This is a genomic window from Tunicatimonas pelagia (assembly GCF_030506325.1).
Classification (GTDB): domain Bacteria; phylum Bacteroidota; class Bacteroidia; order Cytophagales; family Cyclobacteriaceae; genus Tunicatimonas; species Tunicatimonas pelagia.
Window position 1 is genome coordinate 2,592,231 of sequence record NZ_CP120683.1, and the last position, 115,343, is coordinate 2,707,573.

97 protein-coding genes and 1 tRNA gene (2 of these 98 cut by a window edge) are annotated in these 115,343 nt (G+C 44.4%); 42 read left to right on the forward strand and 56 right to left on the reverse strand.

Annotated elements, in window-relative coordinates; all coding sequences use genetic code 11:
• Both P0M28_RS10960 and P0M28_RS10965 read left to right on the forward strand, forming a co-directional pair.
• Nucleotides 1-155, forward strand: partial view of an AraC family transcriptional regulator gene (locus P0M28_RS10960; RefSeq protein ID WP_302209945.1) — the final stretch only. Its footprint begins 718 nt before the window's first position; 155 of the gene's 873 nt are visible here — the last part of the coding sequence; its start codon lies off the left edge, out of view; it ends in the stop codon at nt 153-155.
• 338 nt (nt 156-493) lie between these two features.
• Nucleotides 494-2,716: an efflux RND transporter permease subunit gene (locus P0M28_RS10965; protein WP_302209946.1), complete on the forward strand. Its 2,223-nt coding sequence runs from the start codon at nt 494-496 to the stop codon at nt 2,714-2,716.
• Nucleotides 2,717-2,870: 154 nt separating this feature from the next.
• Here P0M28_RS10965 and P0M28_RS10970 read toward each other — a convergent pair whose 3' ends face one another.
• Nucleotides 2,871-4,469: a bifunctional GNAT family N-acetyltransferase/carbon-nitrogen hydrolase family protein gene (locus P0M28_RS10970; RefSeq protein ID WP_302210881.1), complete on the reverse strand. Its 1,599-nt coding sequence runs from the start codon at nt 4,467-4,469 to the stop codon at nt 2,871-2,873.
• Between the two features lie 147 nt (nt 4,470-4,616).
• Here P0M28_RS10970 and P0M28_RS10975 point away from each other — a divergent pair, with 147 nt between their 5' ends.
• Entirely contained in the window at nt 4,617-5,042 is a 426-nt protein-coding gene (locus tag P0M28_RS10975) for an OsmC family protein (protein ID WP_302209947.1), read from the forward strand.
• Nucleotides 5,043-5,175: 133 nt separating this feature from the next.
• On the opposite strand, the gene P0M28_RS10980 is transcribed toward P0M28_RS10975, so the two are convergent.
• The 6 genes from P0M28_RS10980 to purB form a co-directional block, all read right to left on the reverse strand.
• A complete protein-coding gene (locus P0M28_RS10980) occupies nt 5,176-10,356 on the reverse strand; it encodes an alkaline phosphatase D family protein (protein WP_302209948.1) in 5,181 nt (1,726 codons plus the stop codon).
• Nucleotides 10,357-10,797: 441 nt separating this feature from the next.
• Nucleotides 10,798-23,559 carry a DUF8696 domain-containing protein gene (locus tag P0M28_RS10985; protein ID WP_302209949.1) on the reverse strand — a complete coding sequence of 4,254 codons (12,762 nt, stop codon included), beginning with the start codon at nt 23,557-23,559 and terminating at the stop codon, nt 10,798-10,800.
• Between the two features lie 5 nt (nt 23,560-23,564).
• Nucleotides 23,565-23,948 carry a hypothetical protein gene (locus tag P0M28_RS10990; RefSeq protein WP_302209950.1) on the reverse strand — a complete coding sequence of 128 codons (384 nt, stop codon included), beginning with the start codon at nt 23,946-23,948 and terminating at the stop codon, nt 23,565-23,567.
• Between the two features lie 443 nt (nt 23,949-24,391).
• Nucleotides 24,392-24,787 carry an HIT family protein gene (locus tag P0M28_RS10995; RefSeq protein ID WP_302209951.1) on the reverse strand — a complete coding sequence of 132 codons (396 nt, stop codon included), beginning with the start codon at nt 24,785-24,787 and terminating at the stop codon, nt 24,392-24,394.
• A gap of 139 nt (nt 24,788-24,926) precedes the next feature.
• Nucleotides 24,927-25,406, reverse strand: coding sequence for a transcription elongation factor GreA (greA, locus tag P0M28_RS11000; RefSeq protein WP_436841381.1), 480 nt, complete (start codon nt 25,404-25,406; stop codon nt 24,927-24,929).
• A 252-nt stretch (nt 25,407-25,658) separates the two neighbouring features.
• On the reverse strand, nt 25,659-27,008 hold the full coding sequence (gene purB / locus P0M28_RS11005) for an adenylosuccinate lyase (protein WP_302209952.1): 1,350 nt from the start codon (nt 27,006-27,008) through the stop codon (nt 25,659-25,661).
• Between the two features lie 275 nt (nt 27,009-27,283).
• Here purB and P0M28_RS11010 point away from each other — a divergent pair, with 275 nt between their 5' ends.
• Together P0M28_RS11010 and P0M28_RS11015 are read left to right on the forward strand one after the other, a co-directional pair.
• Nucleotides 27,284-28,462 (forward strand): ferredoxin--NADP reductase, encoded by a 1,179-nt coding sequence (locus P0M28_RS11010; RefSeq protein ID WP_302209953.1) that lies wholly within the window; start codon nt 27,284-27,286, stop codon nt 28,460-28,462.
• Between the two features lie 125 nt (nt 28,463-28,587).
• Nucleotides 28,588-30,315: a M3 family oligoendopeptidase gene (locus tag P0M28_RS11015; protein WP_302209954.1), complete on the forward strand. Its 1,728-nt coding sequence runs from the start codon at nt 28,588-28,590 to the stop codon at nt 30,313-30,315.
• 89 nt (nt 30,316-30,404) lie between these two features.
• On the opposite strand, the gene P0M28_RS11020 is transcribed toward P0M28_RS11015, so the two are convergent.
• The 3 genes from P0M28_RS11020 to P0M28_RS11030 all read right to left on the reverse strand — a co-directional run bounded on the left by P0M28_RS11020 (nt 30,405) and on the right by P0M28_RS11030 (nt 33,217).
• Complete coding sequence (locus tag P0M28_RS11020) at nt 30,405-30,767, reverse strand: response regulator (RefSeq protein WP_302209955.1); 363 nt, start codon at nt 30,765-30,767, stop codon at nt 30,405-30,407.
• On the reverse strand, nt 30,764-31,939 hold the full coding sequence (locus P0M28_RS11025) for a sensor histidine kinase (protein WP_302209956.1): 1,176 nt from the start codon (nt 31,937-31,939) through the stop codon (nt 30,764-30,766). The genes P0M28_RS11020 and P0M28_RS11025 overlap by 4 nt, the downstream gene beginning before the upstream one ends.
• A 318-nt stretch (nt 31,940-32,257) precedes the next feature.
• A complete protein-coding gene (locus P0M28_RS11030) occupies nt 32,258-33,217 on the reverse strand; it encodes an NAD-dependent epimerase/dehydratase family protein (RefSeq protein WP_302209957.1) in 960 nt (319 codons plus the stop codon).
• A 131-nt stretch (nt 33,218-33,348) separates the two neighbouring features.
• Here P0M28_RS11030 and P0M28_RS11035 point away from each other — a divergent pair, with 131 nt between their 5' ends.
• The 3 genes from P0M28_RS11035 (at nt 33,349) to P0M28_RS11045 (ending at nt 36,415) form a co-directional block, all read left to right on the forward strand.
• Nucleotides 33,349-34,134 carry an alpha/beta fold hydrolase gene (locus P0M28_RS11035; RefSeq protein ID WP_302209958.1) on the forward strand — a complete coding sequence of 262 codons (786 nt, stop codon included), beginning with the start codon at nt 33,349-33,351 and terminating at the stop codon, nt 34,132-34,134.
• Between the two features lie 37 nt (nt 34,135-34,171).
• Nucleotides 34,172-35,371 (forward strand): glycine C-acetyltransferase, encoded by a 1,200-nt coding sequence (kbl, locus tag P0M28_RS11040; RefSeq protein ID WP_302209959.1) that lies wholly within the window; start codon nt 34,172-34,174, stop codon nt 35,369-35,371.
• Between the two features lie 150 nt (nt 35,372-35,521).
• Nucleotides 35,522-36,415 (forward strand): toxin-antitoxin system YwqK family antitoxin, encoded by an 894-nt coding sequence (locus tag P0M28_RS11045; RefSeq protein ID WP_302209960.1) that lies wholly within the window; start codon nt 35,522-35,524, stop codon nt 36,413-36,415.
• A gap of 44 nt (nt 36,416-36,459) precedes the next feature.
• Here P0M28_RS11045 and P0M28_RS11050 read toward each other — a convergent pair whose 3' ends face one another.
• Both P0M28_RS11050 and P0M28_RS11055 read right to left on the reverse strand, forming a co-directional pair.
• A complete protein-coding gene (locus tag P0M28_RS11050; protein ID WP_302209961.1) occupies nt 36,460-36,936 on the reverse strand; it encodes a hypothetical protein in 477 nt (158 codons plus the stop codon).
• 117 nt (nt 36,937-37,053) lie between these two features.
• Nucleotides 37,054-38,559, reverse strand: a complete 1,506-nt coding sequence (locus P0M28_RS11055; RefSeq protein WP_302209962.1) for a DUF5060 domain-containing protein — start codon at nt 38,557-38,559, stop codon at nt 37,054-37,056.
• A 227-nt stretch (nt 38,560-38,786) separates the two neighbouring features.
• Between P0M28_RS11055 and P0M28_RS11060 the strand changes: the two genes are divergently transcribed.
• Nucleotides 38,787-39,233, forward strand: a complete 447-nt coding sequence (locus P0M28_RS11060; RefSeq protein WP_302209963.1) for a nuclear transport factor 2 family protein — start codon at nt 38,787-38,789, stop codon at nt 39,231-39,233.
• 344 nt (nt 39,234-39,577) lie between these two features.
• On the opposite strand, the gene P0M28_RS11065 is transcribed toward P0M28_RS11060, so the two are convergent.
• Nucleotides 39,578-41,038: an ISKra4 family transposase gene (locus tag P0M28_RS11065; RefSeq protein ID WP_302204760.1), complete on the reverse strand. Its 1,461-nt coding sequence runs from the start codon at nt 41,036-41,038 to the stop codon at nt 39,578-39,580.
• Nucleotides 41,039-41,357: 319 nt separating this feature from the next.
• Here P0M28_RS11065 and P0M28_RS11070 point away from each other — a divergent pair, with 319 nt between their 5' ends.
• On the forward strand, nt 41,358-41,837 hold the full coding sequence (locus tag P0M28_RS11070; protein WP_302209964.1) for a cupin domain-containing protein: 480 nt from the start codon (nt 41,358-41,360) through the stop codon (nt 41,835-41,837).
• Between the two features lie 272 nt (nt 41,838-42,109).
• On the forward strand, nt 42,110-42,811 hold the full coding sequence (locus tag P0M28_RS11075; protein ID WP_302209965.1) for a hypothetical protein: 702 nt from the start codon (nt 42,110-42,112) through the stop codon (nt 42,809-42,811).
• Between the two features lie 3 nt (nt 42,812-42,814).
• Here the strand turns inward: P0M28_RS11075 and P0M28_RS11080 are convergent, their stop codons facing one another.
• From P0M28_RS11080 to P0M28_RS11100, 5 genes are all read right to left on the reverse strand, one after another.
• Nucleotides 42,815-43,744 carry a DUF6807 family protein gene (locus P0M28_RS11080; RefSeq protein WP_302209966.1) on the reverse strand — a complete coding sequence of 310 codons (930 nt, stop codon included), beginning with the start codon at nt 43,742-43,744 and terminating at the stop codon, nt 42,815-42,817.
• A 55-nt stretch (nt 43,745-43,799) separates the two neighbouring features.
• Nucleotides 43,800-44,105 carry a HigA family addiction module antitoxin gene (locus P0M28_RS11085; protein ID WP_302209967.1) on the reverse strand — a complete coding sequence of 102 codons (306 nt, stop codon included), beginning with the start codon at nt 44,103-44,105 and terminating at the stop codon, nt 43,800-43,802.
• A 365-nt stretch (nt 44,106-44,470) separates the two neighbouring features.
• Nucleotides 44,471-46,330: a right-handed parallel beta-helix repeat-containing protein gene (locus P0M28_RS11090; RefSeq protein WP_302209968.1), complete on the reverse strand. Its 1,860-nt coding sequence runs from the start codon at nt 46,328-46,330 to the stop codon at nt 44,471-44,473.
• Between the two features lie 328 nt (nt 46,331-46,658).
• Nucleotides 46,659-47,924, reverse strand: coding sequence for a tetratricopeptide repeat protein (locus P0M28_RS11095; RefSeq protein WP_302209969.1), 1,266 nt, complete (start codon nt 47,922-47,924; stop codon nt 46,659-46,661).
• A gap of 16 nt (nt 47,925-47,940) precedes the next feature.
• A complete protein-coding gene (locus tag P0M28_RS11100; RefSeq protein ID WP_302209970.1) occupies nt 47,941-49,713 on the reverse strand; it encodes a vWA domain-containing protein in 1,773 nt (590 codons plus the stop codon).
• A gap of 145 nt (nt 49,714-49,858) precedes the next feature.
• On the opposite strand from P0M28_RS11100, the gene P0M28_RS11105 reads away from it, so the two are divergent.
• The 4 genes from P0M28_RS11105 to P0M28_RS11120 all read left to right on the forward strand — a co-directional run bounded on the left by P0M28_RS11105 (nt 49,859) and on the right by P0M28_RS11120 (nt 53,138).
• A complete protein-coding gene (locus tag P0M28_RS11105; protein WP_302209971.1) occupies nt 49,859-50,794 on the forward strand; it encodes a hypothetical protein in 936 nt (311 codons plus the stop codon).
• Between the two features lie 112 nt (nt 50,795-50,906).
• Nucleotides 50,907-51,500 (forward strand): hypothetical protein, encoded by a 594-nt coding sequence (locus P0M28_RS11110; protein WP_302209972.1) that lies wholly within the window; start codon nt 50,907-50,909, stop codon nt 51,498-51,500.
• 50 nt (nt 51,501-51,550) lie between these two features.
• Nucleotides 51,551-51,772, forward strand: coding sequence for a DNA alkylation repair protein (locus P0M28_RS11115; RefSeq protein WP_302209973.1), 222 nt, complete (start codon nt 51,551-51,553; stop codon nt 51,770-51,772).
• Nucleotides 51,773-51,941: 169 nt separating this feature from the next.
• Nucleotides 51,942-53,138 (forward strand): transposase, encoded by a 1,197-nt coding sequence (locus tag P0M28_RS11120; RefSeq protein ID WP_302203654.1) that lies wholly within the window; start codon nt 51,942-51,944, stop codon nt 53,136-53,138.
• Between the two features lie 263 nt (nt 53,139-53,401).
• Here P0M28_RS11120 and P0M28_RS11125 read toward each other — a convergent pair whose 3' ends face one another.
• On the reverse strand, nt 53,402-55,312 hold the full coding sequence (locus P0M28_RS11125; RefSeq protein WP_302209974.1) for a vWA domain-containing protein: 1,911 nt from the start codon (nt 55,310-55,312) through the stop codon (nt 53,402-53,404).
• A gap of 132 nt (nt 55,313-55,444) precedes the next feature.
• On the opposite strand from P0M28_RS11125, the gene P0M28_RS11130 reads away from it, so the two are divergent.
• From P0M28_RS11130 to P0M28_RS11155, 6 genes are all read left to right on the forward strand, one after another.
• Nucleotides 55,445-56,002: an RNA polymerase sigma factor gene (locus P0M28_RS11130; protein ID WP_302209975.1), complete on the forward strand. Its 558-nt coding sequence runs from the start codon at nt 55,445-55,447 to the stop codon at nt 56,000-56,002.
• Nucleotides 55,995-57,284, forward strand: a complete 1,290-nt coding sequence (locus P0M28_RS11135) for an energy transducer TonB (RefSeq protein ID WP_302209976.1) — start codon at nt 55,995-55,997, stop codon at nt 57,282-57,284. Before P0M28_RS11130 ends, P0M28_RS11135 begins: the two co-directional genes overlap by 8 nt.
• Before the next feature lie 378 nt (nt 57,285-57,662).
• Entirely contained in the window at nt 57,663-58,823 is a 1,161-nt protein-coding gene (locus P0M28_RS11140; protein WP_302209977.1) for a helix-turn-helix domain-containing protein, read from the forward strand.
• 304 nt (nt 58,824-59,127) lie between these two features.
• Nucleotides 59,128-59,619, forward strand: a complete 492-nt coding sequence (locus tag P0M28_RS11145) for a hypothetical protein (protein WP_302209978.1) — start codon at nt 59,128-59,130, stop codon at nt 59,617-59,619.
• Between the two features lie 159 nt (nt 59,620-59,778).
• Nucleotides 59,779-60,339, forward strand: coding sequence for a M23 family metallopeptidase (locus P0M28_RS11150; protein WP_302209979.1), 561 nt, complete (start codon nt 59,779-59,781; stop codon nt 60,337-60,339).
• Nucleotides 60,340-60,614: 275 nt separating this feature from the next.
• Nucleotides 60,615-61,712, forward strand: coding sequence for a Fic family protein (locus tag P0M28_RS11155; protein WP_302209980.1), 1,098 nt, complete (start codon nt 60,615-60,617; stop codon nt 61,710-61,712).
• Nucleotides 61,713-61,792: 80 nt separating this feature from the next.
• Here the strand turns inward: P0M28_RS11155 and P0M28_RS11160 are convergent, their stop codons facing one another.
• A complete protein-coding gene (locus P0M28_RS11160) occupies nt 61,793-62,692 on the reverse strand; it encodes a hypothetical protein (protein WP_302209981.1) in 900 nt (299 codons plus the stop codon).
• 44 nt (nt 62,693-62,736) lie between these two features.
• Nucleotides 62,737-63,417: a Crp/Fnr family transcriptional regulator gene (locus tag P0M28_RS11165; RefSeq protein ID WP_302209982.1), complete on the reverse strand. Its 681-nt coding sequence runs from the start codon at nt 63,415-63,417 to the stop codon at nt 62,737-62,739.
• Nucleotides 63,418-63,691: 274 nt separating this feature from the next.
• On the opposite strand from P0M28_RS11165, the gene P0M28_RS11170 reads away from it, so the two are divergent.
• Nucleotides 63,692-64,426, forward strand: a complete 735-nt coding sequence (locus tag P0M28_RS11170) for a DUF6503 family protein (protein ID WP_302209983.1) — start codon at nt 63,692-63,694, stop codon at nt 64,424-64,426.
• 17 nt (nt 64,427-64,443) lie between these two features.
• Here the strand turns inward: P0M28_RS11170 and P0M28_RS11175 are convergent, their stop codons facing one another.
• On the reverse strand, nt 64,444-65,127 hold the full coding sequence (locus P0M28_RS11175) for a hypothetical protein (RefSeq protein ID WP_302209984.1): 684 nt from the start codon (nt 65,125-65,127) through the stop codon (nt 64,444-64,446).
• On the reverse strand, nt 65,100-65,435 hold the full coding sequence (locus tag P0M28_RS11180; protein ID WP_302209985.1) for a PadR family transcriptional regulator: 336 nt from the start codon (nt 65,433-65,435) through the stop codon (nt 65,100-65,102). The genes P0M28_RS11175 and P0M28_RS11180 overlap by 28 nt, the downstream gene beginning before the upstream one ends.
• Nucleotides 65,436-65,532: 97 nt before the next feature.
• On the opposite strand from P0M28_RS11180, the gene P0M28_RS11185 reads away from it, so the two are divergent.
• Nucleotides 65,533-66,732, forward strand: a complete 1,200-nt coding sequence (locus tag P0M28_RS11185; protein WP_302209986.1) for a hypothetical protein — start codon at nt 65,533-65,535, stop codon at nt 66,730-66,732.
• Between the two features lie 22 nt (nt 66,733-66,754).
• On the opposite strand, the gene P0M28_RS11190 is transcribed toward P0M28_RS11185, so the two are convergent.
• Both P0M28_RS11190 and P0M28_RS11195 read right to left on the reverse strand, forming a co-directional pair.
• Nucleotides 66,755-67,783 carry an ABC transporter ATP-binding protein gene (locus tag P0M28_RS11190; protein ID WP_302209987.1) on the reverse strand — a complete coding sequence of 343 codons (1,029 nt, stop codon included), beginning with the start codon at nt 67,781-67,783 and terminating at the stop codon, nt 66,755-66,757.
• Between the two features lie 273 nt (nt 67,784-68,056).
• The gene (locus tag P0M28_RS11195; protein WP_302209988.1) at nt 68,057-68,704 is read right to left on the reverse strand and encodes a hypothetical protein; all 648 of its coding nucleotides are present in this window, start codon (nt 68,702-68,704) and stop codon (nt 68,057-68,059) included.
• Between the two features lie 435 nt (nt 68,705-69,139).
• Here P0M28_RS11195 and P0M28_RS11200 point away from each other — a divergent pair, with 435 nt between their 5' ends.
• The gene (locus P0M28_RS11200) at nt 69,140-69,484 is read left to right on the forward strand and encodes a PadR family transcriptional regulator (RefSeq protein WP_302209989.1); all 345 of its coding nucleotides are present in this window, start codon (nt 69,140-69,142) and stop codon (nt 69,482-69,484) included.
• Nucleotides 69,481-72,075 carry an ABC transporter permease gene (locus tag P0M28_RS11205; RefSeq protein WP_302209990.1) on the forward strand — a complete coding sequence of 865 codons (2,595 nt, stop codon included), beginning with the start codon at nt 69,481-69,483 and terminating at the stop codon, nt 72,073-72,075. The genes P0M28_RS11200 and P0M28_RS11205 overlap by 4 nt, the downstream gene beginning before the upstream one ends.
• 94 nt (nt 72,076-72,169) lie before the next feature.
• Here P0M28_RS11205 and P0M28_RS11210 read toward each other — a convergent pair whose 3' ends face one another.
• The 11 genes from P0M28_RS11210 to P0M28_RS11260 form a co-directional block, all read right to left on the reverse strand.
• Nucleotides 72,170-72,568 (reverse strand): Hsp20/alpha crystallin family protein, encoded by a 399-nt coding sequence (locus P0M28_RS11210; protein WP_302209991.1) that lies wholly within the window; start codon nt 72,566-72,568, stop codon nt 72,170-72,172.
• 187 nt (nt 72,569-72,755) lie between these two features.
• A complete protein-coding gene (locus P0M28_RS11215; RefSeq protein WP_302209992.1) occupies nt 72,756-74,144 on the reverse strand; it encodes a sodium:solute symporter family protein in 1,389 nt (462 codons plus the stop codon).
• A 13-nt stretch (nt 74,145-74,157) separates the two neighbouring features.
• Nucleotides 74,158-74,388 (reverse strand): hypothetical protein, encoded by a 231-nt coding sequence (locus P0M28_RS11220; RefSeq protein WP_302209993.1) that lies wholly within the window; start codon nt 74,386-74,388, stop codon nt 74,158-74,160.
• Nucleotides 74,389-74,530: 142 nt separating this feature from the next.
• Nucleotides 74,531-75,622: a signal peptidase I gene (gene lepB, locus P0M28_RS11225; RefSeq protein WP_302209994.1), complete on the reverse strand. Its 1,092-nt coding sequence runs from the start codon at nt 75,620-75,622 to the stop codon at nt 74,531-74,533.
• A gap of 2 nt (nt 75,623-75,624) precedes the next feature.
• A complete protein-coding gene (locus P0M28_RS11230) occupies nt 75,625-75,753 on the reverse strand; it encodes a hypothetical protein (RefSeq protein ID WP_302209995.1) in 129 nt (42 codons plus the stop codon).
• A complete protein-coding gene (locus P0M28_RS11235) occupies nt 75,750-76,547 on the reverse strand; it encodes an RpnC/YadD family protein (RefSeq protein WP_302209996.1) in 798 nt (265 codons plus the stop codon). The genes P0M28_RS11230 and P0M28_RS11235 overlap by 4 nt, the downstream gene beginning before the upstream one ends.
• Nucleotides 76,548-76,550: 3 nt before the next feature.
• The gene (locus P0M28_RS11240; protein WP_302209997.1) at nt 76,551-77,321 is read right to left on the reverse strand and encodes a 3-ketoacyl-ACP reductase; all 771 of its coding nucleotides are present in this window, start codon (nt 77,319-77,321) and stop codon (nt 76,551-76,553) included.
• A 69-nt stretch (nt 77,322-77,390) separates the two neighbouring features.
• Nucleotides 77,391-77,924 (reverse strand): RidA family protein, encoded by a 534-nt coding sequence (locus tag P0M28_RS11245; RefSeq protein ID WP_302209998.1) that lies wholly within the window; start codon nt 77,922-77,924, stop codon nt 77,391-77,393.
• A gap of 46 nt (nt 77,925-77,970) precedes the next feature.
• Nucleotides 77,971-78,354, reverse strand: a complete 384-nt coding sequence (locus P0M28_RS11250; protein WP_302209999.1) for a type II toxin-antitoxin system VapC family toxin — start codon at nt 78,352-78,354, stop codon at nt 77,971-77,973.
• Nucleotides 78,297-78,572: a hypothetical protein gene (locus P0M28_RS11255; RefSeq protein ID WP_302210000.1), complete on the reverse strand. Its 276-nt coding sequence runs from the start codon at nt 78,570-78,572 to the stop codon at nt 78,297-78,299. The genes P0M28_RS11250 and P0M28_RS11255 overlap by 58 nt, the downstream gene beginning before the upstream one ends.
• An 84-nt stretch (nt 78,573-78,656) precedes the next feature.
• Nucleotides 78,657-79,820, reverse strand: a complete 1,164-nt coding sequence (locus tag P0M28_RS11260; protein WP_302210001.1) for a Gfo/Idh/MocA family protein — start codon at nt 79,818-79,820, stop codon at nt 78,657-78,659.
• 446 nt (nt 79,821-80,266) lie between these two features.
• Here P0M28_RS11260 and P0M28_RS11265 point away from each other — a divergent pair, with 446 nt between their 5' ends.
• Both P0M28_RS11265 and P0M28_RS11270 read left to right on the forward strand, forming a co-directional pair.
• On the forward strand, nt 80,267-80,518 hold the full coding sequence (locus P0M28_RS11265) for a DUF6364 family protein (protein WP_302210002.1): 252 nt from the start codon (nt 80,267-80,269) through the stop codon (nt 80,516-80,518).
• The gene (locus P0M28_RS11270) at nt 80,519-80,950 is read left to right on the forward strand and encodes a type II toxin-antitoxin system VapC family toxin (protein WP_302210003.1); all 432 of its coding nucleotides are present in this window, start codon (nt 80,519-80,521) and stop codon (nt 80,948-80,950) included. It abuts the gene before it with no gap.
• 351 nt (nt 80,951-81,301) lie between these two features.
• On the opposite strand, the gene P0M28_RS11275 is transcribed toward P0M28_RS11270, so the two are convergent.
• A complete protein-coding gene (locus P0M28_RS11275; protein WP_302210004.1) occupies nt 81,302-81,991 on the reverse strand; it encodes an energy transducer TonB in 690 nt (229 codons plus the stop codon).
• Nucleotides 81,992-82,117: 126 nt separating this feature from the next.
• On the reverse strand, nt 82,118-83,497 hold the full coding sequence (locus P0M28_RS11280) for a serine hydrolase domain-containing protein (RefSeq protein ID WP_302210884.1): 1,380 nt from the start codon (nt 83,495-83,497) through the stop codon (nt 82,118-82,120).
• A 79-nt stretch (nt 83,498-83,576) separates the two neighbouring features.
• Between P0M28_RS11280 and P0M28_RS11285 the strand changes: the two genes are divergently transcribed.
• The 4 genes from P0M28_RS11285 (at nt 83,577) to P0M28_RS11300 (ending at nt 88,977) form a co-directional block, all read left to right on the forward strand.
• Entirely contained in the window at nt 83,577-84,092 is a 516-nt protein-coding gene (locus tag P0M28_RS11285) for a hypothetical protein (RefSeq protein WP_302210005.1), read from the forward strand.
• A gap of 137 nt (nt 84,093-84,229) precedes the next feature.
• The gene (locus P0M28_RS11290; protein WP_302210006.1) at nt 84,230-86,209 is read left to right on the forward strand and encodes a CHU_0125 family OmpA-like outer membrane integrity protein; all 1,980 of its coding nucleotides are present in this window, start codon (nt 84,230-84,232) and stop codon (nt 86,207-86,209) included.
• A gap of 166 nt (nt 86,210-86,375) precedes the next feature.
• Nucleotides 86,376-87,545 (forward strand): AIR synthase related protein, encoded by a 1,170-nt coding sequence (locus P0M28_RS11295; protein ID WP_302210007.1) that lies wholly within the window; start codon nt 86,376-86,378, stop codon nt 87,543-87,545.
• Between the two features lie 28 nt (nt 87,546-87,573).
• Complete coding sequence (locus tag P0M28_RS11300) at nt 87,574-88,977, forward strand: pentapeptide repeat-containing protein (protein WP_302210008.1); 1,404 nt, start codon at nt 87,574-87,576, stop codon at nt 88,975-88,977.
• On the opposite strand, the gene P0M28_RS11305 is transcribed toward P0M28_RS11300, so the two are convergent.
• On the reverse strand, nt 88,970-89,518 hold the full coding sequence (locus P0M28_RS11305) for a hypothetical protein (protein WP_302210009.1): 549 nt from the start codon (nt 89,516-89,518) through the stop codon (nt 88,970-88,972). The two genes, P0M28_RS11300 and P0M28_RS11305, sit on opposite strands and share 8 nt — an antisense overlap.
• 242 nt (nt 89,519-89,760) lie before the next feature.
• On the opposite strand from P0M28_RS11305, the gene P0M28_RS11310 reads away from it, so the two are divergent.
• The 4 genes from P0M28_RS11310 to P0M28_RS11325 all read left to right on the forward strand — a co-directional run bounded on the left by P0M28_RS11310 (nt 89,761) and on the right by P0M28_RS11325 (nt 92,764).
• The gene (locus P0M28_RS11310) at nt 89,761-91,107 is read left to right on the forward strand and encodes a dihydroorotase (protein ID WP_302210010.1); all 1,347 of its coding nucleotides are present in this window, start codon (nt 89,761-89,763) and stop codon (nt 91,105-91,107) included.
• 50 nt (nt 91,108-91,157) lie between these two features.
• Nucleotides 91,158-92,207 carry an endonuclease/exonuclease/phosphatase family protein gene (locus tag P0M28_RS11315; protein ID WP_302210011.1) on the forward strand — a complete coding sequence of 350 codons (1,050 nt, stop codon included), beginning with the start codon at nt 91,158-91,160 and terminating at the stop codon, nt 92,205-92,207.
• 54 nt (nt 92,208-92,261) lie between these two features.
• A tRNA-His gene (locus P0M28_RS11320) sits at nt 92,262-92,337 on the forward strand.
• 172 nt (nt 92,338-92,509) lie between these two features.
• Nucleotides 92,510-92,764, forward strand: coding sequence for a hypothetical protein (locus P0M28_RS11325; protein ID WP_302210012.1), 255 nt, complete (start codon nt 92,510-92,512; stop codon nt 92,762-92,764).
• A gap of 104 nt (nt 92,765-92,868) precedes the next feature.
• Here P0M28_RS11325 and P0M28_RS11330 read toward each other — a convergent pair whose 3' ends face one another.
• From P0M28_RS11330 to P0M28_RS11365, 8 genes are all read right to left on the reverse strand, one after another.
• The gene (locus tag P0M28_RS11330) at nt 92,869-93,411 is read right to left on the reverse strand and encodes an NUMOD4 domain-containing protein (protein WP_302210013.1); all 543 of its coding nucleotides are present in this window, start codon (nt 93,409-93,411) and stop codon (nt 92,869-92,871) included.
• Nucleotides 93,412-93,457: 46 nt separating this feature from the next.
• Entirely contained in the window at nt 93,458-94,078 is a 621-nt protein-coding gene (coaE, locus tag P0M28_RS11335; protein WP_302210014.1) for a dephospho-CoA kinase, read from the reverse strand.
• Nucleotides 94,068-95,054, reverse strand: coding sequence for a YbbR-like domain-containing protein (locus P0M28_RS11340; RefSeq protein ID WP_302210015.1), 987 nt, complete (start codon nt 95,052-95,054; stop codon nt 94,068-94,070). Before P0M28_RS11340 ends, coaE begins: the two co-directional genes overlap by 11 nt.
• Before the next feature lie 5 nt (nt 95,055-95,059).
• Nucleotides 95,060-95,371 (reverse strand): preprotein translocase subunit YajC, encoded by a 312-nt coding sequence (gene yajC, locus P0M28_RS11345; RefSeq protein WP_302210016.1) that lies wholly within the window; start codon nt 95,369-95,371, stop codon nt 95,060-95,062.
• A gap of 22 nt (nt 95,372-95,393) precedes the next feature.
• Complete coding sequence (locus P0M28_RS11350; RefSeq protein WP_302210017.1) at nt 95,394-95,918, reverse strand: DUF1573 domain-containing protein; 525 nt, start codon at nt 95,916-95,918, stop codon at nt 95,394-95,396.
• Nucleotides 95,919-95,960: 42 nt separating this feature from the next.
• Nucleotides 95,961-96,260 (reverse strand): YtxH domain-containing protein, encoded by a 300-nt coding sequence (locus tag P0M28_RS11355; RefSeq protein WP_302210018.1) that lies wholly within the window; start codon nt 96,258-96,260, stop codon nt 95,961-95,963.
• A 78-nt stretch (nt 96,261-96,338) separates the two neighbouring features.
• Entirely contained in the window at nt 96,339-97,514 is a 1,176-nt protein-coding gene (gene nusB / locus P0M28_RS11360; RefSeq protein ID WP_302210019.1) for a transcription antitermination factor NusB, read from the reverse strand.
• Between the two features lie 239 nt (nt 97,515-97,753).
• Nucleotides 97,754-98,878 carry a Glu/Leu/Phe/Val family dehydrogenase gene (locus tag P0M28_RS11365; RefSeq protein ID WP_302210020.1) on the reverse strand — a complete coding sequence of 375 codons (1,125 nt, stop codon included), beginning with the start codon at nt 98,876-98,878 and terminating at the stop codon, nt 97,754-97,756.
• 104 nt (nt 98,879-98,982) lie between these two features.
• Here P0M28_RS11365 and P0M28_RS11370 point away from each other — a divergent pair, with 104 nt between their 5' ends.
• The gene (locus P0M28_RS11370; RefSeq protein WP_302210021.1) at nt 98,983-100,782 is read left to right on the forward strand and encodes an ABC transporter ATP-binding protein; all 1,800 of its coding nucleotides are present in this window, start codon (nt 98,983-98,985) and stop codon (nt 100,780-100,782) included.
• Nucleotides 100,783-100,933: 151 nt separating this feature from the next.
• Here the strand turns inward: P0M28_RS11370 and P0M28_RS11375 are convergent, their stop codons facing one another.
• Nucleotides 100,934-102,580 carry an ATP-binding protein gene (locus P0M28_RS11375; RefSeq protein WP_302210022.1) on the reverse strand — a complete coding sequence of 549 codons (1,647 nt, stop codon included), beginning with the start codon at nt 102,578-102,580 and terminating at the stop codon, nt 100,934-100,936.
• 125 nt (nt 102,581-102,705) lie between these two features.
• Between P0M28_RS11375 and P0M28_RS11380 the strand changes: the two genes are divergently transcribed.
• A complete protein-coding gene (locus P0M28_RS11380) occupies nt 102,706-103,401 on the forward strand; it encodes a 4Fe-4S dicluster domain-containing protein (protein ID WP_302210023.1) in 696 nt (231 codons plus the stop codon).
• Complete coding sequence (locus P0M28_RS11385; RefSeq protein WP_302210024.1) at nt 103,398-103,913, forward strand: NADH-quinone oxidoreductase subunit J family protein; 516 nt, start codon at nt 103,398-103,400, stop codon at nt 103,911-103,913. Before P0M28_RS11380 ends, P0M28_RS11385 begins: the two co-directional genes overlap by 4 nt.
• A 98-nt stretch (nt 103,914-104,011) precedes the next feature.
• Here P0M28_RS11385 and P0M28_RS11390 read toward each other — a convergent pair whose 3' ends face one another.
• Nucleotides 104,012-106,912, reverse strand: a complete 2,901-nt coding sequence (locus P0M28_RS11390) for a putative LPS assembly protein LptD (protein ID WP_302210025.1) — start codon at nt 106,910-106,912, stop codon at nt 104,012-104,014.
• 73 nt (nt 106,913-106,985) lie between these two features.
• Here P0M28_RS11390 and P0M28_RS11395 point away from each other — a divergent pair, with 73 nt between their 5' ends.
• From P0M28_RS11395 to P0M28_RS11405, 3 genes are all read left to right on the forward strand, one after another.
• Complete coding sequence (locus P0M28_RS11395) at nt 106,986-107,774, forward strand: N-acetylmuramoyl-L-alanine amidase family protein (protein WP_302210026.1); 789 nt, start codon at nt 106,986-106,988, stop codon at nt 107,772-107,774.
• 110 nt (nt 107,775-107,884) lie between these two features.
• Nucleotides 107,885-108,865: an MlaD family protein gene (locus tag P0M28_RS11400; RefSeq protein WP_302210027.1), complete on the forward strand. Its 981-nt coding sequence runs from the start codon at nt 107,885-107,887 to the stop codon at nt 108,863-108,865.
• A 102-nt stretch (nt 108,866-108,967) separates the two neighbouring features.
• Entirely contained in the window at nt 108,968-109,819 is an 852-nt protein-coding gene (locus P0M28_RS11405; RefSeq protein WP_302210028.1) for a transglutaminase-like domain-containing protein, read from the forward strand.
• Here P0M28_RS11405 and P0M28_RS11410 read toward each other — a convergent pair.
• The 7 genes from P0M28_RS11410 to P0M28_RS11440 all read right to left on the reverse strand — a co-directional run bounded on the left by P0M28_RS11410 (nt 109,814) and on the right by P0M28_RS11440 (nt 115,175).
• Nucleotides 109,814-111,295 (reverse strand): gluconokinase, encoded by a 1,482-nt coding sequence (locus P0M28_RS11410; RefSeq protein WP_302210029.1) that lies wholly within the window; start codon nt 111,293-111,295, stop codon nt 109,814-109,816. The genes P0M28_RS11405 and P0M28_RS11410 overlap by 6 nt on opposite strands.
• 24 nt (nt 111,296-111,319) lie before the next feature.
• On the reverse strand, nt 111,320-111,721 hold the full coding sequence (locus P0M28_RS11415) for a hypothetical protein (protein ID WP_302210030.1): 402 nt from the start codon (nt 111,719-111,721) through the stop codon (nt 111,320-111,322).
• Between the two features lie 98 nt (nt 111,722-111,819).
• On the reverse strand, nt 111,820-112,296 hold the full coding sequence (locus P0M28_RS11420) for an NUDIX hydrolase (RefSeq protein WP_302210031.1): 477 nt from the start codon (nt 112,294-112,296) through the stop codon (nt 111,820-111,822).
• Nucleotides 112,297-112,318: 22 nt separating this feature from the next.
• Entirely contained in the window at nt 112,319-113,041 is a 723-nt protein-coding gene (lipB, locus tag P0M28_RS11425) for a lipoyl(octanoyl) transferase LipB (protein ID WP_302210032.1), read from the reverse strand.
• Nucleotides 113,042-113,143: 102 nt separating this feature from the next.
• Entirely contained in the window at nt 113,144-114,127 is a 984-nt protein-coding gene (locus P0M28_RS11430) for a type I phosphomannose isomerase catalytic subunit (protein WP_302210033.1), read from the reverse strand.
• A gap of 76 nt (nt 114,128-114,203) precedes the next feature.
• Nucleotides 114,204-114,878, reverse strand: coding sequence for a nitroreductase family protein (locus tag P0M28_RS11435; protein WP_302210034.1), 675 nt, complete (start codon nt 114,876-114,878; stop codon nt 114,204-114,206).
• Nucleotides 114,879-115,007: 129 nt separating this feature from the next.
• On the reverse strand, nt 115,008-115,175 hold the full coding sequence (locus P0M28_RS11440) for a hypothetical protein (protein ID WP_302210035.1): 168 nt from the start codon (nt 115,173-115,175) through the stop codon (nt 115,008-115,010).
• A gap of 141 nt (nt 115,176-115,316) precedes the next feature.
• Here P0M28_RS11440 and P0M28_RS11445 point away from each other — a divergent pair, with 141 nt between their 5' ends.
• On the forward strand, nt 115,317-115,343 hold the beginning of the coding sequence (locus tag P0M28_RS11445; RefSeq protein WP_302210036.1) for an FG-GAP repeat domain-containing protein. Its footprint extends 1,527 nt past the window's final position; only the first 27 of its 1,554 coding nucleotides appear in the window; its start codon is at nt 115,317-115,319; the stop codon falls past the right edge of the window.

Genomic DNA, 115,343 nt, shown 5'->3' on the forward strand with positions numbered 1-115,343 from the left:
CTTGCAAGATGCTTCAGCAAACCAATAAAACTGTAGCTGAGATTGCTTTCGCTTCAGGGTACAACCAACTGACACACTTTAATCGGCAGTTTAAACGTGCGGTAGGATACAGCCCTACTGCCTATCGGAATAACCTTTCTCAACAAATTACCTGATAATTACTACAAATGGAAAAGCTTCACCAGTAACAGCTTCCTTCTCACTCTACTCCTTTACAAAACCCCCTCGCCTTTGCGGAAGCTAGTGATACGGAAATATGGACTTGGTTCAAGCGAGGTCATGAATAAAAAAAAGCATCCAAGATTTGTTTTCTAAGGTTCCAGACCCACGGGTGGTGAACCGTTGTACCTGCAAGCTGTCAGATATTCTCTTTATTGCTCTGAGTACGCTGATCTGCAATGGGCTAATAAAAATAGCTCTTCTGAAGGGTGGCGTTATTTTGATAAACGTGAATCGGCCAGTAACTTCGGCCCGCGCCCTATAAAACTCAAGTATGCGATTTTTTCAGAGATACCGTTGGCTTTGGCTCGGTTTGCTTATTCTTAGCGGTAGTTTTTTTTCACCTTTCCTTCCCCATGCCCTACAGATTACCAATGCCATAGAGTCTTGGTTTGTAGAAGACGACCCGCTGCTACGCACGTATCAGGACTTCCAACAGTCGTTTGGCAGTGATGAGGTAATTACGGTCATTATCTATGACACTGCTGGGGTGATAAATCAGAAAATGCTACTGGCTATGCAAGAAAGCATCGGTGAGATGAGAGAAATAGAAGGAGTAGAAGAGGTGTATTCCCTGACTAATGCCCGCACCTTTAAGCTTTCTGCTGGTCGTTATTTCATCTCTGCCTTACCCGACTCCCTACCGGAAGCCTCCCAGTTTTATGATTCGCTAGCGAATATTTATCAGTCAGCTCCCTTAGTTACCGGAAATTTTATCAATAAAGAAGGAAGCAGTCTACGGCTTATTGTCCAGTTGGGACTGCTGGCGGACATACAGCACCGCATGGATGAAATTGTAGATGGTGTAGAGAAGGCATTGTTAGCGTATTTTCCAGAAGAAAACGTATCAATGGGGGGCAGTTCGGTCATTTACTCGGGCCTCAATAGCCTCACCCAGCGGGATTTTGCGCTCTTTTTGGGAGGTGGTGTTGGTCTGATTATGCTGTTTTTGTTTGTTCTCTACCGAGACTTCTATGTGATTATCTACAGCCTGGCTACGTTTTTTCTGGTGCTTTGGCTGGCGTTGGGTATTTATGGTGCTCTGGGTTATTCACTCAACTTGGTTTCTTCTATCGCTCCTGTTCTGTTGACCATTGTTAGTTTGCTGGATATTATCCACATACTCAACCACTACAAGGCACAGGGGCAGCAAGACATTGTGCCAGCTTTAAGAAGGGTGTGGTGGCCTTGTTTGTTTACTACTCTTACGACGGTAGCTGGTTTTGCTTCCTTCTTGTTCACTCCTCTTTCTATCTTACAGCAGTTTGGCCTTTTGGTAGGAATCGGCCTCTCACTGGCACTGGTAGTGAGTTTTGTGCTGGCGTTTCTTTTCCTGCCCCTCATTAGCTCCGAAAAGTCAAGCCTGGGAATACGGGTAGAAAGTCAGCTTTTGCGGTTGTTTAGGTTTTCGGTAGAAAAGAAATACGCCATTTTAGGTTTTTACCTGATGGTTGTGATAGGTCTGGGGTACGGGATCAGTAAGATTGAAGCCAATACCTATACCCTGGGTTATTTTCCCACAGGGCATCCGGTAGTAGAAGACCATCAGGATATTTTACAACGCTGGGGTCAGTATTTTCCCATAGACTTAATGCTCTACCCGAAGGATTCTATGATGATAAATAGCCCTAAATTGCTCATTAAAACGGCGGAATTTGCCCAGCGGGTCACAGATATTAAAGGCATTGAGAGCGTCGCCGGCTTTCACGAACTCTACCTAAGCACGCTGCCAATAATTTATGGTCCCATGTGGCGTAATCGTCTGAAGCCCCAGTTAATCGATCGTTATACCGCACAGGCTCTGGAGCAAGACAGTAGTCTGGTGAGGCGGTGGCTGCCTCCCGATGAAAAAAAAGGGCGGCTTATCCTGAGTGGAGATGTTGTCAGTACGAACGAACTCAATGTGATGTTGTCCCAGATTCACGCATTGAGCCAGGAAGTGTACGGCAGCACGGCAGACTTGCGACCTACTGGCTATATTCCGCTGTATGCCGGCATTGTGGGTTATGTCGTCACTTCCCAACAGCGTAGCCTCGCTATTGCTTCAGGCTTGGTGTTCGTTTTTTTGCTGCTGATGCTCAGGGGTAAGGTATTGCTTGGCTTGGCTGCATTTTTGACCAATCTGCTACCGGTTTTACTGATTCTGGGCGTTATGGGTCTGGCGGGTATTTCGCTGGACATTGCCACCTCCTTGATTGCCGCCGTAGTATTGGGTATTACCATAGACGATACCATTCATTTTGTGTACCATTACTACCTGGATCGTGAGCGGCTCCCGCATCGCAAGAATATGGAAATGACCATCCGGCAGGTGGGTAAAGCAATCTTAGTGACTAGTCTGCTACTAGCGGGTGGCTTCGGACTCATGGTATTTGCCTCGGCGGTGCCAGTACGCTACTTTGGGATATTGATTGCCACGGCAGTGAGTGGGGCTTTGCTTTCATTCACCACTTTTTTACCGGCACTCATGGATATTTTATTCGGGAGCAAACGCTAGATTGGTAGTTCCACCGCAGTACAACTCAGGTCACCTTGCATTATTTCCCGCCTTCTACTGCATGACTATTTCAATTATGCTAATAATTGGGTAATCGTTTGGTGAAAGCTAATCAATTTCTTTACTGGAGAACTATAATTTGCCTAGAAGCACTTCAAAATTGCACCTTCTCCTCCATTGCTTGCCCACTTGCTTTCTCATTTACCTTCTTCTTCCGCATAATTACTTCGTAGAGGTCTTTACGGCGTTGCTGGAGGTTACGGACACTGCCTTGGGTGCGAAGCTTTTTGAGTAACTCTAAATCCAGGTCAGTAATGAGGGTAGTTTCGGTGTTGGGAGTGGCTTCGGCTACTACCGCATCGTGAGGAAAGGAAAAGTCAGACGGAGAGAATACGGCAGATTGGGAGTATTGGATGTCCATATTTTCTACGCGGGGCAGGTTGCCTACACTACCCGTAATTACTACGTAGCATTCGTTTTCAATCGCCCGGGCTTGGGCACAGCGACGAACCCGTAAGTAGGCATTCTTAGTATCCGTCCAGTAGGGTACAAACAGAATATCCATCTTCTGGTCAGCCAGAATGCGGGACAGTTCGGGGAACTCTACGTCGTAGCAAACCAGCACTCCTACCCGTCCGGCATCGGTCTCAAATACTTGTAAATTATTTCCGCCTTGCAATCCCCAGTAGCTCTGTTCATCAGGAGTGATGTGAAGTTTATACTGACTATCTACATTTCCGTCGCGGTGCAACAGAAAGCTAACGTTGTACAGCTTATGATCTTCATAAACCGGCATTGAGCCAGCAATAATATTGATATTGTAGGTAATAGCCAGCTCCTGCATTTTATCGCGTACCGGGTCGGTATACTCTGCTAAGTGGCGCACCGCATCTGAAGAGGACTGAACATCTTCGGCCAGAGCCATCAGCGGGGCGTTGAAGAACTCAGGAAATACTACAAAATCGGCGGCGTAGCTCGATACCGTATCTACGAAGAACTCCATTTGTTGAAACAAATCTTCTAACGAAACCACCCGACGCATCTGCCACTGCACTGCGCCCAACCGAACCACCGATTTAGTACCGCCAATCAACGGCTCAGACTCATCTTCGTAGGCAATATTGATCCACTCCAGCAACGTGGCGTACTGCATGGAGCTTTTATCTTCGTGGGCGTAGCGAGGTATTAGCTTACGCACGTGAAAATCGTTCGCCAACTGAAAAGTCAGTACTGGATCGTAGATTTCCTTGTTCTTCACCTCTTCCAGATACTTGCGGGGAGTAAGCTTATCGCGATGCTCTCGGTAACCGGGAATTCGTCCGCCGACAATGACTGCCCGGAGGTTCAGGTTTTCGCACATTTCTTTACGGGCATCGTAGAGGCGACGACCGAGGCGCATATCACGGTACTCGGGATCAACGAACAGATCGGTTCCGTAGAGTGTGTCGCCTTCGTCATCGTGAGTATCAAACTTACCACCGCCAGTAATCTGCTCGTAGGTATGGTTATCACCGAACTTGCTGTACTTAACAATTAAGCTAAGTGCCGCCGCCACAATTTTTCCATCCACTTCAATACCAATCTGCCCTTCGGGAAAAACTGAAAGCTGATTTTGAAATTCCCGTTTTGTCCACGCCCCTCCAGCATCCACGTACACCACTTGCATAATGCACTGAATAGCTTCATAGTCGCTAATTTCTAGCGTTCGCAGTTTAAGTAGATGCTGTTCTATTGTTTTTTTATCCTTGTTAATCTCCATAAAAGTAGTAGTCAATTGGCAGTTACTATTTTTAACCTTAACTATCGGTTTATACCAACAATAATGTTTCCAGTCTATTAACCTTCCGCCGACTTTTGGGTTGTCAGGAAAACGATTCTTTTACGCTAAACTATTACAACTATGGCCGTAAGAAAAGCAAATGCCCAATGGCAGGGCGGACTGAAAGAAGGAAAAGGGAATTTATCACTTGGAAGCGGAGCCTTTACAGGAAACTACAGCTTTCTATCTCGATTTGAGGAAGGTAGCGGGACTAACCCTGAAGAACTAATTGCAGCAGCCCACGCTGCCTGTTTCAGCATGGCCCTTTCGGCGGGATTGGAACAAGCTGGCTATCAGCCCGAATCCGTAAAAACAGAGGCAAAGGTGAAACTAGTCCAGAACGATGGTGGATTTGCCATTACCCAGATTGATCTGGTGAGCGAAGCCAAAATTCCCAATATCAGCGAAGACGACTTTCAGCAGCAGGCGAAAGGGGCTAAAGAGAACTGTCCAGTTTCTAAAGTACTTGCTGGAGCGGAGATTACTTTGGATGCAAAATTAGTGTGATGGTGTTCGTGTGCTAAGGTGTTCATGTAAACCTGAAGAGAAAAACACTTTAATCTAGTTGTAGGATTTGTTAAAAGCTAAAAAAGACCATCCTCTCGCGAAGATGGTCTTTCTCTATTTCTATCGAGTGATGCTACCGAATTACCCGTAGAACCTGGCGTTCTTCACCCAATTGCGCCTGAATCATATACACTCCGGTCGGTAAACTGGAAATATCCAACGAGAAGTTTACTTCGTTATCCGGTGGAGTATTGAATGATTGCGTAGATAGTGGAGTGCCGTATTGATCCATGATAGCAACCTCTACCCGAGCCTCTGGATGATCTATTACCTGAAGGTTGACTTCCGAAGCACCTGGATTCGGCGAAGCTTCTAGGTATATCCCAGAAGTATTCATCGCTTCAGCCGGTGGTATGAGCACCTGATCAATTACGTGGGCTACGCCGTTGCTGCCCAATACGTCAGGGGTAATGACGGTAGCATCATTTACTTTTACCATTCCATCCGCAATGCTAATCTTTACCGAACCATACTGCCGAGTTTCAACTTCCTGACCATCAGAAAGATTAGCCGCTCGTAGTTCTTCTCCAATCACTATATGGTAGCGAATAACCTCTCTTAGTACTGGCGTAGGAATTTGTCGTACGTCGGTCAATCCCATCTCCGCTAAGAGTGCCTCAAAAGCAGCGTTGTTGGGCGCAAATACGGTAAATGGCCCTTCGCCCCGCACGGTAGAGAGATAGCCTACCTGTCGTAGAGCGGTAGATAGAATAGAAAAATCATCATTAGCCCGAACAATTTCTCCAATAGTCTCTCGCTCTACTACCTCAAACGATACTTTTAGGGAGGTCCCAGGAAGCCCCGTAGCAGTTCTTCCCGAATAAGGAATAGCCGACAATACGTAACTATCCAACTCAAACCGTCCGGAGCGGTAGTCGCCTTCATCATCTCCAAATAAAGCGTAAGGAGCCGCATTTTGAGGTTGAATTGTATCTCCGTCCAAGGTGAATTGTACACTCTCCGGATGTCCAGCTACTTCCGCCCGGACATTGATCTTATGCGGTAACTGGGCTAAGTCTAGTACATCGCCATCGTTTATTTCCATAATATCTTTATCCGTACGGGCACTTACCAACACGAACTTCGTAACATTCGCTACGGGAACTAGCACTTCATCAATGGCGTGGATCACTCCGTTACTGGCATCTACGTCCGGCAAAATAATATTCACTCCGTTTACGGTAAGGCTTTCGGTATCATCCTGACTAATCACTACGGCAAGCCCCTGCGCGGTTTCGTACTGCTCACCCGGCATCAGGTCAACTGCGAACAATTCAGTAGGAAGCACATGGTAGAGTAAAATTTGAGTGAGAACATCTACCGGAACTTCATCCAAACTCTGGAAACCTAAAGCAGCAATAGCATTCTCAAACGCAGCATTAGTTGGCGCAAATACGGTGAAAGGACCTTCGGAAGAAAGGGTTTCGGCTAATTCTGCTTTTACTACCGCTTCTACCAATAGACTAAAGCGTTCATCTCCTTGAGCGATTTCTACAATTGTTTGTCCCTCACTACCACCGTCAGCATTCAGGTTGATAATACGAGTATCTTCCGCCACTGGAGTTTCTTCTTGGGCGAACGGTTCATCGGAGAAATTCGCTAGTAGGTATTCGGCTAAAGCATCTTGCTCAGTGCCCGGATCGGCAAAGGTAGCTTGCCCCGCATTAGCCAAGCTATCTAACACATCAGGTAAGTCAACGCGGTTTTCGCCCAGTTCAGGGTACGGGTAGCCATCGCCCCCTCCGGCTAAGAAGTTCAGTGTGACGATACGAATTTCACGATCAGCATCGCCTACTACCTCGCCATTCTCAGCGATGGTATCTTCTACGTTTCCTTCTTGGTCAATGACCTCTACCATTTGCACCCAGTTACCTACTTCTTGGGTAGCATCAAAGCTAAACCGTACTCCCGCTACCTGCGGAAACTGACCGGGCGTAGCGCCGGGTTCGGAGGCTGACACCGCGTACTCTAGCACCGCCAGCAAGTCAGTTGCCGACAGCGTTAATAACGATAAGCTGTTGTTGAACCGAAGTGTATTCACAATATCCAGTTGAGAGATGTCTCCCTCCTGCTTACCCGATTCGGGATTCGCTTGGGGCGGAGCAAATTGTACATTTCCTCCTCCCAGATCAACCAATTCACCAATCGCAGCCCGAATACCGCCCCCGTTTCTAAGAGAGACTTTTACACTGGCATCAAACTGCTGGGCAGCCACTAGGGCAGCATCGGCGGTAAGGTTGCCTAAGTTGGTTTCTTCGGTGCGTACTTGCGCCCGTCGACCGTCGAGATATACACTGGTTTTTCCTACGATAACTCCGTCTTGCTCGTTTACGATGGTCTCTACCGAATTGGTCAGCCGCTGAACCAGCTCACCCTTGGTGCCATCAGCAAACGGATCTTCGGTTTCCCATAGTTCACTCACTACTTCTTCTACGGTAGCGTAGGCTCCGCTCATTTCGTTTTCTAACGAACTTTCTACCAGTACTCCTTCGCTGGTAAATTCAATCAGTAAGCGACCTACGTAGCTGTATTCACCGTCAGTTCCTACAACTACGGCGGGGTCACCGTCAGCATTTTGGGTGACGAACGGATAAGCTTCTTCAATTTCATCACCACTGCGGAGTACGTCGTCTTCCTGAGCGAATAGCACATCGGAACCGCCCGCAATCACTACATCCACTCCCGAAAGTAATCCGACCAGTTCTTTCTCTAAAGCAACCTGCTGGAGATGAGTCACTAGTACAATCTTATTAATTCCCTGATTCGCGAGCGCATCAATCGTTGGCTGTAGCACCTCGGCTAGAGCGGGCATATCGTTTTCGGTGGGGCCTAGTACCTCTACTCCTCCGGTAGAAGAAATGGATTGTACAATCTGGGTCGTTGCCCCAACGATGCCCACGGTCTCACCATTAAATTCAACGGTGGTAGCTGGAGCAAACTTCGGGGCTGCTGCGGCAGCATCTAAGTCATCGGGAGCTGAGATGAATGCACCACTTGGTTGAATCTCACTAGTGAATAATCCACCCAAATCGCTATCACCGCTGAAATCAAGATTAGCTGATAAGTACGGGAACTGTGCTCCTAGCCAACGAACATCGGCTAAAGTGGTACCGCGAATATCCGTTCCTACAATATCTGAAAAAGCGTTGGTTCCGGCATCAAACTCGTGGTTGCCCACCGCCGAAGCGTCAAAACCGATAATATTCATGATCGTAATATCCAACCGTCCGGGGGTTTCCCGAATGTTAGTCAACCCGGGTTCGTTGTACAGTTCTTGGTAAATTTCCTGAAACACGGGACGTAAGCTACCGTCGCCGGCTGCTCCAAAGAATGGGCCCGGAATGTAGTTATCACCGCCAGATATGGTCAGTGTATTTTCTTCTTCCTCTAATCGGTCAACAATAGCCGCAAAGTTAGGCGCGTTGTCAATCGCTTCTACTCCCCCTTCCAAATCAGAAGCGTGTAAAATTTGTAGCGTAAAGTTTTCATCGCGCATCGCATCGGGAGCCAGTGAGGGCGCATCGGCTTTAGACGCGCTCTCTTCGCCTTCGGTCAAATAATTATTATCGGCATCGGTACCCCAGGCGGAAGCAAACTGCTCCAGTGAGTTAGGTTCCAAGATGGTTTCTACAAAGTACCAGTTGGCTTGGGCACGCTCTTCCTTCACGTCTAAAATGAAGTAACCATGTTGATCCAGATCGGTGTACTGCATGTGCGGGTTTGGATTGATACCATTGAGTGGAGTACCGGGGACAGTTAGCGGCTTGTTAATCTGAAATTCAAACCCGGCAGCACCTTCTACTCCCACATTCTCATCAAAGTTAGCCGAGTTCACACTGGGGGTAGCAAACTCTACGGCAACCGAGCCTTGGCGGGTAGCTGGGTCGTAGGTAGGAGTTACCGGAACCGGGGCTTGCCCGGCAGCAGCAATGGTAGGATCGTTACCACTCAGTGGGGCGGGTTGACTCGTAACATCATAGGCAAAAGTAGAGTGAAAGTCACCCGTGAGCACTACTACATTGTCTAAAGAATTATCACCGATAAAATTGATAATTTCGTCCCGTTCGGCAGGGTAACCGTCCCAGATATCTAAGAATATACTTTCAATGCCGTCAGGAGTAAAGCCACCGTCGGGGTCGACCCCTGCCCACCAAACATTGAAAGGTGAGAATATGACCTGGTTACCGATTACTTTCCACTTAGCGGTAGAGTTTTGTAGCTGATCAAACATCCATTGCTTCTGGGTATCGCCTAGCATAGTTCGATCGTCGCTGTACAATTTGGCATCGGTAATGCTCATACCTTGAATATCACGCTCTTCCAGGCGGGTATCTAGCATAATCAAATCCATCAACTCACCGTACTGAATGGTGCGGTACAAAGGAATCTCGTTCAAATCACCCCGAATCGGCATCCACTCGGTGTATACTTGTCTGGAAACTGATTTCCGTTCATCCCACGAGCCTTCTTCATCGGGCTGGTGATTTTCCGCTCCGTCTTCGTAAGCATCATTCGCCGACTCATGGTCGTCCCAAATGGTGATGAATGGGTGCTGTTGATGCGCCCGACGTAAATCAGGATCGAGGCGATACTGAGAGTAGCGGGTACGATAATCCGCCAAATTCACAATTTCTTTATCGGGCAAATGTCTCCGCTCACCAGAATCACGCAACCCCGCATCACCGTAAAAATCTTCTCCGGTGGCCGAATATTCATAAATATAGTCTCCTAAGTGGATTACTGCATCCAAATCAGCCCGATCAGCAATACGTCCGTAGGCACTAAAGTAACCCGCTTGGTAATTACTACACGAAACCACGGCAAAGCGAAGATGATCGGCAGAACCGCTGGGGGTGGTTCGAGTACGACCAATGATGGAGGTTTTGTCCATCGCTTCAAATTGGTAGTAGTAGGTAGTGTAAGAAGCCAGCCCGGTCACGTCCACCTTCACAGTATAGTCGCGGGAAGCGTTAGTCATCAACTGACCTTCTTGTACCACATTGGTAAGCTCTGGATCAGTTGCCATTTTCCAAGATACTTCAATATCCTGATTGGTATCTTCCCCTTCCGGGGTAATACGGGTCCAGATAATTACGCGGTCAGCCAGCGGGTCGCCTGAGGCTACGCCGTGATAAAAAGGGGCTAATGCGAGATCATACGTCAGGTTCTGAGCATTTATTTGAAAAGATACGAGGGCGGTTCCTAGTAAAAGTAGGTATGCCCAGCATTTTCGGAAAAATACAGGTGTAAACATAAACGGATAGATTGTATAGAATGAAGTAAAACTACTCCCTTCAACCTACTGCCATTGCTTTCGTTGTTATCGAATTGTTAACTTTATGTCAATAAATGGTAATAGTCATTAAAACTAAAGGTCTGACGAAGGGAAAATTGTAATTTTGGCAAATATATTCTTGGTAGCATATCTCAAAAAAGCTATTCCAATACGATTGAAATAGCTTTTTTGCATTATTTTCTCGCAAAATTAACGTGAACTACGAATTAAGATAGGCTATAAGTGCTGTTTCTGGGGAAAGCTTGCTGTTTGAGCGCAGCGAGTTTCAAGATTTCCTAGATTTTTGTTTACTTTTCATCGATGGAAAAGTAAAAGCCCGCCCGGCTTAAGGGCAGAGCATTGAAGATCAAGCACTTACAATACTCCATTGATAAGTTGTAATCCATAGTTCACGTAAAATTAAGGCGTTCTTCCCCGCCAAATTTCTACCCACCCGGTGTAACCTTCGCCATTAGGTAAGTTCAGACGGTAGAAATACAGCCCATCAGGGTATTCTCCTCCATCCCAGAAATTTTCCTCAGTGTAAGCGTCTGATTCAAACACCTTATTACCCCAACGGCTAGTAATGATGATTGTCGCCTTATCGTCGTCGGAGGTAAACCTGTCCAGATTAATTACCCGAAAAGTATCATTGTCACCGTCGCCATTGGGTGTAAAAATATTAGGAATGTACAAATCTGCCGTGTAGTTGACCGACACGATGTAGGGCCTCACACAGCCCAACTGATCCCGAATTTCTATCTGGTAGGTACCTAACGTTTGGTCCATAAATACGTGCTGGAAAGGGTTGATTGCCGGATTGTCGTTCACTACCTCTACCCAGTCTTGAGAATTACCCGCCGGGTCTACGGCAATGCGTACTTCGTAAGGAGCTACTCCCCCGCGGATGTCATTAACCTCAATGTTACCGTAAGGATACTCAACCGTAGCAATCACATCTTCGGGCACATCAGCTTCCAGGGGCGAGGTCGGTCCTTCTATTCGGAATGTTTCTGAGCGAATGCGGCTCACCCGATCGCAATTACCTTGCTGTTGCTCCAGTTCAATCTGATAATCTCCTGGCTGCAACTGCTCGAAGGTATAACTCAGCGGCAATCGATTAAAGGTTGCCTGATCAATCGCATCTAGTTGGTCTACCCGGTAGAGTAAGAATCTGAGCGAAAGACCATCTACCGCCTGGATACTATCTACCGTTACCGAACCAAACTCACCAAAACAGGTGATGCTCTGCGGACGAGCCGCAAAAGCGAGCGCATCTTCTCCGGTTCCGGGAACAGGTACTGTCTCTGTCTTCGGACAAGCATTCTCATCGCGGGAGGCTACTGTTATCTGATAACTTTGCCCGGTAGACAATCCCGCGAGCGTAGCGGAAGTTTCGCTAATATCGATAAGTGTAGTACTGATTGTGTCGTTACCGAATACGGCGTATACATCATAGGGAGCCGAAGCGGCTGAGAATAGCGTATCTATGGTTACAGTAAGGTCAGCCGTTTGGTCAGGATCATCGCAGTCGGGCAGAATACTCTCGGTAGTGAAGACAATTCCATTATCGCCCACCCGAGCCGAAGCACTACAATTATCCCTGCCATCTTCGGTAACTACCGTGTAAATGTAGCGACCGATAGGAACATCCGTAAAGGTCACTGACCCTAGCCCGGTTTCAGTACGCACAATACCATCCGATGATTGAATCGTAAACGTATACTCTTCGCTTTCACCCCCTTGTACTGTCAGTTCCAGCACTCCAGTGCTAGCTCCGCATTCGGTTAAAGTGGTACTAGGAATAACAAGTCGGCCATCGAGTGAACAAGTCGTTATCGTAGTATCCCCGCCTACTATCGAGCAGTTGTTGGGGACGAATGTTCGGATACTAGCTAATGTATCAGCATTTGCACTTTCATCAAATACATATAAAGCAATGCGATAGTCTCCTGACTCCAGATTCGTAAAGGTATTACTCCCCGGTGGTTCTCGTAAGAAGTCGTTATATACCTCCTCAATACCATCATCATTCGTACGGAACATTACATACTCCGGGGTAATGTCATCTAAGCAGCCATCTGGTATTTCTAGTGAGATAGCTCCCGCTGTGGTACAGGTTTCTGCTTGAACACTTACTTCAATTTCGTTTTGTACTCCAACTTGCACCTCAATAGTATCTCTCGGCGTACAGGTTAGCCCAGCAAACCTGTCTTCAATAATTACTCGGTAGTTTCCAGCCAATACCGTATCCGGGTCAAACACGACAAAACCAATTCCGGTAAGGTCGGAGGAAGTTGAATCCCAAGGAGATAGTATGGTAAGATCGTCTAACGACTGATAGCGGAAGCGGAACCGACTAGGTGGCGCAATGGAAGATGTTTCGGTAAATACCTGAATCTGACCATCCTCAGCTCCAATACAACTAGCATCGGTAGGCACTACATTGAAGGCCGCCAAATCAAATCCGCAGCCACACAAATTGGTTGGGGTGACTGTGTACGTTACTTCGGCAGTATCGGTGCAAGCAGCAGCGTTAGTAGTTAACACAAATACGGTTTGATTATTTGCCACCACATAGCTGCTAGCCGAAGCGGTAATATCGTTGGTAAGCCCGGGGTCGCTAAACCATTGGTAGGTTACTCCAGCATCTCCGTTAACATCGCCTTGCAGTTCGGTTAAATCAACCGTGGCTAAATTACTACCGTCGCTATCCTCGCAAATAGCCGGAGGCGTTTGATCCATTGCTACCGGAACTGCAGCAATCTCAATTGCCAAAGTCATAACGTCTGAGCAAGGCCCATCCGTATCGTAGGTTACAGTATGAGAGGACGCTGTGGAAGCCAATAGATTGATCTCTCCACTGGCAGCATCTATCACCAGACCCGTTGTGCCCGAGAAAGTACCTCCGGTATTTCCAACGATGGTAGCAGTTGGATTAGTAGGCTCGTTCTGGCAGAATACGGTTACCCCGCCATAGTTGAAGTCAGCTATTTCTTCGGCATTAATGGTTACTTCAATCGTGCTATCCGTTTGGCAAGTACCTCCGGTAGTATACGTGATATTGTGCGTACCTATACTCGAGCCAGCCACATTAACTACGCCGGTATTACTATCAATTAGTAACGTGGCACTGCTAAACGTACCGGGAGGAATCGTAGGGTTATCAACAGTTGGGGAAGGATCGGCTTGTCCTTTGCAGAAGCTAGTGCTAGCGTAGCTGAAACTGGGGTCATCATCGTCTAAAATCTCTATTGAGGAGGTTTGCGTATCATTACAACTACCTGAGATAATCTCATTTTCTACGGTGTAGGTTCCAGAATTGGAGGCGGATAGATCAACTTCTCCAGTTGTAGCATTGATAATCAGCCCAGCAGGTGATGCAGTAAATGTTCCAGCACTGGCTCCAGGAGGAAACGCTGGAGTTGGATCAATATCTCCTTGACAGTACGGACCAACCGCATAGCTAAAGGTTGCATTAGCTGTACTAGCAATTGTTACACTGAAGGTTTCGCTGGTTGGGCATGGCCCAGTATTGAAGCTATACGTAATTAGGTATGGCCCACCAACCGTACTAGCTACTAAATCAATCTCACCCGTAGTCACGTCATCAAATACTATTCCCGGATCAGCGGTAAATGTACCTCCGGGAGTTATCACCGATGGTGTAGGGTTGGTAGGATCACTTACGCAGTAAGTACCGCTGCTATAGCTAAAGCTAGCATCTGGGGCGGCGTTGATGGTGATAGGAATCGTTTGACTCACTTGGCAGGGGCCATTCGTTTCGTAAGTAACGGAATGAGCACCCGCTGATGCCGTCGCAAGATCAATCTCACCCGTGGCAGTATTAATGGGTAGCCCCGATGTACTAGAGAATGTGCCTCCAGTGGTCCCGCTAATGGTCGCTACTGGGTTTGCATCGTCGGTGCAGAATATGTTTGCCGGGTAGCTAAAGTCTGCGCTTTCTTCCGGTTGAATGGTTACGTCAAACGTTCCGCTGGGTGAGCAGGTTCCTCCGATGGCGTAAGTAACCTCATACGTGCCAGCGTTACTGTTCGCTACCTCAATAACTCCTGTGGTAGCATTGATGACCAACCCGGGCGTACTACTAAACGTACCTCCGGCGGGGGCTACACTCGGAGTAGGATCGCCATCCGTAGGGCAGTAACTATCGGTAGGATAGCTCAAGCTTACCGCTGCGGAGCTAGTCACTGTAACGAAATTTACTTTAGTTTCAGTGCTATCGGTCGCTAATCCTTGATCAATGGTTAGGCTTACTGTAACTGGTCCAGCCACGCTGTAGGTAACGTCATGAAACCCGACTCCAGTAGCAGTTGCCGGACTAGCACCAGCCCCAAAATCCCAGTTGTAGGTAGTAGCTCCCGAAGAAGCATCCTCAAACCGAACCGTTTCACCTACACAAACGGTAGTTGGACTAGCATTGAAGTTAGGCACCGGTCCGGTTGAGCAGTCGTTAACGACTACTTGCTCGGTAGCAGTGCTAATGCAGCCGTTGGCGTTGGTAAATTCGTAGGTAATGGTGTGGGTTCCTACGGTGGCGATGGCTGGGTCAAAATCTGCCGTTCCGTTGCCATTATCAGTAATGCCCGGCCCAGTGAAGGTTCCGCCACCCAAACCAGGATTGATGTTTACTGCGCCATCGGTTTCGCAGTAGGCGTTGTTTAGCCCGGAAATGCTTACCGGGGTAATTGCGTTGACCGTGTAACTTACCGTGGCGACACTGATACAACTTCCGTCGCTAACCTCCGCGTAGAGCGTGGTACTACTGTTCACCGAAGCTACAGTAGGGTCAGCTACCTGAGTAGTTAAGGTAGCTTCAGTATACCAAGTAAAGGCAGAACCAGCTCCGCCATCAATAGCAGATTGTAAAGCAAGGTCAGTTAAGTCTACCGTAGCAGTACCACTACCTTCGGTATCTTCGCAGACTGCTAAGTTTTGATCAGTTACAGCGGGTAAGCTACGGACGGTATAGGTAACTTCAGCCACATTGGTGCAGCCGTTTTCTGTCACTTGAGCGTATACAATATCCCCATCGTTTACAGAAAAGCTAGTAGGAGCAGGAATTTGAGAAGCTAATGTATTGTCTTCAAACCAATCAATGGTAGCTCCCGCTCCACCGTTGATGGATAGTTCCAGAGCGGTCAAGTCTACGATGGCTTCTCCGGGGGTGCCAGCGTCTTCACAAACTACGGGAGTTTGGTCGGTAGCTGTCGGTGCCGTACGGGTAGCAAATGATGCTACTGCCGTAGTATTCCCATCACCGCATAAGCCAATAGAAGTAATACGGTAGTCATACGTCTGGCCAATATCTAGCCCGGTGAAGGTATAGGTAGTACCGGAAACTGTTTGAGGAGTAGTAGTCACAAAACCATCGTCTGATGCTTCTACCCGATAATTCAACGCACCGGTTGCTGCATCCCAAGTCAGGCGGAATCCATCGCAGGTAGGATTATCAGCAATTACATTGGTGGGTGCTACTACAGTACCGCCTAAGGTAGTGACGCTAATGGTATCAGAATTGACCGAAATACCGCAACTGGTCTCGGTACGAACCCGGTAAAAGTATTCAGTTCCGGACGAGATACCCAGATTGACAACTAAAAACGTATCGGTAGGTACGACTTCATTATTATAATCCGCCAGAATGCTAGTAAAGTCAACATCGTTAGCCACGTCAATGAAGTAGTTGGTAGCTCCGGTTACGGATACCCAGCGAGCGGTAAACGCATCGCAGGCAATGCCGGCAGCCGAGGTGGCCGTGGTGGCCGGAGCACCTTCGGTGGTTACAGTGATGGTATCGGAGTTATCAGAAACACAACCACTAAGTACGGATCGTACTCGGTAGAAGTAATCAGTTTCAGGAGAGAGTCCGGTTACGTTTAGCTGGAAAGTTCCAGCGGGAACGTCTTCGTTCTCGTAACCAGTAACAAAGGTTCCCAGACCAAAATTAGCATCAGTCGCTACATCTACCCGGTATTCGGCACCAGATACCTCATCCCACTGAATAGTAAAGGTATTGCAGGTAATGGAGGGTAATGGTGTTTGGGCATTAGGACCAGTTGCCAGAGGAGGGTCAAAGAGTTCATACGTCTCATCCACCGTACATCCGGTAATATCATCAGTCACTACTATTTGGTACTCACCAACTCCCCGGGTAATAATGGTAGAAGTTTCCCCAGATAGTGCTACACTTCCTTGAAACCACTGAAAAGAATACGTTCCACTTCCTCCTGCTACCGAAACCTCAATAGTACCGTCGGTATTACCAACACAGCTTGGGTCAGTCTGATTTACTAACGTAATTACCGGAGTAGCTATAGCTGCAATAACCACGGTATCACCGGTGCGACAAGCTTCGTTACTTGTAACATTGGATACCTCAATGTAGTAAGTCCCAGCCGCCAAGTTAGTTCCAGCCGTAGATACAGAATACTGATAAGTGGCTGCGTTCCCTATGAATGGGCTTGATTCGTCAATTTGCACCCCAAGGCTGTCGTATACCCGTACTAAATATTGATCGCCTGAAGCTGGAATAGATACTTCAATGTCGCCTGTAGCTGATCCATCGCAACTGGCGGTAGTGGTTACTTCAACGTTAGGGGTAGCTCCTTCAGTATTTAAATCCAGATTACCAATTACAGCTACAACGGTAGTATCACAGTTTGTATCGTCATCCGTTACAGTCAATGTATAGATGCCACCAGCTATCCCAAAACCAAGACCTCCATTGAGGTATGGATCAGTTTCGTTGATAGGATTACCATTCCAATCGTTGCCTGCCCATAAATAGCTGTAATTGCCACTTCCTCCACTGACACTCACTTCATAACTGCCAAAGTAACTACCACCGCTTCCGGTGCAATCTGCATTATCATACCTATCAGGAGCATTACGCGTGTGGGTTACTACTAATGGATCGGTGAAATCTATCTCTACTTCATCAGTGGCCGGCGGGCAAGCCCCGTTGTCTATTTCCCATTGGAAAGTATAGCGACCAGGAATATCTACCGTAACGGTAGCAGTTGGTGAAGTAGGATCATCAAAAGATACAGTAGTTGACCCGGGTGCCGGAGCAGTAACGGTCCAAGTACCAGTACCCGCCCCAGGGGTATTTCCGGTAAGTTGGTATTCAAGAGTACACGATGCACCATCGGCTCCAGCATTGACAACAGGTGCGTCAGAGATGGTTAAATCAAAAGTAGCAGGACTGGCACAGGTAGTACTCGAGGTGTAGGTAACTGTATAATTACCCGCAGTACTATTTTCTATATCAATAGCCCCGGTCGTAGCATTAATAGATAGTCCTGCGCCAGCTGAAAATGAGCCGCTTACCGGACTTGGACTGGTAGGCGATGTAGTTGCCCCGGGCAGTTTACAAAAATCTGATGCCGGATAAGTAAGGGTAGAAGCAGCCGGATCAGTGATAGTAACGCTGATCGTACTATCGGTATTGCAAGTACCTGGTGCGAAATAGGTAACATTGTAAATACCCGCTGTACTGGCCGAAAGATCAATAGCACCCGCTCCAGTTCCGTTGGGTACGATGGACAAACCGGCGGGAATAGCTGAAAAGGAACCACCGGCATCTCCGGTAATGGTCACTGTAGGATTAGCATCCGTTCGGCAAAAAGTGGTTGCCCCGCCGTAGTTAAAACCTGGGTCGCTTGGATTGGTAATGGTTAGAGAGACTGTATGGCTATCGTTGCAAGTAAGGTTACCGACTTCGTAGGTAATAAAATACGTAGTACCCAGTGTTCCACTGGTTAAATCTATCTCTCCGGTGGTGGCATCAATAGTTAAGCCACCGCTAGCACTATACATTCCGCCCGCAGTAGGTGGCAATGTGTTAGGCGAGACAGTACCCGTTGGACAGTAATCCGTATTGTCGTAGGTGAAAGTAGCATCCGGGGCGTTAGTTACCGTCAGTTCAGCTGCGCTAGAGGTAGTCGAGCACCCATTGGCATCAGTAACTACAACCTGATACTGGTTACCCGATTGGGTCAGGGTAGCCCCGTTCACGATCAGTGAAGGATTGGTCTCCCCTACTAAATCGGCAAAGCCACCGCCGTTATCTTCCTGCCATTGAAACGTAAGGCCGCTGCCCGAAGCTACTACATTAAATGTAGCATCTTGACCCGTACAAACAGTTTGGTCAGTAGGCTGAGTGGTAACCTGCGGATTAGGCACCGTTAGCGTGGCACTAGCAGAAGTGATGTCACAACCTTCGTCGCTGGTAACGACCACCTGATACTGATTACCCGACTGCGCTAAGGTTACCCCGAATACGTTAAGTGAAGAACCCGTTTCCCCGGCTAAATCGGCAAAGCCACCTCCGGTATCTTCCTGCCACTGGTAGGTTAAACCCGTACCCGTAGCGGCTACGGTAAACGTGGCATTCTGGCCTTCGCAGACTGCCTGATCGGCAGGGTCGGTATTTACAGTAGGTAACGGATTTACAGTTACTAGCACCGAACGAGTAATAGTTTGTCCAGCTCCATCTTCAACAGTCACTTGAAAGGTGGTAGTAGCTGTTGGCGTAGCAATAGGAGTAGTGCTTTCATCATCATCTAGCAATGCGGCGTTATCCCAAGTAATGGTGTAAGTACCGTCGCCACCCGAGGGTACCACCTCTAGCTGGGTACTTTCGCCCTCGCATATTTCATTAGGCGTAGCAGAAACAGTCGCCAATAGCGGGCCACCGGTTACGCCTATCTGCACAATGTCGATATCAGTACATAATGTTGACAGGTCAGTAACCGTGAGTATAAAATTGGTAGTTGCCCGCAGATTTTTTGTTTGTGGATTCTGGGCAGTCTCCATTAGTGGATTTTGTAGAGAATCTACTGGCTCCCAGCGATAGCTATACGAACCCGGGCCACCACTAGCCGAACCCACCAGTTGAATGTTGGTGTCAAAAGCAATATTCTGATCGGCTCCAGCATCAGCGGTGACGGAATTCACCACCACTTCGGTAGAGCCACTGGCCGCTACCGTGCAGCCATTAGCATCTACTACGTTGCCCACCAAATTGTATGTGGTAGTAGTAATCGGACTTACTGGAATAGCTTGACCACTGTTGTAACCCGTAAGGGTACCAATGCCATTGTCAAGAGTAATAGTGTACGGCTGAGCACCACCGTTAATGGTAACTTGTAAATTGGCATTTTCTCCGGCGCAAATATCCCCATCATCGCTCAGCGAAGTACTGGTTGGCCCTTCGTTGACAGTAACGGCAGGAGTTTGAGTGAGCTGAGCATCAGTACAAATGCCCCCATTGCTGACCAATACATTGAATGTCTGGTTGGCCGTCAACGTACCCGTCGGTAAGTTAATGTCAGCCCCGGTTCCCGCAACTACTGAACCGATCAACGAGTCATCCGCATCGTTTCGTAACTGGTAGGTGTAGCCAGTCTGTGAACCACGCACAATCACATTAGTACCACCACCCGAACATACCTCAGTGTCCTGCATCTCTACCGTTAGGCTCACATCCGGATTCTCCGCCACCGTTACACTCACCGTCTGGGTTAGCTCTACCGGAGGACAGCTTCCGTTATCAGCTAGCACATTGAAAGTAATATCCCCGGTTAGGTTGCCTGTCGGCAAGTTCAGGTCACTTCCCGTACCGGGTACAGCGACACCAATCAAAGAATCATCCGCATCGTTACGAAGTTGGTAGTCTACGCCTAGCTCACTGTTGACTACTACAATGTTGGTGCTACCGTTCTCACAAATTGTTGGATCATCAGCACTCACCCCTAGGCTAATATTCGGCGAGGACTCAACGGTGACCTGAGCGGTATTTGTCAGCTCAGTTTCGGGGCAGGTAGTGTTGCTTACCGTTACCTCAAAGTTAGTAGTAGCGGTAAGATTTCCAGTGGGTAAGCTGATCTGACCGCCGTTGCCTATTACTGCAGAGCCAATAGCACTGTTATCAGCTGCGTTACGAAGCTGATAGCTAAATCCGTTTTCCGTGCCATCTACTAAAATACTGGTTCCGGTACCAGAGCAAATCGTAGCATCTTGGGCAGTTACGGTGAGAGTCAACACTGGCGGGGGCACCACAGTAATAGTAGCCGAACCACTTCCGGCGACGGTACAGCCATTCGCATCAGTTATGTTACCTACTAAATTATATGTAGTGGTAGCCGTAAGTGCGGGAGTTGGAATTGGGTTACCGCTATTATAGTTATTTACTACCCCAATGCCGTTATCTATCTCAATAGTGTACGGTCCGGTACCCCCACTAATTGTTACTAACAAGTTGGCAGTTTCCCCTTCGCAGATAGTATTGTCACCTGATAGTTCGGCTAAAGTCGGTGGATCGTTAACCGTTACGGTAGCAGAACCCGTTCCAGTAACGGTACAGCCATTCGCATCAGTAACACCTCCCACAATGGTGTACGTAGTGGTAGTAGTCGGGCTAACTGAAATAGCATCGGTGCCATTGTGACCAGTAAATGAGGTTCCGTCGCTTAAGGTAAAATCATAAGGACCCGTACCGCCACTAATATTCACAGCAAGACTAGCGGTGCTACCATTGCAAATACTACCTCCACCCGACAGCACTGCTGACGTAGGCCCTTGGTTGACGGTAACGGCAGGGGTTTGGGTAAGCTGAGCATCAGCACAGATACCCCCATTGCTGACCAGCACCTTGAATGTTTGGTTAGCCGTCAATGCCCCGGTGGGCAGGGAAAGATCTCCCCCCGTGCTAGTAATAGCCGTTCCAAGCAATGCACTGGTCACATTGTCCCGCAACTCATACGTATACCCACTCTGCGAACTACGCACAATCACATTGGTACCACTACCCGAACATACTTCATTATCTTGCATCTCTACCGTCAAACTCACATCAGGGTTTTCGGCGACTGTCACACTCACTGTTTGGGTCAGTTCTACCGGAGGACAGCTTCCGTTATCGGCCACCACATTGAAAGTCATATCTCCGGTCAGGTTGCCCGTAGGCAAGCCTAAGTCGCCCCCGGTACTAGTCACAGCCGTTCCAATTAGGGAGTCATCGGCATCATTACGGAGCTGGTAGTCTACCCCCGCTTCACTGCCGCTCACTACAATAGTAGTACCTGTGTTCTCACAAATCGCCGGACTAATGGCACTTACCCCCAAACTAATATCCGGTGATGGATCTACCGTGACGGTTGCCGAACCACTTCCAGCTACCGTACAACCATTCGCATCGGTTACGTCGCCCACAATAGTATAGGTAGTAGTAGAAGTAGGAGTCACGCTAACAAAGTCGCCGTTACTGTATCCGCTTACCGGAGTGCCATCGCTTAAGGTGAAGCTGTAGGGAGCAGTACCGTCTACAATTGCTACGGCAAGATTGGTGCTACTGCCCTCACAAATCGTGGCATCGCCCGACAGTGTAGCGGATGACGGGGGCGTATGTAAATTTACCGTAACCAGAGTAGCTAATTCCTGATCGACACAAATGCCGTTGGTTACGAGTACGTTAAAGGTAGTAGCTGCCGCTAAATTACCCGTAGCTAAGCTGATTTGTCCTCCGGTTCCCGCCACCGCCGGAGTGGTGATAATAATATCTCCTGCATCGTTACGAAGTTGGTAAGAATAGCCTACTTCAGTGCCGTCAATTAAAATATTGGTTCCGGTTCCCGGACACACCTCGGGTGAGGCAGCAGTAACCGTTAACGCTAAATCAGGATTGTTGACTACATTAACGGTAGCCGTAGTATTTAACTGCTGAGGCGGGCAAGTAAGATTATCTACCGTTACATTGAATGTGGTAGTCGTAGCTAGATTTCCCGTGGGAAAGGTAAGCCGAGCACCGTCTCCGGTTTGGGTAGGCCCAATAGGGGTAGTACCTTCCCGGAGTTGGTAAATAAATCCATTCTCAGAATTATCTACAAATATATTAGTGCCCGTATTTTCGCAGAGGGTAGCTACTTCGGGCGAAACGGGTAGGGTTACATCAGGAGCCGGAACCACCGTAACCGTGGCGGTATTGGTAAGCTGCTGATCTACGCATAAACCATTAGTGACTAATATGTTGAAAGTAGTTGTCGTGGTTAGGTTTCCGGTAGGAAGATCGATAGTTCCGTTGTTACCAGCTACCGGCCCGCTAATTACGTTGTTTCCAGCATCCCGTAGCGTATAGTTATATCCCGACTCAGAGTTCCCTACCTGAATGTTCGTTCCGGTTCCCGAACAAATTGGGGTGGTTTGAACTGACACCGGCAGACTCAAATCGGGATCATCCACTACCGTAACCGTAATATTATCCGTAGCGGTACAACCGTTATCATCGGTAACGGTATACGCAAGGTTGAAAGTACCTGCGGTAGCTGAATTGAAAGTAGGACCTTGAATGTTAGGATCTGACAGTGAAGCAATATCCCCCGTCCAGCTGTGGGTATACGTTCCCGAACCACCGGCTGGGTTTCCATTAAGCACTAAATCAGTGCTAATACAGACGTTAGCCGGGTCGGGCGAAATGGTGGTGGTAGGAGCCACTCGATTGTCAGGTACGGTGATAGACTCTGTTTCTACACAGCCATTGGCATCACGCACCGAAAGAGTATAGGTATTATGTTCAAGATTAGAAAATATTGGACTAGCCTGGAAGTTCGTACCGTCGATGGAGTACTCGTATGAACCATTCCCTCCGCTAACTGCTCCGGTAGCATCAATACTACCATCAAACGGGGCTATACATCTATTATTACTGTTTATAGCTACAACACCCGTGTTTATCACAATTGCATCAGGTTGAGTAAGGTCAATGTCATCAATTCTTCTCTCACTGCATGATGCTACTAGTATAGGAATACCACTAGAATGGCTGTTAGAAGTTTTAACAATAATTCGATAATTGCCACCAGCTACGGTTTCCGCTGGTAGACCAGAAAAAGTATACTCTGTATCAGTAGTAGAAGGCGAGCTAAGCAAAGGAGTAACTCCCGCCCCTCCTTGATCTAAAACAAGCTCGTATACGAAGGGGGCTTCCCCTCCATCTACTTCTACTGTAATTGATCCATCTGCACCACCATTACAGGTAACATTTTGTATATCTGTTATCGCAATATCATTGAATGGAGTCCCTGTACATTGACCTAATACTTGACTAGTATTTAATAGCCAAGCAAAAAGCACAATAACAAACAGTATACTTCTTTTCATCAGTCTTATTTCAATTCGATATTTAGCACCGCTCGCTTTTGACATATTGCCTGTAGTAGCTGCCCTTTACTTTCGTTACTCGATATGACCTCTACCCGATAAAAAAAGCTAGTATTACCCGGTACATCACGGAAGGTGTATTCTCGCTGATTAGTGGCTGGTGATATGCTTACTTCTTTAGTACCTTTTCCCCGATGATCCGCAACAAGCTTATAAATGTATGGTGGGCTACCCCCTTGTATTCTCACCGATATTTCTCCGCTCTGATCTTCTTGGTTGACTATCTCAGCTTTTTCTAGCACAAATGAAGTAATAGGGTCTCCTAGACACTGCCCTAGCACCCACTGGCTACCCAAACACAATAGGCCAATCAGATATAACTTTTTCATATTTCTAGAAATGACGCTTTCTGCCATTATCGTGGGTTTTAGAGTTTTCTGATTATTATCTTGCACTTTTTGCTTAAAATGGTACACTGCAATTTTTTCTCGTTTTTCGCTGTAAGGCCAGGATATTCTTTAGTGTCCTGGTAAGGAAGGTAGGGTAGTATTATTTATTCCCTCTTTGGGATTAATTGTATTCTGCCAATAAAATTCCACTATTCCGGGTGTTTTCTCTGTACTCTTTTACTAAAAATAGAGTATTCACCTCAGAATAAAAGTGTGATATATTGTGACCCCTTCACTATGATGTACCAAATCAGTGCAACTATAAAAGATTGAGTTACCGGAGTTGACGAATGACAAAAAATGGGAGAAGAACAGGTTTTTGGTAACAAAAAAGGCATCCCCACTCGAGGATGCCTTCGGTACTAAATAATACGTATAAAGTGCTAATTCACCGCCGAGCGAATGTCAGTTGCCACCTGAGCCATTTCCTCGTCGCTTAGATTGAGCTTGGGATTGCTAAAGTTAGCATCGCTCATGCTGTTAATAGGAATAAGGTGAATATGGGCGTGGGGTACTTCCAGACCAATAACCGCGGTAGCAATGCGTTGGCAGTTAATCACTTTCTTAATTCCAATAGCCACTTGCTTGGCAAACAGATTAAGCCGCGTGTACGCCTCATCGTCCAGATCAAAGAGATAGTCAACTTCCTGCTTAGGCACTATCAAGGTGTGGCCTTTAGTGAGCGGACGAATATCCAGAAAAGCAATAGCATGGTCGTTCTCAGCCACAATATGGCCCGGAATTTCCCGATTAATAATTTTGGTGAAGATGCTGGGCATGAACGCTGGTGTTTTGGTGCTAGAGTGTTATTGTGTTAACGTGCTCATGTGCGAATTTACTAAACTTGGGGTTCTGATTACTGAATTTAAAATATGAACCTTCTAACACTACGCACTAAAACACCATAACATTAACTATTTACATTCCACTCACTGAAATATCCAGTACTTCAAACTCCATCGTGCCGGCGGGAGCTTTTACTTCGGCCACCTCACCTACTTTTTTGCCAAGTAGCCCCTTACCAAATGGCGATTTCACCGATATTTTGTTCGCTTTCAAATTCGCTTCTTCTTCCGAAACCAGGGTGTAGGCCACGGTTGCCCCGTTTTTCTTGTTCTTAATTTTTACGGTAGAAAGCACAGAAACTTTAGATGTGTCAATAGAAGATTCATCAATAACTCGAGCATTACCTACCACTTCCTCTAACTTCGATATTTTCAACTCTAATAAGCCTTGAGCATCTTTAGCGGCGTCGTATTCAGCATTTTCGCTCAAGTCACCTTTGTCGCGAGCTTCGGCAATCTGCTTGGCCATGTCGGTTCGCCCCTTGGTTTTCAATTCGTTTAGCTCATCTTTCAGCTTTTGCAGTCCTTCTTTAGTGTAATATGATACTGCCATAATTGATAAAATTTAACATCCACCTACCGAAATAAAAGAACGGCTTACGTAAGTAGCCGTTGTTCGAAGGTCAGACTAACGTTGATAAAAAAAACGCGCCACCCAATGCGGGCAGAGCGTCACGCAAAAATAAGGAAATAGACTGATTCTTCAAACCGCGATTCTTGGAAAGAAAGTTCCCAACTTACGGGTTTTAGGTGGCAGATTATACGTTCTGGGTTTTGGAAACTTTCAACTTGAAAGTTTCCAACATTAGTTTCTTATTCCAATGTAGTTAAATGGAGAAATAGCCTGTAGCTCTTGCCTCACAGAATCGTCCACTTCTAGCGAGTCGATAAATTGTTTAATATCTGCTTCCGAAATTTGGGTTTTACCCCGAGTGAGTGACTTCAGAGCTTCGTAGGGTTGGGGATAACCCTCGCGCCGTAAGATGGTTTGAATGGCTTCGGCTACTACCGCCCAGTTTTCTTCCAGATCGTCGTGCAAAGCAGCTTCGTTTACTTCAATTTTATTCAGCCCTTTTAGCAACGACTGAAACGCAATCAGTATATGCCCCAACGGAACGCCCAAGTTACGCAACACGGTAGAATCCGTTAGATCGCGCTGTAAGCGGGAAATTGGAAGCTTCTCAGCCAAATGAATTAATAGCGCATTGGCAATTCCCAAGTTACCTTCGGCATTCTCAAAATCAATGGGATTCACTTTGTGGGGCATGGCTGATGAACCCACTTCGTTTTCCACCACTTTTTGCTTCAAATATCCCATCGATATGTACTGCCAAATATCCCGGCTAAAGTCAATCAGAACAATGTTGATTCGCTTGAGTGCATCGAGCAGAGCCGCCAAATGATCGTAGTGCTCAATTTGAGTAGTGGGAAAGCTTCGTTGTAAACCCAAGGTTTCATTCACAAATTTTTCAGCAAATGCATTCCAATCTTGGTCAGGGTAGGCTACTACGTGGGCGTTCATATTGCCGGTTGCCCCACCAAATTTAGCCGCAAACGGTACCGATTTGAGCAAAGTTAGTTGCTGCTGCAATCGTTCGTGAAAAACTAGCCACTCTTTCCCGAAGGTAGTAGGTGAAGCTGGCTGACCGTGGGTGCGGGCCAGCATGGGCAGGTTGCTCCAGGTAGCGGCTTGTTTCTCAACTCTGTTCAGCACATCATCCAACAACGGCTGATACACTTGCTGCACGGCATCGCGCAAGCTTAGTGGAATAGCGGTGTTGTTAATATCCTGCGAAGTAAGTCCAAAGTGAATAAATTCTTTGTAATCGGCTAGCTCCAATGCATCCCAACGATCTTTTAAAAAGTATTCTACCGCCTTCACGTCATGATTGGTCTCCTTTTCCCAATGTTTAATGGCTTGAGCATCTTCTTCGGTAAAGTTTTCTACAACCGCACGCAACTTCGGAAATACTGTGGCATCTATCTCAGCCAACTGGGGCACAGGCAATTCGCACAGCGCGATAAAGTATTCTACTTCTACCAAAACCCGGTAGCGGATAAGTGCGTATTCGGAGAAGTACGGAGCCAGCGAGGTAGTATGCCTTCGGTACCGTCCGTCAATAGGTGAAACTGCGGTGAGGGAAGTTAATTCCATAAGATTAGATTGAAAGTAAATCCAAAACTAGAAATTTGTGCGCGATTTTCCGGTCATCTGTCATAATTTTGGGAAGATTTCAGTCCGAGAGTGTTATAGTGCTTTAGTGCGTAGTGTTACCGTGTTAATGTATTCAAGTACTTTCAATAGTTTCACATTTGAGCTACATAAACATTTAGTGGCTATTCCATAGTGGCTATTCCGAAGTAAACTGAACACTATGACACTTCGCACAATAACACATAAACACTGTAATACCATAACACTTACCAATTGTGAAGTTTAATATTTTCTCAAAGTCCAAGAGTAAAGAAGAACCAGAAGTGAATACACCGACAAAGAAGTCCCGTTCACAAGAGTTAGCCGTTAAAGAAATTATTCGAGAAACTTCAGATGCTGTTACTATCGTATTTGACCAGCCTGACTTGATTTATAAGCCAGGACAATTTCTTACGCTCATACTAGATATTAATGGCGAAGAAGTACGACGCTCGTACTCGCTATCTACCTCGCCTTCTACCGACGAGTACCCAGCCGTTACGGTAAAGCGAGTTGCTTCCGGCAAGGCATCTAATTACTTAAACAATACTTTGCAGCCGGGCAGTACCATTAAAGTACAAGCCCCCGCTGGTACGTTTACTACGGAACCAGATCCCAGCCAATCGCGGCATTTGGTCATGTTCGGGGGCGGAAGCGGCATTACCCCGCTAATGTCGCTAATAAAATCGGTACTGGAGAAGGAGCCTATGTCTAAAGTATCGCTGATCTACGCGAACCGCGATAAAGAGGCCATCATCTTTCGGGAGCATCTACATCAGTTGGAGAGCCGAATGCCCGAGCGATTTCACTTGGCGCACGTCTTAGAAAATATGAACTCCGAATTTACTAGCCACGGCGGACTGATTACTCCAGAGCGGGTGCCGGAACTATTGGCTGATTTACCTTTTTCTGAGGATAAGACCGAATACTTTATGTGTGGCCCCCAGGGAATGATGGAAAACGTGCAACAAGCCCTGAACGAACTTGACGTACCGCCTTCTTTAATTCACAAAGAGAGCTTTGTAGCTGCTACCCCGGCGAAAAAAGAAGAGACTGCCGCCGAAACATCATCGCCTTCCGCCACTTGGGATACTGAAACTACCGTAGGTGCGCTAGGCAATGATAAGATTCCCGTTACGGAAACCCACGAAGTAACCATTATCTTTGAGGGTGAAACGCATCGCTTTGCGGTAGACCCGGACAGCACTATTTTGGAAACAGCGATTGCGCTGGACATCGATTTACCCTATTCTTGCCAGAGCGGTATTTGTACCGCCTGCATGGGCAAATGCATCTCGGGCCGCATGAAACTAGATGAAACTGACGCCCTCACCGAAGATGACCTGAAGGAAGGCTACGTACTCACCTGCGTAGGGCACCCTCTTACCTCTGATGTGACTATTGAAATTGATTAAATTGGTTTCAGGTTTCAAAGTTTAGTGAATACTCACGTCTTCAACCTTTAACTTTCTAAACTTAAAACCTGTAACTTGCAACTGTTCAAACCCCTAAAACCTATATCCCAATCCCCAGAAATAATATGAACACCGACAATATAGCTATCCCGGAAAAGAAAGATAGAACACTATTACCGAATGATTTTACCGTAACTTCTTGGGAGGCACTTAAGCCTTATTATGACAACCTGCTGGAACGTGAGATCAAATCTGCCGCTGACCTTCAGCAGTGGTTTCAGGACCGTAGCGAGCTGGAGGCGGTTATCTCGGAAGATTTAGCTTGGCGTTACATTAAAATGACGTGCGATACTACCGATAACCAGCTCCGAGAAAGCTACACCGAGTTTGTTACCCAAATCCAACCTAAGATTTCCCCGGTAAGTAACGAGCTAAATAAAAAAGCCTTGGCGAGTCCGTACTTGGATGAGCTAAAAAACCTGGGAGGTTACCCAATACTGATTCGGGAACTGGAAAAAGATGCTCAGATTTTCCGGGAAGAGAATATTCCGCTGCAAACCAAAGCCCAGAACGAAGCGCAGAATTTTGGAAAAATCTCCGGAGCCATGACGGTTAAGGTCAATAAGCAGGAAGTAACCCTGCAACAAGCCGCTAACCAGCTACAATCTACTGACCGCAAGGTGCGAAAGAAAGCCTACAAGAAAATTACCAAGCGCCGCCTGGAAGATAAAGACCCGCTGAACGCCTTGTTCACCAAACTCATTAGCCTACGCGACAAAATTGGTAAAAATGCCGGTTTTGATAACTACCGCGACTATAAGTTTACCGAAATGGGACGGTTTGATTATGCCCTACAAGACTGCTTGGATTTTCATAAAGCAGTAGCCGACGAGGTAGTACCCATGCTTAACGATTTAGCTAAGGGCCGTAAGCTCAAGCTAGAAGTAAAACGGCTGCGCCCCTGGGATAAAGCCGTTGACCCTGAGGGAAATCATCCCCTCAAGCCATTCTCAACCGGTAAAGAGCTTACTCAGAAAACGATTGAAGCCTTCGGTAGCTTAGACCCTTATTTGGGAGAGTGTATTGCAGTTATGCGCGAGATGGGTCATTTGGATTTAGAATCGCGCAAGGGAAAAGCCCCCGGTGGTTACAACTATCCATTATCCGAAACTGGCGTACCGTTTATTTTTATGAACGCTACCTCCAACTTGCGCGATATGGTCACCATGATGCACGAAGGTGGGCACGCGGTGCATTCGTTCTTAACTCGCGATTTGGAGCTTACCAATTTCCAGCATACTCCTTCTGAAGTGGCAGAGCTGGCTTCTATGGCGATGGAATTGATTTCGATGGATTATTGGCATCTGTTTTTCGAAGATGAAGAAGATTTGAAGCGGGCTAAACGAGAGCATCTGGAACAAATTATTGAAACATTACCCTGGGTAGCTACCATCGATAAATTTCAGCATTGGGTGTACGAAAACCCAGATCATAATTTAAAGCAGAGAATGGTGGCGTGGAACCGAATATTTGATACCTTCTCGGATAATATTACCGACTGGAGTGGACTGGAAGAAGCTAAAAATCATCTATGGCAAAAACAGCTTCACCTGTACGAAGTACCGTTCTACTACATTGAGTACGGCTTTGCCCAGCTAGGGGCTATTGCGGTTTGGAAAAACTACCGAGATGATCCGAAGAAAGGATTGGAAGGTTATAAAAACGCGCTGAAGCTAGGCTACACCAAAACAATTCCCGAAGTGTACGAAGCGGCTAATATCAAATTTGACTTTAGTCCAACCTACATTAAATCACTGATGAACTTTGTGCGGGAAGAGCTGGATAAGATATGAGCAAGGTTTCTGAGTTACAGGTTTTAAGTTAGAACACACTGATTCTTCAAACCGCGCGGCGGTCGCCTGTAACTTGCTAAACCGGTAACTTAATCATAGTTGGTTATTGCTTCTACAATACGTGCCTTATCTACCGGTTTAGAGAAATAGGCATCAAAGCCCTGATGCAGAAACTTTTCCCGGTCGCCGGGGTTGGCGTAGGAGGTGACGGCAAATACCGGAGTACTTTGGTAAGCGGGCATTTCTTTTAGCTTCTGCATGGTTTGCACCCCGTCCATCTTTCCCTGACCCAAATTAATATCCATCAGTATAAGATCATACTGTTGCTTTTGTATTTGATTCAAGCACTTTTCTCCGTCAACCACTACCACTATTTCAAACTGATCCTCTAACAACTTTGTGAGAACGAAGGCATTTATTCTATCATCTTCTACGTACAGTATCTTTTTCATACTTCTATTTTCTCAATCTCATTTCGTAATAGCGGCAATATGATCTCAAAAGTACTACCCTTCCCCGGTACGCTTTCTACGGAGATAGTTCCCCCCAAAAGTTCACAATATTTTTGGGCAATACAAAGCCCCAAACCTGTTCCTTCAAACTCACGTCCGTGCCCGGTGCTTTCTTGAGTAAAGGGAAGAAACATCTGCGTTCTAAATTTAGGCGAAATACCCCGCCCCATGTCTTTCACTTTAATGAATAAAGCATCTTCTTTCTTCACCCCGGTTTCTATCACTACCTCTCCCTTATCAGTAAATTTAATAGCGTTGTCTACTATGCTGATTAGTATCTGATTGAGCGCGTCTCTGTCAGCCTCACACAGAAGTGATTCTGAACACGGGGCAAAGTGTAAATCGACACCTTTCTGACTAGCCACTGTTTGTAAGACAGCTATATTTTCTTGAATGATCGAGTGAATAGCAATGGGGGTCATTTCTATCACTGCCTTCTCGGTTTCAATGTGCGACAGACGCAAAATGCTACTCATGGTACTCATAAGACGCTCGCTACTTTGCCGTTGTATTGTGAGATACTCCTGAATGCGAGCATCTTGAATCTCAGCCTCTAAAAGTTGATTGATCCCCAAAATACCGTTTAGCGGAGTGCGGATTTCGTGCGACATATTTGCCAAAAAGTTTGACTTGAGCCGACTCGCTTCTTCAGCTTTTTCTTTTGCAACGGCCAGCTCCTGGCTTAATACCATGTACTGCTGAGTGAAATGCTTCTGCTTTTGCAACGCTTTTTCCAGCCCTTCAGCTGACATACGAAACGACAACCTGAAACTCCAAAGTTGTAAGATAATCAACACTAATCCGGTTAGCAATGTCATATATCGTTCAGAAAATGAAATTGATGTCATTGTCAGTGGTGCTACCGGAAGTTTAAATCCGTGATGAAATAAATACTCGCAACTTAATATGGGAAGTATGTTGAGCAGCGTGTAAACTACCGCCCAGCGACGTCCCAAAAAATAGAGTGCGTAAATAATATTGGATATCCCAAACACGTAAGAAAGGCTCTCCACCTGTTGATAGGTAATGAGCAGGGCGATATATAGGTTGATTGTAGATAAAATAATTAAGAAGTGGCTAACGATTTCAATAGATCGGAGAAATCTAACCATCAATAAGGCTAAGATTAATAGAAAAATTATCTCATAAGATTGGAATCCCCCTACGGCGTTTTCTCGCATTACCAGAGTGAGAAGAAACACGAGTGAGATGGTAATAATGATTAGACGAAAGAGCAGAATAATGCGGGCACGCTCAAGAACACTGGGTGCATTCTGCAATAACCTTCCTATAAACCACCTCTCTACATCATGATACATAGCTCGATATGTATGGCACAAATAGTGCCTACGCAGTTCCACAAAGGAGGTATTTGTCCCCTTAGTATTTCCCAGTAATATTTATGAAAAAGTTGTACTGAAAAGGGGTGGCTAAGAAGAAAGTATTTTAGAAGAAAGCTGCTTCTTAAGATGTTGAATCATCACCTCGCTCATATCGGCTAAACTGTAACGCGACTGCCACCCCCAATCTTTACGAGCCACCTGATCGTCAATACTCTCGGGCCAACTATCGGCAATCTGCTGTCGAAAATCAGGTTCGTACTCAACCTGAAAATCAGGAATATGCTGCTGAATAGAAGTCGCTATTTCAGCCGGAGTGGTGGAGAAGCCTGCTAGGTTATAGCTAGAGCGTGTGCTAATTTTATTGGCTGGTACCTGCATAATTTCTAGAGTAGCCCGCACAGCATCCGGCATAAATAGGAAGGGAAGTCGCGTATTGGGGGCAAGAAAACAGCGATAGACCTCGCCTGCCACGGCTTTGTGGTAAATAGCTACGGCATAGTCGGTAGTGCCTCCGCCCGGCAATGCCCGGTGGCCGACCAAACCTGGGTAGCGCACACTCCGCACGTCTACCTGAAATTTCTTAGCGTAATAAGCGCACAGTCGCTCTCCCGCCAACTTGGTGATACCGTACATGGTGTCAGGTGAAATGATGGTTTCCTGCGGGGTATCTATTTTGGGAGTAGTTTCTCCGAAAACCGCGATTGAACTCGGCCAAAATATCTTGCGAATTACTCCTTCTCGCGCCAGCTCCAGCACATTCAGCAAGCCATCCATATTGATCTGCCAGGCCACTAATGGGTATTTTTCCCCACGTGCCGAAAGTAGTGCTGCTAATAGATAAACCTCCTGTATTTGCTGTTCTTGCACAATCGCACGTAGCTGGTCAGCATTCAGCACATCTAGTTTGATAAAATTTTTCCGGTCAGATGGGGTGATATCCGAAGGAATTACCTGATCTTCACCGTAAAAATCTACCAGGGCATCCGTCAGTTCTACTCCTAATTGCCCGTTCGATCCAACCACCAGCACTTTGCCCGTGTCTGCCATAATATGTTGTTTCTGTATCAGTCTCCTAAATCTCCGCAAAGATAGCGAATTGCTAAAATTCATCGGCTATCCAAAGGGATAATATGGCTAACCAAACCGAGATAAAAAGAAAATAAATGAATCAAGAAACTATGCATTTTATACGACTAGAAAACCTAAATATTGAGTACAATCTGAGTGGAAATAAAGAGAATGAAACGATTTTATTTGTCCATGGACTAGGAGCCAATCTCAACCAATTTGAAAAGCAGCACGAATATTTTAGCGACAGTTTTCAGGTTTTGTCGATTAACTTGAGAGGCCACGGAGAATCATCGTTTTCATACCAGCCCAATCAACCTGATTTTACTTTATCAGCTATGCGTGAAGATGTGATCAAGGTGCTTGATCATCTAGCAATTGAACAGGTACATTTTGTAGGAAACTCTATGGGTGGAAACGTGGGCTACGAATTACTGAAATCACATCCATCACGCCTGAAAACATTTACCACGTTTGGCACTACGGCTGAGCTACAAAAATCTAAACTAACCATTGTTCTGATGAGAACTATGTACAAGTTGCTTAGCTCCCGAACTCTTGGTAGTCTGTCCAGTTCTTCGGGAAATACCGCGTACTCGAAGCAACTCATCAAGAAGATGATGTCTCAAATGGCAAAATCAACTGTGCTTGCCATCATCCCCAATATTGCAAATTTTAATTATTTAGCGGTAATCCGAAACTCAAAAGTGCCCGCCATGATTATTAAGGGGGGTAAAGATCAGGAGATCAATAAAGTGATCGGTAGTACGATTGAAGAATTTGAGCAACGAGGCAATTTCCAGCTGAGAAATATGACTGAAGCCGGGCATTTTGCTAACCTTGATAACCCCGAACAGTTTAATCAACTACTAGAAGATTTTTATAATAACCACTAGCAATAACAATAGCTATTAGTCTAATTATTCATCCACTATGTACGAAACACTAAAACCCGCCTTAGAAAAAGAGTTAGCTGAAATTCGAGAAGCCGGCTTGTACAAGTCCGAACGTATTATCACTACTCCGCAAGGTGCCGTTATTAAAACCGACGCGGGAGAAGAAGTTATTAACTTTTGTGCGAATAACTACCTCGGCCTTTCTTCTCATCCCCAAGTGATTGAAGCCGCCAAACGAACCATTGACACCCACGGCTTCGGTCTGTCGTCGGTGCGCTTCATCTGTGGCACCCAGGATATTCATAAAGAACTGGAACAGAAGATTTCCGACTTTCTGGGCACGGAAGATACCATTCTCTACGCGGCGGCTTTTGACGCTAACGGCGGATTGTTTGAACCACTGCTCGGCAAAGAAGATGCGATCATCTCTGACCAACTGAATCATGCTTCCATCATAGATGGAGTCCGTCTGTGCAAAGCCATGCGCTTCCGCTATCAGCATAATAATATGGCTGACTTAGAAAAACAGTTGCGGGAAGCAGACTCGATGGGTGCTCGTCACAAAATCATCGTTACCGATGGGGTGTTTTCTATGGATGGCACCATTGCCCAATTAGATAAAATCTGCGATCTGGCCGATCAATACCGAGCTTTGGTAATGATTGACGAATGCCACTCTACTGGGTTTATGGGCAAAACCGGGCGGGGTGTACACGAACACTGCGATGTGATGGGTCGGGTAGATATTATCACCGGAACATTGGGAAAAGCCTTAGGCGGGGCTTCCGGCGGGTTTACCGCTGCCCGCAAAGAGATTGTAGAAATGTTACGGCAACGCTCGCGCCCCTACTTATTTTCCAACACCTTAGCTCCATCTATCGTAGGCGCATCCATTGCCGTACTCGATATGCTCTCCAGTACTACCGAACTGCGCGATAAACTGGAAGACAACACCACCTACTTCCGCCAGAAGATGACCGAAGCCGGATTTGACATTAAACCGGGCACCCACGCTATTGTACCGATTATGCTGTACGAAGCCCCGCTAGCCCAACAGTTTGCCGCTCGATTACTAAAGAAAGGTATCTACGTGATTGGCTTCTTCTATCCAGTAGTTCCCCAGGGGCAAGCCCGCATCCGAGTACAAATGAGTGCCGCCCACGAACGAGCGCACCTCGATCAGGCAATTAACGCCTTTGTAGAAGTAGGAAATGAGTTGGGGGTATTGGTGGCTTAGAACTTTAGGTCAGAAGAATTATAAGGGTAAAAAGCTTACATTTCCCCTCCAGCACAGTAGGAACTATCTTTCCTATTATCTTATTTCGAGAGTAATACGAACTACCATTGTTTGATCGTTACCATGTCGCGTACAACATCTAAATATTTCATGCGCTATTTATTTTGCTTATTTCTACTATCTGGACTGAGTTTATCTTTGGCTTTCGCCCAGGACGAAAAGGATAAAAAAGAGGAAGAAGAAACCGTTGAAAAACCCTTTGCTCCAGATACTTCAGATATTTTTCTGGTTGACCCGGCTACGCAGGTTCCGCTTACGGTAAACCTGGAAGCAGAAGAGGAGGAAGAGAAAGAGGAGAAAAAAGCAAAGAAGAAGAAAAAGCGAAAGAAAAACGTTTTCTACAATATTAAAACTAAGAAAGGCTTTGCCCGCTCAGCCCGGGGTGGAACCGATGTTATTGAAACATTTCACTATCTGAAGGAATTCGAAATGCCCGACCCTTACGTGCGGGATGTCTACTGGTACGATACCAAGCGTAAGCAAATTCGTACTACACACAACATCACCAAGAACAAAGCACTGATTCTGCATGGTCCCTACAAAAAAATGACCGTTGATAACGAAATTCTGGAAGAAGGCATTTTCTACAAGGGCACTAAGCACGGTCGGTGGACGAAGTACAGCAAGAAGGACATTTTGCTCGACAAAGAGAAATACACTCGAGGCTGGCCCCGGGAGTCAGAAATCACCTACTACGACGAAGGTAAACGTACGAAACCCCAGGAAGTGATTCCGGTGGAATACGGTGAAAAAGAAGGTTACTATTTTTACTTTCACCCCAGCGGGCGTATCGCAGTGGAAGGAGAGTATCAGGAAGATCAGAAAGTAGGCATCTGGACGGAGTTTTACGATTACGACCGTCGACCCAAGAAACAGATTAAATACACCGATGATCCTTACGACGACGAAGCCCGCCCGTACACCATGAAAGAGTGGAGCCCTGAAGGAAAAGTGGTTTACGAGCACAAGAAGGACACTAGATAAAGATCTACTTCCAAGAGTCTAAAAAAAGTTCGTCTGTCTCCTTATTACTGCTTACTAAGTAACAACTCAACCCGGGCGTCCTGACTGTTTTCTTCCTGTTCACGGCGCAGGGTAATGTTGGTGGCATTCATTTGTGAGTTGCGCGTCTGATCGCCAAACTCACAAATGAAGGTATCATGATTTTCAATCATCAGAGTAAAGACATTGACTTTGGAAAAGCCTTGATTCTCTCGGGTACGTTGCAATTGCCATCGCTCTATTCCTTGGTAAAGAGTATCATTGCGCGTGTATTCAAATCGTAGCGTATCATTATCAAAAATAAACTGACCTAGGTTCCCAGCTTCATCCACTCGATTGTCTCCTGAGTTATCGTAAATAGATATAGCTTCGTTCACCTGCCATACTCCTTGTAGTGAGTCAACCCCTTGTGATGTATCATCGTCTTTACAAGCTGACACTATCAGGAAAACAAGTAAAATAATCCAAAAAAAGGTATCATTCATTCGCTTGGTGCTATTCATATCGTAATCTTCTTTGAATATTGTAATTACTTTCGCCGAAAGTAAGTTAACATAAAACTGAGATCTCCAGCACAAGAAATCAAAATAACCGCTCTAACATATTTTACAATTAACATCTCACTGTTCTACCTGTCTCAGTATCATGGCAAAATAGGGTTCACCAGGTAAAGATACTTCATCGTCTTTAACGTATTTTCCGTCCAGTCGAGTTATATCACCACTTACGGTATTTACCAGATCAATGGTAAATTTTTGGTTTTTGGGTAGCTCCGATAAAACCCAGGAAGCATTTTGATATTCGCCTAGATAATACAAATAGTACTCGTTTGGTATACCTGCCAATATCCAGTTGAGTCGCCAACCGTTACCCATAGGCGTTAACTGCCCAGGAATACCATCCAGTACCTTGCCTAAGGTCTTAAGTTGGTGGGCAGATTCTCCCACAAAAGTACCGCCTTGTCTGAAAAACTGATAGTTGGTCTTGGGCTGAAAGTAGGCTTCGCCGTGCGTGCCATAAGCTCCCAATATGGTCATCAGCCAAAATCTGTGACGGATTACATCTCCGTTTAGCGCAACAATTCTGGCATCGCCATTTCCTTCGTAACAAAATTCATCAAAAATAATCGGCTTTTGATACTCCTCCCGAAGCGATAGTGCCCGCCACCAACTCTCACTCTGAATACTCGCGTGCGTCACCCAAGGTTTAGTATGATCGTACCAAACGCCAGCATTGTGATTGGAACGTAAATGTTGATAGGGATCATGTTCTGCAAAAAAGTGGAAGTAATCATCCCAATCGTCCACGGTGCGATGGGTCATTAAATCAAATTCATTAGCCATTGACCACCACACATTACGAAAGGCACCGAATCGGGCGTTGACATAATTTAGATACAGATACTGTTCCTCCTTATCCATTTGATCAAAACCCCAAACACCTTTATCGTAAGGGTGAAAAAGGACAAGATCAGCCTGAATACCCATACTTTGTAACTCGAGTATATATTGCTCGTACTTTCTAAAGTATTCAGGATTAAATCTAGTGAAGTCCCATTTTTTGCCACTCCCCTCATACGGATATTGGGCAAGTTCTCTTCCACTTGGGGCGTGAGGTAATATCATGAACCGTACTTTGTTGAACGGAGAATTCTTTAGAGACTTCAGACTGTTTGTTCTAGTAGATTCATCTTGTTGTACCCACCCGTAAGCAGTTGTACCTAATGGGTAGAACGGTGTGCCATCTTTGTAAGAGAAGTGAAAAGTATCTTGTACCACAATCGCTCCCCAATTTCCAACTTTTGGCGATACACAAAGAAAGTGACCTTTCTTATCATCAAGAGCCTTATTGTTACTACGAGTAGTATACTTCCATCGCCCTTCCTTTTGAGGCATAAAACGTATTTTATAGGAATCTTCGCCATCGTAAAATCCATTAATTTGAACAGTGTCGGTATCGTTGTAAAAAATTGCTTCCAGTTGGATATTAGTAAATGGATTACCCGTTACGGCAGCCTGAAACTCGATCTCAAAGTAGCCCCACTTTTCAACCTTCGTTTGGGCATAAACATCGGTAGAAGACCATCTGGCTAAAGCTAGAATTAAAACAATAGAGAGATTTTTCATAAGAGTCGTCACTTTTAACTGACTAGTGGTGAATTACCTACCGTATTTTTTATGCGAAGAATTTACAACGAATATCTTTAAACGAGAGAAATTCGTGTTGAATTTGATGCTAGCCGAACACCGGCGTTAGGCTTTGTTTCCCATCAAGATGAACTACTCCTCTTTTATTTTTATATTTTTACTCTATACTTCAAGCCGCCTTTCGTACTGAAGCTATTAATTCAACTATGCTACGCACCTTCTTTTTGGCAGTCACTATTGCCTACATCACTACCGATGCTTGCGCCCAAGATTCTTCTGAAAACCCTATACAAGCTATTCATTCGCTCATTGATCAGTACGCTCAAGCGCGGGAGCAGCAAGATACCGTTTTGCTGAAACAGATTTTGACTGATGAAATAGATCAGCTAGTTTCATCGGGAGAGTGGCGAAGAGGAATTGGTAAGGCCAAGGAGGGAATGATGCGTAGCTCACGCCGTAATCCGGGGGAGCGAACGCTGACGGTAGAGCAAATCCGGTTTATTACTGAAGAAAGTGCTATTGCTGACGCCCGCTACGAAATCAGAAACGCTGATGGTGAGGTTGTTAGAAAAATGTGGAGCACTTTTGTAGTTGTTTATCAGGAAGATACTTGGAAAATTTCGGCTATCCGCAATATGCTTCCGGCTAAATAGAACCACGTTTAAGGACAATTTGCCATTTCATCCAGCATGTTTTGCAAGGTGTCCGTAACAAGGACTAATGCTGGCGGTGTATCTGGTTGTTCAAAGAATACGCTATGCTCGAAGGAATCTGACCTAAGCCCTACCATTCTGACTGGGGCATCAGCACATCCTGGACATCCAATTCGTTCGGGTAACGCTAGCAAGGCATCTATATCAAGCAGACTATTAAGCAAAATCCATTCTTCAGTTGTAGTGCTATCAATGCATATTATATCAGGCGAACCATTGTTGGCTCGACTTACATACTGCTTAACTTCCTTATTGACTTGAGTGTATAACAAAAAGGGTGTAACTCAGGCAGCTTTTTGGTAAAGAGCTTGTTGTTCGTGTTTGACTACTGTTTGTAGGTAGTTGTCCCAATCGCCGTTCTTTCTGACGGCTCGTAGGTTGAGCATATTCTGCGCACCTTGTTTTCCCCAATGCATGCCGTTTCTCTCCATACGGCTCTTTACAAAATGTCCACAGGCACTTTCCACCGCTCCGGTGGTGATAGGAAATCCTAGCTGTAGATAGGTTTTGTAATCTACCATATGCTGATGGTTGGTCAGGTAGGTGATGGCTCGTTGGACAGTGTCACGCTTGTATTGAGACAAGGTAGCCTGTTGCAAGATAACTTGCCATTGCTGTCGTACCTCATCATGCTGGCTGTCTAGTAACAAGGCGGCTTGGCTTCTCACCCAAGCAAAACGATTGGGATGCTTCTCCCCCCAATGAGCGTTAGCCACCTTCCAAACGTACTCTAGCAAGTGAATAAAATCCAGTACGTAGGCCTCTACCCGATGGGTAACTTTCTTTTCTTCTACCACTTGCCGAACTGCTTTTTCTAAGGCTCGGTCACCGTCTATCAAAACGATGATCGGCTTTTTTGCACTAGCATCGCGCCGAAGTAGGTTTTCCACCCCGTAGCGGATGGCCCCTACCTTGTCTGAGAGAAAGGCTCGTAGATGCTTGTGCTCGTGCCAGGTATGCCCTCCATCGGGCTTCTGCGGCTCATGGGTAGGGCAAAACAAGCTCTCTAAGAGTTCTTGAGCCTGCCGGGGCCGCGGGGTAAACGAACTGCTCAGGCTTACTGTGGCTTCTTTTTTGACCCCCTTCTTCTGTCCTTTGCTCAGACGAACCGCCGTACTTTCCTCAGCTCGCTGAGTTTCGCTGCGACGAATGGGCACCCCCTTACCGTCAAAGCCTACGCTCAAATGAGTACCATCTTCTATGTTTTCCCAGGCTTGTTGCTCATAAAAGTCTTTTACTTGCTCGCAAAGCCTGTAACTACACCGTTGGCTTTGCATACCCCTTAGGGGATGACCTAAGATGCGCTCCAACTGCTCAGCACTTTGGGCAAAGTCCATCTCGGTGGCCCCATACCCTAACCAATCATCCAATACGTAAGAATAGTTGCTCTTGGGTAAGCCCAACGCTTCGTCCAGCCGGTAATAGCTCTTACCAGTGGTTGAGTAATACTTGGGGCGGGCAATGGATAACGGGCCAAAAATGCTTCGGTAAGGCCGACTACGCAGCCCGGTGTTCTTCATCTTTTCCCCTGCACGATCAACGGGAACCCCCTGAACAGCGACTACCTGTTGTATACTCAAAATGTAGTATTCTAACAGTTGAAAACCTAACTGCAATAAACTGGTAAACAAAGACCGCTCTACCTGATGAATTCTCATTCCTTCTTTACTTCGGGCATCCATTTGGGCTATTATCTGATCTAAGTGTTGTCTTATCTGGTTGATTTTTGCTTCCTTTACTTCCATAGCGAGTTTTTTTGATGGTGGTTGAAGACCTCAAAATTAAGGGAATCTCTGCATTCCCACTCGCTTTTCCTCTGCACCCAATTCGTTATACACTCTATTGACTTCTAGCGTTGTAATGCAATACCCTAAACATTCGGGCGCACCTATGCTGTAACTGATAACTGGAGATGATAGTGTTGTGAGTTGAAGCTCTTCTTCTCCGCAGGAAAATATAGTAGTTGAAGAAAAAACGATAATCGCGAATATTTTCTTCATAAAGCACTTGGGTTTATTATCTTGAGACCCACTAAGTTTCAATATCGTTGTAACTAAGACTAAATTGCTACCCGAAGCCCAACAATGGATTGACCGCCTGCAAATGCAACCTCATCCCGAAGGCGGATTTTATAAAGAAACGTACAAAGCATCCGATAGCATTCCTGAGCTAGACCGTAGCTATTCTACGGGCATTTACTACTTACTACTGGAAAATGCTTTCTCAGCCTTTCATAGAATTAAATCGGACGAGATGTGGCACTTTTACGCGGGCGAAACGCTAGAGGTGGCTGTTTTGTACCCGGATGGTTCTCTCAAGGTTCATCGTCTCGGATCAAACTGGGAGCAGGGAGATCGATTTCAGTTGGTAGTTCCGGCCAATCACTGGTTTGCTTCGCGCATGGCTGACCCAACCACCTACGCTCTGGTTGGCTGTACCGTTGCTCCCGGCTTTGATTTTAGCGATTTTGAAATGGCTGACCGAGAAAAATTACTAAGCGAATTCCCGCAACACGAGACCACTATTCAGCAGCTTACTCGCTAATCATGCTCATAATTACCTGTTTTTAAGTACAGTATTTTCATAAAAAGGATTGAAGCCTACGCAACGTGGAACTAAGGGGCTGAAGAACTGAATATTAGCAATTTATCAGTTCTTCAGCTCCTTAGTTGTTCTTGGTCGTCTCACCGTGTCAATCATTAAGGGGGTTAAAGACTCACCGGTTTTATGATAAGGCTGTGTATTTTCAGATAGATTTTATACGAATTTACCCGAAAATGCGTAATTTTTACGGGCAACCTACAACAAATAATTCTATGAAGCTCGCTACCTTGTTTCTTTTAAGTGTACTATTTACTGCATCTACTTTTATTCCTGATGATTACCAACTGCTCCTGAGCGAAGATTTCGAAGGAAAGCAACCGCTAAAATCCTTTGAAATGACCGATCGGGCCGCCTGGAAAATCAGTAAAAGAGATGATAACCGGGCGTTGCACCTATTTGCTGCCAGTGACTACCAACCTCGTGTTCGTTCCCCGCGTAACATCGCCATGCTTTCTGATCAAATGTACGGCAGCTTTGTACTGGAAGCTGATCTGATGCAAACCGGACGCGAGTACGGTCACCGCGATATGTGCTTGTTTTTCGGAATGAAAGACCCCAGTAATTTTTACTACGTTCATCTGGCTACTACGCCTGATCCGCACGCCCACAATATTTTCTTAGTAAACGACGAACCCCGCGTAGCTATTGGCGAAAAAATATCCGACGGTATTGATTGGGGTGAAACCAATCAGTGGCATAAAATAAAAATTGAGCGCAGTGTAGAAGAAGGTACTATCAAAGTCTACTTCGACGATATGAAAAGCCCGATTATGGAAGCCACCGACACCCACTTTGCCGAAGGCTACATCGGCTTCGGCTCGTTTGACGATACCGGAATGGTGGATAATATTAAGATTTGGGGGCCAGAAGCCAGCGCACCTTCCGAATCGTTTTTTGTCTCAATGAAAAAATAGCGACTATCTCATCTTTTCGTACAAACCATTAATTTCCCGCTCGCTGATTTTATCCTGATAAACGACTAAGCGATACCGAAGTACCGTAGGTTCTTTATCAGAAATTAGAACGGGTTCTCGGCCAGGATAGACCGGGTTCTGCATACTGTTTTTAGTACGTAAAATCCATTGGTTATTGGGAAGCGGGTTATTCGGGTGAGCCATTACTACAATGCCAGCCTTTTCGCCATTAGTTGCTAACGAACCGGATATATCCATCCAAGGTCCCGCTTCTACTGCTTCAGTTTGAGCGGTCACTTTCCCACTGGTAGAAGTAAACTGAATATCCTTCGGTAGCTTCATTCTCACTGAGAATCCTCCGTAGCCCTTCGCATCTTCTGAACCACCTATTTTTAAATCAGGCACCAGGGCTAGTAGCGAGATCTCAAAGTCCAGTACCCGATAACTTTCGGTAGCAGGGTGAATCTTGATACTGGCTTCCTCGGATAAGAAAGGTTGCTCTTCCCCTTGCCCATCCGTCCAATTAGAAGATTTCCAGTAGGTTTTCGTATAAAGTGTACTGTCTTCTTGCTGTACTTCGTAAACATCCCAGCTAAAATCTTCACATAGCCAGGCATCGCCAATGCGTTTATCCCCAATGAATACTTGGTGCCACGTCCAGAAAACACCCCGGTGGTGTGGGTGGTCGTCGGGAAAATCTTCGGTGAGCACCGTTCCGTCTAATCCGTATAACGGATGGACATAATTTGATCGGGCGTACTCGCCATTCTGCGACTTGGTTTTTTGCTGATAAAAGAAGATGCGCTCGTCGTTTTCTTTCACCCAAACTCCACCCTCAGAATACTCAAATGTAAGGGCTTGAGCGGATAACAAACTCGACTGATCGCAGGAGCTAAATAGTGTTAGTAGAAGTAGGTAGGTGTAGTATTTCATTGGTTAGCTAACAGCAAAAGTTAATAAATGGGCTAAACTCGCTTACAATACTTGTTTAAGCTGAGGCCCGAGGTGAATGGAAGCGGGTAATGCCTTTGCGGGATACCGTTTGCTCCGCGTGCCATAGATCGTAAGTGGCTTGCATCCGAATCCAGATACCGGCCCCAGTGCCAAAGGCCTCACCAAGTTTCACAGCCATTTCTGGCGAAACCGCTGCGCGTTCATTAACTACCTTCGATAAAGTGGATCGAGCAACACCTAACCCTTTGGCAGCTTCGGTGACGGTAAGCCCAAGTGGTTCTAAACAATCTTCCCTAACAATTTCGCCTGGGTGTATCGGTGGCATTCCTCGTTTTAGCATCGCTCTTGTTTTTCGTTAATGATAATCTATATAATCCACATCAAACACATGACCATCTTCCAACAGGTTTAAAATTCGTCTGATCTTACGGGTTTGAGCAGCAGGTAACCTGCTTTCATCATTTCGCTCCCAAAGACGTTTTAAACCTCGGTGCCTAATTGATTGTATCGCACGCGAGTGTAGCGCGTAACGTTACGAAAGTCAGTAAGGAAAAGCAAACCCCAATAGTTCTATAGTGCTTCTATGTGAACCCAGAACCTATGAAGAGGAAGACCGACGGCAGACAATAATGGTTCTATCTAATAACTTGAAGAAGAATTATTAACCTTTTCTCCTCATTAATAACCTGTAGCACTACTTTAACTTCATTTCTGATACTGCTCTTCGCCAATATTATTCTCGAAGCCTTCTCTAATCCATTGATTAATTTCAGGAGCTGTCAGGGCAGTATTCCAATTAGCTTTGGATTGTTCGTACATCTTTTCTATAAGTTCTTCTGTGGCACTTCCCAGTCCCATCGTTGTTGCATATTCGGTCAAGTCACGGTTCATATCGGGGGTCGTACTCGTATAGTTGGCAGTCGGCTCAACCTTCCCTTGCCAAACGTCCAGGGTATAAAGCTCGCCAAAGTAGTTGAGGCACGCATTTGCCTGGTTGTCGTCCGGGCTACAGCTATAACTGTTGTTGGCAAGCGTAACCCCCGCTGCCTTTAGGTTTAAAGTTACCAGACTAGAATTTTCGCCTAATATCAGGTCATTGTTTACTATTCTGACATTTTTAAGATTACTGTTTTTCTCGACCGTAATAAGCCCAAGGCTATTATCAGGCGACAAGAACCCTTCGCGCATTATGTTATATACAACATTATTAGAAAAAGTCACATTAGCCATTTTAGAACCCGGTTTTAATCTAAAACCGTAGGTACTGCGTAACTCCAGATTTCTCTGATGAGCCACTATGTTATTATCAAAGATCCCGTTTTTAATATCCGATGCGTCTACACCCCAAGAAAGTGCACGGTTCGTAGGCCGACTAAGACCATTGGATAAAATTACGTTGTCCAGTACTTCAACACTGTGAAAGCGCAGTGGATTATCGGTATTGCCCCCCAGGCTAATTGCTACTTCGTTGTCGTAGTAAAGATTATTTTTAATTAGCAGGTGCCTTGATTTGCCCCAACTGTCGGACCGCCATTTGTTACCTATGGATGAAGCCCGGAAAAAGAGATTGCCTCTGACAATAATATTGTTGGCACTAGAAAAATAAATATTGTGATTATACATGGTTGCCTGCCCATTGGCCCTATTATCGTCACCGTTAATTGATTGGGTTGCCCAGCCATTATGATCGAAGAGATTCTCTTCTAAGAGTAGTGAAGGCACTGTCTTGCTTCTTGCTGACCCTTTATAAAATATTCCTGACGAGTGACTATCGGTAGAATAGCTCCAAGCAATTATAGATCGGCGAATGGCTATCCGTTTCATAGGTTTGCCCGGATCAAGCCTATCTTGGATGGTGTTCTCTTTATATGCCATAAATACGCAGTCTTCTATCAGCACATCTTCTATGTCTTCATCTTCATCAGACAAAAAATCAAACCCTCTTTTTCCCTCGTGGCTTACAAATTCTGTACTTTGGGTATCCCGGGTGTGAGCCCAAAAATATAGGCTGGCTACAATAACCCGATTGGGCCGAAATGTTTTGATTCCTGCTTTTGTACCAGTCTTCAACAACGGACGCTTACCACTACCGTAAGCACTAAATACTGATCGCTCAGTGCCCGAACGTCCGTCAGTTAACTTCAAAGATTCTTCCCACTCTTCGCCCCTGGCCAGCAGCATCCAATCTGGTTTACCATTGCGCATTTGCCCGTACGCTGCTGCTATGGTTCTAAATGGCTTGATTGCCCCGGTAGGTTGGCTCGGATCGGAGCCAATGGCACTGTCATCCGATTTATAAACAACGCTGGTGGCATCGTTGCCAGTAGTAGCATTTACATAGATAATTCTACTATCTGCGGATGGGGAGAGAACTGTCCAACCCTGGGCATCTTGCCCTGGCAATAGGAAGTCAGCCTCGCTTACGGATGCCAAAGTGCCCCGTTGTGCACTACTGTTTTCTACTCGTACGGTAGGGTTCAACTCCTCAATCGAGCACGATGATATTACTATTAAGAAAAAGCATGAAAGTAAAATAAGGCGAAGTGATAGCGTAAGGTTCTGCATAATTGTCTCAATTTTTATTGTACCGGTAATAGACTAATCAGATGATGCTTGATTCAAGTCACCTCTACAATTACCGCTTAAACCAATGTGCAAGAACCTTTACTGCTGAAGGGAAAGCGAATTCTTCTATTATCAATTATAGCAAAAATATATGAATTAACACAATCCCAAGAAATCTAGATTGTAATTTGTCACTAGTGTATCTGGCGTCATGGGTTCTGAGTCGACGCTATCTTCCCACGGTGAACTTAAGGACATGTTTATATTGAACTACAACACCGTCATAGTAAGGAAGTATAACGAAGCTATCACACGACGACCACCTCCTCTATTGCAGACGAGGGCGAATTACCACTTCTTCATTGATCCAACAACCTACTTGCATGACCTCACCCTTCTTGAGGTCTTCCTGAAAAATTTGCTCCATCGTCGGAAATTGCTGCTCGGCTTGCTGCATCAAATCACTTCTCCCCGCCCGTTGGTACATTTCGTAAGCCGCCCAGTACACCGCCCGATCCTGAACAATTGACTTCCCGCCTTTACAATTGTCAAAACTAGAAAAATAGAGATCACCGATCAGCTTATGCGCTTCCTTCTTAGAAGTATTCTGCTGAATTGATTTCCGGGCGGCTTCCCGGGCTTGGGGCTTACGGTTATTCCGTTGATAGTGCTGCGCCAACGAATACCACAACTCAGCCTTTTCATTATTTTCTTTCGCCAGAGTAATCGCTTGCTGCCAGTAGGTTTCGGCATTCTGGGGCTTATCCCTTATTTCATAAAGTTTGGCAATCGTCTTAGCCGTACCTACCGATGGTTCGTACCGAAGAACTGTTCGCAAAGCAGTCATGAAGGATAGCGCATCGCTACACTGATAAGCTAAAGCTAGCGCAATCACTTTCTTCGCCCAATCTAGCTGGGTAGTATCTTGAAGAAAAGGATTACCAAACTTTTCCTGAATAGTGGCACAATCTAGCGTAATTGTTGCGATGAGCAATTTGTCCAGCAGCTCCTGCTTCTCTTTCGCATCAGGTTTACTTTTTTGCTGAAGCACTTTCGAAAGTTGATCGTAGCGATGGAGTATTTCTTCATCCGATAATTCGCTACCCCCGGCTTTTCGGTAGCGCCGTATCACATCCAGGTAAGCAACCAAGTTGGCACTGGAAAATTGCTGTTGACTCACTTGAAAAGCGTGTTCAAAGACTTCTAGTAACTCCGCGTACTTTTCAGGTTTATCCCGATAGTACTGATAAGCCGCGTGCGCTTTACGGTTCATTACCTTCGCTTCATCTGAGAAGTACTGGATGCGCTGGTCATACAGGTTAAGCTGCTGTCGTTGATACTGCTCTCGTTTTTCTGGATCACCCGTCTCGGCTACTAACCCTTTAAATAACTTCTCACCCTGAATGTATAAAGTAGGAGTAAGATCGGGAGCTTGATTTAGCAACCAACGGAATGATTCTAGTGCTTCCGCGTAGGTCTTAGCCCGAACCCCATCGGTAAATAGCACCCAATTTGTCTGAGCTTGCGCCGTATCGTCTGGCCAGTTTATTTCTTGAGCATCAACCACTTCAGTCAGGCAAAGAGTTATTATCATCAACCACCATTTCATACTAGCGAGGGTCATTTAGCAAGGTAGCCGTTCGTAGTAGTTGCTCAAAGTCTTGCCAGTCGGTATTGACCGTAGGTTTTGCGCCGTGCAGCCAAGCTTCTAACTGCTTGAACGTCAGCGTACCACTGTACTGCGACTGCCGTAGCAGCATACCAAAGCCCGCCACTGTAGCCGATAACCGAAAGTTTTGGGAAGACTTAGCAAACGTATTTTCTGAATACCTGACAGGTTGCTCAATCAGTAGACTTTGCTTACTGCCGATGGGTTTGTAGCGCAATTTGAAGGTCAGTAGCTCGTTGGCATTGGCCTGATCGGTTACGATACTTTGCTGATAGCGCAGTGCGGTAGCAGTACTCACTTCCTGGTCGGGTGGAGTAGGAATAATTTCATATAGAGCCGTCACGGTATGCCCCGCTCCTAATTCCCCGGCATCCTTCAAATCATCATCAAAATCTTCGCGAGAGAGCAGGCGGTTTTCGTAGCCAATTAGCCGGTAGCTTTGTACCTGCTGGGGGTTAAATTCCAGTTGGATTTTTACATCTTTGGCGATGGTAAACAGGTTGGCCCGTAGCTCGCGCACAAACACTTTTTCAGCTTCCTGAATGTGATCAATGTAAAAGTAGTTACCGTTACCCGCATTGCTGATCTGCTCCATGCGTCCGTCCTTATAATTACCCATTCCAAATCCGCAAATGGTCAGATAAATATCCTGCTTGCGCTTTTCTTCAATCATCCGTACCAAATCACCGGTAGACGATGTTCCGATGTTGAAATCACCGTCGGTAGCCAGGATTACGCGGTTGTTGCCGTCAGCAATAAAGTTTTCTTTCGCGATTTGGTAAGCTAGTTGAATACCCGCGCCCCCAGCGGTGGAACCTCCCGCCTGAAGATTATCCAAAGCTTTAAATATCGTATCTTTATCCGATGCCGGGGTAGACGGCAGTACCATTCCCGCCGCTCCGGCGTACACCACCATCGCCACCCGATCGGTAGGTTTCAGAGCATCAATCAGCAAGCGAAGTGATTTCTGTACCAAAGGCAACTTGTTCGGCTCATCCATTGAACCGGAAACGTCCACTAAAAAAACCAGATTGCTGGGCGAAAGCTGCTCGTAGTCCAATGACTTCCCCTGAATACCCAGGTGTAGCAATTGATGCTCGGGGTTCCAAGGACATTGGGCTACTTCGGTAACTAAAGCAAAAGGATGCTCGCCCTTCGGTTGAGGATATTCGTAGGAGAAGTAGTTGACTAATTCTTCAATACGTACTGCATCCGGCGGAGGCAATTCGTGGTACTGCGTCAGGAACCGACGCACATTACTGTAGGAAGCGTTATCAACATCGATAGAAAAGGTAGAGAGTGGATTGTCCCATACCGCTACAAAATCGTTCTCGTAGATTCTGTCGTATTCCTCCGTATTAAAATTGATTTCTGGAAGTTCTTCAATAATCATAAATATCTCATCAGCTTCTTCTTCATCAGGAATGGCTTTTATCTCCGGGGGAAGTTTGATATCAGAGGGAGGAGCATTCGGGTCAGGTTGATAGGTAGGGGGAGGTGTTACATACGAATAATCATCACTTTGATCTCCCTGAGACTTATTATTATAACCTTTCTCGTGGCAGCCATTAAAAAGTATAACTAATAAAATGAAAAGTGCTCCAGACATTTTAAATCCCCCTTTCTCTCTCTTTGGAAAAGAGGGAGTTGGGCTACGTGATTTTGCACTCTCTGTTTTTAGTTGATTCGGGCATTTTACGTTTCGTTTTGACATAGCGCATAATTTTGATGATGCCAAAACTTAGCGAATTGGAGTGACGACTAGAAAATTTACCCTTGCAAAGCATTTGTAGATCATTTTACAAGGATTGTAAACGTTTTACAAAAGCTTATATCTTTTAGAACGTTACCTTGGGTAGATGCCAGAGCTTGCTCAAACATATTTTCAGCAATTAAAACGGGATATTGTTCAAAAGGTGCGACAATCTCACCCGCAGCTTGACGCCGATATTAGCTCATGGAAAGGGCAGGAAATACGTTTGTTTCAGCAGGATTTAGAGGAAAAAGCCAACGGGCGAATTAGTGAGAAGTGGTTTTATACCCACATCAAATCAGATCAACCGCAGTTACCTCGCATCGATATTCTTAACTTACTGAGCCAGTACGTAGGCTACACTGATTGGGAAGATTACCGCAGTCGCCGTACCGCTGTCAGAAAACTATTTCAGGTACCCTCTGCTGCTCAAAAATACTTTGCGGGCGCCGGTATTTTTCTGTTGCTAGTCGCGCTAGTTAGTTTATACGCACAGTTAAATGAACCGACTACCTATCAGTTTTGCTTTGTGAATGCCGACACTCGGGAGGCAGTTAATGGTGCTGGGCTTACGGTAGTAGTCTTATCCGAAAATGAGTCTCCCTACCGGGTTCCGGCGGATGAACTCGGTTGTATCGCCATTCGCTGGCGAGAACCGACAATTCGTTTGGCCGTGCAAGGAGCTTACTATCGTACTGATACGATCACCCGCATACTGAACAAAGCTCAAGCGACTGAGCAGATTGGCTTGAAAACCAACGACTACGCTTGGCTATTACGAATTTTCTCTCAGGCTGATGTTAACGATTGGCAGAAACGACGCGCCCAACTAAATACTATGCTGACCGAGGATGCCCAAATCTACCAACTAACCGAAGGGCAAACACTGGGTATGGAGCTGTACAACAAACAGGAGTTCATCAATAAAATGACCATGCCAGTACGAAGCCTCAAAAATATCGAAATTTTAAGTACGAAATTCCGAAACGACCAGATTTGCGAACTACGATTTAAACAGGTGTACGATGAAATCAATCATTAAAATCTTTTTAAGTGACCCTCCCCCTTTGAAAAGGGGGTTAGGGGGATTTTCTAAAAATCCCCCCAAAGCAGTTACTATCAGACTCACTCTATTTTCGTGCTTACTTCTGCTATTGCTAGGACTAACCCGTTGCGCCACCTCGCACCGCGAGAGAGCTATCGAGAATGAATCTGCCGAAGCCACTATTATGTCGGGCGAACTGGAAGCTCAGTTTACGACGGACTATCTTTCAGGCGACCTCTTATATGCCCTAGAAGTACGCGCCCAACAGAAACTCATCGATTTTGCCGACTACGTAACGCTAATCGGTAACCCAACCATAGACAGTACCTTTCGCCAGCAAGCCCAAGAACAAGCCCGTCAGTTATTCATTCATCCGCAAATGCTGGTTGTTTGGGAAGAAGAACAACTCACTTTGGAAAGTTTCTTACACGAGATTGAGCAAAAAAGTGATAATCAGCAATATATCATTCAAGACATTGAGCTCGTTCAACCACTCAGGCAAGACTCTGCTCGACGGGAGCCCACTCGGCAAGACTCCGCTCAGCAGTACTCGGGTTTACTTACTTTTTCCCAACTGCTAGCAACTGAGGGACAGGAGGTTGCTTACCAGCGAAAAGTAGAAATTTGGGTTAAAAAAGTGGATAAGCAATTTGGCAACGAGCACAAACAGGTTTGGGAGGTTTTTCTGGGTAGTATTAAATAACCCTTCTGAGGTTTAGTAACTTTATCTGCGATTTCTTTCCCTAACAACCGATGAACGCCGAACAGATCCTTACCCAACTGCACGATCTAGCAAACCCAACTTATCTGTCTAAATTACAGCGATTCGGTATCCCCACAGATCGAGCACTAGGCATCCGGATGCCAGTGCTACGACTGGCCGAACCTTACCGTACTGTTTTAAGCGTCATTCTACTAAGTACTTGCGTTTACCTGATAATAAGCAGCTTTATTGTTGTATCATTGGAACTATGAACATACCAAGTTTACCTACAGATAGCTTTAGCAAATTCTTAACGGTTTTATCAATCCTTCTTTTAAGTTTTTTCTTTTACAAAATGACCGATTATCAATACTTCGGACAGAATTTAGGAAAAGAGAAGGCACCCCATTAAGTTAGTTTTGCGAACAACTTTAGGGTACCATGAAAACCATAGAGATTCTCCAGACGATAATGGCAAAAATGCCGGACATATCCCAACCCATGCATAAGTTTTTAGTGCATCTTGTACAGGTGTTCTTATCGGCTAAGGGGCGTTATAACTTTACCAACTTGTCGCGCTGGGGCGACCTATGTGAGCGTACGTTTCGGCGTAATTACGACAAAGCTTTTGATTTCAGACACTTTAGTGAGGTGCTCATTGATCTGTTTTTTGCTAACCACTCCTGGATTGCGGTGAGTGACTGTAGCTACGTTGCTAAGAGCGGTAAAAAGACGTACGGTTTGGATAGGTACTGGAGCGGATGCTCCCAAAAAGCAATTAAAGGATTAGAGATTAGTGCGCTGGCTTTGGTATCAGTGAAAAGCGGATTGGCCTTAACCCTATCGGTACACCAAACCCCTGGTGGACTCAAAGACGAGACCAACCGCTTACTTTTCTACTTACAGCAGCTAGTCCGTTGTAGTGCCTACCTGCTCAAAAAGACGAAGTACTGGGTGGTAGACGGCTTTTACGCCAAACAAGCCGCTTGGGATCAGGTAGCTGCGTTAGGTATGTTCATGATCACTAAGTTGCGCGGTGATGCCAATATGAACTACTTATATGAAGGCCCCCAAAAGCCCCGAGGGAGAAAACGCAAGAATGGGGGTAAAGTTCACTGGAAAGGCGATGAGGTGTTAACTCGTTTTGAACAACAGGGTACCACCCCTGAAGGTTGGCAAGTCTATTGCCAAGTGGTTTGGTCGGTAAAGTGGAAGCGAAAGATAAAAGTAGTGATGGTTACTACACAAAGTAAAAGCGGCCGAACCGGTTTGTTCTTGTTAGGATGTTCGGATCTGGAACTCTCAGCAAGTCGTATTCTAGCATACTATCGCTTGCGCTTCAATATTGAGTTTCTCTTTAGAGATGCTAAGCAGCATTTAGGACTCAGCCACTGCCAAAGCACTCAAGAAAAACGTTTGGCCTTCCATTTTCAGGCCGTCATGATGACTTTGAATCTGTGTTTGGTAGAGAATCACTTGCAGGGTAGAACCAGCTTCTCACTGCAAGACGTCAAAACAGAGCATTTTAATACCCGTTGGCTACAAATCATTATTTCAAACTTAAATCTGGACGCTGAGTCAATAAAAATGCACCCCAACTACCCAAAGCTATTGCAACGGGGAAAATTGGCTGCATAAAACTGTCCATACTATTGATTATAGCACATTAGAAAAATCTGTAGAATTACAGAAACTACAGATGAAACTCCATAATTCTTCAAAAACCAGCTTTATCTTTTGTACAATAGTCAAGACTACCTCTGACAGTCGAGGTTTTTGAGAAGCGTTTTCTAAGGCATATAAACACCCCTCAGAGTCCTCTGAATGAGACTATGAGGGGTGTTTGAGGTCTACCACTCTGTTGAACAAGCCGTAATAACCTTTACCGTTTACTCAATATTCTAATTACTCGCCAGCAAATTACACGATTCTACCAGCCGGATAAATTCTTGACGGTAACCTTCTTGATCTTCGCCTTTTGATTCGCGAGCCATTTGGGCTACGGCATCGTAAGTTAGATTTCCTTTGAAATTAGAATCGCGTAGTAGCATACCGAAACCAGCTACGGACGCGGCAAACCGTAGGTTTTCCGAAGCTTCATTAAACGACTTTACTTCACCCGTGAGTGGTTGCTCAATCAGCTTACTAGTGTCGCCATCTGGAGCTTTGTAGCGTAGCTTGAGCGTGAGCCATTCGTCGGTACGAGAAGCAGATCGCTCGGTTTTCTGCTTTTGGTACTTCAAGTCATCTACCGATTTCAGCAAGTCGCCCGCATCTATTCCGGCAGGAATAACTTCGTACAGGGCAGTGACCGTATGACCAGAGCCTAGCTCGCCCGCATCTTTCTTATCATCGTTAAAATCTTCGCTGCGGAGGGCACGGTTCTCGTAGCCAATTAAACGGTGGCCCTGCACTTTGGTAGGATTGAATTCAATCTGAAACTTCACGTCTTTGGCGATGGTGAATAATGTTCCGCCAAACTCGCTGACCAGTACTTTTTTGGCTTCCTGAATATTGTCAATGTAGGCGTAGTTACCGTTGCCTTTGTCAGCCAGCAGTTCCATTTTAGAATCTTTGTAGTTGCCCATACCGAAACCTAACACCGTCAAAAATATTCCTTCTTCCCGCTTCTTCTCAATCATTCGCTCCATGGCCGCGTTGCTAGACTCACCAATATTAAAATCACCGTCAGTAGCCAGAATGATTCGGTTGTTACCGCCATCCTGAAAATTTTTCTTGGCAATATCATAAGCGAGTTGGATTCCCGCACCTCCGGCGGTAGAACCTCCGGCTTGCAGTCGGTCTAAGGCTTCTTTGATCTTCGCTTTTTCGTTACCTGGGGTAGATTCTAATACTACTCCAGCGGCTCCGGCATATACTACCATCGCTACCCGGTCTTGAGGACGTAGCTGGTCGGTGAGCATTCGGAAGGCTTTTTTCAGTAACGGTAGCTTGTTAGAGTAGTCCATTGAGCCGGATACGTCGATCAGAAATACCAGATTAGAGGCCGGGAGATTTTCCGTAGGAATTTCTTTGCCTTGCAAACCAATTTTCAGTAAATGATGCTGCGGATTCCAAGGGCATTCTACCAGTTCAGGATTCACTGAAAATGGATCATCGCCCTTAGGCTGTGGATAATTATATTTGAAGTAATTGACCATTTCTTCTATGCGAACCGCATCGGTAGGCGGCATTTCGCCCTGATTGATAAATCGGCGAATGTTACCGTAAGAAGCAGCATCTACATCAATAGAAAAGGTAGAAAGGGGGTTCTGCGACGATGCCAAAAACGGATTTTCCCGGATGGTAGCGTATTCTTCGGTATTAAACTCTTGCGGTAGTTCATCATCTACTGGTGGATAATACACACCTGATTCCTGCTCAACCACATCGTACATGGCGGGGGCAGGAGCAGAAGAAATTGAATTAGCTCCACGTATTCGCGCTACCGATCCAGTAACCGCTCGTTTATATTGAGGAGCATATCCGGTAACTACGACTTCCGATAGTTCCTGAACATCGGCTACTAGTTGTACATTAATTGCGGATTGGTTTTTAACCTTAACTTCCTGCGTTACATAGCCAATAAAACTAAAAACCAATACATCTTTTTCAGATACATTCTCTATTCGGTACTGTCCGTTCATATCGGTCACAGTTCCGGTTTGAGAGCTTTTTACAATTACATTGACTCCAGGCAGCACTGCTCCGCCATCGATATCTGTAACCGTTCCGGTAATAGTTTGGGTTGGATTAGGTCGCCAGGTGAATGCGGTAAGCAATCCCAGCAAAATTATCATCACTGTTTTCATAAGAATTTCGTTTTGTTTCTTGTAGGATGCCGTGACTATCTAAATTCCACACCGAACCATAAAAAAAATTTTTTTCGTTACATCTGTGGAATCAGAAAGGTATTTGCATCCTGTTAGTGTAGTTGCCGTTGTATGCTCTTCAAACGCCGTAAAAATAAAGCTCTGGACGATGTTCAGTTGTTACGTAAGTATCAGCTAACGGGTGAACTCCCGGTGCTGGGTGAGCTTTACGAGCGATATATGTCGCCGGTGTACGGGGTGTGCCTGAAATATTTTAAGAATAAAGAAGATAGCCAAGATGCGGTGATGCAAATCTTCGAAAAACTGGTTGACCGATTGCTCACCGAAGAAGTGCGAGACTTTAAACCCTGGCTTTACGTGGTAACGCGCAACTACTGCCTAATGCAATTACGAAAAACCAAAGTACAGCAGGTACCGATTAATGGGCATACGGATTATCTGGCGGAAGAAGAGAGCGAAAATTTATCCGAAGAGCAATGGCAGCTACTTTCGCAGGGCATGGATCAACTACCGACTGAGCAACAGCAGTGCTTGCAGCTATTTTACTTACAACAGCAGTCGTATCAGACCATTGCTGAGCAGACGGGCTACGAATTAAAACAGGTGAAAAGCCATATCCAGAACGGAAGGCGTAATTTGAAAATTTTTGTGGAGAAACATCATGAATAAGCCACAGTACGATATTGACGAGGCCTGGGTGCAACGCTATCTAGAGGGAAAACTCTCGGAAGAAGAGCAGAACTGGCTCAAAGCAAACCCTTTTGAAGCGGAAGCTTTGGAAGGGCTAGCCGAGGTTCCTAATTGGCAGCAAGATATAGCCAGCTTACAACGGCAGTTGCAAGAACGTACCCACCAGCGAGCTACGCTTTGGGTGACCTACGGACGCTACGCGGCAGCAGTAGCCGTTCTTCTCACCACTAGTTGGCTCATTTACCGAACCACTCTTACTGAGGCTCCGGTTGAACAACTATCTTACGAAGTACAATCAGATGCTTCGGCAGCTCCCGAAGAGGCACCGATAGCGTTAGTTATTCCCAAAAAGGTAGAAGGCGAAAAGGCTACTTCCGTAGTAAGTAACCCTCTACTTAGCCAGCCTAATCAAGAAATAAAACCTGTTCTGGTACCGGAACAAGAAACCATTGCTTTACTTGAACCAGCAGCAACTCCAGCTATGCCCGAGATAATGGCCGACGAAGAGACAGCCGATGTTTTGGAAGAAGAAGTAAACCGTATTGATGCTGAACCAGCATTATCTCATGATTATCAGACGAGGGCAAAGCAGTCTAGATTTACTGAACCGGCTGATAAGTTTGGTCATCAAATCGCCCGCCACCAAGTTACTGGCCAGATCAGTAATCGTCAAATTATTGGCTCAGTCTATTCATTAGAAGATCGGATGCCAATTCCCGGAGCCAATGTTCATGTAAAGGGTACAATCGTCAACACCATTACTGATGTAAATGGGCAGTTTCAGGTAATTGTGCCAGACAGCAGTAGTGAATTAGTAGTCAGTTCTATTGGCTACCAGTCCGAAGAAATAGCAATAAACCAGCATGGCTCTTTAGCCGTCCAACTTGAGGAAGATACGCAAGCATTAAGCGAAGTAGTGATTGTTGGGTACGGAACGCAAGGAAAAAAATCTACCCTTTCCCAACCAGCTCAACCCCTACCTTCACAAAAGGCGTTTCGCACCTACTTGCAAGAGAACCTTCAGTACCCGGAGAAAGCCCAACAGCAAGGTATCGAAGGCAATGTGAAGGTACAATTTACGGTGAAAGCTGACGGAGAACTAACGGATTTTACTATTAAAAAGAGCTTAGGCTACGGCTGCGATGAAGAAGCAATCCGGCTCATTCAAGCTGGACTAGGCTGGCAACCCGCCCTTCAGGAAGGGAAATTGCAAGATCAGAAAGTGATGGTAAAAGTACGGTTTAGGTTGCCTAATAAATAGGATGCTATGCTCAGTGAGTAGTTGTACAACCTTAGGCCGGTAGTTCTATTTTACCAATCGCTATAACATTCGCTTTACTAAATTTATTGATAGTTTTTAGGAATAGACTAGACTTTCAAGGATTACTGCTTGAGTAGTAAAACACAACGGATACTACTATTTTAGTACCCGTAGGGATATACGAACGCTACTATAACGCAAATGTACGTATATTGTGTATCCAAGTGTTATGTGCAATATAGACTACTGAAATAACTTGTAAATGGCAACTCATTATCAAAGCAATTACAGAACTTTAACCAGAATTAAGCTCCAAAAAGCTTATAAAAATGCAACTGACAAATGAGTTTCTATCAATTCTATTAACAAAAATATAAAGTGGGCGTACTAATAACATTTATTAATATAGCCATTTTTCAAGGTGTCGTTTTAGCAACGATCATTTTAGTCTCTCCACTATTTAAAAGCAAAGCAAATAAGTACTTAGCGTATGCAGTTTTTTCATTGTCTGCCCTGCTCTTAGTTCTAGTTTTTGACTCAACCGGGCTTTATAAAACCATACCCACTTTACAACTACTACAATCAATAAGCCTGGAGGTGATTTTTCCTGTATTCATTTTTCTGTTTATCGCTCATCAAGTAAAACATTCGATCATATTATCTAAAAGAAGGTTTTTGTTGTTTTGCCCTTTTCTGTACATAGCTAGCCTGAATATCACAACAGACCTAACAATCCTGGATAACTTTGATGTACTCCCTTATTATGTCAAGCTAACGGTTCAAATCCTGTGGATAATAGAAGTGATAATAGCGGTAGTGTTCATACCCTTAGTTTTAATTAGTGCCTTCTTACTGATTAAAAAATCAGAAAATGTACAAGAAAAAAAATGGCTTACTTATCTATGGGCTTCTGTTTTCTTTATTTTTTCTGTATTTTCTGTCACCATCCTCCTTGCTGTATTCATGAGGTTTGATATTATGCCTACAATGAGAGTACTCGGCTTATTGAGTGCCGTGTTAATTCACTGGATTGTATTTACAGGTATTTATAAATTTAAACTTGCAGACGATCAGAAAGAAATAAAAGCATTGATCAAGAATAAGAAAGAGCAGCGTATCAATATTCCTAACCACGTACCAGAAGAATCAGAAGTGAATAATGTAAAAGGGGAATTCCTGTCTGAAGACAATATTTATTTTAAAAAGCTAGTACGCCTTTGCGAAAGCGATCAAATTTATCGAGATCCCTCGTTGGACAGGGAAAAAGTGGCTGAGATGTTAGGTATAAGTTCTGGTTATGTTTCTCAACTAGTTAATTCAATTACCAAGGATAATTTTATCAATTACATTAACCGTTACCGAGTAGAAGATGTGAAAACCCTCATTGTGGATAAAGAATTTGACAATTATAGCTTATTGGCCATAGGATTGGAATGTGGATTTTCTTCAAAGACCACTTTTTACAATTCATTTAAGAAAATCACCGGAATGACCCCAAATGCTTACCGTAAAACGCAAAAAACAAGTTCCAATTTGTAAAGAGTAGAGCTATCGGAACCTTGTACTTACTGTTCTTCCATAAGTTTGCTTAACAAATTCATCGTTAAGTTTTACATAAAAGATTAAAATGGTTCGAATAAAACATTTACTAGTAATTGCTAGCTTTTTTGTTACCAGTATCTCATTAGCTCAGAATACATCATTCAAAAATAGCATTGGTGTTAGGGCTGGGTATAGTTTGGGAGCTTATAAAAACCTGATATTGTCTCCTGTTGTACTCTATAACTATGAGACCGACGTTTTTGAGATCAACTACTTGCGATACAAAAAAAATGGCAGGATCATGGAGTTCAATTTACAACATTGGGATTCAGCATTAGAATCTGAAAAAATTCCGGCACTAAATCTAGATTACCGTAGCGATAGACTATGGTTTAGCTACTTGTATCCGGTGACCAATCAAAACAATTGGGCAGGACATGTTGGCTTCTCCCTTCAAACGATTGGAGTAGCATTCGGAGAGTTGGTGGCCGCTGAACTTCAACAAAAAATCTCTGTGGCCGGAAGGGTTAACTTTCAACTACATGACCGACATGCCATAAATTCGCAATTATCAGTTCCTCTTTTACTTTTCGTTTTTGGAAATTTGGATACCGATTTTTATCCTTCTCACCGATACCAAGGCTATATTTTTAACGTAGCCTATCACTACTCACTATCAAACAGGTTTGACCTCGTTGCACAATTTCACTCTCGTTATGACAGGTTAAAATCAGAAAATATTTTTAGAGAATTACAAAATCGAGTTGCCATAGGGGTCGACTTTAAATTTTAATAGACATGCAATACTCAATAAACAGCATCCGTTTCGTCTTATTCATATGTATTCTATTTGCTTGCTACGGATGCGAGGATATACTAATAGGAGACGAAGGAACACTGGAAGAAAATATTTACTTACACTATCAGACCAAAACTGATTTAGAAATACCCTTTGAAAAGGAATGGTATATATTTAATGGCGGCAGAACCCATAAAGACGGCGGCCATCATTTTTGTTACCTACAGATTAGGGCAACGATATGCCGTAGATGCTGTTGTGTATGTAAACGGTAAATCTTTTGCCGGAGACGGAAGCCAAAATGAGGATTACTATTGTTTTGGAATGCCTTTATATGCGCCCAGTGCAGGTAAGGTGATAGAAGTAGAGAATAGTATTGAAGACAATGTACCCGGCGAAGTGAACGATGAAGACGACTTAGCTGCTGGAAATTACGTAATGATAGATCATCTAAACGGAGAATACTCTATTCTAGCGCATTTTAAGAAAGGTACAATAGTAGTTTCTGTAGGTGACACCGTAGTTTCAGGACAAGCGTTGGGGCAAACTGGTAATAGCGGAAACTCTACTGAAGCGCATTTACATTATCAATTACAAAACTCATCTGATTCGCAAAATAGCACAGGTGTACCGGCCCAATTCAAAAATTATTATGCAGATGATGTATTCATCAATAAAGGAGAACTTACGAAAGGCCAACTTGTAAGAAAATAATATTTGACAGCAAAGCAGTAAAAGTAAAGTATACCAGCATTGTAGCGGTAAGCGTACGGCCAAACAGTAATAAAAGAAAGGTTTTAGGCTCGTATCAGAATTTGTGTATAACCGGAAAATTCATGTATCGAAATCGCCTACTTTTCATATACCAACCGTTATAGCCAATAGCAATACGACCTGTCAAATTTCATTTCTTGCGGTGATAAAACGAATTAATCACCGCAAAAATGCGGTGATTAATTGATATATTTGTCGCATAATTGGTTGGTGCAATGGCAAGATACATTTACGAACACAAAAATTGGACAGACTTTACCTGGGATGATAAAGCCATTAATGCGATACTCGGCGAAGTTCGGTTAATGCAAGGCAAAATTATCGGGCAAATGAACGCTTTAGGGTTTTTTGCCAAAGAAGAAGCCACACTTACCTCCCTAACCTTAGACGTAGTAAAATCATCTGAAATAGAAGGCGAATTGCTCAACTACGAACAAGTACGCTCATCCATTGCCAGACGTTTAGGTATCAACACCGCTGGGCTTGTACCGAGTAGCCGACACATAGAAGGCATTGTAGAAATGATGCTTGATGCCACCCAACGCTATAAATTACCTTTAACCGAAAAACGTTTATTTGGTTGGCATGCGGCACTTTTCCCAACAGGATATAGCGGACCTTATAAAATAGAAGTGGGCAGATATCGGACAGGCAAAATACAAATAGTTTCGGGGGCAATGGGGAAAGAAAAAGTGCATTACGAAGCCGTAAAACCAGAACTTGTAAAAACGGAGATGGATAAATTTTTAAATTGGTTCAACAATGACAATACGCTTGATACTGTTCTAAAGGCTGCCATTGCCCACTTTTGGTTTATCATCATTCACCCATTTGATGACGGAAACGGTCGAATTGGTCGTGCTATAACCGATATGTTGCTGGCTCGCGCCGAAAATAGTGGTGAACGTTTTTACAGTATGTCGAGCCAAATTTTAGTAGAGCGCAAACGCTATTACAAAATATTACAGAAAGTACAACATAGTACAGGTAACATTACTGAGTGGATCGAGTGGTTTTTACATTGCCTGAAAAACGCAATGCTTGCCACCGAAAACACGACACAAAAAATATTGCAGAAAGCTGAATTTTGGAAACTGCACGAACAAACACCCATCAACGAACGACAACGCCTTATGCTCAATAAGCTCTTCGATGGATTTGAGGGGAAATTAAAAACCTCAAAATGGGCAAAAATCACCAAAACTTCTACCGATACTGCTTTGCGCGATATAAAGGATTTGGTAGAAAAGGGCATCTTAAAACCAACCAATGAAGGAGGCCGAAGTGCCAATTATAAATTGGTTGACCTTTAATTAGCACAATCACGGGCTATGATATTGTATAAGCGCGATGTGATGTGATGTGATGTGATGTGATGTAATCTAAAGCTAGATTAATGAATAACCCGCAACCCGAAGTTAAAGGTTTGTCCGGCACCTTCGCCGGGGCTACCCAGCCAGAAGTTGGTGTAAAGTAGTTCGCCCTCCAGTAAACCGGGAATAAGCTGGTACTTTGCACCTAAGCCAGCTTGGGAAAAGAAGGAACTGGCAACCTTAAAACGGTTGGCACTCATATTATTTTCGTCCTGAAAGTCTTCCACGTGCTTCACCCAAGCTTCCAGTGAAGTATATAGAGTTAACCTTGGGTTGGGGAAATAATTAAAAAATACGGTGATGGGAGTCTCCACAAAAGCCCGGTTGCGGAAAGAATCCCGAGGAAACGATGTCCAGATTGACCCTCTAATGAATAACTGGGTACTGGAAGACAGCGGTATGTCGTAAAAGATTTCATTAATCCACAAGTATCGGTCAAACTCCAAAAATAAGAAGGGATTGGTAGCAGTAGGCTCTCGGCTTTCGGTATCGCTCGAGATGGGAATCAGGAACGTACTTTGGATTGACAAGCGGGAAGCTCCCTCAAACGGAGCAATTTTGATTTTGGGCCCAACTCCCGTCAGACCAATTCGGTTGCGTTGCCCCTGGCTATCGCTAAAGTTTGCGTACTTTACCCAAACATCCAAGCCCAGCGAGTATTTAGGATTGATGCCGTACATAAACTGATTGATCGCTGTGGCGAATGTTTGTCGACCATCTATTCGCTGATCATCTTTCCGAAGCTGATCGTCAAAAGCTTTGGTTTGAGTGTAAACATTCGTAAAGTGTTTAAACTCCCACTGACCTCGGTTTAGCAGTATCGAAGGAGTGTACTCCTGCAAATTGGTTTGAGCTTGAACCGTTGGGCAAACAAGACTAACCAATAGTCCAATCGCTATAAAATTGATAAAAGTTTTCATATGTTCAGATTAGTATAGCCCTGATTGTGAGGCCGACAGGTTTTTTATTTCAGAAGGTCTAAATCACGGATTAAAATCTTGCGACGGTCGAAGTTGATAATATTTTTTTCTTTCAACTCATTGAGAATGGTGGTTACCGTTTGTCGGGATGTTCCCGTGAGGCTAGCAATATCTTGGTGTTTCAGGTGATTCGGAATCATGGTTTCAAAGCCTACTTTACGGCCTTTTTCTTTCGCCATATCCCGTAAAAATTCTATCACCCGGGTACGGGCATCTTTAGAAACCAGCAATTCAATTCGTCGCTCCAGTTTCTGCATACGTTTACCCATCATCTTAAAAATACTCAAACTTAGCTCCTGGTTATCAGCCATCCGAGCCTGCAAGTCATCTAGGGTCATCGGACAAACTACAGTATCATTATCTAGCACTACCGCGAAATCGCGGTGGTTTTCTTCACCCGTCAGAGCCATTTCTCCAAACACTTCGCCCGGAGTAAGAATAGTTTTCACGATTTCTTTTCCATCTTCCGAATACATTCCAATTTTTACTCGCCCCTGCTTGATGATGTATACATATTCCGACGGTTCGCCAATGGAATAGACATTATCTCCCTTTTGATACTCCCGATCTTCAATTTGATTATCTAGCTCTACAATCCGCTGGGGGCAGAAGATATTAACAAAGTTTTCTTCTTCAAAGAACCAATAGTTTGTTTCAGCATTCATAGTGTAAGTGGTCAGCTTTCTGTAAGTAAGCCGAACGTAGTAACGTCGGCTATTACACAAATTACCGATTTTTTTTACGAAGGGTTGCCTGTAATAACGTATGTTAAGGAAATGTAAATGGGCTGTGAGACTTTTGTGAAATTTATGAGAATCAATCTTACCAACCATTATCTGCATTAGCTGCCTATTTGATGATTTTAAGAATCTGTTGATTGACTGTATAGCTATTCCGCGAAATTCTTATGTTTGATAAATCATCTCAACTACACGCATCATGAATCTGCTCATAGTGTTATTTACGGCCTGGCTCTCAGTCTTTTCATTTCAGCCAGATAACCCGCCCGCCCCCTGTAAAAATAGTCAATATATTTTAGCGCAGAGCAAGTTGAAATATGACACTGACCAGCGATGGAACCAGTCAGAATTTAGGTTACATATTCAAGAACCTAGGGTAAATAATCCCCAACGGTACTCACGAGTTGTGCTCAATAATGCTAGTAGCTACTTTGAGATCGAGCGAAATCGGAGTGAAGGCACCATTAAGCGAATTATTGATGAGCGAGGTTCATTTCGGGCATTGTTTAATGATAATACTGATGTACCCGCTGAAATAGAAGAAAAGTACGGAATAAACCAGCAACGCAGCCAAGGCTATCGCAATTTTTACCAAGCCATGTACGGATTGCCTATGTCGGTTACTAAAGAATTTTACGACAAAATGGCTCCAGCCGAACCAATCGTATTTGAAGGCAAAGAAGCCTATCGCATTTCATTAGAGCTAGAACAAGAAATGATTAGCAAACACTGGCAACTAATCATCTCTACCGAAGATTATACCTTGTTAGCCTTGGAGTTTTACCACCCTAAAAACCCGGAAGAAGGCGAAATCATTAAGTTTGAGGATGATCTGCAAATAGATGGTATCACCCTGCCTAGAATGCGACATTGGTACAAGAAGCAGACTGATGAATACCTGGGTTCGGATATTATCGTAAGAGAAATGAATTAATATTCGCAAAAGCTCAACTAGGCAAACTTTATTTGTTGATCCTTATTTTTATAGAGAAACCACATAGAGAAAATTATAACCACACAGCTTACACCAAAGTAGATATATGAAGAGTGGAGGTAATAAGTAGTAAAAATTCCAGTCGTGAAGGTATCAAAAAAGATTTGCATCATTGCCCGAATAGCTACTTCGGATAGTATAAATAGCGTTGGTATTGCCCAGAGATGCCTGATATATGTTATTCTAACTTTGGTGAAGATTATATAACCTAAGTAAAGTAGAGCGATTATTACTCCAATACGAAATATCCAGTCACCTACATTTAGATAATTTTCAACTCTGGTCGCCGAGAATTCCCGCAAAGCAATCACAATTGAGAACGAAAATACGTTTGCCACATTCAAGACTAATTTTATTCCTAACACCAATACGACAGCTACCAAAACTATTTGGAGTAAGCTATTCCAAGGTTTGGCTTTAGCAAACTCTTGTTGAATAGTACTAGAATCGCCGAAGCGCATTTTAGCAATGAAGAATGCTTCTTCGGTACTCAGTCCTGAATCTTGTAGGGATGCTGCCTCACTACAGAAGTGGTCGTAGATTTGATCTTTTTCTTCTTCTGATAGAATCTTAGCTGAGTTAACCTGACTGATATACTGGCTAATCGCCGTATCTAGGTCAAACGAGTTTGCGGGTTCCATAGCGTTATCATTACTTGATTGATATTAGTCCATTCGTTCTTTAGCTCGCTTAAAGTGGTTTTTCCTGATTTATTGAGAGAATAATATTTGCGGTTTCTCCCATCCTCTTGCTTAATGTAGGATGATATCAACCCTTTCTTTTCTAGCTTTAGTAGCACCGGATAAAGCGAACCTTCTTTCCATTGGAGTGATCCACCCGATATTCGTTGAACATCCTTGATTAGCTGGTAGCCATAGTTATCCTTCTCTTTCAGCAAAGAAAGAACAATAGGAATGGTAGAAGCAGCTACTAATTCTTTAGAGATCATATATACTTTGAAGTTCTAGGTATGTTAGATACATAGAACTTCAAAGTATAGCAAGTAAATCTACTTTTTTTGTTTCTTTACATCATAAATCATAACGATGCCAATTACCGCAACCACCACCCAATTTACTTTTCAAGCTGTTCGTAGTAACGCAGATAAAGAAGCTTTCCGACAGCTTCCGTACCAAATCTATCAGAATGATCCGAACTGGGTTCCGCATATTCGGCAGGAGGTAGAAGCGGTTTTTGATCCTAATCAGAATACTTTTTTCACCCACGGACAAGCCGAGCGATGGATTATGCGGAATGTTTCGGGAAAAGTAGTCGGACGGGTAGCAGCGTTTATTAATGAGCGCAAAGCGAATACCTTCAATCAGCCGACTGGAGGGCTGGGCTTTTTTGAGTGTATTGATGACAAAGAGGCAGGATTTGCTCTATTTGATCAGTGCAAGGCTTGGCTGAGTGAACGGGGGATGGAAGCGATGGACGGACCGATTAACTTCGGAGAGAATAATAAGTATTGGGGACTAATCACTGAAAACTACGATTTAAAACCCTACTATGGTCAAAATTATAACCCCGAGTACTACGTTCAGCTATTTGAAGCTTACGGCTTTCAGGTGTACTTCAACCAGTATATTTTCCACAAGCTGTTCGCCACGCCCCTACCCGAGATATTCCAGCGTCGCTCAGATCGGATCAAAGCCCAGCCTCAGTATGCCATCCGTACCTACGAGAAAAATCAGCCACTGAAGTACGCCCGCCACTTTATGGAAATTTATAACGATGCCTGGCAAACTCACGATAATTTTCGGGCTATGACTGAGCAACAGGCACTCAATCTGCTAAAACAGATAAAACCAGTAGTGGATGAGCTACTGCTGCACTTCGTGTACTACGAAGACAGCCCGATTGCCTTTATGGTGGCTCTACCCAATATCAATCGGCTCTACGAAAAAGTGGGTGACAATATGAACCTCTGGGGCAAGCTAAAATTCTTATTCCACCAAAAAACTACAAATGTGCGCGATTGCTACGGAGTGGCCTTCGGTGTGAAGCAAAAGTACCAGATGCGGGGCATAGAAGGTTTGATATTTGACAATCTGCGGGAAGTTTGCTGGAATGAAAAAGAGCAACGCCACAAGTACGACACCTACATCGTTACTTGGGTAGGTGATTTTAACCCCAAAATGGTGCGGGTAATGGAAGCCTTAGGCTGCCAACGGGTCCGAACGATGGCAACTTACCGCAAGCTGTTTGACGAGAATGCCGAGTTTGAGCGGTCGCCGATTATCTAGTGTAACACGGGCTTCAATATTACTATGGCAAAATAGGTACTAGCTTGGTAAAATCAATCATTAGTCCCACAGTTTGGCGTGCCACGACTGGTTCTCCCTGATGAAAGGCAATGATCGTTTGCCCTTTTGCTTCTAAGTAAACTTCCTGATAAAATCCTTGATAAACTACTTGAGTCACTTTGGCAATTAGCATATCGAGTAAATTTTCATCCTCCCGCCATTCCAGAACAATCTTGACGTGCTCGGCCCGTAACCCAAAATAGCCGGAAGTGAGGTTCAGTGCCGGAGTGAAATATTGTCGCCAAAAGCTTACCGGAAGAACAGTCATTGAACCAAACAATTGAGCAGAATAGGCCGAACTGGGTTGTTCATAAACCTCATGAGGCGAGCCGCTCTCTACGATCTTACCCTCTTTTACCACCACAACCGTATCGGCTAACCCCAGAGCGTCTTTAGGATCGTGCGTAACCATCACTACGGTAGAATCAGACTCTTTCAGGAAATCAGCCAATTCAATCCTTAACTGTTGCTTGAGCGAAGTATCCACCTGACCAAAAGGCTCATCCATCAGTAACAAACGTGGTTCCTCCGCCAACGCCCTAGCTAGAGCGAGCCGTTGCTTCTCTCCTCCCGAAAGGGTTCTAGGCAGCTGATCTTTTAGTCCACCGAGTCGGCAGCGACTTATCAATTCTTGCACCCGTTCAGTACGATAAGTTGACTCGTACCTTCTCAGCACGTGATCAATATTGTCGTGTACAGTTAGGTTGGGGGATAAACCAAAGTCCTGAAAAACCATCCGAATATCCGGGTGCCCGGGTACCAAACGGCGCGAAGGAGGGGGTAAAGGTTTGCCATCAAAGACAACCTTTCCTTCACTAGGCTCTAGTAATCCGGCCATTGTTTTCAGCAGTGTGGTTTTACCCGAGCCGCTTTCGCCAACAATAACTACGGTTTCTCTCTCAAAAACTGATAAGCTAATATGTTGTATCGCAGCTGAAGCAGCATCTAGATACTGAACCGACAAGTCTTCGGTGGTAAGTAGTGTACGCATTAAGCAATGTTTTGTACCTACTCCTAAGCTAAAAACGAAGAAGAATGTTAGCGACCAGTGCTTTGTCAAGTTTTATTTTGAAGGTAGCTGTTATGATTTTATAATTTGCGGCACTTTCAGTCAGTAGGCTATTTCGTTGCAGGTAATCAAATTTCAGGTTATCTCAACTTGTAACCTGAAACTTACCACCAAATTACGGTCTATCAGAGAACACTGCGAGAATAGGCTACCTGTGCGGTAGTCACCTCGATTTCAAACTTGACAGAGCACTAACTATAGTTTAATGCCAGCCGACAAACGGGATTGTAGCCGGGCGTTGGCATAACGGATAAGCCGAATTTGATCACCTACGTAGCCACTACGAAGACCATGCTCTTTCATATGATCTTTCACGGCAATATTTTGATTAACCAGCCACGGAAGAACTTTCCGCTTAAATTGCCGGGCTCGAATAATTTTACCATTCAGTTGTACGTAGTAATCGTAACACATTACTTCAGGGCTCAATCGTTCGCTTCTTTTCACTGCGAACCGGCGCGAGTCAGTAGGATCAAAGTAGGCGGCGCCATTGTGCTTCCTCAGATACGAGATATTACCTAATAGAACTACTTCAAAAAAAGCGGGTCGAGTAATGTAATCACTTTCCTGATGAGTATATCTTCGGAAATAACGCACTCGTTCTTGCTTCTTATCATAGTAGCGAAAAGATGTAAGATGACTGGTTGAGAAAGTTTGAAGGTTATCATCAGTGGTTGCCCGATACATCACAATATCGTGGGCGTAATTATAGCGAATTTCGCCTTGTAGTACTTCTTCATCAGCCGTAATAATTACTCCAGCTGACCAAGCAGTTTGGGGAGCAGCGCACGCAAGACCAACAGCCCCCAACGCCACAATTGCGGTTAACAACAATTTCTTCATATCAGTGTACCTACTGAGCTGCTTACTTTGCAGCTATAAAAAAATAAAGCAAAAATGCCTATATCAGACTACCTACCTACTTTAACGCATTATTTACTACTTTGTTAACCAGCAAGTTTTAAATTGCTATGTTTTTACGGAAAATTCATTTTACACAGCACTATTTCATAGAAAATGTAATAACCGTGTAAGATTACGCTAACACTTCCACCAAGAATTGGCATCTAAAAACTCAAACTCTAACCTAGGCGGATGGTCAAAAAACTCAAAAGTGTTGCCTTTAACCTACCGTATAATGTGCCTTATTGTTATCAAATAGTTGGGTGATGCGTGTCTCCACTCCTGGAGAAATTTAAAAAAATAATGATTTATTCTACTAAGTAGAACAAATTGAAAAAACATTTTTATATTTGTTATACTAAATAGAACAAAGTAATGAGCAAACAACATCTTGGCGAATTAGAGGAGCTGATTCTACTACTAATTATTATGCTAGAACCGGAAGATACCTATGGTTTAGAAATCCGGCGGGCTCTCAAAGAACATGCCTCCCGAACCATAACCATTGGTGCCGTACACGGTACGGTGAACCGACTAGAAAAAAAAGGTTTAGTTACATCTCAACTCGGCGGAGCCACCGACGAACGAGGCGGAAGAAGAAAACGATTGTTTACCATAACTGCTCATGGAAAAAGGGTTCTTCAGCAAAGTAGAGATGTAAAAGTCAGCCTCTGGCAGCAGATTCCTGAACTAGCACTCGGCAACTTACGCATAACATGAAATTCCCGAATAACCAACTCCCAAAGCAAGTAGAGCGATTTCTCAGTTGGCTCTGTAAGCCTGAAGTGTTAGAGGAAATTTTGGGCGACCTAGAAGAATACTACATCGAACTCACCGAAAAGCCTCGCTGGCAACAACCTATTCTGTACTGGTTTCAAGCCCTGCATTTTCTTCGCCCTTTTGCCCTCAAAAGAATAAACCCATTCCAACCCGTCAACCGCATTCCCATGTTCAGAAATTACTACAAAACCTCCTCACGCAGCTTAATGCGAAACCCGCTCAGCTCGTTCATCAATATTTTTGGTTTATCGATGGCAATTGGGGTGTGCCTGGTAGTGTACGCATTCTTAAAGTACGACTACAGCATAGACCGTTTTCACGAATTCAAAGACGAAGTATACCTAATTACCTTTTCTGCCGACCGAAGCGGAACAGAAGAACAATATGGTCTTACTCCTCGTCCGTTGGGCGATATGCTACGAGAGGATTTTACGCATATTAAAAAAGTATGCCGAGTTGAGGATAAGAACGCAGTGCTAAAAAATGGCGATAAAGTGTTTCACGAAAACGTACGATTTTCCGATCCGGAATTTTTAGAAATGTTCACCTTTCCTTTAAAATGGGGAGTGAAACAATCACTAGTTGAACCAAACAACATCATTCTGAGCGATGAAATGGCTGTGAAGTACTTCGGGGATGAGAATCCGTTGGGTCAGGATATACAGATAATTTTTGGGGCAGACCGAAGTAAGACATTCAAAGTAAGCGGAGTGGCTGAACCTTTCCCCGAAGCACATATCATTGACTTTAGCTTCCTGGTCAATTTTGAGAACCTGCGAACTAACTTTCCTGACTACAATACCCAGGACTGGGAAGAATTTGTGAACGCCACCCTGATTCAAGTAGACGACCCATCGGATTTAGCCCCTATCACCAAAGGGATGACGAAGTACCAAACGTTGCATAACGAAGCCCAACACGACTGGAAGATCACTTCCTTTGGATTTGAGCAATTGGCTGGTCTACACCTAAACTCAGGTAATATAAAAAACGACATCTCTTACGATGCTTCTTCGGAAGGACGCATTACACTGCCTATCATTGCGCTATTTATGCTGGCACTAGCCTGCTTTAACTATGTTAACATTGCGATTGTATCGGTCACGAAGCGTCTGAAAGAAATTGGAGTGAGAAAAGTAATCGGGGCTAACCGGAGTAAAGTAGTTACTCAATTTTTAGCCGAGAATATACTGGTGACAGCCTTTGCACTCATTGCAGGACTGGTTCTGGCACTCACGGTTTTTTTACCTTGGTTCATTCAGGTAGCACAACGCAGTATGGAACTAGATCTTCTCGATGGAAACCTTTGGATTTTTCTGGTGGCACTTTTATTCCTGACTGGTATTACATCGGGCATCTATCCCGCGCTTTACATTTCAAGATTCAATGCGGTCAAAATATTTAAAGGGTCGGTTCAGTTTGGTAAAAAGAACCCGCTTACCAAAGTGCTGCTGGGATTTCAGCTTATTCTCGCTTGTATTACCATTACTTCTGCTGTTGTTTTCACTCAGAATACGACCTACTTAGCTAATCGCAGTTGGGGATACAATCAGCAAGGAACGCTCTACGCTGACGTAGTAGATGCCGTAGGCTTCAACCGCCTCAATGCGTTAATGATCCAACATCCCGATGTGTTGTCTACTGCCGGGTCAACGCATCATTTGGGAAAAGAGACAGCCTCAACACTGGTGTATCAAGCTAACCGTCCGTACGAAGTAGCGCAACTATCAGTTAGTGCCGACTATTTTGAGACAATGGAGCTACAACTTACTGAGGGTAGATTTTTTAAAGACCGGTCGGAAAACGATAAGCAAGCGGTAGTAGTGAATGAGCTGCTAGTGAAGAATATGGCTTTAGCGCAGCCCCTAGGTAAATTACTCGAGATTGATAGTGCTAAGTACGAAGTGATTGGGGTAGTAAAAGATTTTCACGAAAAGAATTTTTACTACGAAATGCGGCCCACTATTTTCCGCTTAGCCAATCAGTCGGATTATCGTTATCTGTCCATGAAAGTTAGACCCGGCACCGAGCAAAATGCTTACCAAGCATTACAATCTGAATGGACTGCCCTCTTTCCCGAAACGCCCTTTCAGGGAGGCCACCAAGAAGATGTGTGGACCGGATTTTTTGAAGAAGTAGATACGCAAGAACGGTTTATGAAAACGGTTGCCTTCATGGCAGTACTACTAGCCAGCCTAGGATTATACGGGCTAGTAACCCTCAATGTGTCCGGACGGATAAAAGAATTTAGTATTAGAAAGGTACTAGGAGCCGGATTGAAGAATATTGCTATCAATATTACTCGTCAGTACATCATATTGTGCCTAGTGGCCCTCTTACTGGGATTACCTATCAGTTACGTACTTGCTAAAGCCCTAATGGATATGATGTATCCTATCTTTGCCCCAATAGGGTACTTAGAAATTGCACTACCCGCCATAATATTAGTAGTAGTCTTGTTAGCAGTAATGTTTACCCAAGTAGGCAAAGTATCTAAATCTAACCTAGTAGATGGGCTGAGAACGGAGTAAGTCTGTAAGCTGTGTACATCGATAACGCACTCAATAAGACAAAAAAAAGCGGGATGATTTCTCAACCCGCTTAGTAAGCCTTATCTTTCAAAGATTAGTACTCCCGAATATCAATGCGTTTTACTTCTGCCGATTCGCCTTCGCTAAAGGGAAGAATTACCCGCAAATAACCATCTTCAAAAACGGCATCAATTTGTTCTCGATCAACGTGCGGGGGAACATCAAACATTCGGTTAAACATAGGAACGGTGTGGCGAGCCGCTAAGCTCTCTTGTTCTCCTAGTGTTTCCGTATCGTTCAGTACAGTATAAACAATTAGTTGATTTCCGCGCAGATAAATATTGAATGAATCGCTGTGTACGCTAGGGGCACTCACTTCAATCACTAGCCTATCTACCTCCTTCGTTACATTTACTCGAGTTGCGGTAGTACCACCACCCACAGTGTTCATTGTATCTATTTGATGGACAAAGTCCTTTAGTATGTTTTTCATAATATACCTCCTCTGTTTTACGCTACAATTACTTTTGCAAATGGTGTACCAATCCTAATGATCTACGCTAAACAGCGGACAGAATGTCTGGTATACTACTATTCTAACGACAAAATGACACGATTAGGTTATAATAAATATAACTTTTGTCTAAAAAATAGAGTAGAAGTACAGTATTGGGAAAAATTTAACTTCGTAACCTACTGGAAATTAGGACGAAAGTCCCCAACATGACTAGCAAAAATAAATCGAGGCGAATAGAGCCTAATGAAGCAGGAATTAAGCCTAACAGCGAGGCTAAGAACGTTAGTAAAGCCAAGGCCGTAGCAAAGATAATTTCTATGCCCAGTTTTTGGCGAGTGAGCACTGCTGCTAAAATCATGGGAGCCAGCATGGAGGTTCCGGCAAAGCTAACCCGGGCTAGTAACGCCAATTGATCGCTAGCTAAAATAGAAAAAATTAACGCTACCACAGCGAAGCCCACAATTGCTACTTTGGTTTTGGTAAGCTTAGATTTTTCACTACCCGAAAGTAGGGAGCGAAGCTCAGTGCCCATCGCAAAAATTTGGGAATCCGTGGTAGAAAGCCCGGCTGCTAGCAAACCTACTACGGCTAAAGCAGCAATAATTCCTGGTTGTTCGTATAACAATACTTGCGAAAGGAAGTCAGGAGTACTAGCATCAGGATAGCGAACAGCTCCGTACAGACCAATAAAAATGGTAGGAATAATCACCAGAATGGCAAAAATCCCAACCGCCACGGCCATCAGGTGCGTTGTCCGTAAATTGCGCAAAATTACTAAGCGAATTGCCAATTGCGGTTGTGTAATGGGAATACAGAGAATCACCAGAAAAGAGGCAATCAGAAACTGCGGGGTGAATAAACCATTAGGCCCCGGTGTAGAGAGTAACTCCGGATTGCTGGCCTGCACCTCGGCAAACAGTGCCTTCAGGTTATCAAAGTGTTCTACGCAGCTAATGCCGATAATCCAGCTTACCACTAGCAGCGTTAATCCTTGGACCGCATCCGCGTGCATGATTGCTTTGAGGCCACCAATCTCGCTGTAGAGCAGCATTACCCCCATAATAGCCATTGACCAGCCCCAAGGTGGTAAGGCCTCGGGAAAAACAGCGGTCAAGAAAATGGCGATACCGCGAATTTGAATCGCTACGTAGGGTACTAAGAAAATAGACATCCCCCCGAAGCTAACGTATCCCGCCAGTTTATTCCCGTAGCAGTTTTGCAGTAAACCCGCCATTCCCTGAAAGCCCTTCTCTTTCACCTTTTTTCGCAAATGATACCCAAACCAGAGAATCAGGAAAATCATACCACCGTCAGAAACGGCCAGGAATATCCAGGCACCAATACCATTATTTCGGAAAAAGTCAGGCATCCCGAGAATGGTGAAGGTACTGAAGAGGGTAGCGGCAAAGGTGAGAAAGCCGAGAATAACGCCAATGTTGGAACCCGCCATCAGATAGTCTTCGGCTGACTTGTTACTTCGAAAAGAACGGGTTGCCACATACGCCAGCATCCCTAAATAAATAGAGCCAATGATAAAAATCCAGGTTGTCATAGTAGTAGTTAGCTTAGTCGGCGTCCTTGTCGTTTCTTCCGGGATGCACGCGCGTACCAATGTAAGTGATTATGACGAATAAAACCATAACCAAAAACGAAACCCAAAGCGTGTAGGGAATCCCAAAAAGCATCGGCTCATACACTCCCGCCGGAATTACGAGTGGAGTGAAAGTAATAATTGACAGCAGAACCGCTGCTGCAACACAGAGGTACCAGTAAGTTGTGTTAGGTTTGGATGACATAGATTGTTAGTAGTGTTAAGGTGTTTTGGTACTTGGTGTTTTAGTGTTATTGTGCTCAGGTGTTCAGGCCGTCATGGAATGATGTTCAGGTAATGGTTAGTAGCTAGTTGTACTAAGCACTATAACACTTCGCACCATAACTCTAAATTAATGTAAACAAGCGCCTCCAGCGAACTCGATTGAAGAAGTCAGCCGTTTTATCGTAAGAAAACCAAACGACTACGGGCTTACCCACAATATGGTCTTCAGGCACGAATCCCCAAAAGCGGGAATCCAATGAATTGTGCCGATTATCGCCAACCATAAAGTAGTAGCCTTGCTGGAATTCGTATTCTTTATTTTCTTTTCCATCAATGAGCAGCTTTCCATCAACAAGTTCAGCATCTACATTTTCGTAGTGGATAATAGCTGGGCCGTACAATGCTAGATTTTCTTCAGTCAACTGAATACGGTCACCCTTTTGGGGTAAATAAATTGAGCCGTAGTAATCAATAGTCCAATCTTTTTCTTGCCGCTGTGGATGCTGCCCCTGTGGATACAAGCGTTCGCTCATTTCACCGGGCTGATAGATAATTTCTTCTACTTTCTGCACAAACGGTAGCTCACTTAACTGCTGGGCGGCATCGGCCTCAGCGTTAATTTGGTAACCGCCTGAGCCAGCATAATACTCGTCAATACCTAATCGGCGAAATACGCGCGGATGAATGGTTTGCTTCGCTTGTACCCAGTAGCTGGTTTGTCCGTGTTCAGGCTTCGGCAGAACTTCTTCGTTTACAATAATTTCTCCGCCTCGGATTTCCAGGTTATCACCGGGTAAGCCCACGCAACGTTTCACGTAGAAGGTTTTCATATCTACCGGGCGATCCCACTCGGGCGGATAATGAAAGACTACTTCTTCATTACGCTTTACTTCCCTAAAACCCGGCAAACGATAGTAAGGAAGCTCTATCCAATCTAGATACTCAGGAATTTCTGTTCCCGGTAAATTTTGGTGCATTAGCGGTATTTGTAGTGGGGTGCGCGGGGTGGTAGCCCCGTAGTGTAGTTTGCTCACAAATAAGTAGTCACCTACCAGTAGCGAATTTTCCATTGATGAGGTAGGAATTGCAAACGCTTCCATGAACAAACTACGCAGCAGTGAAGCGGCGATCACGGCAAATACAATAGAATGCAACCACTCTTTCCAGACAGGTTTAGGATCGGCGGACTTCGGCTTTTTTGAGAACAGTTTCATAATTAGTTATCTTTGTTCATATCTTTCTGAATAGATTCAATGGTAGAAACCGGCAAGTCAGTCGCTTCGGCTATTTGCTCAGTTGTTAATACCGCTAATTTTAGTAACCGTTGGACGGTTGCTACCTTCATTTGCCTGTCCCGCTCTCTAAACTCTCACCATAGACTGCTTCGTAAACGGTATGCGCGATTCGCTTCTGTGACTTTGTTAGTTCCATTTCTTGTTCGTTTATAAGCCTTTTAACGAATTCTTGCTCAAATTGGGTTTCTAGAGTTTCTGGTAATGATATTATCAGATGAACAAACCGTAGTAGAGCGACCACTTTAGTTCGGTCGTAATTCTTCTCCCAAGCTAAAGTTACCAGTTTTCTCTTGAAAGAATAACGTTTCTCAGCATCTTGGTGGGTACGCAGATGATATTTTCCTGCTAACAACGCTAAAGCAAACGGATTATCTGAGGCTAATAATTCTTTCTCGTCGAACTGTTGGACAGAAAAAGCATTGAACCGATACGTTACTTCGGTGCCGAATAGCTGATAGCTAAATGTATCAGTGATATCCTTACGGTCGTCGGTGTAAATAGCAATGGCGGTAATCTGAGAGCCGTATTTATCGTAGATACGATAAAAGTACGAAAACATGCGCTCTACAAAATCTGCCTCAGCGTATGATTGAACTTCAATATGAATCAAAAGCCATTGCTGCGATCCATCTTTTAATATTATTCTAACTAGTTTATCATTAAAGATTTTCCCCTTTTTGCGTTTGTCAGCAATCAATTTCTGAAGTTCCTGCTCTAAAAATACTGGTGGCTGACTAAAATCTGCTTCTTGGTAAACATCAGGTAAGAAGTATTGGACAAAATCTTCAAATAATGTGGTGATTATCTCTTTCCAGTAGCCATCGTAGTCTGGGTCAATTGCCATACACTACATCCTCGGAATTGTCAGCCCGCCATCTACCATAATGGTTTGTCCGGTAGAATAAGGGAAATAACCCTGGGCAAGTGCTACAACAGCTTTAGCCACATCCTCGGGATAACCCCAGCGAGGTTGAACACAGAGACCTTCTTCAATTAACTTGTCGTATTTGCTGGTCACGCCCGAAGTCATATCGGTTTTGGTAACCCCCGGTCGCACATCGTAGACGGGAATACCGTACTCACCCAAACGGGTAGCAAACAGCAGGGTCATCATACTCATACCTGCCTTAGAAATGCAGTACTCACCCCGGTTCACCGAAGCTACGGTTGCGGAAATAGATGAAATATTAATGATATAGGCTGAGAAGTTTTCATCAGCCTGCCGCTGTTCAATCATCCAGTTAGCCGCTTGCTGCGTCAGGAAGTACGGCCCCTGTAGGTTGGTCTTCATCACGTACTCATAGCTTTCTTCGGAAGCATCCAAAATATCGTTGCGTTCTTTGGGAGCTACTCCGGCGTTATTAACCAGCACATTCAACCGACCGTAGTGATCTCCAATTTGCTGAAGCATTCGCTGCCGGGATTCTGTATCGGCAATGTTTCCTTGGCAGTAAATAACGTCACCGCCGTGTTGTTTGAGCTGGTCAAGCACATCGGTTACAGCCTCTTCGGGACGCATTCCGTTGATGGCTACGTCAAAACCTTCTTTGGCCAAAGCTTCAGCAATGCCAAACCCGATGCCCCGGCTACCTCCGGTAATAAAAGCTACTTTGTTCATGAAAAATATGAGATATGAAATGTCAAATATGAAAACAATTTAAAATCCTGACTATCAAGTCACCCTGTTCTATTTTACTTCTACCACCATTTCTATCTCTACGGCGATATTACCGGGTAATGAACCCATGCCTACAGCAGCCCGGGCGTGTTTTCCCGATTCGCCGAATACCTCTACCATAAAATCAGAGAAGCCATTTATCACTTGGGAGTGATCGGTAAAATCGGGAGTACTATTCACCATGCCGTGTACCTTCACAATGCGGGAAATTTGATCCAAATCACCAATTTCTTCTTTGAGGCTGGAAAGCAACGCGATAGCCGTATAGCGGGCCGCTTCTTTTCCCTCTTCTACCGATAAATCCTTACCTAGCTTTCCGGTTACATTTTTGCCATCGGGCTTCATGGGGCCGTGCCCTGCCAAGAATATGAGATTCCCGGAGCGTACGGCTCGCACATAATTGGCCGTAGGAGCAGGCATTTCGTAGAGAGTCACGCCCATTTCTTCCAGCTTCTGTTCAATATCGCCGGGTGGATTGGCAAACGTTACGCTGTTTACTAGTATAGCCAATGCTACTGCAAAAAGCATGGTTAAGGTTCTCATAAAGGAGTAGGTTAGTTATGAATAATGAGTTGTACTTCTGCGAAGATTATGGCTCCATTACTTTTATTTCATCAATGGTTACGAAATCTTTAGTGTTGAATGTAGCAACTTCTACAATATCATTGGCTAGACCAATTGCTACCATCTCAAGATCGTGGATGCGCTTACCCCGTATTTCGTACTGTTGTAACAACATATTCAACTTCTGATAACTTTGCTGAGAGGGATATATAAGCGTAAAATTTTGTACAAAGTCCTGAATATCCTGAATTGCATCATCAATCGAGGAGAGTGGCTTATCGCCTCGGGTTACAATTACCAAATATTCAGATATACTTTTGGAGGTAATAATAAGTTCAGCTTTATGGTTCTCTACAAAATAAGTTGCTTGGCGGTGAAAGTCAGACTCTTCATCTTTAGCGTATACCAACACATTAGTATCAACCAGTATCCGATCAACGCTATATCCCGAAGATTAACTCCGTCTAATTTTCCGCCAAACCGCCGCGGTTTCAGTAATCTTTTTTTAGACGACGGGGCTTCTGCTGAGGTAGATGATTTCAGCTGATGAATCATCTGACTTACTACTTGCAACTCTTCATCTGTAAGCCGATCAAGCTGCTTCCTTACCTTTTCTCTAATGTTCATATCTATTACACGCAATCCGTGAAACAAGTGTTGAAATCCGAGCAATCAGAACCATATCAGTCTAGAAATATCAGACCTCCCATTCTATTCTTCCAAATCAGGAATATCGACCCAGCAGCGTTTTTCCCAACTTTCCAAGCCTTTTTCGGCTAGTTGCACTCCTTTGGCTCCTTCCAGCAGTGTGTAAGGGAATGGCTCGTCTTTTACTACATGGCGCAAGAACATTTCCCATTGTACTTTAAAGGCATTGTCGTGCAGTTCTTGCTCAGGTATCTTCGACCAGCCGTTATAAAAATCAATGGGTTGCACGATATCCGGGTTCCAAACCGGTTTGGGAGTATTACCGTAGTGCTGAATCCAGCATTCGCGTAGTCCCGCTACGGCCGAGCCTTTGGTACCATCAATTTGCAAGGTCAGTAAATCATCCCGGCGAACGCGTACCGTCCAGGATGAGTTGAAATGAGCGATGATTCCGCCTTCCAGTTCAAAGGTAGCGTAAGCGGCATCGTCGGCAGTGGCTTTGTACGTATTTCCTTGCTCGTCTACCCGCTTAGGGATATGAGTAGCACCCAAGCAAGAAACTGCTTTTACCTTTCCGAATATTTGATCTAAGACATAGCGCCAGTGGCAGAGCATATCAACAATAATTCCGCCGTCTTCTTCTTTCTTGTAGTTCCAGGAAGGACGCTGGGCCGGAATAGTATCACCTTCAAATACCCAGTAACCAAACTCACCCCGTACTGACAAAATATCGCCAAAAAAGCCATTTTCAATCAGCCGCTTTACTTTTACCATGCCGGGCAGCCAAAGTTTGTCTTGCACTACTCCGTTCTTCACTCCGTGTTTTTGACACACTTTGTAAATATCTAGGGCCGTTTCAGTGTCAGTAGCCGTAGGTTTTTCGCAATAAACGTGCTTTCCGGCAGCAGCAGCTTTATGAACAGCTTCGGCTCGTCGTCCGGTGGTTTGGGCATCAAAATAAATTGAGTACTGATCGTCTTGTAGTACCTCGTCCACGTTAGTCGTATACTTCTCAATCCCTGATCGTTCGCAGAGGTTTTGCAGCTTTACGGCATTCCGCCCTACCAAAATAGGATCGGGCATAATAACTTCGGTGGGGCTAATTTTCACCCCGCCCTGTTTGATTATCTCTACAATGGAGCGCATCAGGTGTTGGTTGGTTCCCATCCGGCCGGTTACTCCATTCATGATGATGCCTACGCGATGGGTGGTTAGTTCAGTGCTCATAGCTCGTTTTCTACTGGTTTTTAGAATAAAAATGATTGTGAGCGTTCAAGTTAATGCTCTCAACCTTCTCTGCCAAAAAATTAAATGCAACCGATAACAAAAATTTGACAAGCAATGAAAACAGAGGGTTCAGGGATATGAGGCAATTTACTTACGCGTTCACAACCGGCTCGGCATAGCGTTGAATCTGTAACTGTTGTTGAAAGGCATGAATAGTATCTTTAATGGCCACAGTAACATTCGCTTTATTGTTTCTCTAATAAGCTTTAAAATTATGTTTTCACTGCTTCTGAGTCAAATAATGCGTTATTTTAACTGTAATTAAGCCAATAGTTTTTTGTGGATATACGTATGTCGTATATCCAGATGTTAACCATGAGCAAAATACACGTGTATCAGAAAACTTTTTTTAACTTTGTAAAAGTGAACCTACAATTATTGAAACGATGAATACAAAATTGACTTTAACGATAGAAAAAGAAATTATAGAGCGAGCAAAAAACTACGCAAAAGATAAAAATCGTAGTTTGTCAGATATCGTCGAGAACTATCTCAAAGTCCTTACAGAAAAAGAAAAAAATGATAAAAACCAAAAACTTAATCCAATTGTAGAGTCACTAAAAGGTTCTTTTAAAATGCCTAAAAATATGGATTACAAAAAGGAACTTAAAAATCGTCTAGAAGAAAAATACTTATAAATGGACAAAGTTCTAGTCGACACAGACGTGTTAATGGATTTCTTTTTTGACAGAAAGCCTTTTGCTAAATATTCTACAGAATTGATAAATCTATGTGCGGAAAAACAAGTGCAAGGATTTACAACACCTGTAATAATCTCGAACGTTTATTACCTGCTTCGAAAAACTGCGAAACATAATATCATTGTAGAGAAAATAAAACAACTTTTAACTATTATTGAAATTATAAATTTAGACAAAAGTGCTGTTATCAACGCGCTAAATTCAGACTTTAAAGACTTCGAAGATGCTTTACAAAACTTTTCTGCAGTTGAGAACGGTGAGATAAAAATTATATTGACCCGAAATTTAAAAGATTTTAAAAAAAGCGAACTAGCAATATTAACACCTGAGACATATCTAAAAGGAAAAGCCAGTGGCTACAATGTATAAAAATAATAGCGGTTTAATCGCTAAAACAGAAGTAAGTGAATATAAAAAAGGTATGTGCTAAACCGAAAAGTTCGCGTTTCAAAGCCCACCACTACTCATAGCTACAACCGTTACCCCTCTTATAAAAAGGCACAAAGGAGAGGCTATTTGGTTTTGATCCTCGGTGAAAAATTACCGAAATATTGTCTCAATTATCTTGAATTTACAGTAAGCACCAACAGAAAGTGATCGCTTCTGTGAAGCGACCACTTAGATGTACGCCAGTAACCACCCTGGGCGTGTTGTGTACTTAGTTTTTTTTTAAAGCCAGCGGGGCATGTAGTACACTAGCGTTTGCTGGAGAAGAAGATATTAACCTTTTAGTTTGAACGTGATGGGAAGCACCATCTTTACTTTAACTGGAACCCCACGTTGCTTACCGGGAATCCACTCAATAGGAGATTCTTTCACTACACGCAACGCTTCTTCATCGCAACCGGACCCAATTCCTTTAATTGCCTGAATATCTTGAATAGAGCCATCAGGAAAAACAATAAACTGTATAAACACCTTCCCTTCAACACGCATTTTCTGGGCTCTGCCCGGGTACTTCATATTCTCTTGAACGTATTGATAGAAGGCAATCATACCACCTACCGGTTCAGGAAATTGCTCGACTACCACAAATATCTCATCCACCATTTCCTCTTCGGGCTCTTCTATCACATTTGAGAATTCACGCTCCTCAACAGCGGTAGATTCATGGATTTCTATATCCAGCGAAATTTCCAGATCATCTATTTCAATTTCATCAGCGACAGCGATGATCTCGGGCTGAATAATTTTAGGAGGGGGAGGGGGTGGCTGATTGGTTGGCGGTATTTCCAGTACATCTTCGTACTGGTCGGTCATGGCAGCAGCTAACTCAACCAGTTCAGCACTTTCATAAGTTTTCCATTCAAAAACGGCAGTAACCATTAACATGCTAGTAGCTAAACCTATGCTCAGAAACAGGGGTCTCAGATGGTTGTAATCAAGGGCGGGATTTTTTTTAGGTATCATGACTTGGGTGGTTTAGGGTGGTACATCTGATAAATTTTGATAGTATCAATTTCCTCCTTTTATCCCCCAATAACCATGAGCGTACTTAGGTCAATACCTGACTTTGGTCAGTTTTTGTATTTATCATCACTCGAACGCTTTTATAAGCTCACTCAGGAAGTAGTTTTTATCAAAATTGCCCCGGGCGGTGATACCCAGCCGAACGATTACCAGTTTATGCTTAGGCAAAATAAAAATACTCTGTTCATCAAAACCCTGCGCGAAAAATAGTTCGGTAGGTACATCGGGAAATTCTCGCTGGTCGGGGCGATTGCGTTCTCCGGCATTTAGCCAAAATTGAGCACCGTACTTACGAAAAGGGGCATCCTCTACCGGACGAGTGGTATACTTTACCCAGCCTTCCGGCAGAATTCGCTGCCCTCGCCAAATCCCATCGTGGTAGTAGAGTAACCCAAACTTTGCCCAATCGCGGGTAGTAGCCAGCATGTACGACGATCCAACGAATGTACCAGATAAATCAGCTTCAATAACTGCACTGGACATTCCCAAAGGCTGAAATAATTGCTGGTAGGGCAAGGCGTAGTAGGCATCGTCGCCGTAGCGTTGCCGGAGCAAGAATGAGAGAATATTGGTAGTGCCGCTGGAATAGTACCATTCCTCACCGGGTTCTTCTTTCGGGGGGCGATGCATGGCTATACTCGCCATGTCTTCCGATAGGTACAGCATTTGGGTAACGTCGCTTGCTCCGAAGTAGGTCTCGTCCCATTTTAATCCACTGTTCATCCGTAACAGATGATCCCAAGTGATATTTTTTCTCGGATCGTCTTCTTCCTGCCAAGCTGGAACGGGGGCAGGTTGATTGATATCTAGCTGAGATTGCTGGACAGTAATCCCTACCAACGCATTAATTACGCTCTTCGTCATAGACCAACCAGGCATGAGTGTTTGAGCGGAGAAACCGGGGGCGTAGCGTTCGGCTACTAAAGTATCATCGTAAACCACCACCACGGCTTTGGTATTTTTCAGACGCTCGGCATCCGGTTCTGAAAAAGCCCAGCCTACTGCTTCGCTCAACTGGCTGTAGTTCACGTTTCGGCGAACCGCCTTTTCTTCGGGAATCGGATAATTATTGATTTTTTGCTCAGTAATTTGAGCCAGTTGAGGAATTGGGGCTACGCTTTTATCGTTTACCCGCAAAACACAGCCCGCTCCGGGCCGATACACTGCTTGCCGAGTTGCTGTACCAAAGATGGAGGCAGTAGCCGAAGAATCAACGTCGTTTACTTCATACTCAGCCAACCGATACGGAAAGCGAGCCAGTTCATTCACCAGTACTGAACTATCGGAACGCTGAGCTACAAAGTGGCAGGAGCACAAATGCTTCGCCCCAAATCCGGTGAGAATAGGGAGTGCCTGAAAAATGTAATAAACTAAGTAGGTAAATCCAGAGATTACAATAAGCAGAAAAACCTTGACGAGAAGCCGCTTATGCGGTCGTTTTTGCACCAATACTTCAGGAATTTTGTTATTTGCAAAGCCAACGTGCCAAGATAATTCTTCATCTTACCATAAAAAATTTTTCACCATGTATATTCCTTTCGAAGAAATGCCCGCTACCGCTCGTATCTGGGTGTACCAAGCTAACCGCCCCTTGAGCGATACTGAAGAAGCGCAAACTATTCAGCTAGGTGAGGCTTTTGCTAATCAGTGGGCTGCCCACGGCAATGCGCTACGATCTTCGGTGCAGGTTGTGTATCAATACTTTCTGGTAATTGCGGTAGATGAGCAATACAACGCCGCCAGTGGTTGCTCTATTGATAGTTCGGTGGCGTTTGTACGAGAATTAGAGCATAAGTTTTCTACTGAGAATACATCCATTAGTTTTTTTGATCGTACCCAAATTGCCTTCTGGCAAGATGATGCAGTGCAATTGCTACCTATGAATCAGGCCAAACAAGCCGTAAAAGAAGGGAAGGTACTACCCGACACTATCACGTTTGATAACACCGTTCCCAGCATTGAAGCTTGGGAAAATCGCTGGAAAATTCCGGTACAGAATTCTTGGTTAGCTCGCTACCTTCCTCAAACTACCAATGCCTGATCTGATAAATAGAACCATTTCCTATTTGGCTCAGTATACTTTTTCTTAGCAAAAAGGCGTTTTATGAACGTATTTGGCGAACGGAGTTTCGCCGTTGACCGACATATTTCGTATCTTTAAAAAATTTCGAGATACCTATGATGAGAGTAAACAGTTTTGGGCTTGCTTCTTTAGTACTGTTAGCGGTACTAACGGCCTGTAATCCGGGCAAGCGGGCGTTGATTAAAGGCTACAATAGCTTTGACGGAGGCGATTACAACATAGCGATTGAGCAGTATCGGGTAGCCATGGACAATGGAGTAGAGGTTGCTGAATCGAACTACCGGATTGCCGAAGCCTATCGGTTGAGTAATCGCCTGGCCGAAGCCATGCCCTATTACGAAGCAGCCATTGATATGGGCGTTGCCGACACAGCGGCGGTGTTTCACTACGCTTTAGCCCTTAAGCAAAACGGCGAGTACGAACTGGCTAAGGAACAGCTAGATGAGTATCTAAAACTATCCCGAGATAGTGTGTTGGAGTACACCGAATGGGCCAATCAGGAAGTGGCCAATTTGAATAACCTAGACAGTATTCTGATTAAAGATCAGTACTTTGAGATTGAACCCGTAGCCTCAGTTAATACCGAAGAAGCGGAGTATGCTCCTACCGTACACCGGGGTTCATTTTACTTTACCTCATCCAGAGGAAGTGAGAAAGTTTACAAAGCCACCGGAACCGGATTTACCAATATCTACAAGGCTCCTATTCAGAACGATCAGGTGCTGGCGGAACAAGCAAGCACATTGGGAGCCGAATTTGCCAGCGAAGCTATTAACGAAGGAGTAATTACGTTTTCCCCCAACGGTAAAATGATGGTGTTTGCTCGCGGAAACAATGGTAAACGCAAAGGAACTCAAGATGTAAATTTGTATATGTCGCGCTACCAAAAAGGCAAGTGGACTACGCCTGAGATCCTAAGCATTAACGACCCCAATGCCTGGGATTCTACTCCTACGTTTAGTCGCGACGGAAAAACGCTCTATTTTGCCTCCAACCGTCCGGGTGGGCAGGGCGGTATTGATTTGTACTCCGCTCGGGTTGACGGCCGCGGTCGCTGGAGCAATGTACGCAATATGGGAAGCACCATTAATACTCCCGGTCACGAAATGTTTCCCTACGTAACCGACGATGGTAAGCTGTACTTCTCATCCGACGGCCATCCTAGCATGGGTGCACTGGATGTTTTTGTGGCCACTCGTAAAGACGGAGAAGTTTTTATTGAAAACCTAGGTCCTCCGGTAAACTCGGTGGCCGATGATTTTGGTATTTCTTTCACTACCATTAAAGACGGTTACTTCACCTCTAACCGCAGTAGCGGGGCAGGCGACGATGATATTTACGCCTTCGTAAATAATGATCCTGATCTGAAGATCGTAAATTACTTTTTAGCGGGAATTACCGTGACGAAAGACGAGGAGAGTGGCCAGGAGAAAATTGTAGAAGGAGTAAAAGTAAAACTGAGGTTTCCGCAGAGCGATGATATTGCCAGCGAAACTACGGGTAACGAAGGTGAGTTTGGCTTCAAGGTTGACGGGGGCACTAACTACGAGCTGGTAGCCGAGAAAGAAGGCTTTTTTACCGAACGGGTTGATTTTAGTACGATTGGCCGGACTATTCCGCAAGAAGAGTTAGTAGCGATGGTCACCGATACCACGTTCCGCACCAAGATTGTTCTCAGCAAGCTGGTACTGGACAAGCCAATTGTGATGGAGAATATTTACTACGAGTTTGATGAATATTTTATTACGGACGCCGCGGCGGTAGAACTGGATAAGCTGGTGAACATCTTAAATGATAATCCGCAAATTATCATTGAATTAAGCTCCCACACGGATGCTCAGGGCGATAATGATTATAACGAAGCCCTATCGCAACGACGGGCTGAATCAGCAGTACAATACTTGGTAGAGAGTGGTATTGATGCCGGACGGATTACCGCCCGAGGGTACGGCGAAAGCCAGCTTATCATCAAAAATGCTGTTAACGACGATCAGCACGAAATCAACCGTCGTACCGAATTTAAAGTAACCCGCATTCGGCAAAACAGCACCCAGGCTAATAATTCTTTGGAATAACACTCTAGTGCAAAGAATGAATGACTGATGAATAGTAGCAGTGTAGTTTACCCTATTACTGAATGAGAACCATCAGTGTTAGGAACTAGGTGCCAGAAAGTAAACATTATTCATTAACTCACTATCCATTGTACATTGCACAGTGTTAATTGATAATTGTTCAGTTATGAGTGAGCGTTACCAGCAGCGGGGGGTTTCCGCTACCAAAGAAGATGTCCATCAGGCTATCCGCCATATTGATAAGGGACTGTTTCCTCAGGCCTTTTGTAAAATTGTACCCGACTGGCTAGGCGGTGACCCTGCTTACTGCAATATTATGCACGCCGACGGAGCAGGTACCAAATCATCGCTGGCGTATATGTACTGGCGAGAAACCGGCGATCTATCGGTTTGGCGGGGCATTGCTCAGGATGCGGTAGTGATGAATACCGATGATCTGCTCTGTGTAGGGGCGATTGATAATATTCTGTTGTCCTCTACCATTGGTCGTAACAAGCACCTCATTCCGGGCGAAGTGATACAAGCCATTATTGAAGGAACCGAAGAGGTACTGCAACTGCTGCGCGACCACGGTATGAATATTATTAGCACCGGAGGCGAAACTGCCGACTTAGGTGATTTGGTGCGGACTATTGTGGTAGACAGCACCGTTACCGCCCGAATGAGACGCAATAATGTGATCTCTAACGATCGTATTGCCGCGGGTGATGTTGTGGTAGGACTTGCCTCCTTTGGTCAGGCCAATTACGAGACTGAATACAACGGGGGTATGGGCAGCAACGGCCTTACCTCAGCCCGCCACGATGTATTTCACCACGCACTGGCCGAACAATACCCGGAAAGCTACGATCATCAGGTTCCTTCCGATCTGGTATATTCCGGTAGTAAATCGCTAACTGATAAATTGACTATTGAAGAGCAAGAGATTACGATAGGTAAGTTAGTTCTCTCTCCGACTCGAACTTACGCTCCCATTGTGCAGCAAATTCTAAAGAACTACCGGAGTCAAATTCACGGCATGGTACATTGTAGTGGCGGAGCGCAAACCAAAGTGCTGCACTTTGTGGAAAATTTGCACGTGATTAAAGACAACCTTTTCCCCACTCCCCCGCTGTTTCAGCTTATTCAGCAAGAGAGCCAAACCGCTTGGCAAGAAATGTACAAAGTATTCAACATAGGGCATCGCCTGGAGCTGTACGTACCTGAATCCTTAGCAAACGATATTATTGAAATTTCAGAGAGCTTGGGAGTAGCTGCTCAGATTATTGGGCGAGTAGAATCTGCCGATCAGAAGAAAGTAACTATTGAGAGTGAATATGGCAGTTTTGCATACTAAAAATTATACCTAGCAACACAAATATCTTATGTCTACAGATAAACCTGAAGACCTATCTAATGACACAGATAAGACTGCAGAACTGGAGAACCGAATCGACGATATAACTAAAAGAATTAGTTCGTTAGAACCTGACATTGTTGCCCAAGAGCATCGTATTGGTTCCATTGCCCGAAACTTATATCGGTATTTCGTACAAGAAACAGGTGATGAAGAGAATCTTCGCCGAAAGCGATTATCATCAGCCTATGCTGCAATCAACTGGATTTGGAAACTATCTGTAGCACGAATTGTCCTCTTAGGAGGAGGGGGCGCCATTGCTGTTCTTACTCTTATCATAGGTTTTAACACCTTACAAGAGTTTAAAGAACAAAATCAGACACTCAGAGATCAAAATAACTTGGTTGCTCAACAACAAAATGAATTAGTCAAGCAAAACCAATATTTACAAGACCAGAATATTCAAACGCTACGCTCAGTCAATGCTGAAGCAGCCTCCTCTTTAATAAAGGATATTCAAACCGAGTATTATCAAAGAAAGGTGGGTAACGAAGGTCAATCGTGGGAATTGCCGCTTAACCTAATTTACCGCATAACAGCAGTATCAAGAGCATTAGTCCCGTATGATACTATCGTAACACATTTTTTAGATGGTCGTCGGAAAATATATCCAGATTCAATAAGATGGCCAGGCTCACATGACTTGCAACAGTTAGTATACCATATATATATGCCTTACGATGATATGGGGGCTTACGACACGGTGTTTGTAAGCCCTGAGCGTGGTTTTTTATTAGGAACGCTTATTAATTTAGATGTAAAATTTCCCCTTTCACCAAGTCCTAATTTTGAGTATGCAATTCTACGCGATGCTCAGTTAGATGGTGCAAATCTTGAAAAGATAAATCTATATAAAGCCGATCTGAGAAACTCTACTCTCAACAATTCTAACTTGAGTTTAGCACAATTAATTGATGCTAATTTGACGGATGTTAATTTATCAAACTCTCTCCTGTTTAATACTGATTTAACTAGTGCTCATCTAAGACGAGTAGAATTTGATAGTTCTCAATTTTCAAACGGAATTTTTATAAATGCTGATCTAATTGGAGCATCCTTTGCAAATTGCTTACTTTATGGATCGATATTTACAAATGCTGACCTACGTAGAGTTAATTTTAGTGGTGCAACTCTCACAAATGTTAATATAGGTAGCGCTAATGTTTTTGAAGCTAGTTTTGGAGGTACCAAAATAGATACCACCTACCAATTAGTTTTTGTTAATAAAGATGCGGATAGCTTAGCTAATTTTGTTTCTTACGCTCTTTCTAGGGGTGCAATAGCATGGGAGGGCCAACAGCCTTTACCTGATAGTTTACAAAATCCAAATTACTACAGGTATTCATCAAAATATAACAGAAACGCTAGGTAAAGCATTGGTTATAGCGCAACTGCACAATCAGCTCTTCTAACTCAGCCGGACGTTGGGTGCCGATTAAAATTTGCTGGTCATCTATTAACTGTAGTTGCATCCCAAAGCGACCCGAAATAGTGTAGGCCTTTCCTCTCGGGCCGTAGCGCATTCCCCAACCGCCGTATTCGGCCAGCCCGTCGTAATCCCGAATATACATCTCATCAATATCTGCCCAAGCAATGTTGCGGGTTGCCCACTGAAATGGAAATAACTGAAACTTAATACCCTGTTTATTGATCTGCACAAAAAGGTGAGCTTTGTAGGCTAAAAGTACCAATCCACCCCAGATACCGCCGATAAACAACAATGCTGGTACCGGTAGCCAGGGCGTATCAGAAACCTGACTCTGAAGTACCTGAAAAACTCCCAGAAAAATTAAGGTGCCTAGCAGTGCTCCCAATAGCACCCAAATCCAGGTTTGCCGATAGCGCTGCACTTCGGTAAAGCACAGTACATCTGGGTTTTCTCTTTTAAACGATGGTTGCTGAATAGATACCATAACGCTGACCTCTTTTGCTTACACTAGTTACGAAGAGATACCCTGTATTCAAAGTTTTATCCCCCTTTATGATGTAAGGTATTGCTATTCGTCTGCAACTTATTCGCCTTCTTCTTACCACTATTATTTTGGGAATTGCGTCGCATACCTGTATCTTCAAATCATATCTTTCTTTAATGCATATAGTATTTTATTCACGATGTTTTTACTGCTGAGAACAGCATATTAGATTTACCACCAATATGAACACCACTAAGATTATTAATGCCAATATTGTTAATGAAGGCCATATTCAACAAGCTGATGTCCTGATAGAGGGGGCTTTCATTAGTCGCATCGAAGCTGACTTATCTTCTGTTGCTACCGATAATACGTATGACGCTCAGGGGAAACACTTACTCCCCGGATTGATTGACGATCAGGTACATTTCCGCGAACCCGGACTTACTCATAAGGCCACAATCTATTCGGAGGCGAAAGCTGCTGTAGCCGGAGGGATTACCTCCTTTATGGAAATGCCGAACACCGTACCCAATGCGCTCACCCAAAAATTACTACAAGATAAGTACGATACTGCCGCCCAGCATTCGCTAGCGAACTACTCGTTTTACATGGGGGTTTCTAATGACAATTTAGAAGAAGTGCTGCAAACCAACACCCAACAGGTGTGCGGACTAAAGGTGTTTATGGGTTCTTCTACCGGAAATATGCTGGTAGATAATGAACAAACATTACGCAACGTATTTGCCCAATCGCCCATGCTAGTGGCTACCCATTGCGAAGATGAGGCTACTATTCGGGCTAATATGCAGCAGTTCCGCGAGCAGTACGGTGAAGAAGTTCCTATTCGCTGCCATCCCGATATTCGTAGCGAAGAAGCGTGTTACAAATCTTCTTCTCTGGCAGTATCCTTAGCCAAGGAGTTTGGCACTCGCCTGCACGTTTTGCACATCTCTACCGCCAAAGAACTTTCCCTGTTTAGTAACGATATTCCGTTAGAAGAAAAGCGCATAACGGCTGAAGCTTGTTTGCATCACCTTTGGTTTAACGACCAAGACTACAGCGAAAAAGGAACATTTATTAAGTGGAACCCGGCGGTAAAAACTGCCCAAGATCAAGCAGCAATTTTGGAGGCTGTTATTAATCATACCATTGATGTATTAGCCACTGACCACGCTCCACATACTTTATCTGAAAAACAGCAAACATATTTTAAAGCTCCTTCAGGCGGGCCGCTGGTACAACACCATCTGGTAGCTTTGTTGGAGATGCATCATCAAGGAAAGATCACTTTAGAAAAAATAGTGGAAAAAGCCTGTCATCATCCCGCTCAATTATTTGAGGTAGACCGCCGAGGCTTTATTCGCGAAGGTCATTACGCTGACTTGGTACTCGTAGATTTGAACCGTCCCTGGACTGTGCAAACCGACAATATTCTCTACCTCTGCGGCTGGTCACCGTTTGAAGATACTACTTTTCAGTCGCAGGTGACTCATACCTTTATTTCTGGGCACTGCGCGTATGCTAACGGACAATTTGATGAGTCGCAACGGGGATTACGTCTGGAATTCAGGCGGGAAGCCAATTAACTGCGTTGTAACTGAGAGGTGAATGTGTTTTAGTCGCTAACATTGCTCATGTGGGAAAAAGCCTGAATATTTTTTTATTCATCTTTACGTTGATAGCCTATCTCAGCCCCTACGTTTCTCCTGCTCAGGCGTGGCTAGCTGGCTTCTTTTCAATGATTATTCCGGGGTTGCTGTTGCTGCACGCTTTTTTGCTGGCTTACTATATTACTCAACGAAAAAAGTGGTATCTGTTTTCTCTCGTTGCACTGGTTCTAGGGTATCAGTATTTGCTCGCGAGCTTTACGGTGAGTGCTCCATCTACTCCCGAAAGTACACCGTTCTCGGTGTTAAGCTACAATGTACGAGTCTTCAACACGTACGCCTACTTCCAGAATGAGAACGAGCCGGGTAAATCCATGATTAATTGGTTGACTGATGAAGATGCCGATATAAAATGCCTGCAAGAATACTATAACAATGACCAATCTTCTACCTTTAATACTACCGATCGGTTAGAAGCAAACGGTACTTATCATAGATATGTCAACCCTAACTTAGTGAATCGGGTGGGTGCCGAGTTTGGCTTGGCAATCTTTAGTCGCTACCCCATTCTCCGGCGGGGTAGTGTCGCTTTACCCGACTCAACCCATTTTGGTATTTACACTGATCTGAAGATAAAGCAGGATACTGTGCGGGTATATAATGTCCACTTACAATCTATGAGTATTGATGAGCGTGATTTGAGCGATTTGGAAGGGGTCCGTAATAACTATTCTTCGGTATTTCATAAGCTCAAGCACGGATTTGTGAGTAGGGCTGGCCAAATAGACCGCTTGGTTGAACATTTGCAAACCAGCCCGCACCCGGTAATTGTATGTGGTGACTTTAACGACCTTCCTTACAGCTACACGTATTTTACCCTACGTCAGTGGCTCCATAACGCTTTTGAACGCGCCGGTAACGGCTTAGGGTTTAGCTACAACGGTCGCCTATTTTTCCTGCGTATTGATAACCAGTTCTACAGCAAATCACTGAAAGCCCATTCTTTCAAAACTATTCGGAAAGTTACCTTCTCCGATCACTTTCCGGTGGTAACGCAGTATTCATTTACTAAAAATTAATAGTACTATTGGTAATCTACTACCATATTCCTAAATTTGCATCCCTCTATAAACGGTGATTGTAGTTCAGTTGGTTAGAACGCCTGATTGTGGTTCAGGAGGTCGCGGGTTCGAGTCCCGTCTTTCACCCTTTAACAATCTACAGGAGCCACTGATGCTAGGGCATGAGTGGTTTTTTTTGTACCTTTCTACTGTCGTTTTTATTACCATGCAACCAGAGAATACCACCGTCCGGATGAATCAGCGTTTTCTTATGGCTGTTACTCAATTTTTTTTGACATGTATTTTTGATAGGAAAAAGTATGTCGGCATCGGAATTTATGTTATTACCATTACCAGAAAAAATAGACCTGCTGTATCGGGAGGGAACATTTGTTGTGGCCATCCGGTACTACGGTTATAAGGTAAACCTCTATCTAATTAACGGATTTTACGTTGAAGCTTTCTATAACCATAAGCTAGATAAAATTGAGCGGATTGAGCTGCTTCCCAATTCCCACACTCGCCTAAAATTCTACTCCGACCAGATTTCTCTCCCCAACGACTTATTGCAATAGTATTCAGGCGGTTGCCGCGCAATGTTCAGGTGTTCAAAATTATTGACCCTTGACCTGATGTGAAAAACTTGAACACCTGAGCACACAAATACATGAATACTACATTATATCGTTACATTTCCCCAGTTCTCTCCTGAGCGGATACGATTGAGCTGGGTATGCGTAATATTGAATCGCTTGGCAATCATACTTAGGCGAGTTTTATTGCTTTTCAGCAAACGCTTAATCACCCGCACATCAGTTTCGGTTAGTTTGTAACCCGTAGTACGGCTCCGAAGTATGGCTGGGTTATGATTATTATGTTCGTTTAGCTCCCTTTCGGTCATCCAGCGCAAATTGTACCGACTATTATTCTGCTTATTGTAATCCAGATGCACTACGTACTTGTACTCAATCGATGGTTGTTCTAAGAACGCGCCCGCCACTAAGCGATGAATGTAGTGGGTTTGCGATACCTTTTTTCCTAAGCGAACCATTACTGATAAATAGCCATTAACATTTGATCCTTTCATAACGCGACCGTTGATTTTATCAACAGCAAAACTTCTTATTCGGCCGTGGCTAGATACTTCATAACGGGCGTGGGGCAGTGGGGTGTCGAAACGAATTTTTTTCCAGACTTCGCTTCTGTACCGATTAATACTCATGATTAAAAAATTTGCAGTGTATTAGATGAATATTATTAAAAAGCTTCTATTTGCCTGAGTCAGTCGCCATCTCCAATAGCAATTCATGTATTTGTACTATCTGAGGAACAATCAGTACACCTCCACTATTATCAATTGTCACATCAGCTAATTGGTGACGCTCTTCATCACCAAACTGCTTATTCATAATAGCTTCAACCTGTCTCTTTGTCCGATGGACATCTCTTTCTAGTACTCGTTGCAATCGGGTATCTCGCCCGGCATCTACATTAATGACGTAATCGAGCTGACGATAAGAACCTGTTTCGTAAAGTAAGGCAGCTTCTTTGAGCGTGTAGGGCTTTTGTAAGCGGTGCTTTACCCATTGGGTATAATCTTCGGCAACTTTAGGGTGCACCAACTGGTTTAGCAAGGAAAGTTTTTTAGGATTGCCAAACACTTCTTTAGCTAAAAAAATGCGATCTAAACACCCTTGTTGATCGTAAGCAGCATTGCCAAAGGCTGATTTAATCTGTTTTATTAAGTGAGGGTTATGCTGTTGAAGCCATTTGGCACGCTGGTCGGCGTAATATACGTCAATTCCTAAAACTTCAAAAATTTTACACACAAAAGTCTTACCGGAACCAATCCCCCCGGTAATTCCTACTTTCAGCAACTTAGGGGGCATACTGCACGGGTATGCGTGAGGGCTTAAAACTAATATCGCTCACAATAGCTGGTATATTGACTAGCTTCACTGCTACTGTACTATCCTCAGAATTCCAAGTTTCCAGATCAGCTTCCGATTGAAAACTTAGTTGATTAAGTGCGGGTGAAATAAGATCATCAGGCAACCAAAAAGAGACGGTCACAAAATTCTGAGCCAAATAGACAGAAGAATCTTCAGGAAAGTTAACTGGAACCACGGTAGTTTTTCGTTCTACTTTGGTATACAATTCAGTTGCTAAACGTACAACTACTTCGTTGGGGGAAGCTTCTATGCGGTTATCTGGCAACGATACTTCTAAGATAGCTTCTACCTTACCAGAAACTTCTCGGTTGTTTAATGATAGTTGTAGCGTATCTGGTAAATTATCTACTAGCGAAGTGGGACCCCACACTTCTACTTGGGACGGTAATACCCTCATATCTGATACCATACGGTAGTTTTCGGCCAATTGCATAGACTGAGGATCTACTGCAACCGCTACGGTTCTATTCTGGGTGCTATCAATATTAATCCGTAACGTATCGGTGACTACATAGTCGAGATCGAGGTTATCTAACTGCCCACTGATTCCCTCGGCCAACGATTGCCCCAAAATATACTTTGTTCGGGTAGGTGTATCAAGGCTTACTTCCAGGGGGGTAGTATTGAGCCGTAGTGATTTTTTCAGTAAATCCCATCCGCCACCCGTTACTTGTACTGTTACATCTTCGGGTAGTTCACTTAACAGATAGGTGTTACTATCCGAGGGATAAGTAATTGCGAGCGGATAGCGAATTCGGGTGGTGTAATTATCCTTATTGAGCGCACTGAAAAACCAGAACGTGGTAGCCGCTATCACGCAAAGAATTACCACCTTCAGACTTCCTTGTCCGGAAGGTAGCAACCGCTCAATAAATTGAGCTACACTTCGTAATTTGTTAACACGCCGACTCAAAGCTATTACTTAGCATACTGCTTGCTGGCTTCTAATGAAATAGAGGTCTTATCAAATCTAATTCGAGCTCCTCGATCTACTTCTAGTGTCACACTATTTTCTTCTAGTGCAACTACCTTACCGTGCATACCACCCACAGTGACCACCATATCGCCTTTTTTGATGGCTCCAATAAACGTTCGCTGGTCTTTCTGCTTTTTTTGCTGAGGACGAATCATGAAAAAATAAAAAATGATGGCAATCCCTCCAAGTAAGATAAGATTGCCAATAAGTCCGTTTTGTCCGGAACTTGCCTGAAGCAAGATAGATTGAAACATAATAGGTTGTGAGTCAATAAAGTTATTTGCGAACAGGTCCGCTCGTTTCTTCTCCTTTGGGGTTTACGTTGGTTTTGATAAACAATCGGGTAACCGCTGGTTCAGTATTCGCTGTAATGGTGATTGTTTTGTTCTGCACCCCAGGGCGATTCTGGCTGTTAAATTTCACCTGAACTTCTCCGGTTTCGCCGGGGGCTACCGGCTCACGCGAGTAGCTAGGGGTGGTACAGCCACATGAGGCCGACGTACTCTGAATGACCAAAGGAGCTTCTCCAGTATTGGTAAACGTAAATGTATGCTCCACTATTTCGCCTTCCGTGATGGTGCCAAAGTCATAATTTAATTCTTCGAATTCAAACTTAGGTAAGTTTGCGGTGCTTTCGCTTTCCATAGAGGTAGGAGAAGCTTCTTCCAAAGCTGCCACTTCAGTAGCGGGAGCTTCTGATACTTCTGTCTCCGATGCTTTGCTTCCCGCATTAGAATCGCATCCACTCAAACCCCAGAGGCCAATCAAGGCCGTTGCTAGACTTAAACCAACTTGTTTCATATTATTTCTAACGTTATGTGAATATGTGATATAACTATTCTTTTATTCTTTACGGATTTGCCCTAAGAGATTATCTACGTCATCAAGCAACTGACGTGCCTTTTCCCGAGCCTCGTTAATTACTTTTTCACCGTCGCTCTTAGCAACACTATCGGGCAATTGTTCTTTAGTACGTACCAAGTCACCCAGCAGTTCCTCTAGTTTGAAGCGGTATCGCTCCAGACGATACGTCATACGGTCGCGAGTGTTAGTACCTGTGTCGGGTGCATACAAAAGTCCGACCGCTACTCCAGCAGCTAAGCCAGACAATAGAAGTACGAAACTGCCTATGGTTTTGCTCATAAATGATATTGATTAATAAAATTAAATTCTCCGCAAAGTTCGCATTATCTACGAAATTCGCAAAGATAAGCAACGACCTTAACGATTATCAATCAACCCTCGCCCACTCTTCCGAATTAAACTTCTCTCTTGTAACGACTGAGCAATTACATCTAGTAACCCATTAATAAACTGTTTACTTTTTTGAGTACTATACTGCTTAGATACATCTACGTACTCATTAATGGTTACTTTCACCGGAATGCTAGAAAAATTAATCATTTCAGCAATGGCCATCTTCAGTATCACCTGATCCATGCTGGCAATCCGGTCTATCGCCCAATTTTTAGATTTCTCGGCAATAATTTGCTCATACTCCGCATCGTTCCGAACCGTCAGGCTGTAAAGCTTCTCAAAAAAGGCTTTATCATCTTCCCAATTGGGAGTAAGGGTAGCAATCTCAATACCCTCGGCTGGATGCTCGACGATTGATTTCAAACTCCGGTTCACTAGACTCCGAATCACTTTCTGATTTTCCTCCCAACTAATATCTAAGTCCTCAAAAAAGTTGTTCACCACTTCACTTTTCAGCAAATGCTCATTAAACACCTGACGAACCACAGTAACATCCTCCTCCAGTGTAGTGTCGGTAGCGTGCTGATACGTAAGAAACGCTTCATCCTCCTTTATCGTATTTCGGTAGAGCTGGCGAATGGCTCCCTGCTGTTCTTCCCACGACCAATTTCGGTTGGCGGCTTCCTGCTGTAGTGCCTGATTATCGCGAATTGCTTGCACCACTGGATTAAGATAGAAGCGGGTAGAAACGGCTTTTTCCGGCAGCACACTTTCCGCAGAACGGGGCTTTTTCTGAATCTCTCGGTGCGATTCGTCGGCTACCGCTACCAGTAGTAACAGCGACAATTTGTAGTGGTCGCTCATGCTCTCTACCCGCGCCAACATCTGATTCTTTAGAAATGCTCGGTCTTTCTGCGTTTGCGTATCGTAACGTTCCAATGCTTCCTTCGCTACTCGTTGAGCGGTTTCTGATGATTTTGTCGGACCCAAATTACCTTCTAGCCGAGCGGTAAGAATTTCTTCGGCCATTCGGCGGTCTTGCGCCAACTGCTCCGGGTCGGGAAGTTCCATCGCATTCAAGTCCGGTTCAAAAGCCGCGCGCACGTAGTCAAAAGCCAAGGCTCGATTAGCCTGCTGGCACTGTTGGTACGCATAAATATGCTGCATAGCCTTAATCCGCAAAAGTCGTCGATTCAGCATAAAATAGTGGGTTTGTAACTTACTAACAGCAGAGAAACAACAAAATGCATTAAATGATTTACGACATGTAGCCTTTTTTATAACTAACAGGTGTTCAGGTGTTCGGGGCTAAGGTGTTTTAGTGTTATGGTACTATGGTGCGGGGTGTTACAGTGTTTTGGTGTTATAGTACTTTGGTGTTCAACATTAAACTCAGCCATGAATACCATAACACTTTAACACACAAACACCTGAACACACTATAGTTGAGAAATGGAGGCGATGCGGTCTTCGGCCATTTTCATCGCGATTCGGTGAGGCTCGGTCTGTTGTTGGGCGGCTTGCTGAAGCACGGCTTGGCATACATCGTAAATACGCTCCGCTTTCTGAAATAGATATTCTTTGGAATACGTACCAAAGTACTCGGCAGCCACGGCCATAATGCCTCCGGCATTCACTAAAAAATCGGGGGCGTAGACTACTCCTCGTTTCCGAAGTACTGCCCCGTGCCGCTGCTCATTAGCTAGTTGGTTGTTAGCTCCCCCAGCAATTACCTGACAGCTCAGCCGGGAAATTGTATCGTCGTTCAGCGTGGCCCCTAACGCGCAGGGTGCATAAATATCAGCCAAAATATCGTAGATACCATCTAGGCTAACCACGTGCGCCCCAAATTCCCGCGACACGCGTTGAAGCTTATCTTCGGAGATATCGGCAGCAAAAACAATGGCTTTTTCCTTGGTGAGATACTCCGTTAGTTTACTTCCTACTGCTCCCACTCCCTGCACGGCCACCTTTTTACCTTCTAGGCTATCGGTACCGAACGCTTCTTTGGCGGCGGCTTTCATGCCCATGTACACTCCGTAGGCAGTAACCAGTGAAGACGAGCCCGAGCCTCCAATGGCTTCTGGCAGGCCAGTTACGTGGCGAGTTTCCATCCGAACGTATTCCAAATCGCTTAAGGTCATGTTTACGTCTCCGGCAGTTACGTATTTTCCGCCCAACCCATCAATGAATTTTCCGAACCGGCGTAAGTAGGCTTCGTTCTTTAACTTCTTTGGGTCACCAATTAACACGGCTTTGCCTCCTCCTACGTTTAAGCCAGAAATGGCCGACTTATACGTCATGCCTCGGGCCAGACGAATAGCATCCGTCAATGCCTCTTCATCAGAAGCATAATTCCACATGCGGGTGCCGCCCATCGCTGGTCCCAAGGCCGTAGAATGAATTGCTACAATGGCCTTCAGTCCGGTTGTGCTATCGTAGCAGTGCACAACCTGCTCATGATCGCAGGGCGCCATCTGATTAAATACCGAAGCATTTTTTCCTTCAGATTCACCTTGTTCTTTCTGTAAAGTGGCATCCTTATCCGCTAATATATTTTCCATATTGATTCTTTTCAGAGGAGGGCAAAGGTAGATTTTTTTTGAGTGGACGGCAATTCATTCTGGCAAGTAAGAACCATTTGAGTTAACAACCGTTCTAAATCAACGTGAAGGAACTCAGCTATCTCAATAAGTACCTCTACAAGTATCGGTACCGCCTCCTGCTTGGACTTTTATTCATCATTATTTCTAACATTCTGGCAATTATTCCCGCCCAGATTGTTCGGCGAGCGATTAATCTGGTACAGGAGAATATTTCCCTCTATCAAGTGTTCGAGGGGCTGGAGTCGCAAGAGGGCATTTACGACACTTTTGCCGGAAGCATTCTGGTGTATGGCGTAGCGATACTAGCACTAGCGCTAGGTAAAGGTTTCTTTACTTTTTTGATGCGTCAAACCATTATTGTGGTTTCCCGCCTTGTGGAGTATGACCTGAAGAATGAGGTGTACGCCCACTATCAGTCGTTACCCATGAGTTTTTATCGGAAAAATAACACTGGCGACCTGATGGCCCGTATTTCCGAAGATGTTAGTAAAGTGCGGATGTACCTGGGGCCAGCCATTATGTACGGACTCAACCTCTCGGTGCTGTTTATGATCCTAATTCCGTACATGATTTCGGTCAACGCTCGGCTCACATTGTACACCCTTATTCCGCTACCGATTTTGTCGCTGAGCATTTACTACGTAAACAATATTATTAACCGAAAGTCGGAAGAAATTCAGCGCAGCTTATCGGGCTTGTCTACTTATGTGCAGGAGGCTTTTTCGGGTATCCGAGTACTGAAGGCGTTTGTGCGAGAAGAAGATTCGGCTCAGCAGTTTCGTATTGAAAGCGACGATTATAAGGATAAATCTATCAGTTTGGCCAAAGTAAATGCACTATTTATTCCGCTGATTATGGCACTGGTAGGCTTGAGTTCGGTGATTACGGTATTTGTAGGCGGAGTGGAAGTAATTAGTGGTGCTATTTCTCCCGGAGTGATTGCCGAGTTTATTATCTACGTAAACATGCTCACCTGGCCGGTAGCTTCACTCGGCTGGATTACCAGTATTGTGCAGCGAGCTGCGGCTTCCCAAAAACGGATCAATGAGTTTCTGAATACGAAGACGGGTATTATTTCGGAAGAAAATATTGAGCGGGAAATTCAGGGCGATATTACTTTACAAAACGTAAATTTTATCTATCCCGATTCCGGGATTCATGCCCTGAAAGACGTTTCGTTTGCGGTAGAAGCCGGACAATCCATTGCGATTGTAGGAACTACTGGCTCGGGCAAAAGCACCATTGCCAACATTATTCCCCGCATGTACGACGTAAGCTCCGGTGAGGTACTCATCGACGGTATTGATATCAAAAAGTACAATCTAAAATCTTTACGCAGCCAGATTGGCTACGTGCCCCAGGATGTTTTCCTGTTTTCTGACACGATTTTTAACAATATTGCTTTCGGCTCGGAAGAAGCCCCTAACGAAGCAGAGATTAAGAAAGCAGCGTATATCGCCGACTTGGAAAAGACCCTAAATGAGTTTCCTGATGGCTTTGCTACCCGCTTGGGCGAACGGGGCATTACACTCTCAGGTGGACAAAAGCAGCGTGTTTCTATTGCCCGCGCTATTGCCCGCGACCCGAAAATTCTAATTTTAGACGATTGCTTATCGGCGGTAGACACTAAAACGGAAAACACTATTCTCAATGAGCTAAAAGAGGTAATGAAAGACCGCACGACGGTTATTATCTCCCATCGGGTATCTTCCGCCAAATTGGCTGATAAAATTATCGTACTAGACGATGGCTGCATTGTGGAGCAAGGAACAAACGAATCTTTACTGGCTCAAAATGGCGTTTATAAGGAGCTTTACGATAAACAGTTACAAGCAAACGAAGCTGAAGTTACTTCTCGTTGATCATTTGATTTCATTTGATTTCATTTGATTTCATTTGATTTCATTTGATTTCATTTGATTTCATTTGATTTCATTTGATTTCATTTGATTTCATTTGATTTCAAAATATTGATCCACAGACACTTATCTAATTTATTTCTTAATTTTCTTTCTATTTATTTTTTTTTAGATCATACGTTCTATCTTTTTTCGCACCGCCAGTAGTTAATACATTCTTATTTACCATTTTATACAAAGTTTTTTGAATATCTGCTTTAGGTGCTTCATTCAATCTGTTTTGAATGTCAGCTATTTTACTCCTGCCGTTATACTTCAAATCCTCTATAATAAGTGCTTCTAGTTTATATGGTTCGATTGTTTTTAGCGATGGAATAATATCAATTTTAGCCTGTGAAAATAAAACTGGATTAAGTAGATACGCTGTTCCTTTTCTAGCTCCTCGCGATATTATAATTCCGTTGTCTATTAACGTGCCTATCCAAAAGCGCATTTTATCTTCCTGGTTAAGCTGAAGTTTCCGAGCTAGTTGAGTAGAAAGTATTTTCTTTTCAGTAGCTATCAAACCTAGTGTAATGTATTCTTTTTGAGTAAGTTGGTAATACTTATCAATATAGTCTAGAATAGAGACTGCCTCGTTGTCTACTGAATTAGAGTAAACGGTTACTGATACCTGCATAAACTCCGATTCAATTTGAGGCATTGGTTTAGCATCGCGAGCAAGCTTCTCGTACACTAAATCATATCCGGAACCTTCTCCTTCCATTAACTTCAGATCATTTAGAATCTTTATTAGATGAGGGTTACGCCGATGCTGTTTGTGCAAGATATTGTTTTCATCAATCCCTAACGGAAGACTACCAGGACTGGTAATAGTCATCCTATCTGGATACACCTTAATGAATATGTCACTGGAAATGGTGTAGCTCCGATGAGCAATAGCATTGATAAGTAACTCGCGCACTACTTCACGAGGATACTGTCTGATATTTTTGCGAAATAATCCATCGGGTAATTCGGTGCTATAAGTAAGTTCTACTGCCTCACGCTCTAATTCTAATAATAACTCTTTAGGATTATACCGATGAAAATGCCAGTCTCTTTTTCTAATCTTTTCCTCTCGCTCATTATAAACGATATACTGAATCGTGAGCGGATAGTTGAGGCGTGCACGTTGAGCAGGTGTACCAAGCCATAGTATGCCCAAATTAGTTAGGCCTCCTTCAGAGTTAACCAGTTGGTAAAATTCTGCTATTTCTGCCGCCTCTTTGTTTTTAATGAACTCCGAGACTTTATCAGAGGATCTAATATCCTGTATGAATAGATTTACCTTAGCTTCATCAGCATTCGATAAAGAGACTTTCTGAGGAGTAATAATTTCCCACTGAAAGGCTGTTTTCTCGGCAGCCAAATGCGTTAGGTCATTACTACTAACGGGAAAGCAATTATCAGATACCCGAATAAATACTTTTCCTGAGGAAGTTGTAGCGATAGCTCTAACTGAAGGCAATATCTTCAATACAAAGTATTCACCACCATTGATATGCCGTATGATGGAGGGATCGACAATACCCACTCCGTCCGTAAGTCCGCGAAGCTTCTTCATTATTTCGTTGACATTAGTTTGATTCACCCTTTGATTAGTAGGAGGCTCACTGGTAGCATCTTCTATACCGATTATTATTTCGCCTCCTTGTGCGTTAGCAAAGCAAACGCAAATCTCCGCAAGCTTTTTTAAGTCTGCTCTAGACCCAATAGCTAAACGAAGACTTTTGTAGTCTCTATCTTTATTCTCTACCATAAAACTCTTGGTACTATTTGTTCTGTAGTCAATTTGAAAAGATAGAATGTTGCTTTTGCTTTTCCAAAATGAAAAGAATTGGGTAAATAGCAGTGTTTTAATTGATTACTCAGAAAGAAGGTTTTATGAGCCATCGAGGAGCGAATAATTCTTATTTCGGAAATATTGGGGAGGCGATTAGTTCATTGCTAACGGGATTGAAACTGTCCTTCCGCCATCTGTGGCAAGCCCGACAGAAGCGGGAACCGATGGGTGTAGCCGAAGATAATTACTTTGAACGGCAAAACGGTATTGTTACCCTTCAGTACCCGCACGAAACTTTTCCGGTACCGGATATTGGGCGTTACCAGCTTCATAACGAGATTGACGACTGCATCGTCTGCGATAAGTGCGCGAAAATTTGCCCGGTTGATTGCATCGAGATTGAACCGGTGCGAGCTACGGGAGAGATTGGTAAAACCTCCGATGGTTCGTCCAAACGACTTTATGCCGCAACGTTTGATATTGATATGGCCAAGTGTTGCTTTTGCGGCTTATGTACCACCGTTTGCCCTACCGAATGCCTCACCATGACCAAAGAGTACGACTTCAGTGTTTTTGATATTCAAGAGCATACCTTTGCCTTTTCCGAAATGACGGCAGCAGAAATAGCAGAGAAGCAACAAGAGTTTGAGGAATACCAGAAGCAAAAAGTAGCCGCTAAGGCGGCCGCCCCTAAACCTAAAGCAACGGTTCGCCCTAAAGTGGGGGCAAAGCCTGTCTTTAAACCTAGAATTCCTGTTCCGAAGAAAAAACCTAACCAACCACCATCCGAAGAATGAATCTATCGGTAGAAATAATAGCCTTTTATGCTTTTGCCGGATTGGTCGTTCTTTCAGCAATCGTTATCCTGTTTACCCGCAATGTGTTGTACGCAGCCTTTTCGCTGCTACTGACTTTTCTGGGAATTTCAGCGGTATACGTACTGGCCGGAGCTGATTTTTTGGCCGTGATGCAAATTTTGGTGTACGTGGGTGGAGTATTGGTGTTGCTCGTTTTCGGAGTGATGCTCACCAACCAGGTAGCCGGAAAATCAGTGCGTACCCAACACCACAACCAGTTTTGGGGACTGCTTATTGGCGGAGCCTTATTCTTCTTGTTAGCGCAGGCTATTTGGTTTATTGATATGAGTAGCTTGGTATGGCTACAGACCGCCAAGACGGTTCAGGCTTCTACGGTATCCACCCTTGGTATTCAACTAATGAGCGATTTTATTTTGCCCTTCGAGCTAACCGCAGTGCTGCTGTTAGTGGCACTTATTGGGGCGGCCTACGTAGCCCAGCGACAGTTGTAATCCAGAGTGTTCGAGTGTTCAAAATTACTGCTTCTTAACTCGGAGTAAAAAACTCTGAACTCAAACACCTGAGTACACGAATACATGAACGCTTCAAACTAGAAGAAATCCTGCCACACTCGGCGACGCTGAAGCTTCAGATCGCTCAGCATAGAGGACTTTACGTTAATCTGCACGTAGTAGGAGGTAAACCGCCCAAAGGGAACCCAATCAAATCGAAAATCGAAGCAGTCTAAGTCGCGGAAAATAGTGACGTTGGTTTGGGTAATTTCTTCCCGCTCAAAATCGTAGCCCGACTGAAAGCGTACTTTCCACTTAGGCGTAAGGTTAGCATCGCCCGAAAACTGTAGCGATTGGGTAAATGGACTAGCGGTAGGCTCAGGAGCAAATTCATTCTCTCGCGGGGCTGGCTGAATAATCTCTCTAGTTAAGTTTTTCCGATAATTAAAGGCATAGCGCAGTTGCAAACTCCAAGCTACATCGAAATCAGCGTAATCATTGAAGGCGGGGCCTACCAGTTCTAGCTGGTTTAGTTCATCTACCGTGGGGTCTATATCATCTTCAGGATCGCCTCCCTCTTCTTTATTCTCCTTAGCTTTGGGTTGCAGCCGAGTACTTATATTAAAATTGGCGCGAGAAAGCGTACCAATACTAAAGTTCCGCTCATTGACCCCTCCCAACCCATCAGGGGTAGGCCTTGTCTGCCAGGCGTACTGATCGAACTTAACCAATCGGGCAAATATTTCACCATTCTGGGCAGTATCCCTCGGGTTGGTCGGATCAGGAATATAAATATACGGGTCTACGGTAGCCCCTCCATTGATAGATACTTTTCCGTCTAGTAGTCGAGTGCGCGCTGAGATGTTAAATGGAGCTAGATTAAATGAATCAGCTGCAAGATTGTAGCTGGTGCTCAGTTGCAGACTTTCAAAGATTGGTATTTTCTTAGTGGCGTTTTCGGCATCGGTAGTATCCTTCTTATCCCGCACCTTCATTTCAATATTGTTACCCAATGAAAATCCAATAGAACCGGCTTGTCCAGCGTTGGGGGCGCGATATACCCGTTCATCAAATAGTGGGACTGTTACTAGATTTCGATCGCGCCCTTCCTGAAAGAACGGATCATTTGCCTCGTTTAGTTCAGGCCCGATTCGCACTTCTTGGTAGTAACGACCTTCATAATTGGGAGTGTAACCTACACTGATAGAGGGAATAATCGTATGGCGAATTGCCTGAATATTACCACCGCTTTTAAAGGGAACTGTACCGTATATCCGCGTGCTAAAACTCATACTAGTATTCCAGGAACTTACCCGATGAAACCCTCGGAGCGTATCAATTCTAATGTTATTAAAGTCGCTATCATCGTAAGCAAACTTATTCAGATACCAAATTTCTTCATAATTAAATGAGGGCGATACGGTAATATGCTTGAGTAAATTGAATGAAGTAGAAATAGGAATGGTGTGGCGCATCCCGGTTTCGGTACGCTTCAGAATCTCGGGCAGGTTATTACCGTTGATCGCCAAGATACTATCGGCCAATATCGGATCATACCCGGCAATCTGATCGAAAGGAATATTACGGGGTGGCTGCACTCGTCCGTTGGTAAACTCATTGCGCCCCTGCATTCGGTAGCCTACGTTAACTTTAGCCAACCATCCGGTACGCCGTTTGGCAATGTTCTGAAACGGATAAATTCGGTTCATATTCACCGAAATATCGGGCAGTATTACGTTAAATGTTCCAGTAAGCAGGTTTTGATTGTGGCGCGCACTCAAGGCCATATTAAACGGAGTATTGCGAAATGCGGTAGAATATTGCACACTAGAGTTAAGGGTAGTATTTAAGTTCTGCTGTACATTGAGCGAAGGGTTGTTTTGGTTATACGTGCTGGTAGCGGCGTTAACCGACGCTGAAAATCGGCTTACCCCCCGGGGCTGAGGGGCGTGCCGAAAGTTAATCCGAAAGTCGCGAGCTACCTCCGAATCTTCGCTATCGGGGTCTATTCGCTGCTGGTTAAAGCGGAAGTCTAACCCACCATTGTAGGCGTAGCGCTTGCGGTACTGGGAGTTTACGGTAAACCCGTAGCTTCCTTTAGAGTAGATCTCGCCCAGTAACGTCAGGTTCACATATTCGTTAATATCGAAGTAGTAGCCTCCGTTTCTTAGGAAGAACCCCCTCCGTTGCTCTTCCCCGTACTGCGGAACAATAATGCCTGAGTTCTGCTCCCGGGGCATGGGGAAAATGCCGAACGGCAACCCTAGTGGAGTAGGAATATCGGTAATCACCACGTTAAAGGGCCCGGAAACTACTAGGTTACCTGGCACTACCTTCAACCGCTTAGACTGGATGTAGAAATCAGGAATTTCGCCCGGTTCACAGTCGCAGGTAGTGTACCAGCCCTGATTAATGAATACTTCATCGCGCTCGTTCTTCTTCACTGTTTCGCCGTACACATAACCGGCTCCTTGCCCTTCTGGCTGGGTGAGCACCCCCGAAATGTAGGCTCGGCGGGTATCAAAGTTATAGCGAATTTCTTCGGTCTGGTATTCCTCGCCTCCGTCCTTAAAAATAGGTTTACCGGTCACTTGTCCGGTAGAATCTTCCTGCCCCCGGGCAGTAACCGTATTGTTTACCCAATCTAGTTCTACGTAGTCGGCTTGCAGTGAGGTTTCGCCGTAATTGATGGTAGCATTACCGTAGAGCTGAATAACCTGATTGACTACATCAAAATTAATAGAATCTTCAGCATCATACGTAATGGTGGTCTCTATATCACCTTCTTGCTGTACAGCTGTACTATCGGTCAGCACTGAGTCGGCAGCTAAGGTAGTTGTATCAACGGGGGGTAATAAATTAGGCGGAATTGTATCGTTCGGACCTAAAATCCCCAATGTATCGGCATTAGGGAGCGGGTCTTCGGGTGTTTGCGCGCGTAAATTTGTAGCTACGGCAAATACTAGCCAAATAATACATGCGTATTGTAAATAATGCAATGTATTTTTAAGTTTTAGAGAAAATGTGGCAAGTTTGCACAAAAGTAGGCTTTGTTACCTAAACAACCGAAGCATGGTGAGAAATATTATATACATCGCCTGTTTTTCGCTTCTGCTACTGATGGCCTCCTTTAGTACCGTAGGAGTAAAACAATATCAGGTGAAGAAAGTGGTGATTGATGCGGGACACGGTGGAAAGGACCAAGGAACCCACGGAGTGTTTTCTGAAGAAAAAGATATTGCCCTGAGCGTAGCTAAAAAGCTAGGAAAAATACTTGCTAAGCACTTACCCGAGGTAGAGGTAGTGTATACTCGAGACAGTGATAACTTTATTTCGCTAGAGGGACGGGCAGATATTGCTAACGAAAATGGAGCTGATTTATTTATCTCTATTCACGCCAATGCCATGCCGGCTGGTAATGAATCGGTGTACGGCACCGAAACCTACGTAATGGGTACCCATAAGGTGGAAGACAACTTGAATGTAGCCCGACGAGAAAACTCGGTAATTTTGATGGAGGAAGACTTTGAAGAACGTTACGCAGGTTATGATCCTAACGCCCCCGAATCACATATTCTGTTTGCGCTTTACCAAAATGCGTATTTAGGTAATAGCCTAGTATTGGCCGATAAGATCGAGTCGCAATTTAAGCACCGGGTGGGCCGCCGTAGTCGAGGGGTGAAGCAAGCGGGTTTTTTGGTACTGTGGCGCACGTCTATGCCCAGTGTGTTGGTAGAGTTGGGGTATTTAACCAACCCGAAAGAAGAAAAGTACTTAAACGACGAACTCGGGCAAACCTACCTTGCTTCGGGTATCTTCCGGGCTATTCGTGACTATAAAAATGAAATAGAAACAAATTAACCGGATAATTAATCAATCTGCTAAACCTAATGAAGTGGTATTCAGTATGTAAGTAGGGAAGCTATCACAATACTTTTGTAAAGAATTTTGACGTAAACTATTTTTTATTCGTGAAATTATCCAAAGAAATTAAAGTCTCTCTGTTGGCCATCGTAGCGGCGGTCATCCTTTTTCTCGGAGTGCGATTCTTAAAAGGAACCGAAGTATTCTCTCGCTTCAACACCTACTACGTAGTTTACGATAATATTGAAGGGCTCACCACCTCTAACCCGGTAATGATTAACGGCTACAAAGTGGGGCAGGTAATGAAAATAGAGCTCGAGCAAAACCGGGGAAACAGCTTGCTGGTAACAATGAACATCGACGAGAAAATACTGCTGGGCGAAGGAGCCACTACATCGTTGGTCTCCAGCGATTTACTGGGAAGCAAAGCACTGTATCTGAAAGTGGGCGACATTAGCCAACCCATCGACGACGGCGATACTTTACGCTCCAATGTAGAATTGGGAATTGTAGAGCGAGTGCAGGCGCAAGCTCTCCCAATTACTGAAAAACTAGATTCTACTCTGGCTCGCGTTAATCAGATTCTGGGAGCTAACGATCAGTCGGATATGTCCAATATTATTGGCACGCTGGTAGGAGATACCACATCAGTCTCAGCCGCTGTGAATAACCTGGAAGGTACTACCCGAAGTATAAACGACATTCTTCAGCAAAATGAGCGTGGTTTAAACGCTACCATCGCCAATTTAGAATTACTTACCCGACAGCTAAGCGATCCAGAAAACGGAGTTGGCCCACTGTTAGCTAAACTCAATCAAAAAGTAGATAGCCTTCAGATACAATCTACGATAGAGGAATTTGAAGCGATTGCTCAAACCCTCAATCAGATTACTACCAAAATGAACGAAGGCGAAGGCTCAATGGGTAAATTGCTCAACGATGATTCGCTCTACACGAATTTGAATAGTACTGCCCGAGATTTAGACTTATTGCTCGTCGATTTTAGGGAAAACCCAAAACGCTACGTACACTTTTCGGTATTTGGGGGCGGCAAAGATAAGGACAAGAAGAAGGATGGCAATGAATAACTGCGCCAATCATCCCTTTCTCTAATATTTCTGATTTCTAGCTTAGAGAATAATTGGCAGTTTGCGTATCTTTAGAGAATTTCCCTGAAGAAAAAGATGCCTATGAAAGACCGGGAACTTAAAGCACTAGTAGCCCTGCTAGACGACGAAGATTACGAGGTGCTTACCCATGTAGAAGAACGTATTATCTCTTACGGTAACCCCATTATTCCTTTTCTTGAGCAAGAGTGGGAAAAAAACTTTAATCCTAATGTACAACGGCGACTAGAAGATCTTATTCATACGCTTCAGTTTGAGTCGCTGAAAGCTCGCTTAGGTAAGTGGTACAGTAGTGCCGAGCAAGATCTGACGGAAGGCATGTGGATTATTGCCACGTATCAGTACCCTGACCTATCGCTGGAAAGTATTCAAGAGAGCCTTCAGCACATTTATTACGATAGCTGGCTGGAGTTCAAAACTGATGCACATCCCTACGATCAGGTACGTATCTTGAATAGTGTTCTCTTTAACAAATTAAAATTTCGCGCGAATAATAAACATTTCCACTCTCCGGCCAACTCTATGATTAACCGGGTATTGGAAACCAAGAAGGGTAATCCTATCTCGCTCTGCGTAGTCTACATGCTCGTGGCTCAGCGTCTTAAAATGCCGATATACGGGGTAAATCTGCCTAGCCTATTTATTCTAACCTATAAGCAAGACGATCTGCAATTTTACATTAATGCTTTTAGCCGAGGGCTCGTTTTTAAGGAGCAAGACATTGATAATTATATTAAACAACTGAAGCTATCGCCCGAAGATATGTTTTACCAGCCTTGCCAGAATATCGATATCATTCGGCGAATGTTGCGTAATCTAACTGTTTCGTTTGAGAAATTAGACGAGTTTGAAAAGGCCGACGAAGTAAAGCAGCTCCTGGAGATTGTATCGGATGGCGATATTCTCGTCTTATAATTTCATTGTTTGCTGGTTCACTGCTTTTGCCCACTCACAAAAGCGTTCATACTGCTCCTGATATACTGAGCGAAGTGCTGAATTTGGAGTAAACTCTTGTTCTTTCTCGGTATTTCTCCCCACTTCTTCTAAAGAATTTACTAATTCTAATGCGTAGCTTCCTAGCATAATCGCTCCTTCGGCTACTCCGTGGTGGCTTTCGGCCACGTACACTGGTTTGTCAAACACATCGGCAATGAGTTGTACCATAAAATCCGAACGGGTTACGCCCCCGTCCGCCCAAATAGCATCGAAGCTTCCGGCAGCATCTTCCAACCCCTGACCAATACTGTACATATTGTACACTACGCCCTCTAGGGCGGCTCGGGCAAAATAATCTACCGTATGATCGGAGTCTACTCCAAAGTATCCGCCCTGGATACGCTCATTCCAGAAGGGTGCTCGCTCTCCGTGAAAATACGGTAGACAAACTAATGTATCGGCTCCGGGTTCAACTTGAGCTGCTTTCGTCAGTACTTCCTCATAAGAACATTTGCCGTGATATAAATTCTGGTGAAGCCAATTGAGAATAATCCCCCCGTTGTTGGTGGGCCCACCCAATACATGATAATCTTCGGTAAGCAGATAATTAAATATCCGCATCTGCTCATCAGGCAAAGCCTTCTGCGAAATTAGCCGAATAGCTCCGCTCGTACCCAACGATAGTGTGGCTTCCTTAGGATTCAGCCCGCTGGCGTACAGATTTGCCAAACAACCATCGCTCGCCCCAACTACTACTGGCGTATCTTTGGGCAAATCAGTTTCTTCAACGATTTTACTGTCAAACCCTTGCAATATGTAGGTGGTGGGCACCGGTTGAGATAACTGCTGAGCGTCAATACTTGCAAAAGCTAAAGCATCTTTATTCCAACCCAGTGTTTCCTGATTGAATAGTCCGGTAGCAGTCGCCATAGAATAATCCACCACGTATTCGCCAAACCACTGATAAAGTAGCCACTCTTTAAATGACAGAAATTTGTAGGCTTGCCTGAAAATCTCCGGTTGATGGTCACGTAGCCAGGCAATTTTGCAAAGGGGCAACATAGCGTGAATTGGCGCACCGCCTTTTTGGTAAATAGCATTACCTAAATCAGTACCGCGAAGCTCTTCTGCGTACTTTTGGCTGCGAGTATCTGCCCAAGTGAGCATGGGAGTAATTGGGTTCCCATCTTCATCTACAGCTAGTAAACTGTGCATCGCTGTGCTAAAGCTTACTCCGGTTATTGGTTGGTTCAGTTGGCTAATAACTGCTTTTACCGTCTGGTGTACTGCTTCCAGTATTTCTTGCGGATTCTGTTCTCGGTAGCCATCCTGAGGCTGATGTAAGGAATAAGAAGCATCTTCGGCGCAAATATTTTTTCCTTCGATATCAGCGGCCAGCACCTTTACGCTAGTAGTGCCTACATCAATACCGAGCATAATAGGTACCAGGCTCATAGATTAAAAAATTAGGTTTTATTTTCAGGCGTGAAGAACGCCTTCCATTTCTAGCGAAGCTATATACTGAAAATTTTCATCAGTCACGCTCTCGGGCATAAAGATAAACTTCTTATCGTACACTTTCTTCTCAATGTAGTAGCTAACCCAAAACTGATTGACAAAAGCGAATAGTTCAGGATTAATTAACTCAACCTTAGCCACACTGTTCGGGGCCACACTATCTAAATAATGCCGCAGTACTGATGTTTTCTGTTCCTTCTTCTTGCTGTAACCCGAGGAATTGATCAGTACATTCTCCAGCGTAAAATCATTCTCATTGATCAGGTACACATGGAATTCGTACTCACCTGACACTTCATTTTTCTGACGGCTAATCGCCATCCGTACTCCTTCTACCTTCGGAAAATCAATATCTTTTTTCATAAAACCAGCTTTGCTTGTTCATTCTTAGTATCGTTCAACCATCATTCGTGAGCTGTACGTTTCAAACTCTCAAAAGAATATTCCATCGTACCAATCCCCTAAAATACCTTAGCCTCCTTTTGGATGGTAGTGTTTGTTGTGTAGTGGCGTCTTTCACCTATTTTGAATGAACTCCACCTCCATCTTTTAACTTCAGCCACCTGTAAGCTTAATTTCTCTAGATTTATGTCTGCTTTCAATATATAATAATCATCAAATCCTCTGTTAAAGTTTACAGTAAAAACTGGTCTTATAGTACTCAGATCTGCCTTGTAACCAATTTCTTCAAACAACTCTCTTTCTGCCGCTTGATTACTGGTTTCGCCAGCATGGGCACTCCCACCCACAGTCAAATCCCACATATTTTCCCATCCTTCTTTAAAAGGTTGTCTTTGTTGTATCAGTAATTGATTATTTGAATTGATGATGCAGACGTGGATGACTAAGTGAAACTCATTTGGATTGAATATTTTTCCTCGCTTGACTACTTTACCAGTTCTAATCCTATGTTGATCATATAAATCCCATTCTTCCATTAGCTAATTTTTTCTAAGGGTCTTAACATGATGTCGGAATAGGATCCATCTCAAACAAACTCGCCAAATGCTTCAACAATCGGGCACTTACTTCTTCCATATTATGGGGCTTGCCTAACTCCTGAGCTAGTGAGGTGACGGCCTTACCTTCTATTCCGCAGGGGATGATATAATCAAAGTATTGTAAGTCGGTATTTATATTGAGGGCAAAACCGTGCATGGTTACCCAACGGCTGGCTTTTACTCCCATCGCACAGATTTTACGGGGATTCTTCTGCTCCTCGTAATCGATCCATACTCCGGTAAGTCCAGCAATGCGCCCACCGTCTATGCCATAATCCGCCAAGGTGAGAATAATCGCCTCTTCTAGCATTCGGAGGTAACGATGAATATCGGTGAAGAAGTTATCTAAATCTAAAACCGGGTAGCCCACTAGTTGCCCTGGTCCGTGAAAAGTAATATCACCGCCCCGATTAATCGGGTAGTACTGAACTCCTTTTTTAGCCAGCTCTTCGGACGATAATAATAAGTTACTTTCTTTTCCGCTTTTACCTAGCGTATACACGGGCGGATGCTCGCAAAACAGCAAGTAGTTTTCAGTAGCCTTTGCTTGATCCGGTTGCTTACGATTCACAATTTTAGTCTGGATGATTTCCGCAAAAACCTCTTCCTGATAATCCCAGGCCTGGGCATAATCCACTAAGCCTAAATACTGAACATTTACTTGTTTGTTCTTTTCTAGCATCAGGAATAATTCGATGCAAATTTGCCTTCTCAGAGTCTTCTACAAATGACTATGGGGAGGTAGCAGGAGACAGCAAAATTTGCAATTTGTAATCTTCAATTATCATTCCGGTACATAGGATTCTAACAGCGTAAAGCCCTCCGACGTTACCAATTCTACGTGTTGAATGCTGGCGGGCAGTAGACAGGCCTCTCCTTTTTTAATTAGATAGCTCTTCCCATCACTGTAAATATCCGCTTCACCATCCACACAGACGTAGATTGTAAACGAATCCCGACCAGAATAATCTCGCGAAGTATTCTCGGTAAACTGCAAGCGGGAGGTGACGAAGTAAGGAGCTTGGACTATTTCTGTCACTTCATTTTCTTTAGCTTCGTAGCGGGTTTTGTATTCGTCGTATTCCTGGTAGTCAATCGCATCTAGGGCTTGCTCAATGTGCAGTTCGCGGGTATTACCCTTATCATCTCGCCGATCAAAGTCGTAGATACGATAGGTAACATCGGATGTTTGCTGAATCTCGGCTAGCAGGATTCCTTTGCCAATACTATGAACGCGTCCCGCCGGAAGGAAGAACACGTCACCCGCCTGAACATCCTCTTCGTTCAGAATACTCATTAGTTTCCCGTCTTCAAAAGCATCTAAGTATTTCTCTCGGCTCATAGGCTGATTGAAACCTACGGTGAGTTGAGCTTCTTCATCGGCTTGCATAATGTACCACATTTCAGTTTTTCCGAACGAATTATGCCGCTGCTGCGCTAGTTCATCGTCGGGATGCACCTGAATAGACAGATCGTCGTTGGCATCGATAAACTTGATAAGCAGCGGAAACTCATCACCGTATTTCTGATAAACCTGCTCACCCACTAGTTTTCCTTGGTAGGTCTTCAAAATCTCTTGCAGATTTTTGCCCGCTAAGGCTCCCTCCGCCACTTCGGACACATTACCAGTAACGCCGGAGATTTCCCAGGTTTCGCCACAGTTGGGTAGCGGGGTGAAATCTTTTCCCAGTACGGTTTTAATTTTCTCACCACCCCAGATTTTATCTTTATATATGGTGCGGAATTTCAGTGGATACAGTTCGGTCATACTTTTTTGTGGTTATAGTTCGGGGAAAATATCAGCAAAAGAGATGTTAAGTTCACGTAACTACTCTAATTTGTACTTATTCATAGTATACAATAACGTCTTCGGGTGGTTTTCGTTGGATATCGGGCACTTCGGCATCTTCCGTCGGGTAACCAACTGGGATGAGTAGAAATGGACGTTCGTTGGTGGGGCGGTTCAGTACTTTAGTGAGAAAACTCATGGGGCTAGGTGTGTGGGTCAGGGCGACTAAACCGGCGTGATGAATCGCCGTGAGCAAAAATCCGGTAGCAATGCCGACGGATTCGGTAACGTAGTAGTTATTTTTCTTCTCGCCTTCATACTCTTCGTAGGCTCGCTTACAAACCACAATCAGCCAGGGAGCAATTTCCAGAAAGGGTTTATGTTCATCAGTGCCAAAGGCTTTCAAATCGTCTAGCCAGGTATCAGACATCCGACCGTGGTAGTTGGTGTATTCTTCCTTCTCAGCCGCCTGGCGAATTTTAGCCTTTACTTCCGGGCTGGAAATAGCGCAAAATGTCCAGGGTTGTTTGTGCGCTCCTGAGGGAGCCGATGAGGCGGTCATAATAATATTCTGAATCACTTCCTTCGGTACAGGCTTATCCGAAAACATTCGCAGCGAACGGCGACGGTTCATAAACTGGTAGAATTCTTCTGCTCGTTGGAGTAATGCTTTTCCTTCGTAGGTAGGGTTTCGGTAGGGAATGAATGGTTTGTCTTCTGAGGTAGCCATATTGCTGACGGTTCTACATTACAAAGGTAACGGATTACTGCCGAAAGTGCAGTTTCATACCTTCGTGAGTTGCCACGAACTCAAGCTTTTCGTAGAACTTAATAGCGTCCGGACGCTTTTTATCCGTAGTTAGCTGCAATAGATGGGCACCTCGCTCTTTAGACCGATTAATCGCCCAGCGGAATAGCTATCGGGCAAAGGATCAGTAAAATCTTCGCGCTGACGGCCTAATTTATCATCAGCCAGCATGCTTACAATTTTTATTACGTCAGATCGAGTGGCTTCTCGGAACAACATAGTTGTACTAATTAACAAGTGAAAATGGATAGTTGATAAGTGGGTAGTAACAATTTAGCCATTTAACAATCAGCAATATACCAAAGATAAAAACTTCTAGATTCTACCAACACTACTATCTTTTGTGCTAGTTTCGCGGCTATGGCGGCTTATCAGTTACCGTGTAAA

Bases quoted from the DNA above. Each gene is read 5' to 3' on its own strand.
- P0M28_RS10995 (WP_302209951.1), bottom strand. From the start codon at position 24,787: ATGCCCAGCATCTTCACCAAAATTATTAATCGGGAAATTCCGGGCCAT.
- P0M28_RS11055 (WP_302209962.1), bottom strand. From the start codon at position 38,559: ATGAAAAATCTCTCTATTGTTTTAATTCTAGCTTTAGCCAGATGGTCT.
- P0M28_RS11300 (WP_302210008.1), top strand. From the start codon at position 87,574: ATGTCTACAGATAAACCTGAAGACCTATCTAATGACACAGATAAGACT.
- P0M28_RS11180 (WP_302209985.1), bottom strand. From the start codon at position 65,435: ATGATCTCTAAAGAATTAGTAGCTGCTTCTACCATTCCTATTGTTCTT.
- P0M28_RS11095 (WP_302209969.1), bottom strand. From the start codon at position 47,924: ATGATAATAACTCTTTGCCTGACTGAAGTGGTTGATGCTCAAGAAATA.
- P0M28_RS11200 (WP_302209989.1), top strand. From the start codon at position 69,140: ATGAGCAAACAACATCTTGGCGAATTAGAGGAGCTGATTCTACTACTA.
- P0M28_RS11290 (WP_302210006.1), top strand. From the start codon at position 84,230: ATGATGAGAGTAAACAGTTTTGGGCTTGCTTCTTTAGTACTGTTAGCG.
- P0M28_RS11185 (WP_302209986.1), top strand. From the start codon at position 65,533: ATGCCAATTACCGCAACCACCACCCAATTTACTTTTCAAGCTGTTCGT.
- P0M28_RS11380 (WP_302210023.1), top strand. From the start codon at position 102,706: ATGAGCCATCGAGGAGCGAATAATTCTTATTTCGGAAATATTGGGGAG.
- P0M28_RS11240 (WP_302209997.1), bottom strand. From the start codon at position 77,321: ATGAACAAAGTAGCTTTTATTACCGGAGGTAGCCGGGGCATCGGGTTT.
- P0M28_RS11260 (WP_302210001.1), bottom strand. From the start codon at position 79,820: ATGAGCACTGAACTAACCACCCATCGCGTAGGCATCATCATGAATGGA.
- P0M28_RS10980 (WP_302209948.1), bottom strand. From the start codon at position 10,356: ATGTTTACACCTGTATTTTTCCGAAAATGCTGGGCATACCTACTTTTA.
- P0M28_RS11015 (WP_302209954.1), top strand. From the start codon at position 28,588: ATGAACACCGACAATATAGCTATCCCGGAAAAGAAAGATAGAACACTA.
- purB (WP_302209952.1), bottom strand. From the start codon at position 27,008: ATGGAATTAACTTCCCTCACCGCAGTTTCACCTATTGACGGACGGTAC.
- coaE (WP_302210014.1), bottom strand. From the start codon at position 94,078: ATGCCCCCTAAGTTGCTGAAAGTAGGAATTACCGGGGGGATTGGTTCC.
- P0M28_RS10975 (WP_302209947.1), top strand. From the start codon at position 4,617: ATGGCCGTAAGAAAAGCAAATGCCCAATGGCAGGGCGGACTGAAAGAA.
- P0M28_RS11405 (WP_302210028.1), top strand. From the start codon at position 108,968: ATGAAAGACCGGGAACTTAAAGCACTAGTAGCCCTGCTAGACGACGAA.
- P0M28_RS11265 (WP_302210002.1), top strand. From the start codon at position 80,267: ATGAATACAAAATTGACTTTAACGATAGAAAAAGAAATTATAGAGCGA.
- P0M28_RS11435 (WP_302210034.1), bottom strand. From the start codon at position 114,878: ATGGCTACCTCAGAAGACAAACCATTCATTCCCTACCGAAACCCTACC.
- P0M28_RS11080 (WP_302209966.1), bottom strand. From the start codon at position 43,744: ATGAAATACTACACCTACCTACTTCTACTAACACTATTTAGCTCCTGC.
- P0M28_RS11245 (WP_302209998.1), bottom strand. From the start codon at position 77,924: ATGAGAACCTTAACCATGCTTTTTGCAGTAGCATTGGCTATACTAGTA.
- P0M28_RS11210 (WP_302209991.1), bottom strand. From the start codon at position 72,568: ATGAAAAACATACTAAAGGACTTTGTCCATCAAATAGATACAATGAAC.
- P0M28_RS11125 (WP_302209974.1), bottom strand. From the start codon at position 55,312: ATGAAAACAGTGATGATAATTTTGCTGGGATTGCTTACCGCATTCACC.
- P0M28_RS11230 (WP_302209995.1), bottom strand. From the start codon at position 75,753: ATGAAGGTAGCAACCGTCCAACGGTTACTAAAATTAGCGGTATTAACA.
- greA (WP_436841381.1), bottom strand. From the start codon at position 25,406: ATGGCAGTATCATATTACACTAAAGAAGGACTGCAAAAGCTGAAAGAT.
- P0M28_RS11310 (WP_302210010.1), top strand. From the start codon at position 89,761: ATGAACACCACTAAGATTATTAATGCCAATATTGTTAATGAAGGCCAT.
- P0M28_RS11410 (WP_302210029.1), bottom strand. From the start codon at position 111,295: ATGAGCCTGGTACCTATTATGCTCGGTATTGATGTAGGCACTACTAGC.
- P0M28_RS11285 (WP_302210005.1), top strand. From the start codon at position 83,577: ATGTATATTCCTTTCGAAGAAATGCCCGCTACCGCTCGTATCTGGGTG.
- P0M28_RS11085 (WP_302209967.1), bottom strand. From the start codon at position 44,105: ATGCTAAAACGAGGAATGCCACCGATACACCCAGGCGAAATTGTTAGG.
- P0M28_RS11195 (WP_302209988.1), bottom strand. From the start codon at position 68,704: ATGAAGAAATTGTTGTTAACCGCAATTGTGGCGTTGGGGGCTGTTGGT.
- P0M28_RS11115 (WP_302209973.1), top strand. From the start codon at position 51,551: ATGAACGCCGAACAGATCCTTACCCAACTGCACGATCTAGCAAACCCA.
- P0M28_RS11430 (WP_302210033.1), bottom strand. From the start codon at position 114,127: ATGACCGAACTGTATCCACTGAAATTCCGCACCATATATAAAGATAAA.
- P0M28_RS11330 (WP_302210013.1), bottom strand. From the start codon at position 93,411: ATGAGTATTAATCGGTACAGAAGCGAAGTCTGGAAAAAAATTCGTTTC.
- P0M28_RS11065 (WP_302204760.1), bottom strand. From the start codon at position 41,038: ATGGAAGTAAAGGAAGCAAAAATCAACCAGATAAGACAACACTTAGAT.
- P0M28_RS11050 (WP_302209961.1), bottom strand. From the start codon at position 36,936: ATGAATAGCACCAAGCGAATGAATGATACCTTTTTTTGGATTATTTTA.
- P0M28_RS11120 (WP_302203654.1), top strand. From the start codon at position 51,942: ATGAAAACCATAGAGATTCTCCAGACGATAATGGCAAAAATGCCGGAC.
- P0M28_RS10965 (WP_302209946.1), top strand. From the start codon at position 494: ATGCGATTTTTTCAGAGATACCGTTGGCTTTGGCTCGGTTTGCTTATT.
- P0M28_RS10985 (WP_302209949.1), bottom strand. From the start codon at position 23,559: ATGAAAAGAAGTATACTGTTTGTTATTGTGCTTTTTGCTTGGCTATTA.
- yajC (WP_302210016.1), bottom strand. From the start codon at position 95,371: ATGTTTCAATCTATCTTGCTTCAGGCAAGTTCCGGACAAAACGGACTT.
- P0M28_RS11395 (WP_302210026.1), top strand. From the start codon at position 106,986: ATGGTGAGAAATATTATATACATCGCCTGTTTTTCGCTTCTGCTACTG.
- P0M28_RS11365 (WP_302210020.1), bottom strand. From the start codon at position 98,878: ATGGAAAATATATTAGCGGATAAGGATGCCACTTTACAGAAAGAACAA.
- P0M28_RS11255 (WP_302210000.1), bottom strand. From the start codon at position 78,572: ATGAACATTAGAGAAAAGGTAAGGAAGCAGCTTGATCGGCTTACAGAT.
- P0M28_RS11175 (WP_302209984.1), bottom strand. From the start codon at position 65,127: ATGGAACCCGCAAACTCGTTTGACCTAGATACGGCGATTAGCCAGTAT.
- P0M28_RS11160 (WP_302209981.1), bottom strand. From the start codon at position 62,692: ATGAAAACTTTTATCAATTTTATAGCGATTGGACTATTGGTTAGTCTT.
- P0M28_RS11440 (WP_302210035.1), bottom strand. From the start codon at position 115,175: ATGTTGTTCCGAGAAGCCACTCGATCTGACGTAATAAAAATTGTAAGC.
- P0M28_RS11155 (WP_302209980.1), top strand. From the start codon at position 60,615: ATGGCAAGATACATTTACGAACACAAAAATTGGACAGACTTTACCTGG.
- P0M28_RS11060 (WP_302209963.1), top strand. From the start codon at position 38,787: ATGCTACGCACCTTCTTTTTGGCAGTCACTATTGCCTACATCACTACC.
- lepB (WP_302209994.1), bottom strand. From the start codon at position 75,622: ATGAAACTGTTCTCAAAAAAGCCGAAGTCCGCCGATCCTAAACCTGTC.
- P0M28_RS11270 (WP_302210003.1), top strand. From the start codon at position 80,519: ATGGACAAAGTTCTAGTCGACACAGACGTGTTAATGGATTTCTTTTTT.
- P0M28_RS11045 (WP_302209960.1), top strand. From the start codon at position 35,522: ATGCGCTATTTATTTTGCTTATTTCTACTATCTGGACTGAGTTTATCT.
- P0M28_RS11325 (WP_302210012.1), top strand. From the start codon at position 92,510: ATGTCGGCATCGGAATTTATGTTATTACCATTACCAGAAAAAATAGAC.
- P0M28_RS11170 (WP_302209983.1), top strand. From the start codon at position 63,692: ATGAATCTGCTCATAGTGTTATTTACGGCCTGGCTCTCAGTCTTTTCA.
- P0M28_RS11375 (WP_302210022.1), bottom strand. From the start codon at position 102,580: ATGGTAGAGAATAAAGATAGAGACTACAAAAGTCTTCGTTTAGCTATT.
- P0M28_RS11215 (WP_302209992.1), bottom strand. From the start codon at position 74,144: ATGACAACCTGGATTTTTATCATTGGCTCTATTTATTTAGGGATGCTG.
- P0M28_RS11190 (WP_302209987.1), bottom strand. From the start codon at position 67,783: ATGCGTACACTACTTACCACCGAAGACTTGTCGGTTCAGTATCTAGAT.
- P0M28_RS11025 (WP_302209956.1), bottom strand. From the start codon at position 31,939: ATGGTTAGATTTCTCCGATCTATTGAAATCGTTAGCCACTTCTTAATT.
- P0M28_RS11415 (WP_302210030.1), bottom strand. From the start codon at position 111,721: ATGAAAAAAGATATTGATTTTCCGAAGGTAGAAGGAGTACGGATGGCG.
- P0M28_RS11105 (WP_302209971.1), top strand. From the start codon at position 49,859: ATGCCAGAGCTTGCTCAAACATATTTTCAGCAATTAAAACGGGATATT.
- P0M28_RS10990 (WP_302209950.1), bottom strand. From the start codon at position 23,948: ATGAAAAAGTTATATCTGATTGGCCTATTGTGTTTGGGTAGCCAGTGG.
- P0M28_RS11220 (WP_302209993.1), bottom strand. From the start codon at position 74,388: ATGTCATCCAAACCTAACACAACTTACTGGTACCTCTGTGTTGCAGCA.
- P0M28_RS11420 (WP_302210031.1), bottom strand. From the start codon at position 112,296: ATGGAAGAATGGGATTTATATGATCAACATAGGATTAGAACTGGTAAA.
- P0M28_RS11165 (WP_302209982.1), bottom strand. From the start codon at position 63,417: ATGAATGCTGAAACAAACTATTGGTTCTTTGAAGAAGAAAACTTTGTT.
- P0M28_RS11075 (WP_302209965.1), top strand. From the start codon at position 42,110: ATGAAGCTCGCTACCTTGTTTCTTTTAAGTGTACTATTTACTGCATCT.
- P0M28_RS11130 (WP_302209975.1), top strand. From the start codon at position 55,445: ATGCTCTTCAAACGCCGTAAAAATAAAGCTCTGGACGATGTTCAGTTG.
- P0M28_RS11090 (WP_302209968.1), bottom strand. From the start codon at position 46,330: ATGCAGAACCTTACGCTATCACTTCGCCTTATTTTACTTTCATGCTTT.
- P0M28_RS11035 (WP_302209958.1), top strand. From the start codon at position 33,349: ATGCATTTTATACGACTAGAAAACCTAAATATTGAGTACAATCTGAGT.
- P0M28_RS11305 (WP_302210009.1), bottom strand. From the start codon at position 89,518: ATGGTATCTATTCAGCAACCATCGTTTAAAAGAGAAAACCCAGATGTA.
- P0M28_RS11020 (WP_302209955.1), bottom strand. From the start codon at position 30,767: ATGAAAAAGATACTGTACGTAGAAGATGATAGAATAAATGCCTTCGTT.
- lipB (WP_302210032.1), bottom strand. From the start codon at position 113,041: ATGCTAGAAAAGAACAAACAAGTAAATGTTCAGTATTTAGGCTTAGTG.
- P0M28_RS11350 (WP_302210017.1), bottom strand. From the start codon at position 95,918: ATGAAACAAGTTGGTTTAAGTCTAGCAACGGCCTTGATTGGCCTCTGG.
- P0M28_RS11030 (WP_302209957.1), bottom strand. From the start codon at position 33,217: ATGGCAGACACGGGCAAAGTGCTGGTGGTTGGATCGAACGGGCAATTA.
- P0M28_RS11235 (WP_302209996.1), bottom strand. From the start codon at position 76,547: ATGGCAATTGACCCAGACTACGATGGCTACTGGAAAGAGATAATCACC.
- P0M28_RS11385 (WP_302210024.1), top strand. From the start codon at position 103,398: ATGAATCTATCGGTAGAAATAATAGCCTTTTATGCTTTTGCCGGATTG.
- P0M28_RS11295 (WP_302210007.1), top strand. From the start codon at position 86,376: ATGAGTGAGCGTTACCAGCAGCGGGGGGTTTCCGCTACCAAAGAAGAT.
- P0M28_RS11135 (WP_302209976.1), top strand. From the start codon at position 55,995: ATGAATAAGCCACAGTACGATATTGACGAGGCCTGGGTGCAACGCTAT.
- P0M28_RS11100 (WP_302209970.1), bottom strand. From the start codon at position 49,713: ATGTCAAAACGAAACGTAAAATGCCCGAATCAACTAAAAACAGAGAGT.
- nusB (WP_302210019.1), bottom strand. From the start codon at position 97,514: ATGCTGAATCGACGACTTTTGCGGATTAAGGCTATGCAGCATATTTAT.
- P0M28_RS11355 (WP_302210018.1), bottom strand. From the start codon at position 96,260: ATGAGCAAAACCATAGGCAGTTTCGTACTTCTATTGTCTGGCTTAGCT.
- P0M28_RS11275 (WP_302210004.1), bottom strand. From the start codon at position 81,991: ATGATACCTAAAAAAAATCCCGCCCTTGATTACAACCATCTGAGACCC.
- P0M28_RS11205 (WP_302209990.1), top strand. From the start codon at position 69,481: ATGAAATTCCCGAATAACCAACTCCCAAAGCAAGTAGAGCGATTTCTC.
- kbl (WP_302209959.1), top strand. From the start codon at position 34,172: ATGTACGAAACACTAAAACCCGCCTTAGAAAAAGAGTTAGCTGAAATT.
- P0M28_RS11145 (WP_302209978.1), top strand. From the start codon at position 59,128: ATGGAGTTCAATTTACAACATTGGGATTCAGCATTAGAATCTGAAAAA.